Annotated in this window: 106 protein-coding genes, 1 other RNA gene and 1 riboswitch (2 of these 108 running past the window's edge); of the genes, 96 read left to right on the top strand and 11 right to left on the bottom strand. The window is 40.7% G+C overall.

Features of this window, described 5'->3' with window-relative positions:
• From secA to N0O92_RS00685, 38 genes are all read left to right on the top strand, one after another.
• Positions 1 to 2336, top strand: partial view of a preprotein translocase subunit SecA gene (gene secA, locus N0O92_RS00870; protein ID WP_315612710.1) — the 3' portion only. It extends 175 nt beyond the left edge of the window; 2336 of the gene's 2511 nt are visible here — the last part of the coding sequence; its start codon lies beyond the left edge, outside the window; the stop codon is at positions 2334 to 2336.
• 60 nt (positions 2337 to 2396) lie between these two features.
• Positions 2397 to 3501 (top strand): peptide chain release factor 2 gene (prfB, locus tag N0O92_RS00865; RefSeq protein ID WP_315612709.1). Its coding sequence is split into 2 segments (ribosomal slippage): positions 2397 to 2468 and positions 2470 to 3501, totalling 1104 coding nucleotides; the frame shifts between segments, so codons are not numbered across the junction.
• Positions 3502 to 3943: 442 nt separating this feature from the next.
• Positions 3944 to 4816 carry a YitT family protein gene (locus tag N0O92_RS00860; RefSeq protein ID WP_315612898.1) on the top strand — a complete coding sequence of 291 codons (873 nt, stop codon included), beginning with the start codon at positions 3944 to 3946 and terminating at the stop codon, positions 4814 to 4816.
• 70 nt (positions 4817 to 4886) lie between these two features.
• Entirely contained in the window at positions 4887 to 5258 is a 372-nt protein-coding gene (locus N0O92_RS00855; protein WP_315612708.1) for a c-type cytochrome, read from the top strand.
• A gap of 544 nt (positions 5259 to 5802) precedes the next feature.
• Positions 5803 to 6489 (top strand): cell division ATP-binding protein FtsE, encoded by a 687-nt coding sequence (ftsE, locus tag N0O92_RS00850; RefSeq protein WP_315612707.1) that lies wholly within the window; start codon positions 5803 to 5805, stop codon positions 6487 to 6489.
• On the top strand, positions 6479 to 7372 hold the full coding sequence (gene ftsX, locus N0O92_RS00845; RefSeq protein ID WP_315612706.1) for a permease-like cell division protein FtsX: 894 nt from the start codon (positions 6479 to 6481) through the stop codon (positions 7370 to 7372). The genes ftsE and ftsX overlap by 11 nt, the downstream gene beginning before the upstream one ends.
• Before the next feature lie 89 nt (positions 7373 to 7461).
• Positions 7462 to 8799: a murein hydrolase activator EnvC family protein gene (locus tag N0O92_RS00840; RefSeq protein WP_315612705.1), complete on the top strand. Its 1338-nt coding sequence runs from the start codon at positions 7462 to 7464 to the stop codon at positions 8797 to 8799.
• A gap of 180 nt (positions 8800 to 8979) precedes the next feature.
• Positions 8980 to 11040, top strand: coding sequence for a PAS domain S-box protein (locus N0O92_RS00835; RefSeq protein ID WP_315612704.1), 2061 nt, complete (start codon positions 8980 to 8982; stop codon positions 11038 to 11040).
• Between the two features lie 303 nt (positions 11041 to 11343).
• Positions 11344 to 12810: a S41 family peptidase gene (locus tag N0O92_RS00830; protein WP_315612703.1), complete on the top strand. Its 1467-nt coding sequence runs from the start codon at positions 11344 to 11346 to the stop codon at positions 12808 to 12810.
• A 119-nt stretch (positions 12811 to 12929) separates the two neighbouring features.
• The gene (locus tag N0O92_RS00825) at positions 12930 to 14117 is read left to right on the top strand and encodes a PDZ domain-containing protein (protein ID WP_315612702.1); all 1188 of its coding nucleotides are present in this window, start codon (positions 12930 to 12932) and stop codon (positions 14115 to 14117) included.
• A 42-nt stretch (positions 14118 to 14159) separates the two neighbouring features.
• Positions 14160 to 14384, top strand: coding sequence for a DUF2198 family protein (locus N0O92_RS00820; RefSeq protein ID WP_315612701.1), 225 nt, complete (start codon positions 14160 to 14162; stop codon positions 14382 to 14384).
• A gap of 296 nt (positions 14385 to 14680) precedes the next feature.
• A complete protein-coding gene (locus N0O92_RS00815; protein WP_315612700.1) occupies positions 14681 to 14908 on the top strand; it encodes a DUF2187 family protein in 228 nt (75 codons plus the stop codon).
• Positions 14909 to 15044: 136 nt separating this feature from the next.
• The gene (gene uvrB, locus N0O92_RS00810) at positions 15045 to 17024 is read left to right on the top strand and encodes an excinuclease ABC subunit UvrB (protein ID WP_315612699.1); all 1980 of its coding nucleotides are present in this window, start codon (positions 15045 to 15047) and stop codon (positions 17022 to 17024) included.
• A 7-nt stretch (positions 17025 to 17031) separates the two neighbouring features.
• Positions 17032 to 19902 (top strand): excinuclease ABC subunit UvrA, encoded by a 2871-nt coding sequence (uvrA, locus tag N0O92_RS00805; protein WP_315612698.1) that lies wholly within the window; start codon positions 17032 to 17034, stop codon positions 19900 to 19902.
• A gap of 908 nt (positions 19903 to 20810) precedes the next feature.
• Complete coding sequence (locus N0O92_RS00800) at positions 20811 to 21920, top strand: DUF4097 family beta strand repeat-containing protein (RefSeq protein WP_315612697.1); 1110 nt, start codon at positions 20811 to 20813, stop codon at positions 21918 to 21920.
• Between the two features lie 77 nt (positions 21921 to 21997).
• On the top strand, positions 21998 to 22192 hold the full coding sequence (locus tag N0O92_RS00795) for a PspC domain-containing protein (protein WP_315612696.1): 195 nt from the start codon (positions 21998 to 22000) through the stop codon (positions 22190 to 22192).
• 5 nt (positions 22193 to 22197) lie between these two features.
• On the top strand, positions 22198 to 22542 hold the full coding sequence (locus tag N0O92_RS00790; protein ID WP_315612695.1) for a phage holin family protein: 345 nt from the start codon (positions 22198 to 22200) through the stop codon (positions 22540 to 22542).
• A gap of 150 nt (positions 22543 to 22692) precedes the next feature.
• Positions 22693 to 23631, top strand: a complete 939-nt coding sequence (gene hprK, locus N0O92_RS00785) for an HPr(Ser) kinase/phosphatase (protein WP_315612694.1) — start codon at positions 22693 to 22695, stop codon at positions 23629 to 23631.
• Between the two features lie 73 nt (positions 23632 to 23704).
• Entirely contained in the window at positions 23705 to 24571 is an 867-nt protein-coding gene (gene lgt / locus N0O92_RS00780) for a prolipoprotein diacylglyceryl transferase (RefSeq protein ID WP_315612693.1), read from the top strand.
• A 352-nt stretch (positions 24572 to 24923) separates the two neighbouring features.
• A complete protein-coding gene (locus tag N0O92_RS00775) occupies positions 24924 to 25871 on the top strand; it encodes a nucleoside recognition domain-containing protein (protein ID WP_315612692.1) in 948 nt (315 codons plus the stop codon).
• Entirely contained in the window at positions 25868 to 26515 is a 648-nt protein-coding gene (gene ppaX / locus N0O92_RS00770) for a pyrophosphatase PpaX (RefSeq protein WP_315612691.1), read from the top strand. The genes N0O92_RS00775 and ppaX overlap by 4 nt, the downstream gene beginning before the upstream one ends.
• The gene (locus N0O92_RS00765) at positions 26512 to 27009 is read left to right on the top strand and encodes an acyltransferase (RefSeq protein WP_315612690.1); all 498 of its coding nucleotides are present in this window, start codon (positions 26512 to 26514) and stop codon (positions 27007 to 27009) included. The genes ppaX and N0O92_RS00765 overlap by 4 nt, the downstream gene beginning before the upstream one ends.
• 173 nt (positions 27010 to 27182) lie before the next feature.
• Positions 27183 to 27713, top strand: a complete 531-nt coding sequence (locus N0O92_RS00760; RefSeq protein WP_315612689.1) for a CBO0543 family protein — start codon at positions 27183 to 27185, stop codon at positions 27711 to 27713.
• Positions 27714 to 28176: 463 nt separating this feature from the next.
• Positions 28177 to 29349, top strand: a complete 1173-nt coding sequence (locus N0O92_RS00755; protein ID WP_315612688.1) for an ATP phosphoribosyltransferase regulatory subunit — start codon at positions 28177 to 28179, stop codon at positions 29347 to 29349.
• A gap of 1 nt (position 29350) precedes the next feature.
• On the top strand, positions 29351 to 29989 hold the full coding sequence (gene hisG / locus N0O92_RS00750) for an ATP phosphoribosyltransferase (RefSeq protein ID WP_315612687.1): 639 nt from the start codon (positions 29351 to 29353) through the stop codon (positions 29987 to 29989).
• Positions 29986 to 31257 carry a histidinol dehydrogenase gene (hisD, locus tag N0O92_RS00745; RefSeq protein ID WP_315612686.1) on the top strand — a complete coding sequence of 424 codons (1272 nt, stop codon included), beginning with the start codon at positions 29986 to 29988 and terminating at the stop codon, positions 31255 to 31257. Before hisG ends, hisD begins: the two co-directional genes overlap by 4 nt.
• Position 31258: 1 nt before the next feature.
• Positions 31259 to 31849, top strand: a complete 591-nt coding sequence (hisB, locus tag N0O92_RS00740) for an imidazoleglycerol-phosphate dehydratase HisB (RefSeq protein ID WP_315612685.1) — start codon at positions 31259 to 31261, stop codon at positions 31847 to 31849.
• Between the two features lies 1 nt (position 31850).
• Positions 31851 to 32495, top strand: a complete 645-nt coding sequence (gene hisH / locus N0O92_RS00735) for an imidazole glycerol phosphate synthase subunit HisH (protein ID WP_315612684.1) — start codon at positions 31851 to 31853, stop codon at positions 32493 to 32495.
• On the top strand, positions 32488 to 33222 hold the full coding sequence (gene hisA, locus N0O92_RS00730; RefSeq protein ID WP_315612683.1) for a 1-(5-phosphoribosyl)-5-[(5-phosphoribosylamino)methylideneamino]imidazole-4-carboxamide isomerase: 735 nt from the start codon (positions 32488 to 32490) through the stop codon (positions 33220 to 33222). Before hisH ends, hisA begins: the two co-directional genes overlap by 8 nt.
• 4 nt (positions 33223 to 33226) lie before the next feature.
• Positions 33227 to 33985, top strand: a complete 759-nt coding sequence (hisF, locus tag N0O92_RS00725) for an imidazole glycerol phosphate synthase subunit HisF (protein WP_315612682.1) — start codon at positions 33227 to 33229, stop codon at positions 33983 to 33985.
• Positions 33982 to 34611, top strand: coding sequence for a bifunctional phosphoribosyl-AMP cyclohydrolase/phosphoribosyl-ATP diphosphatase HisIE (gene hisIE, locus N0O92_RS00720; protein ID WP_315612681.1), 630 nt, complete (start codon positions 33982 to 33984; stop codon positions 34609 to 34611). The genes hisF and hisIE overlap by 4 nt, the downstream gene beginning before the upstream one ends.
• Positions 34612 to 34796: 185 nt before the next feature.
• A complete protein-coding gene (locus N0O92_RS00715) occupies positions 34797 to 35846 on the top strand; it encodes a tetratricopeptide repeat protein (protein ID WP_315612680.1) in 1050 nt (349 codons plus the stop codon).
• 104 nt (positions 35847 to 35950) lie between these two features.
• Positions 35951 to 36892, top strand: a complete 942-nt coding sequence (gene trxB, locus N0O92_RS00710) for a thioredoxin-disulfide reductase (protein WP_315612679.1) — start codon at positions 35951 to 35953, stop codon at positions 36890 to 36892.
• 818 nt (positions 36893 to 37710) lie between these two features.
• On the top strand, positions 37711 to 38172 hold the full coding sequence (locus N0O92_RS00705) for an 8-oxo-dGTP diphosphatase (protein WP_315612678.1): 462 nt from the start codon (positions 37711 to 37713) through the stop codon (positions 38170 to 38172).
• A 20-nt stretch (positions 38173 to 38192) separates the two neighbouring features.
• Entirely contained in the window at positions 38193 to 39095 is a 903-nt protein-coding gene (gene rapZ / locus N0O92_RS00700) for an RNase adapter RapZ (RefSeq protein ID WP_315612677.1), read from the top strand.
• Positions 39092 to 40033: a gluconeogenesis factor YvcK family protein gene (locus tag N0O92_RS00695; RefSeq protein WP_315612676.1), complete on the top strand. Its 942-nt coding sequence runs from the start codon at positions 39092 to 39094 to the stop codon at positions 40031 to 40033. Before rapZ ends, N0O92_RS00695 begins: the two co-directional genes overlap by 4 nt.
• Positions 40034 to 40094: 61 nt before the next feature.
• Positions 40095 to 41054 carry a DNA-binding protein WhiA gene (whiA, locus tag N0O92_RS00690; protein ID WP_315612675.1) on the top strand — a complete coding sequence of 320 codons (960 nt, stop codon included), beginning with the start codon at positions 40095 to 40097 and terminating at the stop codon, positions 41052 to 41054.
• A gap of 19 nt (positions 41055 to 41073) precedes the next feature.
• Positions 41074 to 41328 (top strand): HPr family phosphocarrier protein, encoded by a 255-nt coding sequence (locus N0O92_RS00685; protein ID WP_315612674.1) that lies wholly within the window; start codon positions 41074 to 41076, stop codon positions 41326 to 41328.
• 94 nt (positions 41329 to 41422) lie between these two features.
• Here the strand turns inward: N0O92_RS00685 and clpP are convergent, their stop codons facing one another.
• Entirely contained in the window at positions 41423 to 42007 is a 585-nt protein-coding gene (clpP, locus tag N0O92_RS00680) for an ATP-dependent Clp endopeptidase proteolytic subunit ClpP (RefSeq protein WP_315612673.1), read from the bottom strand.
• Positions 42008 to 42461: 454 nt separating this feature from the next.
• Here clpP and rpoN point away from each other — a divergent pair, with 454 nt between their 5' ends.
• From rpoN to ssrA, 18 genes are all read left to right on the top strand, one after another.
• Positions 42462 to 43769: an RNA polymerase factor sigma-54 gene (gene rpoN, locus N0O92_RS00675; protein ID WP_315612672.1), complete on the top strand. Its 1308-nt coding sequence runs from the start codon at positions 42462 to 42464 to the stop codon at positions 43767 to 43769.
• A 454-nt stretch (positions 43770 to 44223) separates the two neighbouring features.
• On the top strand, positions 44224 to 44475 hold the full coding sequence (locus tag N0O92_RS00670) for a glutaredoxin family protein (protein ID WP_315612671.1): 252 nt from the start codon (positions 44224 to 44226) through the stop codon (positions 44473 to 44475).
• A gap of 133 nt (positions 44476 to 44608) precedes the next feature.
• Positions 44609 to 45631 (top strand): sugar-binding transcriptional regulator, encoded by a 1023-nt coding sequence (locus tag N0O92_RS00665; protein WP_315612670.1) that lies wholly within the window; start codon positions 44609 to 44611, stop codon positions 45629 to 45631.
• Between the two features lie 56 nt (positions 45632 to 45687).
• Complete coding sequence (gene gap / locus N0O92_RS00660; protein WP_315612669.1) at positions 45688 to 46695, top strand: type I glyceraldehyde-3-phosphate dehydrogenase; 1008 nt, start codon at positions 45688 to 45690, stop codon at positions 46693 to 46695.
• A gap of 89 nt (positions 46696 to 46784) precedes the next feature.
• A complete protein-coding gene (locus N0O92_RS00655) occupies positions 46785 to 47969 on the top strand; it encodes a phosphoglycerate kinase (protein WP_315612668.1) in 1185 nt (394 codons plus the stop codon).
• A 42-nt stretch (positions 47970 to 48011) separates the two neighbouring features.
• Positions 48012 to 48767: a triose-phosphate isomerase gene (gene tpiA, locus N0O92_RS00650; protein WP_315612667.1), complete on the top strand. Its 756-nt coding sequence runs from the start codon at positions 48012 to 48014 to the stop codon at positions 48765 to 48767.
• Complete coding sequence (gene gpmI, locus N0O92_RS00645) at positions 48767 to 50302, top strand: 2,3-bisphosphoglycerate-independent phosphoglycerate mutase (RefSeq protein ID WP_315612666.1); 1536 nt, start codon at positions 48767 to 48769, stop codon at positions 50300 to 50302. Before tpiA ends, gpmI begins: the two co-directional genes overlap by 1 nt.
• 113 nt (positions 50303 to 50415) lie before the next feature.
• Entirely contained in the window at positions 50416 to 51705 is a 1290-nt protein-coding gene (gene eno, locus N0O92_RS00640) for a phosphopyruvate hydratase (RefSeq protein ID WP_315612665.1), read from the top strand.
• Positions 51706 to 52196: 491 nt separating this feature from the next.
• Positions 52197 to 52883, top strand: a complete 687-nt coding sequence (locus N0O92_RS00635; RefSeq protein WP_315612664.1) for a cyclase family protein — start codon at positions 52197 to 52199, stop codon at positions 52881 to 52883.
• Positions 52884 to 53408: 525 nt separating this feature from the next.
• The gene (locus tag N0O92_RS00630) at positions 53409 to 54266 is read left to right on the top strand and encodes an ABC transporter permease (RefSeq protein ID WP_315612663.1); all 858 of its coding nucleotides are present in this window, start codon (positions 53409 to 53411) and stop codon (positions 54264 to 54266) included.
• Between the two features lie 41 nt (positions 54267 to 54307).
• A complete protein-coding gene (locus N0O92_RS00625) occupies positions 54308 to 55093 on the top strand; it encodes an ABC transporter ATP-binding protein (RefSeq protein ID WP_315612662.1) in 786 nt (261 codons plus the stop codon).
• A 238-nt stretch (positions 55094 to 55331) separates the two neighbouring features.
• Positions 55332 to 55556: a preprotein translocase subunit SecG gene (gene secG, locus N0O92_RS00620; protein ID WP_396334458.1), complete on the top strand. Its 225-nt coding sequence runs from the start codon at positions 55332 to 55334 to the stop codon at positions 55554 to 55556.
• 149 nt (positions 55557 to 55705) lie between these two features.
• Positions 55706 to 56422 carry an alpha/beta hydrolase gene (locus tag N0O92_RS00615; RefSeq protein WP_315612660.1) on the top strand — a complete coding sequence of 239 codons (717 nt, stop codon included), beginning with the start codon at positions 55706 to 55708 and terminating at the stop codon, positions 56420 to 56422.
• Positions 56403 to 57149 (top strand): alpha/beta hydrolase, encoded by a 747-nt coding sequence (locus tag N0O92_RS00610; RefSeq protein WP_315612659.1) that lies wholly within the window; start codon positions 56403 to 56405, stop codon positions 57147 to 57149. Before N0O92_RS00615 ends, N0O92_RS00610 begins: the two co-directional genes overlap by 20 nt.
• Positions 57150 to 57185: 36 nt before the next feature.
• Complete coding sequence (gene rnr, locus N0O92_RS00605) at positions 57186 to 59591, top strand: ribonuclease R (protein ID WP_315612658.1); 2406 nt, start codon at positions 57186 to 57188, stop codon at positions 59589 to 59591.
• A gap of 96 nt (positions 59592 to 59687) precedes the next feature.
• Positions 59688 to 60062 carry a DMT family transporter gene (locus N0O92_RS00600; protein ID WP_315612657.1) on the top strand — a complete coding sequence of 125 codons (375 nt, stop codon included), beginning with the start codon at positions 59688 to 59690 and terminating at the stop codon, positions 60060 to 60062.
• Between the two features lie 79 nt (positions 60063 to 60141).
• A complete protein-coding gene (gene smpB, locus N0O92_RS00595; RefSeq protein WP_315612656.1) occupies positions 60142 to 60615 on the top strand; it encodes an SsrA-binding protein SmpB in 474 nt (157 codons plus the stop codon).
• A 163-nt stretch (positions 60616 to 60778) separates the two neighbouring features.
• Positions 60779 to 61116, top strand: a transfer-messenger RNA (tmRNA) gene (ssrA, locus tag N0O92_RS00590).
• Positions 61117 to 61464: 348 nt separating this feature from the next.
• Here the strand turns inward: ssrA and N0O92_RS00585 are convergent.
• Complete coding sequence (locus N0O92_RS00585; protein WP_315612655.1) at positions 61465 to 61875, bottom strand: LAGLIDADG family homing endonuclease; 411 nt, start codon at positions 61873 to 61875, stop codon at positions 61465 to 61467.
• A gap of 834 nt (positions 61876 to 62709) precedes the next feature.
• Between N0O92_RS00585 and N0O92_RS00580 the strand changes: the two genes are divergently transcribed.
• The 3 genes from N0O92_RS00580 to N0O92_RS00570 all read left to right on the top strand — a co-directional run bounded on the left by N0O92_RS00580 (position 62710) and on the right by N0O92_RS00570 (position 66306).
• Positions 62710 to 63693 carry a nuclease-related domain-containing protein gene (locus N0O92_RS00580; protein ID WP_315612654.1) on the top strand — a complete coding sequence of 328 codons (984 nt, stop codon included), beginning with the start codon at positions 62710 to 62712 and terminating at the stop codon, positions 63691 to 63693.
• A gap of 49 nt (positions 63694 to 63742) precedes the next feature.
• Entirely contained in the window at positions 63743 to 64633 is an 891-nt protein-coding gene (locus N0O92_RS00575) for a VanZ family protein (RefSeq protein WP_315612653.1), read from the top strand.
• Positions 64634 to 64776: 143 nt separating this feature from the next.
• Positions 64777 to 66306 carry a methyl-accepting chemotaxis protein gene (locus tag N0O92_RS00570; RefSeq protein WP_315612652.1) on the top strand — a complete coding sequence of 510 codons (1530 nt, stop codon included), beginning with the start codon at positions 64777 to 64779 and terminating at the stop codon, positions 66304 to 66306.
• A 115-nt stretch (positions 66307 to 66421) separates the two neighbouring features.
• On the opposite strand, the gene N0O92_RS00565 is transcribed toward N0O92_RS00570, so the two are convergent.
• Together N0O92_RS00565 and N0O92_RS00560 are read right to left on the bottom strand one after the other, a co-directional pair.
• Positions 66422 to 66751, bottom strand: coding sequence for a spore coat protein (locus N0O92_RS00565; RefSeq protein WP_315612651.1), 330 nt, complete (start codon positions 66749 to 66751; stop codon positions 66422 to 66424).
• A 55-nt stretch (positions 66752 to 66806) separates the two neighbouring features.
• On the bottom strand, positions 66807 to 67106 hold the full coding sequence (locus tag N0O92_RS00560) for a hypothetical protein (RefSeq protein WP_315612897.1): 300 nt from the start codon (positions 67104 to 67106) through the stop codon (positions 66807 to 66809).
• A gap of 348 nt (positions 67107 to 67454) precedes the next feature.
• Between N0O92_RS00560 and N0O92_RS00555 the strand changes: the two genes are divergently transcribed.
• The 21 genes from N0O92_RS00555 (at position 67455) to N0O92_RS00455 (ending at position 90590) form a co-directional block, all read left to right on the top strand.
• Complete coding sequence (locus tag N0O92_RS00555; RefSeq protein ID WP_315612650.1) at positions 67455 to 69815, top strand: 3-hydroxyacyl-CoA dehydrogenase/enoyl-CoA hydratase family protein; 2361 nt, start codon at positions 67455 to 67457, stop codon at positions 69813 to 69815.
• Between the two features lie 20 nt (positions 69816 to 69835).
• Positions 69836 to 71017: an acetyl-CoA C-acetyltransferase gene (locus N0O92_RS00550; RefSeq protein WP_315612649.1), complete on the top strand. Its 1182-nt coding sequence runs from the start codon at positions 69836 to 69838 to the stop codon at positions 71015 to 71017.
• A gap of 18 nt (positions 71018 to 71035) precedes the next feature.
• A complete protein-coding gene (locus tag N0O92_RS00545; protein ID WP_315612648.1) occupies positions 71036 to 72820 on the top strand; it encodes an acyl-CoA dehydrogenase family protein in 1785 nt (594 codons plus the stop codon).
• A gap of 183 nt (positions 72821 to 73003) precedes the next feature.
• A complete protein-coding gene (locus N0O92_RS00540; RefSeq protein ID WP_315612647.1) occupies positions 73004 to 73165 on the top strand; it encodes a hypothetical protein in 162 nt (53 codons plus the stop codon).
• Positions 73166 to 73243: 78 nt separating this feature from the next.
• Complete coding sequence (locus tag N0O92_RS00535; protein ID WP_315612646.1) at positions 73244 to 73600, top strand: arsenate reductase family protein; 357 nt, start codon at positions 73244 to 73246, stop codon at positions 73598 to 73600.
• Positions 73601 to 73669: 69 nt separating this feature from the next.
• The gene (gcvH, locus tag N0O92_RS00530) at positions 73670 to 74056 is read left to right on the top strand and encodes a glycine cleavage system protein GcvH (protein WP_315612645.1); all 387 of its coding nucleotides are present in this window, start codon (positions 73670 to 73672) and stop codon (positions 74054 to 74056) included.
• Between the two features lie 1455 nt (positions 74057 to 75511).
• Entirely contained in the window at positions 75512 to 75748 is a 237-nt protein-coding gene (locus N0O92_RS00525) for a YusG family protein (RefSeq protein ID WP_315612644.1), read from the top strand.
• 158 nt (positions 75749 to 75906) lie between these two features.
• Positions 75907 to 77175, top strand: coding sequence for an MFS transporter (locus N0O92_RS00520; protein ID WP_315612643.1), 1269 nt, complete (start codon positions 75907 to 75909; stop codon positions 77173 to 77175).
• Positions 77176 to 77282: 107 nt separating this feature from the next.
• Positions 77283 to 77660, top strand: a complete 378-nt coding sequence (locus N0O92_RS00515) for a carboxymuconolactone decarboxylase family protein (RefSeq protein WP_315612642.1) — start codon at positions 77283 to 77285, stop codon at positions 77658 to 77660.
• A gap of 214 nt (positions 77661 to 77874) precedes the next feature.
• Entirely contained in the window at positions 77875 to 78012 is a 138-nt protein-coding gene (locus N0O92_RS00510; RefSeq protein WP_315612641.1) for a YuzK family famiily protein, read from the top strand.
• Between the two features lie 311 nt (positions 78013 to 78323).
• Positions 78324 to 79118, top strand: coding sequence for a Fe-S cluster assembly ATPase SufC (gene sufC, locus N0O92_RS00505; RefSeq protein ID WP_315612640.1), 795 nt, complete (start codon positions 78324 to 78326; stop codon positions 79116 to 79118).
• Positions 79119 to 79195: 77 nt separating this feature from the next.
• Positions 79196 to 80503 carry a Fe-S cluster assembly protein SufD gene (gene sufD / locus N0O92_RS00500; RefSeq protein WP_315612639.1) on the top strand — a complete coding sequence of 436 codons (1308 nt, stop codon included), beginning with the start codon at positions 79196 to 79198 and terminating at the stop codon, positions 80501 to 80503.
• Positions 80503 to 81723, top strand: coding sequence for a cysteine desulfurase (locus N0O92_RS00495; RefSeq protein ID WP_315612638.1), 1221 nt, complete (start codon positions 80503 to 80505; stop codon positions 81721 to 81723). Before sufD ends, N0O92_RS00495 begins: the two co-directional genes overlap by 1 nt.
• Positions 81713 to 82150 (top strand): Fe-S cluster assembly sulfur transfer protein SufU, encoded by a 438-nt coding sequence (gene sufU, locus N0O92_RS00490; RefSeq protein ID WP_315612637.1) that lies wholly within the window; start codon positions 81713 to 81715, stop codon positions 82148 to 82150. The genes N0O92_RS00495 and sufU overlap by 11 nt, the downstream gene beginning before the upstream one ends.
• Before the next feature lie 53 nt (positions 82151 to 82203).
• Positions 82204 to 83601, top strand: a complete 1398-nt coding sequence (gene sufB, locus N0O92_RS00485; RefSeq protein ID WP_315612636.1) for a Fe-S cluster assembly protein SufB — start codon at positions 82204 to 82206, stop codon at positions 83599 to 83601.
• A gap of 217 nt (positions 83602 to 83818) precedes the next feature.
• Positions 83819 to 84547: a YwmB family TATA-box binding protein gene (locus N0O92_RS00480; RefSeq protein WP_315612635.1), complete on the top strand. Its 729-nt coding sequence runs from the start codon at positions 83819 to 83821 to the stop codon at positions 84545 to 84547.
• 616 nt (positions 84548 to 85163) lie between these two features.
• Entirely contained in the window at positions 85164 to 86012 is an 849-nt protein-coding gene (locus N0O92_RS00475) for a DUF72 domain-containing protein (RefSeq protein ID WP_315612634.1), read from the top strand.
• A 217-nt stretch (positions 86013 to 86229) separates the two neighbouring features.
• A complete protein-coding gene (locus N0O92_RS00470; RefSeq protein WP_315612633.1) occupies positions 86230 to 87045 on the top strand; it encodes a sulfite exporter TauE/SafE family protein in 816 nt (271 codons plus the stop codon).
• Between the two features lie 32 nt (positions 87046 to 87077).
• Positions 87078 to 88424 carry a bifunctional metallophosphatase/5'-nucleotidase gene (locus N0O92_RS00465; RefSeq protein WP_315612896.1) on the top strand — a complete coding sequence of 449 codons (1347 nt, stop codon included), beginning with the start codon at positions 87078 to 87080 and terminating at the stop codon, positions 88422 to 88424.
• 88 nt (positions 88425 to 88512) lie between these two features.
• Positions 88513 to 88818: a YunC family protein gene (locus tag N0O92_RS00460; RefSeq protein WP_396334457.1), complete on the top strand. Its 306-nt coding sequence runs from the start codon at positions 88513 to 88515 to the stop codon at positions 88816 to 88818.
• Positions 88819 to 89486: 668 nt separating this feature from the next.
• Positions 89487 to 90590 carry an HD-GYP domain-containing protein gene (locus N0O92_RS00455; protein ID WP_315612631.1) on the top strand — a complete coding sequence of 368 codons (1104 nt, stop codon included), beginning with the start codon at positions 89487 to 89489 and terminating at the stop codon, positions 90588 to 90590.
• A 96-nt stretch (positions 90591 to 90686) separates the two neighbouring features.
• On the opposite strand, the gene N0O92_RS00450 is transcribed toward N0O92_RS00455, so the two are convergent.
• Positions 90687 to 91043 carry a YuzC family spore coat inner layer protein gene (locus N0O92_RS00450; protein ID WP_315612630.1) on the bottom strand — a complete coding sequence of 119 codons (357 nt, stop codon included), beginning with the start codon at positions 91041 to 91043 and terminating at the stop codon, positions 90687 to 90689.
• 272 nt (positions 91044 to 91315) lie between these two features.
• Here N0O92_RS00450 and N0O92_RS00445 point away from each other — a divergent pair, with 272 nt between their 5' ends.
• The 4 genes from N0O92_RS00445 to N0O92_RS00430 all read left to right on the top strand — a co-directional run bounded on the left by N0O92_RS00445 (position 91316) and on the right by N0O92_RS00430 (position 96174).
• A complete protein-coding gene (locus N0O92_RS00445) occupies positions 91316 to 92332 on the top strand; it encodes a TAXI family TRAP transporter solute-binding subunit (RefSeq protein ID WP_315612629.1) in 1017 nt (338 codons plus the stop codon).
• Positions 92319 to 92816, top strand: a complete 498-nt coding sequence (locus N0O92_RS00440; RefSeq protein WP_315612628.1) for a DUF1850 domain-containing protein — start codon at positions 92319 to 92321, stop codon at positions 92814 to 92816. Before N0O92_RS00445 ends, N0O92_RS00440 begins: the two co-directional genes overlap by 14 nt.
• A 41-nt stretch (positions 92817 to 92857) precedes the next feature.
• A complete protein-coding gene (locus N0O92_RS00435) occupies positions 92858 to 95014 on the top strand; it encodes a TRAP transporter permease (RefSeq protein WP_315612627.1) in 2157 nt (718 codons plus the stop codon).
• 203 nt (positions 95015 to 95217) lie between these two features.
• Complete coding sequence (locus tag N0O92_RS00430) at positions 95218 to 96174, top strand: thymidylate synthase (protein ID WP_315612626.1); 957 nt, start codon at positions 95218 to 95220, stop codon at positions 96172 to 96174.
• 55 nt (positions 96175 to 96229) lie between these two features.
• On the opposite strand, the gene N0O92_RS00425 is transcribed toward N0O92_RS00430, so the two are convergent.
• Both N0O92_RS00425 and N0O92_RS00420 read right to left on the bottom strand, forming a co-directional pair.
• On the bottom strand, positions 96230 to 96475 hold the full coding sequence (locus N0O92_RS00425) for a hypothetical protein (protein WP_315612625.1): 246 nt from the start codon (positions 96473 to 96475) through the stop codon (positions 96230 to 96232).
• Between the two features lie 233 nt (positions 96476 to 96708).
• On the bottom strand, positions 96709 to 96885 hold the full coding sequence (locus tag N0O92_RS00420; protein WP_315612624.1) for a hypothetical protein: 177 nt from the start codon (positions 96883 to 96885) through the stop codon (positions 96709 to 96711).
• A 232-nt stretch (positions 96886 to 97117) separates the two neighbouring features.
• On the opposite strand from N0O92_RS00420, the gene N0O92_RS00415 reads away from it, so the two are divergent.
• The gene (locus N0O92_RS00415) at positions 97118 to 97375 is read left to right on the top strand and encodes a hypothetical protein (RefSeq protein ID WP_315612623.1); all 258 of its coding nucleotides are present in this window, start codon (positions 97118 to 97120) and stop codon (positions 97373 to 97375) included.
• A 65-nt stretch (positions 97376 to 97440) separates the two neighbouring features.
• On the opposite strand, the gene N0O92_RS00410 is transcribed toward N0O92_RS00415, so the two are convergent.
• A complete protein-coding gene (locus tag N0O92_RS00410) occupies positions 97441 to 98019 on the bottom strand; it encodes a helix-turn-helix domain-containing protein (RefSeq protein ID WP_315612622.1) in 579 nt (192 codons plus the stop codon).
• 137 nt (positions 98020 to 98156) lie between these two features.
• On the opposite strand from N0O92_RS00410, the gene N0O92_RS00405 reads away from it, so the two are divergent.
• On the top strand, positions 98157 to 99143 hold the full coding sequence (locus N0O92_RS00405; protein ID WP_315612895.1) for a DMT family transporter: 987 nt from the start codon (positions 98157 to 98159) through the stop codon (positions 99141 to 99143).
• Positions 99144 to 99209: 66 nt separating this feature from the next.
• Here the strand turns inward: N0O92_RS00405 and N0O92_RS00400 are convergent, their stop codons facing one another.
• Positions 99210 to 99668 (bottom strand): hypothetical protein, encoded by a 459-nt coding sequence (locus N0O92_RS00400; RefSeq protein ID WP_315612621.1) that lies wholly within the window; start codon positions 99666 to 99668, stop codon positions 99210 to 99212.
• A 520-nt stretch (positions 99669 to 100188) separates the two neighbouring features.
• Here N0O92_RS00400 and galE point away from each other — a divergent pair.
• Entirely contained in the window at positions 100189 to 101196 is a 1008-nt protein-coding gene (gene galE / locus N0O92_RS00395) for a UDP-glucose 4-epimerase GalE (RefSeq protein WP_315612620.1), read from the top strand.
• Positions 101197 to 101257: 61 nt separating this feature from the next.
• On the opposite strand, the gene fbpA is transcribed toward galE, so the two are convergent.
• Positions 101258 to 101431, bottom strand: a complete 174-nt coding sequence (gene fbpA, locus N0O92_RS00390; RefSeq protein WP_315612619.1) for a Fur-regulated basic protein FbpA — start codon at positions 101429 to 101431, stop codon at positions 101258 to 101260.
• Positions 101432 to 101687: 256 nt separating this feature from the next.
• Here fbpA and N0O92_RS00385 point away from each other — a divergent pair, with 256 nt between their 5' ends.
• The 4 genes from N0O92_RS00385 (at position 101688) to N0O92_RS00370 (ending at position 107182) form a co-directional block, all read left to right on the top strand.
• Positions 101688 to 102176, top strand: coding sequence for a dihydrofolate reductase (locus N0O92_RS00385; RefSeq protein WP_315612618.1), 489 nt, complete (start codon positions 101688 to 101690; stop codon positions 102174 to 102176).
• An 890-nt stretch (positions 102177 to 103066) separates the two neighbouring features.
• A complete protein-coding gene (gene yunB, locus N0O92_RS00380; RefSeq protein WP_315612617.1) occupies positions 103067 to 103930 on the top strand; it encodes a sporulation protein YunB in 864 nt (287 codons plus the stop codon).
• 68 nt (positions 103931 to 103998) lie between these two features.
• A riboswitch (Lysine riboswitch) is annotated at positions 103999 to 104180 on the top strand.
• A 120-nt stretch (positions 104181 to 104300) separates the two neighbouring features.
• Complete coding sequence (locus tag N0O92_RS00375; RefSeq protein WP_315612616.1) at positions 104301 to 105902, top strand: Na+/H+ antiporter NhaC family protein; 1602 nt, start codon at positions 104301 to 104303, stop codon at positions 105900 to 105902.
• A 107-nt stretch (positions 105903 to 106009) separates the two neighbouring features.
• A complete protein-coding gene (locus N0O92_RS00370; protein ID WP_315612615.1) occupies positions 106010 to 107182 on the top strand; it encodes a PstS family phosphate ABC transporter substrate-binding protein in 1173 nt (390 codons plus the stop codon).
• Between the two features lie 137 nt (positions 107183 to 107319).
• Here N0O92_RS00370 and N0O92_RS00365 read toward each other — a convergent pair whose 3' ends face one another.
• Positions 107320 to 107592 (bottom strand): hypothetical protein, encoded by a 273-nt coding sequence (locus N0O92_RS00365; RefSeq protein WP_315612614.1) that lies wholly within the window; start codon positions 107590 to 107592, stop codon positions 107320 to 107322.
• Positions 107593 to 107820: 228 nt separating this feature from the next.
• Between N0O92_RS00365 and N0O92_RS00360 the strand changes: the two genes are divergently transcribed.
• The 5 genes from N0O92_RS00360 to N0O92_RS00335 form a co-directional block, all read left to right on the top strand.
• Entirely contained in the window at positions 107821 to 109248 is a 1428-nt protein-coding gene (locus N0O92_RS00360; RefSeq protein ID WP_315612613.1) for an ATPase domain-containing protein, read from the top strand.
• A gap of 17 nt (positions 109249 to 109265) precedes the next feature.
• Complete coding sequence (locus N0O92_RS00355; RefSeq protein ID WP_315612612.1) at positions 109266 to 109520, top strand: hypothetical protein; 255 nt, start codon at positions 109266 to 109268, stop codon at positions 109518 to 109520.
• Entirely contained in the window at positions 109505 to 111634 is a 2130-nt protein-coding gene (locus N0O92_RS23765; protein ID WP_396334456.1) for a LuxR C-terminal-related transcriptional regulator, read from the top strand. The genes N0O92_RS00355 and N0O92_RS23765 overlap by 16 nt, the downstream gene beginning before the upstream one ends.
• 257 nt (positions 111635 to 111891) lie before the next feature.
• On the top strand, positions 111892 to 115050 hold the full coding sequence (locus tag N0O92_RS00340; RefSeq protein ID WP_315612611.1) for an EAL domain-containing protein: 3159 nt from the start codon (positions 111892 to 111894) through the stop codon (positions 115048 to 115050).
• 252 nt (positions 115051 to 115302) lie between these two features.
• Positions 115303 to 115343: the start of a sodium-dependent transporter gene (locus tag N0O92_RS00335; protein WP_315612610.1), read on the top strand. The gene runs 1468 nt beyond the window's last position; 41 of the gene's 1509 nt are visible here — the first part of the coding sequence; it begins with the start codon at positions 115303 to 115305; the stop codon falls past the right edge of the window.

The raw sequence follows: 115343 nt of genomic DNA, 5'->3' as shown, positions 1-115343 counted from the left end.
TTGACAATCTTTTAGTAGAAGCGTTTGCGGTTGTGCGTGAAGCGTCAACTCGCGTTCTAAATATGACTCCATATCCTGTTCAGCTCCTAGGTGCGATTGCTCTTCACCAAGGAAACATCGCCGAGATGAAAACAGGGGAAGGGAAAACACTCGTTGGTACGATTGCGGTTTACTTAAACGCATTAACGGAAAAAGGTGTTCATATTGTAACCGTCAATGAATACTTAGCACGTCGTGACTGCGAAATCATGGGAGAATTGTTTCAGTTCTTAGGATTAACGGTCGGATTGAATGCGAACGAGCTTTCCAAAGAGGAAAAGCGTGAAGCGTATTTGGCTGATGTAACCTACAGTACAAACAACGAACTTGGTTTTGATTATTTGCGTGACAACATGGTCCTATATAAAGAGCAAATGGTACAGCGTCCTCTTCATTTTGCTCTTGTCGATGAGGTTGATTCGATTTTAGTCGATGAAGCACGTACGCCACTCATTATCTCTGGTTCGGTGGAGCGTTCAACGCAGTTGTACCAGCAAGCGAATTCGTTTATTCGAATTTTGAAAAACGAAGAAGACTATACATTTGATGAAAAAACGAAAAATGTTCAACTAACGGAAGATGGGGTGAACAAAGCGGAGCGAGCGTTTGGCATCGATAACTTGTATGATTCGAAACACGTTCAGCTTAATCACCACTTAAATCAATCCTTAAAAGCCCATGTTGTGATGCATCGTGATACAGATTATGTGGTTGAGGACGGAGAAGTAGTCATCGTTGACCAGTTTACAGGTCGTTTAATGAAAGGCCGTCGTTATAGCGATGGCTTGCATCAAGCGATTGAAGCGAAGGAAGGATTGTTTATTCAAAAAGAAAGCATGACTCTCGCTTCGATTACGTTCCAAAACTACTTCCGTAAGTATCAAAAGCTAGCAGGGATGACGGGTACAGCCAAAACGGAAGAAGAAGAGTTCCGTAACATTTACGGCATGGACGTTATGGTGATTCCGACGAATAAACCAATTGCTCGTGATGATAAAGCGGATTTAATTTTTAAAACGATGCAAGCGAAGTTTAATGCCGTTGTAAATGAAATTGAAGAGTTGCATAAAAAAGGGCAGCCAGTCCTTGTTGGTACGGTCAGCGTTGAAACGTCTGAACTTGTTTCAAAAATGTTGAACAAACGAAAAGTGCCTCATCACGTTTTAAATGCGAAAAACCATGAAAAAGAGGCTGAAATTATCGAGAATGCAGGTCATAAAGGGGCGGTAACGATCGCAACGAACATGGCCGGTCGTGGTACCGACATTAAGCTTGGGCCAGGTGTTTTGGATCTTGGTGGCTTACACGTTCTTGGTACGGAGCGCCATGAATCTCGCCGTATTGATAATCAGCTTCGTGGTCGTTCTGGACGTCAAGGGGACCCGGGTTCGACACAGTTTTATTTATCAATGGAAGATGAACTAATGCGCCGTTTTGGTTCTGATAACATGAGAAACATGATGGAACGTCTTGGAATGGACGAAAATGAGCCGATTGAGAGTAAGTTAGTTTCTCGTGCTGTTGAAACAGCTCAGAAGCGAGTGGAAGGAAATAACTTTGATGCTCGTAAACAAATTCTTCAATATGATGATGTTATGCGGGAGCAACGTGAGATCATTTACAAGCAGCGGATGGAAGTGCTTGAATCAGAGAACCTTCGTCAAATTGTAGAAAAAATGATTAAGTCCGTCATTGAGCGTACGGTGGGCTTGCATACACCAGAAAGCGAAGTTCCGGAAGATTGGGATCTTGCTGCAATCGTTAATTATATGAAGGCAAACCTTCTAAATGAAGATGACATTACGGAAAAAGACTTAAAAGGCAAAGAGCCTGAAGAAATGATTGAGTTGCTCGTGGAGAAGGTAACAGCGAATTACAATGAAAAAGAAGAGCAGTTTACGCCTGAACATATGCGCGAGTTCGAAAAGGTAATCATGCTTCGTACGGTTGACCGTAAGTGGATGAACCATATCGATCAAATGGATCAGCTGCGCCAAGGGATTCACCTACGTGCGTATGGTCAAAACGATCCGCTTCGTGAGTACCGCTTTGAAGGTTTCGAGATGTTTGAAGCGATGGTTGATTCTATCGAAGAAGAAGTGGCGATGTACATCATGAAAGCACAAGTACAGCAAAACTTACAACGTCAAGAAGTTGCGCAAGGAAAAGCGATGCAACAAAACACAAGCGAAGAACCGAAAAAGAAAAAGCCAATCCGCAAAGGTGAGACGATCGGACGAAACGATCCTTGTACGTGTGGAAGTGGAAAAAAATACAAAGCCTGCTGCGGCAGATAATCCAAGAAAGAGTGAAAGTGCAGAGTCTAGTGACTTTGCACTTCGCTATGAGGTGAACAGATGGAATTAGTAGAAGTGAAGCAAGAATTGGCTCAAGTAGCCAAGCGATTAACTGAATTTAGGGGGTCTCTTTGACCTCGATGAGAAGCAAGAACGAATTGCCGAACTAGACGAAAAGATGACGGATCCAGAATTTTGGAACGACCAAGATTCCGCTCAAGTTGTTATTAATGAAGCCAATGCCCTGAAAGAACAAGTGAATACTTTTCTTGAGTTGGCTGAGCAATTTGAGGACTTAGAAGTGTCATATGATTTAGTGAAAGAAGAACCAGATGCTGATTTGCAAAAAGAATTAGAAGATGGCGTTAAATCATTGTCTCAAGCCATGAATGAGTTTGAGTTGCAGCTTTTATTAAGCGAGCCGTATGATAAAAACAATGCTATTTTAGAACTTCACCCAGGAGCCGGTGGAACCGAGTCACAAGACTGGGCATCAATGCTGCTACGTATGTACACGCGCTGGGCGGAGCGTAAAGATTTCAAAGTCGAAACGATGGATTATTTGCCTGGAGATGAAGCTGGTGTGAAAAGCGTGACCCTTTTAATTAAAGGTCACAACGCTTATGGCTATTTAAAGGCTGAAAAAGGAGTTCACCGTTTGGTTCGTATTTCACCATTTGATTCATCAGGTCGTCGTCACACCTCGTTTGTATCATGTGAGATTATGCCAGAGCTTGATGACAGTGTCGTAATTGATATTTCTCCAGAAGATCTGAAAATTGATACGTATCGTGCAAGTGGAGCCGGTGGTCAGCATATTAATACGACAGATTCAGCTGTTCGTATTACTCACTTACCAACAAACACGGTCGTAACATGTCAAACGGAACGTTCTCAAATTAAAAACCGTGAACGCGCGATGAAGATGATGAACGCGAAGCTCTATCAGCTGAAAATTGAAGAGCAACAAGCTGAGTTAGCTGAAATCCGTGGCGAACAAAAGGAAATCGGCTGGGGAAGTCAGATCCGCTCGTACGTGTTCCATCCATATAGCATGGTAAAGGATCACCGTACAGGATTTGAAATCGGAAATACCGGTGGTGTAATGGACGGCGATTTGGACGGATTTATTGATGCGTACTTACGCCAATCATTAGGAAAATAGAGTGAATATCAAGTTAGAAGCCGTCTCTCGGATGAGAGAGGGCTTCTTTTTCGTGTAGATGAGTGCAAAATGAGGTGGAAGTTGCGCAGAAATATGGAGAGGAGGTGCCTAAATACCGGATATGCGCGAGATTTGAGAAGATATGCGGCAAATCCACGATCATTTGCGGCTGAGCAGAAAATTATGCGGCAAAAACGTGATTCTATGCGGCTGATTAAAAATTTATGCGTTTCGAGCCTGACATGCCCATACCCCTTTGGGTAGGGGTCAGACCCCGCTGTAGTTCTTCACCGCACCACAGCGGGGTCTGACCCCAATTCAAGACCCCGCTTCACCCCACTACAGCATTAGCGAAGTCGCGTTTACAGATGTGGCGGCTGGTGCTATACTACGCAAGGATTATTTGGTTATTCTAAGATTAAAGGAGTGGAGAATGATGATGATGATGCGTCCTAAGAGAGGGCAAGAGCCACCTAGTACGTTTATGCAAATAGTAACCGATTATACATATATTCTTGTCGGCGCGGCGTTTGTGGCAATTGCGTTTAACCTTTTTTTGCTTCCGAATAAAATTGCCTCAGGTGGGGTGAGCGGGATTAGTACGATCGTTGCTCATATGATTGGAATCGAGCCGGCGTTTACGCAATGGGCATTAAACATCCCGTTATTTATACTAGGAATCCTCCTTCTTGGCGGATTAAAGTACGGAATTAAAACATTAGTAGGGACCTTGTTTCTACCTCTAGTCGTCTTTTTAACGAGAGATTGGTCAGTAGGATTTGAGGATGCCTTATTAGGTGCCTTGTTTGGTGGAATTGGGGTTGGAATTGGAATTGGTTTGGTGTTTCGTGCTCGTGCAAGCACAGGTGGAACGGATTTAGCTGCTCAAATTATCCAGAAGTATACGGGTTTAACACTCGGGGCAGCGGTTTTTATCATTGATGGATTAATTGTGATCACGTCGGCATTTACGTTTGGCATTGAACTTGCGCTATATGCTTTGATTAGTTTATTTGTGACCGGAAAAACAGTCGATATGGTGCAAATGGGGGTTGGCTATGCAAAAGTTGCACTCATTATTTCTAATCATCAAGAAGAAGTTCGCCAAAGCCTTCTACGTGACGTGGATCGAGGGGTTACGAAATTAAGTGGTTATGGTGGGTACACAGATGAAGAACGAGATGTTCTCATGTGTGTGGTAAACCAAACCGAGGTTACAAAATTGAAACAAATTGTCAAAGCCGTCGATCCAAAAGCTTTTGTCGTTGTTACGAATGCAACCGAGGTACTTGGGGAAGGCTTTAAACGAGCCTAATGTTAGGACAAAGGTATATAATGCCTGAGGGAGGAAACTCCAAAACTTTACATAAAAGGGGGTTAAGTCAATGAAAAAGATGCTTGTAGCTTTAGGAATTGTGGCAGCACTTTCTGCATGTGGTGGCGGTGGCGATGAAGCGGCACCTGCCGAGGAGGCAACTCCAGTCGAAGAACCGGCTACGGACGATGCAACCGACGAAGCGACAGAAGAAGTAGCTGGCGATTTTGATGCAACAGCTGCGCGTGCTACGTATGAAGCAAACTGTCTTGCCTGTCATGGTGGCAACCTTGAAGGTGCTGGTGGTCCTCGTTTAGCAGGAGAAGGTCATACACCAGACCAAATTTATAATGTGATTGTAAATGGACAAGGTACGATGCCAGCCATTAATCTTCCAGCTGATGAAGCGGAAAACTTAGCAGATTGGATTGCTGCTCAATAATGAAAAGGACCCGTTCTCCGGTGAGAAACGGGTCTTTCCATGTTCTGGAGGCAGTCATCGGACATAGAATCCTCTATTATAGGTAAAACGCTACATGTAAGGTCTGTTGAGGACTACAGGTTCTCTATTTGCTTAAAACCTTAAAAATAGGAAGTGTTATCCGCGAAATAAGGGCTTTTTAGGCCATTTCCTCATGAAAATTCATCGTTTTCATAAAATAAAGGATCCAGAGTCCGCCTCACTAGCGTTGGCATTCCACCTGATCCTAACCTACCCTCAACAACACAAAATTTTACATAATAAGTCCATTCTCCTAATAGATTGGGTTTTTTTAGTGATAGCAACCACTATTTGTCGACAAGTGAAATGAAATTGTAACATAAAAGACCAACCATTCTTTTTTCTTAGGTGGTATAATGATGTAGATTACGACAAATGACGTGTAAATCTTATAAATTTCAACAAAGCGTCAACGTCGGACAAGCTAGTATCCTGTGTCTTGGTGTTAGCAAATTAGGAAAAACGCAGGGGATGTGATTAATTAGTGATTGAAATGAAAGGTGTTTGGAAGGCGTATCCCAATAATGTCAAAGCGATTAATGGGATTTCGATTCGAATTGAAAAAGGCGAATTTGTTTACGTTGTTGGTCCAAGTGGAGCGGGGAAATCAACTTTCATAAAATTGATGTACCGTGAAGAGAAACCGACAAAAGGCGACATTCTTATAGATCAAACCAATTTATCAACATTAAAAGAAAGAGCCATTCCTCAATTGAGACGGAAAATGGGGGTCGTGTTTCAAGATTTTAAATTACTTCCATCTCTCACCGTTTTTGAAAATGTGGCTTTTGCTCTTGAAGTAATAGAAGAAAATCCAAAGGTCATTAAACGAAAAGTAATGGACGTGTTGGAAATTGTTAATTTAAAAAATAAGGCAAGGTCTTTGCCAAATGAACTTTCAGGCGGAGAGCAGCAGCGTGTGGCGATTGCGCGTGCAGTTGTGAATAGTCCTGAAGTGTTAATTGCGGATGAACCGACTGGAAACCTTGACCCGGATACAGCTTGGGAAATCATGGACATCTTAGATGATATTAATCATCGCGGAACAACAGTTATCATGGCAACACATAACAAAGACATCGTGAACACCATTAAAAAGCGAGTCGTTGCTATTGAAGGTGGACGAGTTGTCCGAGATGAAGTAAGGGGGAGCTACGGCTATGAGGCTTAGAACCCTTGGACGACATGTTCGAGAAGGTACGAAGAATTTAGGACGTAACGGATGGATGACATTTGCTTCGATTAGTGCGGTAGCTGTTATGCTACTTGTTGTCGGAGTGTTTCTTTTGTTAATTATGAACGTAAATAACGTTGCTTCAACGATTGAAGATGACGTGGAAATCAAAGTGTATATTGAACTGACGGCTTCAGAAGAGCAGCAACAAGAGTTACAAGCTGAAATTGAACAGTTACCGAATATAGAAAGCGTTACGTATGTAGGCAAAGAAGAAGGATTGGATCAGTTAATTGATAGTTTAGATGAAAGTGGAGCGGTGTTTGAGTCGATTCGTGAAGAAAATCCACTGAATGATTCATTCGTTGTTCGTGCAATAAGCCCGCAACTCACAGAGCAAGTGGCAGCAACGATTGAACCACTTACGAATGTTGAACGAGTGAACTACGGGAAAGACTTTATTGAACGTCTGTTTTCGATCACGGACTTTGTGCGGATGATTGGTCTCATTCTCGTTGTAGGAATGTTGTTTACAGCGATGTTTTTGATTGCCAATACGATCAAATTAACAATTGTAGCTCGTAAACGAGAGATTCAAATTATGAAACTTGTTGGGGCGACCAATGGTTTCATTCGTTGGCCATTTTTCATTGAAGGAATTTTATTAGGTGTGCTTGGTGCCATCATTCCTATTGTGATTATTGGAGTGGGCTACTCGTATTTAATAACGAATTATGGAATGAGAATTGAACTTCTTTTCTTCTCATTATTACCTCCGTTTCCATATGTTTGGCAGATCGCAGGTTTGTTGCTTGCTATCGGGGCGTTTATTGGAATGTGGGGAAGCATGATGTCTGTACGAAAGTTTTTAAAAGTGTAATGTAATGGGTTTGGAATCTAGTAAAGCATTTGTTGTTTTACTAGATTCAAGCCGTTCTATTTTAGAGGAGTAAGAGGAGGAACGACTGGATGAAACGGAAAGTAGGGCTTATCGCTGTAGCTGTTCTTTTAACGGTTGGATCATTTGGATGGGGACCTTTACAAGAAACGGCATCAGCAAACTCAGAAATTCAAAACAGACTCTCTACGAATGAACAAGAGCAGGCTGAAATTCGTAAACAAACGGAAAAGACACAAGAAGAGTTAGATCAACTTGAAAGAGAAATGCAAGAATTGCTAGCGGAAATTGAAGAAATCGATCATCAAGTAGCAGAAACCAATCAAAAAGTTCGTGAAAAACGTGCGGAAATTGAAATTGTTCGAGAAAAAATTGAAGAATTGCAAGAAGAAATTGCGATTTTAGAGGAGCGCATTGCAGAGCGTGATGAATTGTTAAAAGAACGAGCTCGTTCGATGTATCAATCAGGTGGATCGGTTAATTACATAGAGGTCATTCTTGGTGCGCAAAGCTTCAGTGATTTCTTAGATCGTGTTAGTGCTTTAACGGTCATTGCTCAACAAGATCGTAACATTCTTGATGCTCATATTGCTGACCACTATGCGTTAGAAGAAGCGAAAGAACAAGTGGAAATTGAGCTTGAGAAACTAGAAGGTCATTTAGAAGAGTTAGAGATTTTAATGGCGGATTTAGAAGAACAACGCCAACAAAAAGATCGAGTCATGGAACGACTTGAGCAAAAAGAAGGCGAGCTTCATAGCGATCTAGGTTCGCTAGAGGACGAAGCTGGAATTCTTCGTGCTCAAGAACAAGCACTTAAGCAAGAATTAGCAGAATTTGAAGCGGCAGAAAGAAGAAAACAAGAAGAAGCAGCAGCCCAAGCAGCTGCACAAGCAGAAGCATCTAGAAGTGGATCGAGTTCGACCTCTTCAGGATCAAGTTCTTCTAGTGGAAGCTCTTCTTCTCAAGTTCATAGTGCTCCACCAGTAACGGGTTCAGGATTTATGCGTCCAACAACAGGAACGATTACGTCTACATTTGGACCTCGTGCTTTTTCTGGTGGTCGTATGCATTACGGAATTGATATCGGGAAAAATGGCCGTACTGGTGATGTTCCGGTTGTAGCGGTTCAAGATGGAACTGTCGTACGTTCATACTATTCACCGAGTTACGGAAATACAGTCATTATTGCTCACCAAGTGAACGGACGTCTTGTAACGACGTTATATGCTCACTTAGAAAACCGTGAAGTATCTGACGGTCAACGTGTGTCGAAAGGACAACGTTTAGGAATGATGGGGAATACCGGTCAATCTTTCGGAGCACATCTTCACTTTGAAGTGCACGAAGGCGGCTGGAATGGCGCAAAATCAAATGCCGTTGATCCATTACGGTACATTCCGAGATAATATGCTTAACACAAGAGGATGGCTTTTAAGTCATCCTTTTTTGAAGGTTTTTTTAAAGACATTATTTAGTATAATAGGAAGAAGTTCTATTTTAAGAAAACATACTAGCATGACTTTACATATAGATACCCATCTCAAAGCAAGGCTAAACATACATATTCGATAGGTAGGAGGGGTGAGATGACTGTGTTTTTTAAAGAATTGTTAACAAAAGATGTAGGAAGCATTTTCAAGGTGATGAGAGATGTGTTTGATTCCATGAATGAAATGATGGTTCTTATGGAAGTCGAGCAGAATTCTTTTCGCTATCTAGCAGCCAATAAGGCAGCAACAGAAAAACTTGGAATTGGGACAGACGCCATTGGCAAAACGTTTGAGGAATCTCGCTCTCCGGCCTTAGTTGCATTTATTAAGCCTATGTACGAAAAAGTCGTGCAGGAAACAGAGCCTATCGTCTTTGAAGAGGAGATCCTTCTTCATGATGAAGCTCTTATTTTTGAAACGTCCCTTACTCCTATTGTGAGTGAAAAAGGAGAATGTCGGTATATCTTGTCCGTTAGTCGAGATGTGACAGAGAGAATCAACAGAGAAACCGTATTGCAACGCGCAAAAAAACAGGTAGAAGAAAGTGAGCAACGCTTTAATTCTCTTTTTTATGAAAATGAAGATGCTGTGTTTGTGTTAGATTCGAAAGGGTACTTTGTGGAAGCGAATGATGTGGTTGAAACGATTATCGGGTATACAGAGGAAGAATTGAAGTCGCGAAGCTTTCTCATGCTTTTACCTCATTCGCATAGGAAGAAAGTTATGAGTTATTTTCAAGAAACGTTAAAAGGATCTTCTCGGAGTTATGAGACTCAAGCGTTACATAAAAGGGGAGACATTCTTGATTTTAGAATTAAGAATGTACCTATTAAAGTAGATGGGAAGATTGTTGGCATTTATGGGATTGCCAAAGATATTACGAAGCAGAAGCGTGTGGAACGTGAAATGGAGGATGTTCGAGAAGAGCTGCAATTAATCTGGAATCACACATCTGATGCCATCTTTACCCTTGATCACAAGGGCTTGATTTTACACGCGAATCCCGCGTTTGAAATGATGTTTGGCTGGACATTGGAGGAACTAAAAGGTCAACATGTGTCAGCGATTTTTGAGAACGCGGAAAGTCAGTATGCGAACATAGTTATGAATGGAAAGAACGTGCTGAATCAAGTTGTTCGAAAGCGGCGCAAAGACGGGACATCTATTGATGTGATTGGGTCTTATTTGCCTATTCATCATCGCAAAATCCATGCCATTGCTACCTATACGGATATTACAGAAGAAACGAAAATTCAACAAAGCCTTCAAAGAAGCGAAGAACGCTATCGGAAATTAGTAGAACTATTGCCAGAGCCGATTGTCGTTCATCGTGATGAGACAATTGTGTACGTCAATCCGGCATGTACCTCTTTTTTGGGTGGAAAAGATCAGCAAGAGTTACGTGGAGAATCAATTTGGCGGCTGATCCACTCTGAATCAACGGAGAAAATAAAAAAGAGGTTATCTCATCTCACTTCTAGTACCAATAAGGAAGAGCGAACGGAAAATGTCGATATGAAGTTCAAGAGATTGGATGGAAGTGTTGTATCTGCTGAGGTTTCATCTGTAAAGGTAGAGTTCAATGGCCAGCCTGCGATTCAATCCGTTTTACGAGATACAACGAAACAAAAACTGTATGAAAAGCAGCTCGAGTATTTAGCTTATCGTGATCCTCTTACAGAACTCGTGAACAGACGAATGTTTCATGATATACTCAATCGTCTGGTAGAGGAAGAAAATGTTGAACGAATGTTTGCCGTCTTGTATCTTGATTTAGATAAATTCAAAGAAGCAAACGATCAATATGGTCATGAAGTTGGCGATGAGCTTTTGAAGTTAGTTGCGAGAAGAGTAGTGACAAGTATACGGGAAAGTGATGTAGCCTGTCGGGTTGGGGGAGATGAGTTTATTGTCCTTTTGAAAGAGGTCGGCAACAAACAGGAAACCATCGCAATTGCAGAACGAATTTTACAATCTCTTAATCAACTGTACGTTGTGAAGGAGAAACATCTTACGATCACCTCAAGTATGGGCATATCTTTATACCCGCAAGATGGCAAGAGTACAAAAACGCTCATCCGACATGCTGATCTTGCTCTTTATGAGGCGAAGACGAAACGAAATGATTACAAATTTTATGAAAATGACAAGTCATAAGTTGTTGTCGTCTTGTCGAGTTCGACTTATTTCATCGATTTTCATAACAAACCTTATTTTTACAAAATATGAAAAACCCTTTATTTACTAGGTTTTTCTACTAACAAGCTTTTTGACTTATGGACGATCATTGACTAAAATGAAGGCATATGAAAACATAAAAAGACCAAGACTTACATAGGGTAGAGTGAACCGTCTTTTTTTCGTTTTCGGTAAAACCTTCGTGATTTTGCCTGTCCTATCTATAAGGATATGACGGGTTGTCATAAATGATGTTGTAGACGACTGGGAGTTGATAATGGTATGAACAAAAGACAGTTTCTAATGATCGTGGCAGCCGTTGTTGTTTTAGCGGCATTTGGCCTCTTTTTCCAAACGATTCAGCCAAGTGTAGAGACAGACTCTGCGGCACAAGAACAGGCAGGACAAGCAGAAACACAATCAGAGGTATCAAATGAGGAATTATTAGCAAAGTTTGAACGAGCGCTTGGCATTATTCATGACCAGTACGTCGACGAAATAAGCGAGCAAGAGTTATATGAAGGAGCCATTGAAGGAATGCTCCGTACGTTAGATGATCCGTATTCTGTTTATATGGATCAAGAAACAGCGACACAATTTGTTGAATCCCTTGGGTCACACTTTGAAGGAATTGGGGCAGAGGTAAGCATGACGGATGGTACGGTCACTATTGTTGCGCCGTTTCGTGAATCTCCAGCAGAAAAAGCAGGCTTACAGCCGAATGATAAAATTATTGAGATTGATGGAAATTCCATTGACGGACTTTCTTTATACGAGGCCGTTCTTCAAATTCGTGGGGAAAAAGGAACAACAGTAAACTTAACGATTGAGCGAGCAGGACAAACGGAGCGATTCGAAGTTCCTGTGGAACGTGGACTGATTCCAATTGAAACCGTTCGTTCTGATGTCATTGAACGAGACGGAATGACGCTTGGACTTCTAGAGATAACATCGTTCTCAGAAGATACAGCCGATCGTTTTGCTGAAAAATTAGCAGCTTTAGAGGATCAAGGCATTGATGGACTATTAATCGATGTTCGTGGTAATCCTGGTGGATATTTAAATGCAGTAGAAGATATCGGAAAACTTATAATTCCTGGAGGAACACCGATTGTTCAGATTGAAAATCGAGAAGGAGAAAAAATCCGCTATGTGTCTAACTTGGATGAGCGAAAGCCATATCCAATTATTGGGCTAACGGACCGTGCGTCAGCATCAGCTTCGGAAATTTTATCAGCTGCGTTAATTGAAGGCGGCGGATATGATGTTGTTGGAGAGCAAACATTTGGAAAAGGAACGGTTCAGCAAACGATTCAGCTTGGCGATGGCAGTGAATTAAAGCTATCACTCTTTAGATGGTTAACATCAGCTGGAAATGACATTAACGGAGAAGGAGTTATGCCTACCGTTGAGGTCAAGCAACCGGATTACTTCTACACAGCGCCATTATCTGTCGGCGACGAAGGAGCGCTTCGACTTGATATGATGAGTGAGCAAATCAGAAATGCGCAAATCATGTTAAAAGGTCTTGGTCATGAACCAGGACGCACAGATGGGTACTTTAATGAGCAAACGGCTAATGCGGTTCGTGCATTCCAAAATGCGAACGACTTACCAGCTACAGGAGAAATTGATGAAGAAACAGCATCGAGGATCCAACAGCGTACAGTTGAGAGTGTGCGCGAAAAAGAGAATGACCTACAACTTCAAACAGCCATTCAATTACTGATCGAGCAAGCAAATCAGTAAGGCAGGAATTTGTCATAGAATTGTCGAATGAGAAAGGTACATCCTTCGCGAATGAAGGATGTACCTTTTTGCATAAATGTGATACGTTAAAAGGAAGAATAGTTGAAGGAGATACAACTATGCTAGTAGATATTTTGCACAGTATTGGAGTTTTGCTTTTTTATTTTTTGATTAACCCGTTATTGTATATAGGACTCTTTGTCGTTTATTTGTTTTCTGGGACGAGAGTGAAGCAAGAACGGCTGTCCTTTCATACGAGAGTATATGGGCGGATGGCGGATATTACAATACCGTTTGCCTCAGCGGTCTTATTAGGGGTGTATGTGTCGATCGTGACGATTGTGTTAGGGGTCACGATTGCTTTGCCGTTTATTGCCATTATGGCGATTATTTATATTATCTTGGCATTGACGACACACGTTCGTTTCATTTCACCAATCTATGTGCTAGGAATCGTATTGCTTTTATATGGAGCGGAACCCTTTTTAGCGAACGGTACGTTTCTCACACCTCTTTATAATGTGTTAGGAAGCATTCCAATAATCGTTCCTGCAGCCTTGCTTGCGATTATGGCGATTGCGGAAGGATTCTTAATTCGGATAAATGGGTCCACGTATACGTCTCCGAAGCTTGAGCGAAGCAAAAGAGGCAAATGGGTTGGCATGCACCACGCCAAACGTCTATGGATGGTGCCGATTGTGCTCTTTATTCCTGAAGGGATCATTCCAGCATTTTCATTCTGGCCTGTCTTCACGATTGCTGATTATGGATTGCAACCAGTTCTTGTTCCATTTTTAATCGGCTTTCAACAACGTGTTCGCGGAACGCTTCCGGCGTTACCTATTAAACGAACAGGAATGCGTGTCATTGTTCTAGGCTTATTGTTTGCCTTGTTTGCAGCTGGAAGTTACTATATGCCAGTCCTCGCTGTTATCTTAGGTGGACTAGCTATTGTGAGTCGAGAACTTGTCTTTCATTTTGCGAAAAAACGAGATAATAACATGCCTATCTTTTTTACGAGTCAGTCAAAGGGGTGTGTGATCTTAGGGGTTCTGCCAGGAAGTCCGGCTGAAAAAATGAATCTGGCTGTCGGAGAAACGATTGTGAAAATCAACGGTCAAGAAGTGCACAACGAAACGAGCTTTTATGAGGCACTACAAAAAAACTCAGCCTTTTGCAAAGTTGATGTTCTGAATCATGAAGGCGAAGTGCGTTTTGCTCAAGGAGCGTTATATGACGGGGAGCACCACCAACTTGGTGTATTATTAGTAAAAGATGATGTGAATCTTCAAGATTCCATCGTGTAAGTGTGGAAAAATTACTAGAGCAAAAGGAGCTTGAACAGTCGGATGATGGACATAGTCCTTGCCGTCGTGATCCCATTCATTTTAATGATTGTCGTTACAAGAGTGACGTTTAGTTTACTAGGAGCTTGCATTGTAACTTGGATGATAGTACTATTTGTTTTACAAATTCATCAACAATCTTGGTATGTGTGGATACTGACGATTATTTCATTTTTGCTAGGCTTATGGATAGCGAAAAAAAGATTGCAACATAAACAAGGGATGTAACAAAGTAGGCGGTTGCTTTTTAGCACCGTCTTTTTATAGCTTTTGTAAAAGATTGTTGCTGTAAAGACACGTTTAATCTCATAGTGAAATGGAGCGCAATGGAACGAACATGAGGAGAGCACTTAAAAATAACAAAAATACCGAGTGAAATTTGTGGGAAATATAAAACAACAACGCATTTTCCTTCTCAATTGGCAAAATTTCTAAAAAACACTTGATCTATATGGAATAATCACTTTAAACTAAAATGGTTATCCTATAAAGAACTTAAATTATGTGGAAAAGAGGATTCGTTCATGGCTTTCGATAAAGAAGAAAAAGTAAATGAAAATGCGGCGGTACTAAACGAGAAAATTATTTATGATGGTTTAGAGATGAAGGTGATCGCGGTTTACAACAATAGTGTGGCGGCTGAATTTTTACAATTCCCTGTAAAAGGAAGAGAAACCGATTTTCCTTATGCTAGAACAGCGGTTAACCATAAAAATTATCAAAGAACACATGAAATTTTAGACGAAAAGTAAGAGGAAAGAGGCATCTGCAGAGATGCCTCTTTTCTTTGTTAGGTTATAAAACAAACGTTCGTATTATTTGCTTTGTATCTGGTATTCTATGGTATAATACACTCACTTATAATCAGTACGTGAGGAGGTCATCGGTTTGAATGAGACGTTTGAGTTGGTGTCAGCGTATCAACCTGAAGGAGATCAGCCTGAAGCGATACGAAAGTTAGTAGAAGGACTGAAAAAAGGAGAGCGGCATCAAACGTTGCTCGGAGCAACAGGAACAGGAAAGACGTTTACGATGTCGAATGTGATTAAAGAAATCAACAAGCCTACATTGATTATGGCTCATAATAAAACATTAGCAGGACAGCTTTATAGTGAGTTCAAGGAGTTTTTTCCGAATAATGCCGTTGAGTACTTTGTCAGCTACTACGATTACTATCAGCCAGAGGCGTATGTACCGAGCTCGGATACATTTATTGAGAAGGATGCGAGCATTAATGATGAAATTGATAAGCTCCGTCACTCAGCGACGAGTTCGTTATTTGAGCGCAATGATGTGATTATTATTGCGAGTGTTTCTTGTATTTACGGCTTAGGTTCGCCGGAAGAATACCGCGAACTCGTCGTTTCCCTTCGAGTCGGAATGGAAATGGACCGCAATGAGTTGCTTCGTAAGCTCGTTGATATTCAGTATGATCGCAATGATATTAATTTTACGCGCGGAACGTTTCGTGTACGAGGCGATGTGGTCGAGATCTTCCCAGCTTCTCGTGATGAGCAGTGCATTCGAGTTGAATTTTTTGGTGATGAAATAGATCGAATGACCGAGGTGGATGCTCTCACTGGTGAAATTAAGGGCGAGCGTAACCATATCGCCATTTTCCCAGCTTCCCACTTCGTAACGCGTGAGGAAAAGTTAAAAAAGGCGATTGCCAATATTGAAGTTGAGTTAGAAGAACGCTTGAAAGAGCTACATGAACAAGGAAAGCTACTAGAAGCGCAGCGCTTGGAGCAACGTACACGTTATGACATCGAGATGATGGCTGAGATGGGCTTTTGTTCTGGAATCGAGAACTACTCCCGTCATTTAACGTTACGCGGGGCAGGGGCAACTCCTTATACATTGATCGACTTCTTTCCAGAAGATTTCTTGCTCATTATGGATGAGTCTCATGTCACACTTCCGCAAGTGAGAGGAATGTATAACGGAGACCGAGCTCGAAAAGAAGTGCTCGTGAATCATGGGTTCCGTCTGCCTTCAGCTCTAGATAATCGCCCGTTGCAATTTGAAGAGTTTGAGAAAAAAATGCATCAAGCGGTGTACGTTTCAGCAACACCTGGTCCTTACGAGATTGAACACACTCCAAAAATGGTCGAGCAAATCATTCGTCCAACCGGCTTGCTAGATCCAACGATCGATGTTCGTCCGATTGAAGGTCAAATTGACGATCTAATCGGAGAAATTCATGCTCGAGTTGAAAGAAACGAACGGGTGCTAGTAACAACGTTAACGAAAAAAATGTCAGAGGACTTAACCGATTATCTAAAAGAAATCGGCATCCGCGTTCGCTATTTGCATTCCGAAGTGAAAACATTAGAGCGAATCGAAATCATTCGCCAGCTTCGAATGGGGACGTTTGACGTGTTAATTGGGATTAACTTATTACGAGAAGGTCTCGACATTCCAGAAGTCTCTCTTGTAACGATTCTAGATGCGGATAAAGAAGGCTTCCTTCGTTCTGATCGTTCTCTGATCCAAACAATTGGTCGTGCAGCCCGTAATGCCAATGGACATGTAATTATGTACGCAGATAAAATTACAAAGTCGATGAATTTGGCGATTGAAGAAACGAAGCGCCGTCGCTCGATTCAAAAAGAACATAACGAAAAGCATGGCATCACACCTAAAACGATTCAAAAGAAAATTCCAGATGTCATTCAAGCGACGCTTGTCGCTGAAGATACAGATGCGAAAACGTACGCAGCACCAACACAAAAGCTAAACAAAAAAGAACGTCAAGCGATGATCGAACGAATGGAAAAGGAAATGAAGGAAGCTGCGCGCGAGTTAAACTTCGAACGTGCTGCTGAACTTCGTGACCTCGTTCTCGAACTAAAAGCGGAAGGGTGAGGAAACGGTGGCATTAGAAAATATAGTAGTAAAAGGAGCTCGCTCCCATAATTTAAAAAACATCGACGTAACCATTCCACGAGATAAGTTGGTTGTTTTAACAGGCTTATCAGGTTCAGGAAAGTCGTCGCTTGCTTTTGATACGATTTATGCAGAAGGACAAAGGCGTTATGTAGAGTCATTGTCTGCGTACGCCCGTCAGTTTCTTGGACAGATGGATAAGCCGGACGTTGATGCCATTGAAGGATTATCACCAGCTATCTCCATTGACCAAAAAACAACAAGCCGCAACCCGCGTTCGACTGTTGGAACGGTGACGGAAATTTTTGATTACTTGCGCTTGTTGTATGCTCGTATAGGAAAACCAGTTTGTCCGAAACACGGAATCGAAATTGAATCCCAAACGATTCAACAAATGGTTGATCGAATTGTCGAGTATCCTGAGCGAACGAAAATGCAAATTCTTGCTCCACTTGTATCGGGCCGAAAAGGTACTCATGTAAAAGTACTAGAAGATATGAAAAAGCAAGGCTATGTGCGAGTACGTGTTGACGGGGAAATGCGTGAAGTGGCTGACGAGATTGAGTTAGATAAAAATAAAAAACATAGCATCGAGGTCGTGATTGACCGGATTGTCATTAAAGAAGGAATTGAAACGCGTTTAGCGGACTCTTTAGAATCGGCACTTGCTTTAGCTGATGGCCGTGTGCTCGTTGATGTGATTGGAGATGAGGAACTTCTCTTTAGTCAACACCACGCTTGTCCAGAGTGCGGCTTTTCGATTCCGGAGCTTGAGCCGCGAATGTTTTCGTTTAATAGTCCATACGGTGCTTGTCCTTCATGTGATGGACTCGGTTCGAAATTAGAAGTCGATATTGATCTTCTTATTCCGGATCAAACGAAGACGTTGAAGGAGCATGCCATTGCAGCTTGGGAACCAACGAGCTCGCAGTATTACCCGCAGCTACTAGAAGCGGTTTGTGAACATTACCAAATTGATATGGGCATTCCAGTGGAACAGTTGCCAGAAGCGATGTTGGACAAAATTTTATACGGCAGTGGAAAAGAGCGCGTTTATTTCCGCTATGAAAATGAGTTTGGTCAAATTCGTGAAAATCTCGTCTTGTTTGAAGGGGTCGTGAACAACGTCGCCCGTCGGTACAAAGAAACAAGCTCAGATTACATACGTGAGCAAATGGAAGCGTACATGACTCATAAACATTGCCCAACGTGTAAAGGATTTCGTCTGAAAAAAGAAGCACTCGCTGTTTTTGTCGGAGGAAGTCACCTTGGACAAGTAGCCTCGCTTTCTGTAAAAGATGCAAAAACTCATTTTGAACAACTAGAGTTATCAGATAAAGATATGGCAATTGCTCGCTTAATTTTTAAGGAAATAGATGATCGTTTAGGATTTTTAATCAATGTCGGACTAGATTATTTATCTTTAAGCCGCTCAGCAGGAACGTTGTCAGGTGGTGAAGCGCAGCGAATTCGCCTTGCTACGCAAATCGGTTCCTCCTTAATGGGAGTGCTCTACATACTTGATGAGCCGTCTATCGGGTTGCATCAACGTGACAACGATCGTCTTATTGAAACATTGGAGCATATGCGCAACTTAGGTAATACGCTCATCGTCGTGGAGCATGATGAAGACACGATGATGGCAGCCGATTATATTATCGATATCGGTCCAGGTGCCGGCGTTCATGGTGGTCAAATTACCGCACAAGGAACACCAGAAGAAATTATGAATGACGAAAACTCGTTGACCGGCCAATATTTGTCTGGGAAAAAGTTTATACCCATCCCAAGTGAGAGAAGAGAATCGGATGGCCGCTCATTTACGGTAAAAAAGGCCAGTGAAAACAACTTGAAAAATGTCTCGGTTACGTTTCCACTCGGTGTCTTTATGGCCGTAACAGGGGTTTCTGGATCAGGAAAAAGTACGCTCATTAATGAAATTGTCTATAAGTCACTTGCTCAGAAGCTTCACCGAGCAAAAGAAAAACCAGGTGCTCATAAAGAAATCGTCGGTCTTGAACAAATTGATAAAGTCATTGAAATTGATCAGTCTCCTATCGGACGAACACCGCGATCGAATCCAGCCACTTACACAGGTTTATTTGATGACATTCGTGATGTGTTTGCCTTAACGAATGAAGCAAAAGTAAGAGGCTACAAAAAAGGGCGCTTTAGTTTTAACGTAAAAGGGGGACGCTGCGAGGCGTGCCGCGGCGACGGAATCATTAAAATTGAAATGCACTTTTTACCGGACGTGTATGTTCCTTGTGAAATTTGTGAAGGAAAACGATACAACCGCGAAACTCTTGATATTACGTACAAAGGCAAAACGATTGCCGATGTGCTTGGAATGACGGTAGAAGAAGGATTAGAGTTCTTTGCCAACATCCCGAAGATTAATAGAAAAATTCAAACCCTCGTTGATGTAGGACTAGGCTATATCCGCCTCGGACAGCCCGCAACGACGTTATCCGGAGGCGAAGCGCAGCGCGTGAAGTTAGCGTCTCAGCTTCATAAACGAGCGACCGGACGCACGATCTATATTCTCGATGAACCAACGACCGGTCTTCATGTTGATGATATCGACCGCTTGCTAAAAGTATTGCAGCGCCTTGTTGATAATGGAGACACGGTGTTAGTGATCGAGCACAACCTAGATGTGATTAAAACGGTTGACCATATTATCGACTTAGGACCTGAAGGCGGCGACAAAGGTGGCCAACTGGTAGCGCAAGGAACACCAGAGGAAGTCGCACAAGTCGAAGGCTCCTACACTGGTAAGTATTTGAAGCCGATTTTGGACCGCGATAAAGAGCGGATGGATCAGCTGGTGAGGGAGAAAGAGTTGATGAGGTAGAGTGTTTGGTGAAAGGCGTGGATTGATGTCCACGTCTTTTTGTTTTGTATTTTTTGGGGTGAGGGGAAAGGAATGAGAAATTGTAGAAGGAAAAGTAACGCCGTCGATAAGAAGAAAAGCAAAAAATGAGAGCGTTAGAAGGGGAAAGTAATGCCGTCGAAAAGGAGATTAGCAAAAATGAGAACGTTAGAAGGAGGAAGTAACGCCGTCGAAAAGGGAAAAAGCAGAAATGAGAGCGTTAGAAGGAGGAAGTAACGTTGTCGGGAAGGAGAAAAGCAGAAATGAGAGCGTTAGAAGGAGGAAGTAACGCCGTCGAAAAGGGAAAAAGCAGAAATGAGAGCGTTAGAAGGAGGAAGTAACGCCGTCGAGAAGGAGAAAAGCAGAAATGAGAGCATTAGAAGAAAGAAGTAACGTTGTCGAAAAGGAGATTAGCAAAAATGAGAGCGTTAGAAGGAGGAAGTAACGCCGTCGAAAAGGGAAAAAGCAAAAAATGAGAGCGTTAGAAGGAGGAAGTAACGCCGTCGAAAAGGAGATTAGCAAAAATGAGAGCTTTAGAAGGGGAAAGTAACGTTGTCGAAAAAGGAAAAAGCAGAAATGAGAGCGTTAGAAGGAGGAAGTAACGCCGTCGAAAAGGGAAAAAGCTGAAATGACAGCGTTAGAAGGAAGAAGTAACACCTCCGAAAAGGAGAAAAGCAAAATTTGAAGAGGGCTCTGTGCTTTACTCAAGAAATATCATTAGAACTCGGTATATCTCCTCCCCCTCTACCTCCAATCAAAAAATAAGATGTCCACCACTTTTTTCTTTTGATTTGAAACATCTTTATGATTCATTTCGTAATACAATAGTGTAGTGAACTTAGTAGCAGGTTATAGTAAATACGTAATCAGACTGATAAGGAGTGAGATGAGTGGAAGAGCGTAAAATGGTGTTGAAGATGATTGAGGATGGGAAAATTACGGCGGAGGAAGGAGTCAAGTTGCTAGAGGCCATGGAAAAGACGGACTCCGGTTCACAGAAAACGAAGGAAGAGCAGCCGTCGATGGAGATGTCGACAAAGGTGAATTGGGATGAGGGCGAGCAGTATCGTGACCGAGCAAGGCATGCAGCGTATTCTACAGCGAATATGTTCACATCTTTTATTGAAAGTACGATTCAAAAAATTAAAGATGTTGATCTTGATTTCAACTTTGGCTCATCAGTAGAAGTTGATCATATTTTTCAGCATCGCGATATTTCACCGGCGTCGGTGGATGTATCGTTGGAAAATGGTTCAATTACGTTTAAGCCGTGGGATGAGGCTGATGTACGGGTGGAGTGTAAAGCGAAGGTATATCGGGTAAAGGATAGTGAGGAGGCAAGGCGCACGTTTTTACAAGAGACTTCGTTTCGAGTTGATGAGCGTAAATTGCTATTCCATACAAAAACGAAATCGATGAAAGTGCAAACAACGATTTATATTCCTCGTCAAACGTTTGATCATATTAAACTTTATACGTTTAATGGGCAAATTAATGGTGGTACATTTGAAGTCGATACGCTCGATGTAAATGCCATTAATGGACCGCTTACGTTCTCCTCGGTAAAAGCGAAAAAAGTAATGGGAGAAACGGTCAATGGTGCGATTGAATTTAAGCAAGTTGAGATGGATGTGATTGATGCAAAAACATTGCATGGTGGTATTACACTAGCTGGAAAAGTTCAAGACTTTGATGCAGAGACGATCAATGGTTCGATCACATATGAGATTGATGAGCTTGAAGAATCAGGTTATGCTGATCTAAAGGCAACGACGGGCAGCATTCATTTGTTTATTCCTAAATCAAATCGGATTGAAGGAAAGCTGAAAACGAATGTCGGCGCGTTCACGATTGATTTAAGCGAATACGAAACGCTAGAAGAGAAAAAAGAATTTGCACAAAAATCGTTAAGTTTTATTGGCAATCAACAATCGTCTCCACGAATAAAGGTAAATGCAACGACGAATACAGGATCGGTTCTTGTAAAAGACCAGAAGTAAGAGAGCAACGGGAAGGATCAAAAGAGCTGGATGTCTTTCTTCCTCCCATACAAAAAAAAGAAATGAGGTGAGGCAGGATGAAACGATTGTATCGAACTCAATATGATCGTAAGTTAGCAGGGATATGTGGTGGAGTGGCAAAGTATTTTTCCGTAGATCCTACGATTATTCGATTGTTAGCGGTTATTTTGTTTTTTGTTTCGGGATTTGTTCCATTCATCATTGGTTACATCATCGCGATTGTGATTATTCCGAATGAAGAGGATGTGTGAGTGGTATGAGATGGATCATTGGACTAGTTATTAATGCTTTAATTTTGATGGGAATTGCCTATTTGTTTGATGGTTTTTATGTATCGGGGTTTGGCGCAGCCATCATTGCCAGTGTCCTTCTGTCTATTGTAAATGCGATTGTGCGTCCGATTTTAGTTGTGCTAACTCTGCCGATTACGATCTTAACTCTTGGCTTCTTTTTGTTTGTGATTAGTGCGCTCACGTTAATGATGACAGCGGTTCTCATGGGCAGCGCCTTTGTCATTGATGGATTTGGGATGGCGATACTGGCAGCCATTTTAATTGCGATTATTCAAACGTTTGTGGTAAAACCGATACGTAAACGCTAAAATGAGGGTCTGACCCCTACCCCCGTGGGTAGGGGTCAGACCCTAAAAAAATTTAAGCAAGTATGAAATATGCGTAAGGAAAACATGCTAAAATGGAAAAGGTATTCACTCCGTTAGGAAGCATATGAGACGTGAAGGTGGGGTTTTGAAGTGGCAAAGGTAACAGCAAACGATTTATTAGAGCGCTTTAATTTACAATTAATAGCAGGAGAAGAAGGCATTTATCGCCCAATAACGACAAGTGATCTATCTAGACCGGGTATTGAGATGGCTGGGTATTTTACATATTATCCGGCGAAACGTTTGCAGCTATTAGGACGGACGGAGCTTTCATTTTTTGAACATTTAAAGCAGCATGAAAGAGAAGAAAGAATGCTTAAGCTTTGTACATATGATACACCTGGAATTATTATTTCTCGTGGTTTGGAAGTTCCGCCCGAGTTAGTGGATGCGGCGGAAAAGGTAGGAGTACCTTTGATGAGGTCAAGTGTGCCTACCACTCGATTAAGTAGTAGCATTACGACTTTTCTAGATAGTGAACTGGCTCCAATGACAGCGGTGCATGGGGTTCTTGTTGATATTTACGGAATTGGAGTCTTAATTACAGGAAATAGTGGGGTCGGGAAAAGTGAAACGGCTCTTGACTTAGTTCGTCGTGGGCATCGTTTAGTTGCTGATGATTCAGTCGAAATTCGTCAAGAAAATGAAGGGACTCTTGTTGGACGTTCTCCGGATTTAATTCAACATTTGCTTGAAATTCGTGGGTTAGGCATTATTAACGTGATGACGTTATTTGGTGCAGGAGCGGTTCGTCCGCATAAACGAATTGTTCTTTGTATTAATTTAGAATTATGGGATCAGAAGAAAGCATATGATCGTTTAGGTTTAGAAGAAGAAAAAATGAAAATAATTGATTCAGAAATTACAAAATTAACGGTTCCTGTACGACCTGGACGAAATTTAGCTGTTATTATTGAAGTGGCTGCGATGAACTTCCGCTTGAAACGACTTGGCTATGATGCGGCGCAAGAATTTTCGTCACGTTTGACTGATGTGATCGAAGAGGGAGATCATGACGAATTTCGGTAAGAGTATGATATAATGACGGCGTGTTCGATTATGAACGCGCCTTGTTTTGATGTTATGTTAGGAGAGTGGAAACGTGGAAGAGACAATACAACCTTATAGTCGAATCTTTTTAGAGATTGGACCATTGACGATTTATTGGTACGGGGCATTAATTGGTCTAGGTGTTTTCCTTGGCTACTTAGTTGCTACAAGAGAAGCTGTAAAACGCGGCTACCCTAAAGAAATGTATGCGGATGTCTTGCTATTTGCGTTACCTATTGCGATTTTATCTGCAAGAGCTTATTATGTGATTTTTAGATGGGAACAATTTGCCGATAACCCAATTCGTATGTTCTACATATGGGAAGGTGGATTATCAATCCATGGCGGGGTCATCGGGGGAATGCTGACTGCCTACTTTTTCTGTAGAAAACGAGGCTATTCATTCTGGCAAGTGGCCGATATTACCGCACCGAGTTTGTTGTTAGCTCAAGCGATTGGACGCTGGGGTAACTTTATGAACCAAGAAGTGTATGGCGGGCCTGTCACGAGAGAATTTTTAGAAGGCATACTACTACCAGACTTTATTATTAACCAAATGTACATCAATGGTACATACTATCACCCGACGTTTTTATATGAATCGATTTGGAACTTGCTTGGATTCTTCTTGTTGATTTACCTACGCAGATTCAACCTGAAACAAGGGGAAATCTTCATGACGTACTTGGTATACTATTCGTTTGCGCGCTTCTTCCTTGAGATGATTCGTCTTGATTACTTATTAATTGGCGGTGTGCTCAAAACAGCACAAGTTGCCTCAATCATCTTAATTGTCGGCGCGATTATTTTCACTATCTACCGCCGAAGCAAACCAAACACACCAAACTATCACGACCCAGGCCCAGAAGCGATAGCTACTAAGACTAAAAAAAATAATAAAAAGAAAAAGAAGAAATAAAACAAAAAGGGCGACCTTCCCTTTTTGTTTTATTTCGAAGCAGTGAGCGAAGCCGCCGTAAACGCCTTTAAGCCTTTTGGACGGACTTCCCAAAAGGCGCACGGCGAGCGGAGCCACTGCACAGGGGGATCGCACATAACAAAGAGAAAAAGGGCGACCTTCCCTTTTTGTTTTAGTTCGAAGCAGTGAGCGAAGCCGCCGTAAACGCCCTTAAGCCTTTTGGGCGCACGCACGGCGAGCGGAGCCACTGCACAGGGGATTCGCACGTAACAGGGAAAAAAAGGGCGACCTTCCCTTTTTGTTTTATTTCGAAAATAGAAAGAGTGTTACACGCATGGAGGGAGAGAAAGCAGTGGGGATGCTAAAACGCGGGCTCCTTGTCGGGTTGCAAACGACGTGGACGCTTGGAAAGATCATTTTTCCGATTACGTTAATTGTCACGATTTTAGGTTATACCCCTGTACTTGAATGGGTAGCTCGGCTGCTCGCTCCGGTTATGGGATGGATTGGGCTGCCAGGAGAAGCAGCCATTCCGCTTGTTCTAGGAAATGTCCTTAATTTGTATGCGGCCATTGGGGCGATTTTGACTTTGGAGTTAACGGTGAAAGAAGTGTTTATTTTAGCTGTCATGCTATCTTTCTCTCATAACTTGTTTGTTGAATCGGCTGTGGCAACAAAAGTGGGCATCCGTATGTCGGTTGTGCTTGTGGTTCGAATTGGGCTTGCTCTCTTCTCGGCTTTTCTGATCAATTTGGTGTGGTCAGGAGGACAAGAAACAGCTCAATACGGCTTTGTGTCTAGCACAGGGCAGCCAGAAGTGACCGGATGGCTTAGCATTGCTTGGCAAGGGGTTACGAGTGCAACAATTGGAATTCTACAGCTGGCGATGATTGTGATTCCATTGATGATCGTCGTTCAAGTAATGAAAGAAAAAAACTGGCTCAGCTTTGTATCAAAAGCTATGGCTCCATTTACAAAAATGCTTGGCATAAAAGAAAACACATCAACAACCCTGGCATCAGGTTTATTATTTGGACTCGCATTTGGGGCGGGGGTTATGATACAAGCAGCGAAAGAAGACGGGGTTGCTAAAAAAGATTTGTACCTTGTGTTTATTTTCCTCGTTGCATGTCATGCTGTTGTGGAGGATACCCTTATTTTTATCCCACTCGGAATTCCGGTTTGGCCGTTGCTGCTGATTCGAGTCGTGACCGCCATTTTATTAACAATGGCGATTGCCTATATTTGGAACCGAACTGAAAAAAAACAAGAGTTAGAACGAAAGGAAGCGGCTTTATGAAGATCGATACGTTATTGTTTGACTTAGACGGAACGTTAATTAATACAAATGAATTAATTATAGCTTCATTTCTGCATACGCTAGATCAATATAAACCAGGAGAGTATACGCGTGAACATGCGATTGAGTTTATCGGACCGCCTCTTAGGGATAGTTTTGAATCCGTTGATGACGCTCGTGTTGATGAGATGATTCAAACATACCGAACGTTTAATCATGAGAAGCACGATGAACTTGTAACAGAGTATGAAGGTGTTTATGAAACGATCGAACGCTTTCATAAAGAAGGATACAAATTAGCGATTGTCACAACGAAGATTAGACAAACCGCATTAATGGGGTTGAAGCTGACTGGACTTGATCAATTTTTTGACGTGGTTATCGGACTTGATGATGTCGAAAGAGCCAAACCAGACCCTGAACCACTTGAAAAAGCACTGAATGCCTTAGGTTCATCAAAAGAATCAGCGATGATGATTGGTGATAGCTTATTTGATGTCGAGGCAGGTAAAAACCTAGGTGTTCCAACAGCTGTCGTTGGTTGGTCAATTAAGGGACCGGAAAAAATTAAGACGTTTGAAGCAGATTACACCCTTTCTAACATGCGCGACCTATTAGCGATTGTTGGAGTGGAAAAACAATGAGTCGGAAAACAGAGCGGTACCCTGTAACAGAGGCCAATTCGCTCTGGCAAATTTACAAAACGGTTCCTTTTTGGAAGGTTGTCAAAAATTTCATTGTCATTCAAGTAGCTCGCTACACACCATGGATCAGCGTGAAAAACTGGCTGTACCGGACGTTTCTTCGCATGAAAGTGGGCGATGAAACAGCCGTTGCGTTAATGGTAATGATGGACATTATGTTTCCTGAACGCATTTCAATCGGACGAAATTCGATTATTGGTTACAACACCACGATTTTGGCTCACGAATATTTAATAAAAGAATATCGGCTTGGCGATGTTGTCATTGGTGATGAGGTCATGATTGGGGCGAATACGACGATCTTGCCAGGCGTAACAATTGGCGATGGCGCCATTGTATCAGCTGGGACTCTCGTCTATCGAGATGTTCCTGCTGGGGCATTTGTCGGTGGAAATCCGATGCAGGTGATTCGGGAGAAGATGGATGATGAGTAGGAGAGGCTGCTAGAGCGTGTTGGGCGCTTTAGTGGTCTTTTTATTTTGAATCATTATAACTTAAAGTTTTAAAATTCTCTTTTTAATACTTTAAGTTATAATTTCATATTTCTGACACAAGCTATTTACAATAAAGTAACTGTTTGAAATAAATTTCTTAGGATGAAAAACATATGCATGTACTTACTGCCATCATTAGCATCATAGTTGCTTATTTTTGGGGAGATTGGAGAAACTGGGAGAAGTATCATACAACATTATTATTCTTTGCTCTTGGGAATTTGGTGTATAACTTCTTAACGGCAAATTACTTTTTGTGGCGTATGGATGCTGACTTCATCTCAAATCATACCCTTACGGAAATACTCTATACATTTACCGTTTTTCCAGCTACTGGTTTGCTTTTTTTAGGGAATTACCCTAAAACTGGTTTTAAACAAATATTACATACACTACAATGGATTGCGATATATGGAATATGGGAATACGTTTTCACGTTAACTGGAAATATCAAGTACCAGTATGGATGGACATTGGGATGGTCAATCGTAGCCCTCTTCATTATGTTTCCGTTACTAAGACTACACCATAAACATCCGTTAGTAGCGTATGTGTTGTTTGGGCTTGTTTGTGTTGGATTTATTTGGTTGTTTGATATTCCAGTTCACTTGCCTGTTGAAGAAAGAGCTAATTATGGGCAATAGAAAACGTAGCTTATTTTGACAGATGTTTTTCATTAATTAAACGTTTATTTATATTACAGTAGGAAAAGCCGATGAGGTATTGTTCATCGGCTTTTCTTGTTATCGGAAGAAAAGAATGTTGCAGTAAAGACCATTTGAGCTCTTAGCGCAATGGAACGAACATGTGAAGAACATCTCCCCCTTACAAACAAAAGAGGCGAAAACACCCTATCAGAATACTCTCAACTTAAATTATAAGATAATTCCATCAAAACGGTTGACGCCTGAAATAAATTCGCGGTAAACTAACAATACGCTTTATCTTATTAGCACATTAGCGAACTAAAGGAAAAAGAATATTTTAACGAAAGAAAAACAGGTATTTTGACAAAAATCGCGAATGATAGGAAAGATAGAAAAAAGATACAGGAGAGCTGCGTGTGGTATAACGCAGACAACGGAGAATGAACGAGGAGTGAAATCAATGTCGAAGCCACTGATGTTTGAAAAGCCACTTGGAATGCGTGACACATTGCCTGGCATGTATGAAATGAAAAAACAAGTACGTCAGCAATTAGAAGCGGAAATGTCCGGATGGGGATACGAAATGATTGAAACCCCAACGTTAGAATATTATGAAACGGTTGGTGTAGCGTCAGCTATTTTAGATCAGCAGTTGTTTAAATTATTAGATCAGCAAGGAAATACGCTCGTGCTTCGTCCGGATATGACAGCACCGATTGCGAGACTCGTTGCTTCCAGTATGAAAGGAGAAGCATATCCGCTACGACTTTCTTATCAATCTACTGTCTTTCGTGCCCAGCAAAACGAAGCAGGAAAGCCTGCGGAGTTTGAGCAATTAGGTGTGGAACTCATTGGAGACGGCACCGTTAGTGCAGACGGAGAAGTGATCGCCCTTATGGCATCTGCGTTAAAACGTGCGGGGTTATCGCATTTTAAAATTGCGATTGGTCATGTTGGGTATGTGAATGCGCTTCTAGAAGATATTGTCGGAGAGCGTGCGGATGAGTTGCGTCGTTTTTTATATGAAAAAAATTATGTAGGCTTCCGTGAGCATGTGAAAAGCTTGCCGATCTCCTCGATTGATAAAGGCCGACTTCTTAGTCTGTTAAAGCTACGTGGCGGAAAAGACACGGTAGAGGAAGCGGCTAAACTTATTTCAAACGGTGAGGGTGCCAAAGCATTAGCTGAACTTTCTGAGCTATGGCAAGTGCTAGAAAGCTACGGAATTGAGCAATATGTCAAGCTTGATTTAAACTTGGTTCTGCACATGAGCTATTACACAGGTGCGGTATTTGAAGGGTATGGAAGCAATTTAGGTGTTCCGCTTTGTAGTGGAGGACGTTATGATGAGCTACTTGGTAAGTTCGAACGCCCAGGTCAAGCAACGGGATTTGGAGTACGTCTTGATTTACTCGTTGAAGCCATTGGTGAGATGAATACAAAACAAAAGAAAACATGCATCGTCTTTAGCAAAGAACGACGAGCGGAAGCATTTCAAGAAGCTGCGAGCTTAAGAGAAGCGGGCGAGTCAGTTGTTGTTCAAGATATTGCCGGAGTCGAGGATGTTGACGGAATGTCAGAACAATTTACTGAGGTGCACTATTTTATTGGTGCGAAGAAAGGAGACGCGTAACATGGCAGAATGGTTAACGGTCGCGATGCCGAAAGGGAGAATTTTTGAAGAAGCATTAGAATTGCTGCGAAAAGCAGGCTACAACTTACCGGCAGAGTTTGATGATTCTCGCAAGTTAATTATTGACGTGCCAGAAGAAAATATGCGTTTCATCTTAGCGAAACCAATGGATGTTCCAACGTACGTTGAACACGGTGTAGCCGATGTTGGGGTAGCCGGAAAAGATACAATGATTGAAGAAGAGCGCGTCGTTTATGAAGTGCTCGATCTACAAATTAGTGAATGCTATTTAGCGGTAGCGGGTCTTCCGAATTATGAAAAGAAAGACATTAATCCAAAAGTCGCTTCCAAGTATCCAAATCTAGCGACTCAATATTTTAAAGAGCAAGGCGAGCAAGTCGAAATTATTAAGTTAAATGGTTCGATTGAGTTAGCGCCATTAATTGGCCTTGCTGATCGCATTGTGGATATTGTTTCAACAGGCCGAACGTTAAAAGAAAATGGGCTAGTCGAGCTTGAAACGATTGTCCCGATTACCTCTCGTCTTATTGTGAATCCAGTTAGTTACCGAATGAAAGACGAGCGAATCGATCAAATGGTCGAACGTCTTTCTAAAGTAATCGAGGGGGAGGAAGCATGAAAATTGTAAAAGTCGGTGCAGAAGTAAGCATCAAGAGAGATATTGATACAGGAACCGAGCAACAGCGTGAAGCAGTAGAGGCGATCATTGCTCAAGTGAAGGAGCAAGGAGATCAAGCTTTATTTGAATTAACGAAAAAATTTGATGGAGCTGATCTTGCAAGTTTTCGAGTAACAGATGAAGAGCTTCAAGGTGCGTATGCTGAGATTAGTGATGAACTGATCTCTGCTTTGAAAGAGGCGATTGAGAATATAAAGGATTTTCATCAGCGTCAAACACGTCAATCTTGGATGACGACTAAAGAAGATGGAACGATTCTTGGTCAAAAGGTTACACCGCTTGATTCAGTTGGTGTCTACGTACCAGGTGGAAAAGCAGCGTATCCGTCATCCATAATGATGAACGTGATTCCTGCTCAAGTTGCGGGTGTTAAGCGTATTGTTATGGTGTCGCCAGCTGGAGCTGATGGAAACTTGCCAGCGAGTGTTCTTGTAACAGCTAGTGAATTAGGAGTAGAGGAAATCTACAAAGTCGGTGGAGCTCAAGCGGTTGCCGCTCTAGCTTATGGGACAGAATCGATTCAGTCTGTTGATAAAATTACGGGACCAGGTAACATCTATGTCGCGTTAGCCAAACGTGCTGTATTTGGCACCGTTGATATTGATATGATTGCGGGACCGAGTGAAATTGTCGTTCTTGCCGATGATTCGGCAAACCCGCGTTACATTGCAGCTGATCTTCTCTCTCAAGCAGAACACGATGAGCAAGCCTCAGCGGTGTTAGTGACAGCGTCTCAAGAGCTAGCTGAAAAGGTAGCAAAAGAAGTACAAGAGCAACTAACAACCTTACCGAAAAGAGAAATCGCAGGCGCATCCATTCGTGATTATGGCGTCATTTATGTTGCTAGTGATTTAGTGGAGGCTGTTGATGTTGTAAATCAACTCGCTCCTGAGCATTTAGAAGTTTTAACAGAAGAACCAATGAATTTGATAGGGAAAATTCGCCATGCCGGAGCGATTTTTGTTGGACCGTACAGCTCAGAACCAGTCGGAGATTATTTTGCAGGACCGAATCATGTTTTACCGACAAATGGGACGGCTCGTTTTTCAAGCCCACTCAATGTCGATGACTTTACGAAAAAATCAAGCATTATTTCTTATAGCAAACAAGCGATCGAAGAAAATGGTCGTAAAATTTCAGCTCTTGCCCGTTTAGAGGGTCTTGAAGCACATGCTCGAGCAATTGATATTAGGTTGGAGGATAAATAATATGACAGAACGCCGCGCGCAAATTGAACGTAACACAGGAGAAACACAAATCAAACTAGACTTTACAGTAGATGGAGAAGGAAAATCAGAGCTTGAAACAGGTGTCCCTTTTCTTACACATATGTTGGACCTTTTTACGAAACACGGTCACTTTAACTTAACGGTTGATGCCAACGGTGATACGGAAGTGGACGATCATCACACGACTGAGGATATTGGCATTTGCTTAGGTCATGTGTTAAAAGAAGCTCTTGGCGACAAAAAAGGAATTCGTCGTTATGGAAACGCATTTGTCCCAATGGATGAAACGTTAGCGCAAGTTGTTGTTGATTTAAGTAATCGACCACATCTTGAGTTTCGTGCTGAGTTCCCGAGTCAAAAGGTGGGAACGTTTGATGTGGAACTTGTTCATGAGTTTATGTGGAAGCTTGCTCTTGAAGCGCGTATGAATTTACATATTATCGTTCACTATGGCCACAACACACATCACATGATTGAAGCGATCTTTAAAGCATTAGCACGAGCTCTTGATGAAGCAACGAGCATTGACGAGCGGGTTAAAGGGGTCCCGTCGACGAAAGGAATGTTATAAGATGATCGGCATTGTTGATTATGGAATGGGCAATTTGCACAGTGTCAGCAAAGCGCTTGAACGCTTAGAATTAGACTATGTGTTAACAGATGATATCGAACAATTAAAAAAAGCCGATGGACTGTTGCTTCCTGGTGTAGGGGCGTTTCCGGATGCGATGAAGACATTGAACGAGATGGGCTTAACGACTTTTCTACGTGAATGGGCAGAATCTGGCAAACCTCTTCTTGGTATTTGCCTTGGCATGCAATTGTTATTTGATGAGAGTGAAGAGCACGGAGCGACAGAAGGGTTAAAACTGTTACCTGGTCGTGTTGAGCGTTTTGTTGGTCATACAGCGAACGGGGAAACATACAAAGTTCCACATATGGGTTGGAACAAATTAACGTTTCATAAACCAGATCACAAGCTTTTACAAGACGTAGAAGAAGGACATGTGTATTTTGTTCACTCGTTTGTCGTTAAACACAAAGAGGATGATGTGTTACTAGCGTCAAGTGAGTATGATGTAACCGTTCCAGCTGTTGTTGGCAGGGGCAATGTGATGGGAACACAATTTCACCCAGAAAAAAGCAGCCATGTAGGCATGTCGATTCTCCGCAATTTTGGAGAGCTCGTTACGCAAGGAGGAAAAAGTCGTGAGTAGTTTTGTCATTTATCCAGCTATTGATATGAGAGACGGAAAGTGCGTTCGTCTTGTTCAAGGAGATTATGATCAAGAAACGGTATACGGAGATTCGCCGTTTGATATGGCGAAATTATTCGCTGATAGCGGAGCCGAGTGGATTCATATGGTTGACTTGGACGGAGCGAAAGCGAAAAAACGTGTGAACCATGAGCATGTGCTTCGTGTGGCCAAAGAGCTTGATGCGAAAGTGCAAATTGGCGGTGGCATTCGTACAGCTGAGGATGTGGCGTTTTACTTAGATCAAGGAGTGGACCGTGTGATCCTTGGAAGTGTCGCGGTGAATAATCCTGAGTTTACGAAAGAAATGCTATCGAAATACGGCGGAGAGCGAATTGCCATTGGCCTTGATGCACGTGATGGATATGTCGCGACAGAAGGCTGGCTAGAGACCTCATCGGTGAAAGCAGAAACATTAGCGCAAGAGTTAGCTCGCCACGGAGCAGAAGTGTTTATTTTTACTGATATTTCCCGTGATGGCATGCTTTCAGGCCCCAATACAGAAGCCATAACAAACTTAGCAGAAGCAACAGGAAAACAAGTCATTGCATCTGGTGGAGTGAGTTCATTAGCTGATTTAACCGAACTTCGTGAACGTCGAGCACGTGGTGTGAGCGGGGCAATTGTTGGAAAAGCATTATATACAAACCAGTTTACGCTAGAAGAAGCCTTACTAGGAGGAAACTAAAGTTATGTTAACAAAACGTATTGTTCCTTGTTTGGATGTAAAAGATGGACGGGTTGTAAAAGGTGTACAATTCGTCGATTTACGTGATGCGGGTGATCCGGTTGAACTGGCAGCATTTTATGATGAGCAAGGTGCGGATGAACTCGTATTTCTAGATATTTCGGCTTCTCATGAAGGCCGTGAGACAATGGTTGAGGTTGTTGAGCAAGTGGCTGGAACGTTAGCCATTCCTTTTACGGTTGGTGGCGGAATTAACTCACTTGAAGATATGAAGCGTGTGTTGCGTGCGGGGGCAGATAAAGTGTCCTTGAATACAGCTGCTGTCAAACGTCCTGAGCTGATAAAAGAAGGAGCAGACTTTTTCGGATCGCAATGCATTGTGGTTGCCATTGATGCGAAGTATGATGAAGAGCTAGGTTCATGGCGTATTTATACGCATGGCGGACGAGAAGCAACGGATTGGGAAGTGACCGATTGGGCGAGGGAAGCCGTGCGTCTTGGTGCTGGTGAAATTTTGCTAACAAGCATGGATCAAGACGGAGCGAAGACGGGATTTGATTTGGCGCTGACACGTGCTGTCAATGCCGCTGTCACAGTACCTGTTATTGCATCTGGTGGTGCTGGCAAGAAAGAAGACTTTGCCGATGTGTTTGAAGATGCCAAAGCAGATGCGGCACTTGCAGCCTCGATTTTTCACTACAAAGAAACATCGGTTGCTGAAGTAAAGTCGTATTTAAAAGAAAAGGGTGTGGCCGTACGATGAGCATAGATAACATTCAATTTGATAAGGACGGACTTGTGCCAGCAGTTGTACAAGACGCCACAAGCAAGGAAGTGTTAACTCTTGCTTATATGAACAAAGAATCGTTAGAAAAATCACTTGAAACGAGAGAAACATGGTTTTACTCGCGTTCTCGTCAAGAGTTATGGCACAAAGGAGCAACATCAGGCAACACGCAACAAATCGTTGATATGCGCTATGACTGTGATAGCGATGCGATTGTCGTTCTCGTTGTTCCTGCTGGTCCAGCTTGTCATACAGGAGCGTACACATGCTTTTCTGATTCATTGTTTGAAGAAGCGGCCGTTCGTACGAATCCAACTCGCTTTGCGATTTTGGATGAGTTAGAAAGAGTGATAGCTGAGCGTGAAGTTGAGATGCCAGAAGGAGCTTATACGACCTACTTGTTTGAAAAAGGCGTAGATAAGATTTTGAAGAAAGTCGGAGAAGAAGCAGGCGAGGTGATTATCGCCGCCAAAAACCGCGATCCAGAAGAATTAAAGTGGGAAGTATCGGATTTGTTGTACCACCTGTTAGTCCTTCTACGTGAACAAAAACTTCCGTTAGACGACGTTCTTTCTGTTTTAGAAGAAAGACATAAAAAGTAATAAAAGAGCGCATCGAAAAGATTTTTCTTACGATGCACCCTATAAGGGGTCTGACCCCTACCCTATGGGGTACACAAAAAGGCATAAGGAGATGCCTGTTTGTGTACCTCTTTTTTCGTTCCCACACTGTGTAAAATGATGTATACTAGGTCTTATGATTGAGAAGCTGGAGGTAACATAACTTAATGGGATTAAAACCAAAAGACGAACAGGAAAAGGGCAATGTGGTCCCTTTGTTTCAAAGCGGGGATTATTTCTTTCATAGAGGAATAGAGGCCTATCGAAAGAACCATTTGCAACGCGCGATAAAATTATTAGAGCGAGCGGTAAAAATAACAAATACCGAACCCGTTTTCCATGTTCAATTGGCAGCAGTGCTTTCTGAAATCGGGGAATATGAACGATCAAATGAAATATTACAAAATGTCTTAACAGAAAAAGACGATGTAGCTGAGTGTTATTTCTTCATGGCTAATAATTACGCATATTTAGGTCTATTTGAAAAGGCAGAAAAAATGACCTTGCGATATTTAGAACTATGTCCGGATGATCGCTTTACAAATGATGCAAATGACCTTTTGGAGTTGCTACGTTTTGAGCGTGAAGAAGATGATGATTGGGATGATCTTGAAGAAGACGAGGACGAATTGATTGCCCAATTTGAACGTGCGAGTTATTTAGTTAAACAAGGAGAAATGCAGGCGGCTATTGCTGTTTTAGAGACGATAATAGATGAACATCCTACGTATTGGACCGCACATAATCAATTGGCAGAAGTTCTTTTTCGAATAGGAGATGCGTCTGCTTTTGACATATGTGAAACGGTCTTGGAAAAGGATCCAGGGAATCTGTCTACACGTTGTAATTTAGCATTGTTTTATATAAAAAATGGGGATGCTAAAAGTGCGGAGCCCTATATCAAGTCGTTATGCCAAGTGTATCCGATGGACGGCGATCACTATATGAAAGTGGCAGAAACTCTTTGTTCAGTAGGGGAGTACAAAGCAGCTTATGATCGCTTAAAAGAACTGACTCGCTGGGAATTAGAGCAAAAGGCGGAGTTGGTTTACTGTTTTGCTGTGGCAACGTATCATTGTGGCGATCGAAAAAAGGTTTCTCCTCTTTGTAAACGAGCGGAAGAATTAGGTTCGAAACAAGCGGCAGCAACACTTGCTCTACTCGAGAAAGGGCCGGTTACAGATGATCAAATTCGTTTCGACATTTGGGTTGATTAGCTGAGCAGAAAAATAGACATCGATTGGTCAATTCGCTACGATATTAGTGAAATGACGTAGACTTGATCATATAGCAAATAGTGTACAAAGGAGTGGACCAAAAGATGAGTGAAGAAAAAATTTATGATGTTGTTATTGCTGGTGCAGGACCAGCTGGTATGACAGCGGCGGTTTACACATCTCGTGCAGGTCTTTCAACCATTATGGTTGAGCGCGGAATTCCTGGCGGGCAAATGGCAAATACAGAAGATGTCGAAAACTATCCTGGATTTGATCATATTTTAGGACCGGAGCTTTCAACGAAAATGTTCGAGCATGCGAAAAAGTTCGGTGCGGAATATGGATACGGTGATGTGAAAGAAATTATCGACGAAGGCGATCTGAAAATTGTCAAAGCAGGTAACAAAGAGTTCAAAGCACGTGCTGTTATTGTTGCAACAGGTGCCGAGTATAAGAAAATTGGCGTTCCAGGTGAAAAAGAACTTAGCGGACGCGGTGTTTCTTACTGTGCTGTTTGTGATGGAGCGTTCTTCAAAGGCCGCGAGTTAGTCGTAGTCGGAGGCGGAGACTCTGCTGTAGAAGAAGCGGTATACTTAACACGCTTTGCGACAAAAGTAACAGTGGTTCACCGTCGTGATGAACTACGTGCGCAAAAGATTTTACAAAAACGTGCGTTTGATAACGACAAAATCAATTTTATCTGGAACCATACCGTAAAAGAAATCAACGGCGAAAATGGCAAAGTTGGTAGCGTAACTCTTGTAAGCACGGAAAATGGTGAAGAAAAAGAGTTTAAAACAGACGGTGTCTTTATTTACATCGGGATGCTTCCACTAAATGAGAGCGTCAAAAACTTAGGCATCACCAATGAAGATGGCTATGTTGAAACAAACGAAGAGATGGAAACGAAAGTACCTGGTATCTTTGCAGCAGGAGACATTCGTGAAAAATCCCTACGCCAAATTGTAACAGCTACAGGCGACGGAAGTTTAGCTGCACAAAATGTACAGCACTATCTTGAAACATTAGCTGAGAAAACAAAATAAATTTTGGACCGCTCCTTATATGAGATCAAATCTCGTTGGGGGCGGTTTGTTTGTTGTGGGGGGAGTTGGATGGAGGAGGAGAAGGCAACGTTGAGGCGTTAGATTCCTGAAAAGTTGGATGGGGGAGAAATCGGGAAACGGAGGAGCCGTTAGATTCCTGAAAAGTTGGTTCGGAGAGAAATCGGGAAACGGAAGAGCCGTTAGATTCCTGAAAAGTTGGATGGGGGAGAGATGGGGAAACGAAAGCACCTTTAGATTCCTGAAAAATTGGTTCGGAGAGAAATCGGGAAACGGAGGCGCCGTTAGATTCCTGAAAAATGGGATCGGAGAGAAATCGGGAAACGGAAGAGCCGTTAGATACCCGAAAAATGGGATCGGAGAGAAATCGGGAAACGGAAGAGCCGTTAGATTCCTGAAAAATTGGATCGGAGAGAACTCGGGAACCCAAAGCCCCCTTAGCTTCCTGAAAAAATTGAATCCGAAAGAAACCGGGAAACAGAAACCCAATTAGCTTTCCGAAACCCCTCTCCACCAAGAGTCCCAGCATAAATCTAAAATCAGCCAACCTCATAAAAAGGTAAATTCATCCTTTTTGATAACAAACGTTAATCGTCTTGTAACACGGATGAAATATAAAATGGGTATGATATAAATAAGTAATTGACCCCCTTTTTTTATATACTTTGCACGGACGGAAGCGTCCGTGCCCTTTTTTTATCCTCTTATCAATATCCGTTCAAAAAAGCTCCCTAATTCTAGTAATTGTTTGACCTTTCAATTAATTGTATAATAAGGTAATAGAACGTGAGGTGAAGCTGTTGCAACGGATTACAAACTGTGTGTTAACAAATGGAGAGCAAGCGTTATTATTACAAAAACCAAGTCGCGGCTGGTGGGTTGCACCAGGCGGGAAGATGGAATTTGGTGAAACGATAAAAGAATCAGCGGAGCGCGAGTTTCGAGAAGAAACGGGTCTTCATGTGGAAGGAGCGAAGCTGCGTGCTGTTTTTACAATCGTCGTTCTAGAGAATGATCAGCCGGTGAATGAATGGATGATGTTCACGTTTCATGCGACGAGTTATAAAGGTACGATGTTTGCGCAATCTCCTGAGGGCAAGCTTGAATGGAAAAACATAAAGGATGTTTCCGGATTGCCAATGGCGGAGGGAGATAAATACATGTTTGATCATATCCTCAATGACAAGGATGGTGTCCTACATGGCACGTTTTATTATACAAAAGATTTTCAATTGGTTTCGAGCCGATTAACGTTAGAATAGATTGAAAAGGGGTGAAGAGGGTGAGCGTCGAGCATGAAGAAATTCAGATTGTGATTATTACAGGAATGTCTGGAGCAGGGAAAACAGTAGCGGTCCAAAGTTTTGAGGATCTTGGCTATTTTTGCGTCGATAATTTGCCCCCGGCACTAATTCCAAAATTTATTGAGCTTATTGAGGGATCAAGCGGAAAGATGAATAAAGTAGCATTGGTCATCGATTTGCGTGGGCGTAAATTCTTTGATCATCTCTTTGAGGCGATTGACATGATTAGTCACTCGCCACATTTAAAATTTAAGCTACAAATTTTATTTTTAGATGCGAAGGATGCAAAGCTTGTTCAGCGTTACAAGGAAACGAGACGTTCGCATCCACTTGCTCCAAACGGGCTTCCTCTAGAAGGGATTCAGCTTGAACGTGAGATGTTGGAAGATATGAAGGGGCGCGCTCAGCAAATTATCGATACGACTGATATGAAGCCGATTCAGCTTCGCGAAAGAATCATCCAGCGTTTCTCTGTGAGTGAAAAGCATCCGTTTACGGTGAATGTGATGTCATTTGGATTTAAATATGGCATGCCGATTGATGCCGATCTTGTTTTTGATGTACGTTTTTTACCAAACCCGCATTATATAGATCATATGAGGCCGAAGACGGGGCTTGATGAAGAAGTATCGTCCTATGTTTTAAAATGGACAGAAACACAGCAGTTTATTGAAAAACTAACGGATTTGTTGAAATTTATGCTTCCGCAGTATAAGCGAGAAGGAAAAAGCCAAGTAGTTATTGGGATTGGCTGTACCGGCGGAAAGCATCGCTCTGTCACGCTTGCTGAGCATTTTGGCGATGCCTTTGCAGATGAATTCGTATTGCATGTCAGCCATCGAGACATTGAAAAAGATAAAGGAAAAGGGACAACTAAGTGACAAAGAAAAATGTGGTTGTGATTGGAGGAGGCACCGGCTTATCAGTATTGCTTCGGGGGTTAAAAACATTCCCTGTTGATATATCTGCTATTGTAACAGTTGCTGATGATGGCGGCAGTTCCGGGCGCCTCCGAAAAGAACTAAACATTCCCCCACCAGGAGATGTGAGAAACGTTTTAGTGGCTTTGTCTGAAGTGGAGCCCTTGGTTGAAGAATTATTTCAGCACCGATTCGAAAATGGAAATGGGTTATCTGGGCATTCGCTTGGAAATTTGTTGCTTGCAGGGATGACGTCGATTACAGGTGATTTTTCAAGAGGAATTACAGAGCTAAGCAAAGTTTTAAATGTACGAGGAAATGTCTATCCAGCAGCAAATCGAAGCATTGTTTTAAATGCAGAGATGGAAGATGGTAGCATCGTCTCAGGAGAATCGGTTATTCCGCTTGAACAAAAGCGAATTAAACGTGTCTTCCTCACGCCTGAAGATGTATCTCCTTTGCAATCCAGCATCAGAGCTATTGAAGAAGCTGATATTATCGTATTAGGACCTGGTAGCCTTTACACAAGTGTAATCCCGAATTTGCTTGTACCAGGCGTAGTCGAAGCGATTCGCCGGGCAAATGCGAGGAAAGTGTATATATGTAATGTGATGACGCAAGGTGGGGAAACGGATGGATATACGGCTGCAGACCATATTCAGGCCATTCTTGACCATTGTGATACACCTCTAGTTGATGAAATTATCGTAAATGGAGCTCCTATTTCATCGCATTTATTACAACGTTATGCAGGCGAAGGAGCCGTTCCAGTTGTTGTGGATGTGAATCGAATTAACGCCTTAGGGGTATCCATCATATTAGATCATTTTGTTATTGAACGAAAAAATATGCTGCGCCATGATGCGTTAAAAGTGTCACAGGCGATTTTACGCATGTAAAGATAAGGCTATTAAACGTGTAGAAAAAAGGATAGCTACACGGCTGAAAGGAGTGAGGACATTGTCCTTTGCAGCCAAAACAAAAAAAGAATTAACCCAGTTTGAACAAGAAGACTGTTGTGCTACAGCAGAGCTTGCGGCGTTGATTAGGATGAACGGATCTCTTTCATTCAGTCAAATGAAACTTGGTTTGGATGTGACAACTGAGAATGCGGCAATTGCAAGGAGAATTTATACTCTTATTAAGCGAGTGTACCCTTCGATGTTTGTTGAGCTGCTTGTTCGAAAAAAAATGAGACTGAAGAAAAACAATGTCTATCTCGTTCGGATGCAACATGAGGCGAGAGAATTGTTAGAGCAACTTGGAATCTTAGGAGAAGGTTTTGTTTTTCTTCGAACAATCTCAAAACAATTAACAAAAACGAGTTGTTGCAAGCGTGCTTATTTACGAGGAGCTTTTTTAGCGGGAGGGTCCATTAACCACCCTGAAACATCTTCCTATCACTTGGAAATTTTTTCTATATATGAAGAGCATAATGACTCGTTATGTGAATTGATGAACGAATATGAATTAAATGCCAAAACGTTGGAACGCAAAAAGGGTTTCATTACGTATATGAAAGAGAGCGAAAAAATTACCGAGTTCTTAAATATAATTGGCGCACATCAGGCACTGTTGTATTTCGAAGATGTTCGAATCATGAAAGACATGCGCAATTCGGTTAACCGTCTAGTCAATTGTGAAACTGCTAATTTAAATAAAACGGTTGGAGCCGCATTGAGACAAGTAGAAAATATTCGGTTTGTCGATCGGACGATTGGCTTGGATCAACTTCCTGCTAAATTAAGGGAAATTGCGGAACTGCGCGTGCTTCATCAAGATGTAACGTTAAAGGAACTAGGGGAAATGGTGGAAGGTGGCACCGTGAGTAAATCAGGGGTCAACCATCGCTTACGAAAGATTGATCAAATTGCAGAAAAACTGAGAAATGGTCAAGAAGTTCTACCTGAAAAAGGATAATCAAAGAGGAGGAATAAAAATGATTAAAAAAGAAGTAACTGTAAAAAGAAAAACAGGATTACAGGCAAGACCAGCTGCTTTATTCGTACAAGAAGCGAGTCGTTTTACAGCTGAGGTTTTTATTGAAAAAGACGATAAAAAGGTGAACGCGAAAAGCATTATGGGCCTTATGAGTTTGGCAATGGGGCATGGTACAACATTTACACTAATTACAGATGGAAACGATGAAGCAGAAGCATTAGAAACGTTAAGTAACTTTATTGAAACTGAATAAGAAACTAGACACCGCAATGCGACGAGCAAGACGGTGTCTTTTTTATACAAATACAAAAAAAGAAGAGGCCCGTTGGAACCTCTTCCTTTTGTTGTTATTTCGTTGCAGGAATTACTTTATCAATTAAACCATATTCTTGTGCTTTTGCTGCGATCATGAAGTTATCACGATCTGTATCGCGCTCAATCACTTCAAGTGGTTGACCAGTACGCTCAGCTAAAATTTTGTTTAAGCTTTCACGCATTTCAATGATACGCTTTGCGTGAATTTGGATATCAGATGCTTGACCTTGTGTACCGCCAAGTGGTTGGTGAATCATAACTTCACTGTTTGGTAGGGCAAAACGTTTGCCTTTTTCACCAGCAGCAAGCAAGAACGCTCCCATAGAAGCAGCCATACCGATACAAATAGTAGATACTTTTGGCTTTATGTAATTCATCGTATCATAGATCGCCATACCTGCTGTAATGGATCCACCAGGACTGTTAATGTAAATGGAAATATCCTTTTCTGGATCTTCTGCTTGTAAAAATAGTAGTTGAGCCACGATCGAGTTCGCTACGTTGTCGTCGATTGCGCTTCCTAACATAATAATACGGTCTTTCAATAGACGAGAATAAATGTCATATGCACGCTCGCCTCGGTTTGTTTGCTCAATAACTGTAGGGATTAAATTCATCGAAAAACTCCTCCTTTTAGATAGTCGTGAACGTAGATTGCTCACGGTTGCTATGTTATGTACATCATACCTAAATGGTCAAAGAAGGTCAAATAAAAACACTTCTCCTTCATTTAGGAAAGCCAGGTCATCTAAGAATATGACCATAGCGGCAAATCATCAACTCTTTCTTTCGTCAAGGTAGAAATAGATTGTGGAACAACCTATACTACATACTATTCAATATAAGACTATTTAAACCCTCTTTTCATAATATCCGTTTTTTCAATATCTAAACGAGATTCCTAATCATTAACATAGTGTTGATAGGGTAATTCCTTTATAATAAGATAGGAATAGAATAAACTGTTGCAAGCATAACAATTAGAAAACGCTTACAATTATTGATTACCATGTTTTTGGTGAACGAATCACTAGCACCTTTTGTTTTGAAGAAGTGAAGGGAGGGGATTGGATGCAATTTGGATTGTTTCAACAGCAAACGCAAAGTTTGGTAATGACTCAAGAACTAAGGCAAGCAATTCACATATTGCAATACTCGGCCGCGGAGCTGACTTCTTTTATTCATGAGCAATCACTTGAAAACCCATTAATAGAAGTAAAAGAACCGCAACGGTCCGAGGAAATGACCTATACAACCTTTAGACAAGTTTCTGATGATCAACCCTCGCCCATTGACTACGCGCATGTAGAGCGATCAAGTTTGAGTGATGTTCTTCTCAAGCAACTTCAAGATCTTCATGTCTCGAAACAAGAAAGAAAAGAGCTCACATATCTCATTTATAGTTTGAGAGAAGATGGCTATCTGTCTAGGCCGTTTGAGGAGATTTGTGAAGACTTGCAAATTTCACTAGAAGCGGGAGAAACATTATTAGAAACACTACATCACTTTGACCCAGCTGGAGTAGGGGCGAGAAACTTGCAAGAGTGTTTGCTGCTTCAATTGCAGCGGATGGATGACCCTCATTATCTAGCTGAACAAGTGATCATGTTTCATATGGAAGCTTTTGCGACGAGAAAGTGGAAAGAAATTTCTCAACAGTTACATGTTACATTAGCAGAAATCCAAGAAGTGAATGACCTCGTCAAAACACTTGACCCTCGCCCTGGTACTCAATTTATTTCAGAGCCTGTGCCATTTGTTCGTCCAGAGATTCGCATCGTACCGTATGAAGGGGACTTGCTTGTTCATATAGAAGATGATCTCATACCAAGTATTGGATTAAACCATCATTATGAGGAACTGTTACGCGGAGCAGACGATGCAGAAGCTAGTCAATATGCAAAACAAAAGATTCAGCAAGTCCAATGGCTGATGAAAAGCATTCAACAACGAAAACAAACGCTCGTAAAAGTTGGTGAAGCTATTGCCAAACATCAAAAAGAATATTTTTTACGAAAAGACGGGAAGCTAAAGCCTTTAACGTTAAAAGAAATAGCCGAAGAAATCGATGTACACGAATCGACTGTGAGTCGGGCCACAACGAATAAGTTCGCGGACACACCAAGAGGAATGATTGAACTAAAATCATTATTCTCATCATCTGTTCAAAATGAGTTTGGAGAAGCCACATCTAGTCGTTCGATAAAAGAGTGGATGAAAGAGCTTATTTCAACCGAAAATAAACAAAAGCCACTATCCGACGCCAAAATCGTCACATGGCTCCAAAACGAAAAAAACACAACCGTATCCAGACGAGCCATCGCCAAATACAGAGACGAACTAGGAATCCCCTCCTCATCCAAAAGGAAAAGATTCTAAAGAAAAAAGGTGATCTTCCTTTTTTCTTTAGAATCGAAGCAATGAGCGGAGCCGACGTAAAGGTCTTAAGCCTTTATGAGCGCATTTCTCAAAAAGGCGCACGTCGAGAGAAGCCATTGCACATCCTGAGTAAGTTAAAAAAGTTAAATAGAAAAAAGGCGATCTTCCGAGGGCCTGAAAAAGTTCCTTTTAGCAGATTCGGGGAAGGGCAATGGCTTCGCACGTTGCGCGCCTGCTATGAGAAGTCCACTCATAGCAAGCTTAAAAGAAGGCAACGGCTCCGCTCATTGCTTAAAGGGCACTGAAAAAGGTGAAAGTCATACCTTTTTCAGTGCCCTCCGATCTTCCTTTTTTCTTTAGAATCGAAGCAACGAGCGGAGCCGCTAGTAGTTTTTCAAACTTCGAGCGTCTCTATCTACATAATAATTTCGAATAAAAGTGAGTGAGGAAACAAATGATAGAAGTAACCGTTATGTCAAAAATCGATTGTCCTCTTTGCGACAAAGCGATTGATTTGATTAAACCATTAGCTGATGAAATTCCGTTCTCGATGAACATTACCGATATTTACAAAGATGACCATTTACTTGAGAAATACCAAATCATGATTCCGGTTATTCTCATTAATGGAGAAGAGGTTGATTATGGTCAAATCTCCAAAGAAAAGGTAAGAAAGCGTTTACTTGAAATAAATAGGCAAATATAACTTGTGAATAGACCGTATCCTTGGTAATATGTACATGTGGATGAGGATTTTGGTCTTTTTTTTGGTAATAACGGGACCGAAAAAGTCTATGCGGGACAAATCGAGTCCGACCTAACAAAAGGAGTTTGGCTCTATGAATTCATTATTAGACATACAGAAAAAATTATTACCTGATTTGCTTGATGTGATGGTCAAGCGCTACCGAATCCTGCACTACATTAAATTAATGCAACCAATTGGCCGAAGAAGTTTATCAGCGAGCTTACAATTGTCCGAGCGCGTGTTACGAGGTGAAGTAACGTTTTTAAAAGATCAAGGCCTCGTACATTTTGCTACTTCTGGAATGAGCATCACCGAAGAAGGTGAAAAGCTTTTTGAAAAATTAGAAGAGATGATGAAAGAGCTGTTAGGACTTCGCGAATTGGAAGAAAAGCTTGAAAAAGAACTTGGTGTGAATCAAGTGATTGTTGTTGCTGGAAACAGTGATAAGGATGAATGGGTCAAGCGAGAAATGGGTCGAGCTTGTATAAGCGAGTTAAAGGCGATTATTCAGCCTAAAGATGTGGTCGCGGTCATGGGAGGTACAACCCTTGCAGCTGTTGCAGAAATGATGCAACCAGATGCGAAAACAAGGGAAGTCGTGTTTGTCCCAGCTCGTGGTGGATTAGGGGAGCAAGTGGAAAATCAAGCGAACACGATTAGTGCAGAACTGGCTAGTCGAGCAAAAGCACAATACCGCTTGTTGCATGTACCTGATCAAATAAGTGAAGAAGCTTACTCATCTCTTGTATTAGAACCTTCTGTTAAGGATATCCTAAAGCTGATTCAATCAGCTTCTACTGTTATTCACGGAATAGGAGATGCAAGAACAATGGCACTACGCCGTGATTCAGTCGATACGTTTATTGACAAGTTGAATCGGGAAGAAGCTGTAGCAGAGGCGTTTGGTTATTATTTTAACCGTCGCGGTGAACCGATTCATAAGCAACGAACAATTGGTTTACAACTCGATGACCTTGGGGAGCATAAGTATGTAATCTCCGTTGCAGGAGGAGCTTCTAAGGCTGAAGCAATTGCTGCCTACATGAAGTATCAACCGAGTGACGTGCTGATCACAGATGAAGCAGCTGCCGAATCATTATTACAAAGTAGATAAAAGGGCCTTGCTCTTTTAGATAAATTCTTTTTAAGTTACTAGGAGGAGATTTGAACATGGCAACAAAGATTGGTATTAACGGTTTTGGACGTATTGGACGTAACGTATTTCGTGCAGCATTAAACAACCCTGCAGTAGAGGTAGTAGCAATCAACGATTTAACAGATGCTAACATGCTTGCACACTTACTTAAATATGACACAGTACACGGCAACTTAGATGCTGAAGTATCTGTAAACGGCAACTCTCTTGTTGTAAATGGACAAGAAATCAACATCTCTGCTGAGCGTGACCCAGCGAAACTTGAGTGGGCTAACCGTGGAGTAGAAGTAGTTGTTGAATCAACTGGTTTCTTCACTAAGCGTGAAGATGCTGCAAAACACATCGAAGCTGGTGCGAAGAAAGTAATCATCTCTGCTCCTGCATCTGATGAAGATATCACAATCGTAATGGGTGTTAACGAAGACAAGTACGATGCTGGTAGCCACCACGTTATCTCTAACGCATCTTGTACAACAAACTGTCTTGCTCCATTTGCAAAAGTTCTTAACGATAAATTTGGAATCAAGCGTGGTATGATGACAACTGTTCACTCGTACACAAATGACCAACAAATCCTTGACCTTCCACACAAGGACTACCGTCGTGCGCGTGCAGCTGCTGAAAACATCATTCCTACATCTACAGGTGCTGCAAAAGCAGTTGCTCTTGTACTTCCTGAGCTTAAAGGTAAATTAAACGGTGGAGCTATGCGTGTTCCAACTCCTAACGTATCTCTAGTTGACTTAGTAGCTGAGTTAAACCAAGACGTTACGGCTGAAGAAGTGAACAATGCACTTCGTGAAGCTGCTGAAGGTCCATTAAAAGGAATCCTTCACTACAGCGAAGAGCCACTAGTATCTAGTGACTATAACGGCAACCCGCATTCTTCATCAATTGATGCTCTTTCAACAATGGTTATGGAAGGCAGCATGGTAAAAGTGATTTCTTGGTATGATAACGAGTCTGGTTACTCTCACCGTGTTGTAGATCTTGTTGATTACATTGCTAAGCAAGGACTATAATAAGTAACAGTTGGTGGAGGAGGAAGATGATGAAAGTTTCCTCCTCTTTCCGCTGTAAAAAATCGCTATTATACAGGAGGTCTAGCCAAATGAACAAACAAACAATCCGTGATATCGACCTTAAAGGAAAAAAAGTATTTTGTCGTGTTGATTTCAACGTTCCAATGAAAGATGGACAAGTAACGGATGAAACACGTATCCGTGCTGCGATCCCAACGATTCAAGCATTAGTAGAACAAGGTGCGAAAGTCATTCTTGCTTCTCATCTTGGTCGTCCAAAAGGCGAAGTGGTTGAAGAGCTACGTTTAACTCCTGTTGCTGCTCGCTTAAGTGAATTGCTTGGCAAAGACGTGAAAAAAGTAGACGAAGCACATGGACCACAAGCAGAAGAAGCGGCAAATGCTCTATCTGAAGGTGACGTATTATTGCTTGAAAACGTTCGCTTCTATGCTGGCGAAGAAAAGAACGATCCTGAACTAGCAAAAGCATTTGCTGCACTTGCAGATGTGTATGTAAATGATGCATTTGGGGCGGCTCACCGTGCGCATGCGTCAACAGAAGGAATTGCTCATCATTTACCAGCTGTAGCCGGTCTTTTAATGGAAAAAGAGCTAGATGTTCTTGGAAAAGCACTTTCTAATCCAGAGCGCCCATTCACAGCGATTATCGGTGGAGCGAAAGTAAAAGATAAGATTGGTGTTATCGATAACCTTTTGGATAAAGTAGACAACTTAATCATTGGTGGAGGACTTGCTTACACATTTGTGAAAGCACTAGGCCACGAAGTTGGGAAATCTTTACTTGAAGAAGATAAGATTGATCTTGCAAAGACATTTATGGAAAAGGCAAAAGCAAACAATGTAAACTTCTACATGCCAGTAGATGTAACGGTTGCTGATGATTTTTCAAACGATGCTAACATCAAAGTGGTCAATATCGACGAAATCCCTTCAGACTGGGAAGCACTTGATATCGGACCAAAAACGATTGATACATATCGTAACGTTATTTCTGAATCGAAACTTGTTATTTGGAACGGACCAATGGGCGTATTCGAATTAGAAGCGTTCTCTAAAGGAACAAGAGGAGTCGGAGAAGCTTTAGCTGATAGCACAGACACGTACTCTGTTATTGGTGGAGGAGATTCTGCAGCAGCTGTTGAAAAATTCGGCATTGCGAGTAAGATGAGCCACATCTCAACAGGTGGCGGTGCATCACTTGAATTCATGGAAGGCAAAGAGCTTCCAGGACTAGTAGCATTAAACGATAAATAAGGGGTCAGACCCCGCTTTAATCCAATAAAGAGGTGAAGGACTATGCGTAAGCCAATTATTGCAGGTAACTGGAAAATGAACAAAACGCTTGGGGAAGCGAAGCAATTCGTTGAAGCGGTAAAAACAAGTGTTCCAGCTAACAGTGAAGTAGATGCCGTTGTTTGCTCACCAGCTCTATTTTTAGAAAGTTTAGTGAGTCAAACTGAAGGAACAGATCTTAAAGTTGGTGCTCAAAACGTTCACTTTGAAGAGAATGGTGCATTCACAGGTGAAATTAGTCCTGTTGCTTTAGCTGATTTGAAAGTAGACTACGTTATTATTGGACACTCTGAGCGTCGTGAAATGTTTGCTGAAACAGATGAGACAGTAAACAAAAAAGTTCACGCTGCTTTCAAGCACAACTTAGTACCAATCATGTGTTGCGGTGAAACAGATGACGAGCGTGAAGCTGGCAAAACAAACGATGTTGTAAAAGTACAAGTGGAAGCTGGTTTAGCTGGGTTAACAGCTGATCAAGTGAAAAACACAGTGATTGCTTATGAGCCAATCTGGGCAATCGGTACAGGCAAATCTTCTTCTGCAGCTGATGCAAATGAAGTATGCTTATACATCCGTAAAGTCGTTGCAGAAGCGTTCTCACCAGAAGCAGCAGAAGCGGTTCGTATTCAGTACGGCGGAAGCGTGAAACCTGCAAACATTAAAGAATACATGGCCGAGTCTGATATTGACGGAGCACTTGTAGGTGGAGCGAGTCTTGAAGCTGATTCATTCCTTGCACTCTTGGAGGAAGGTAAATAATGAGTAAGAAACCAGTAGCTCTTATCATCCTAGATGGATTTGCGATGAGAGATGAAGTAAAAGGAAATGCTGTCGCTCAAGCGAAAAAGCCTAACTTTGACCGCTACTGGAACCAATATCCGCATGCCACTCTTGAAGCACAAGGGGAAGCGGTTGGTTTGCCAGAAGGTCAAATGGGGAATTCGGAAGTAGGCCACTTGAACATTGGTGCTGGACGTATTGTGTATCAAAGCTTAACACGCGTGAATTTATCGATTCGCGAAGGAGAGTTTTTTGAAAACGAAACGTTTCATGCGGCGATGAACCATGTAAAAGAGAAGAACAGTGCTCTTCATGTATATGGTCTTTTATCAGATGGCGGCATTCATAGTCACATTGAGCATTTGTATGCCCTACTTGAACTTGCTAAACGTGAAAACGTTGAGAAAGTTTACATTCACGGCTTCCTAGATGGACGTGACGTAGGTCCGACATCAGCTGAAGTGTACATTCGTGCCTTACAAAGCAAAATTGAAGATTTAGGTGTAGGGGAAATTGCTTCGATTCACGGCCGTTATTATGCGATGGATCGCGACCGTCGCTGGGAACGTGTCGAGAAGTCTTACCGTGCGATGGTATACGGAGAAGGTCCAGCTTACACGAATCCAATTGATGTAGTAACGGATAATTACAAAAACGAGATTCATGATGAGTTTGTCATTCCATCTGTTATTACAAAAGAAGATGGTACGCCTGTAGGAACAGTTGGAGATGATGATGCGGTTATTTTCTTTAACTTCCGTCCAGACCGTGCGATTCAAATGTCTCAAGTATTTACAAATGAAGATTTCCGCGGTTTTGATCGTGGGGATATGCACCCAAGAAACCTTCATTATGTGTGCTTAACGAAGTTTAGTGAGACAGTGGATGGCTTTGTTGCATTCAAACCGACAAACCTAGATAACACACTCGGTGAAGTGTTATCACAACAAAACTTTAAGCAATTACGTATTGCTGAAACAGAAAAATATCCGCATGTTACGTTCTTCTTTAGTGGTGGCCGTGAGGAGCCGTTTCCAGGCGAGGAACGAATCTTAATTGATTCACCAAAAGTAGCAACGTATGACTTACAGCCTGAAATGAGTGCATACGAAGTAACGGACGCGTTACTTGCTGACATTGAAGCTGATAAGCATGATGCGATTATTTTGAACTTTGCTAACCCTGATATGGTAGGTCACTCAGGAATGCTTGAGCCAACGATTAAAGCGGTTGAAGTAGTGGATGAGTGTTTAGGGAAAGTAGTAGATGCGATTATTGCAAAAGGTGGTGCCGCTGTTATTACCGCTGATCACGGAAATGCAGATGAGGTAATCACATTAGAAGATACGCCAATGACGGCACACACAACTAACCGTGTACCTGTAATTGTGACGGAAAATGGAATTCAGTTACATCAAGACGGAAAGCTTGCTGACTTAGCACCGACTGTATTGTCGTTACTAGGCGGAGAGCAACCAAAAGAGATGACTGGAGTTTCATTAATTAAAAAATAAAGATTTTTTAGCAGGAAATATGTGAATTCGGTTGAATTACAATACGTTTGACTGCATGAAAAGAAACATTTTGACTGAAAATAAATTGATAAATTTTAAGGAGTGACTTTACAATGACAATGATTACAGATGTTTATGCTCGCGAAGTATTAGATTCTCGTGGTAATCCAACAGTTGAAGTAGAAGTATACCTTGAGTCAGGTGCAATGGGACGCGCATTAGTACCAAGTGGAGCTTCTACAGGTGAGTACGAAGCAGTTGAGCTTCGTGATGGTGGAGAGCGTTATATGGGCAAAGGAGTTCTTCAAGCGGTTGATAACGTAAATGAAGTAATTGCTCCTGAGCTAATCGGTTTCGATGCTCTTGATCAACTTGGAATCGACCAATTAATGATCGACCTTGACGGAACAGACAACAAAAGCAAATTAGGTGCGAACGCGATCCTTGGTGTGTCTATGGCTGTTGCTCATGCTGCTGCTGACGCTCTAGGTGTACCTTTATATGTGTACCTTGGCGGATTCAACGCGAAGCAACTTCCAGTACCAATGATGAACATCATCAACGGTGGTGAGCACGCTGATAACAACGTAGACATTCAAGAATTTATGGTTATGCCTGTAGGTGCTGAAAACTTCCACGAAGCTCTTCGCATGGGTGCGGAAATTTTCCATAACTTAAAATCTGTACTAAAATCAAAAGGCTACAACACAGCTGTAGGTGATGAAGGTGGATTCGCTCCAAACCTTTCTTCAAACGAAGAAGCACTTTCTACCATCATCGAAGCAATCGAAAAAGCTGGTTTCAAACCAGGGGAAGAAGTTCAACTTGCAATGGACGTTGCAGCTTCTGAAATCTACAACAAAGAAGATGGAAAGTATCATTTAGCTGGTGAAGGCAAGAGCCTTACATCTGAAGAGATGGTTACGTTCTACGAAGATCTTTGCTCAAAATACCCAATCATCTCTATTGAAGATGGCTTAGACGAAAACGATTGGGAAGGTTTCAAACTTCTAACAGATCGTCTTGGTGGCAAAGTTCAACTTGTTGGTGATGACTTGTTCGTTACAAACACAACAAAACTTGCTGAAGGTATCGAAAAAGGAATTGGTAACTCAATCTTAATCAAAGTAAACCAAATCGGTACTTTAACAGAAACGTTTGAAGCTATTGAAATGGCGAAGCGTGCTGGTTACACAGCTGTTATCTCTCACCGTTCTGGTGAAACAGAAGATGCAACAATCGCTGACATCGCTGTTGCAACGAATGCTGGTCAAATCAAGACTGGTGCTCCTTCTCGTACAGACCGTGTGGCGAAGTACAACCAACTTCTTCGCATCGAAGACGAGCTTGCTAACGTAGCTACTTACGGCGGTTTATCTGCATTTTATAACTTGAAAAAATAATGAAGTATGAAGAACGCGTTCCCTAATGGGAGCGCGTTTTTTTGGGGTGGGGGGAGAACTTTCATAGCGGACACCAGGTACCTTATTTCTAGAAAATCTTTCTTTTTAAGGAGTGAGCGGCCACCAGGTACCTTATTGTATGAAAATCATGAGAAAACAGCTTTCTATTAGCTAAATAGGGAACCTCCTGTCCTTTTCTAGCCTATACAGTACAGTTTTGCTTCAAATAAGGTCTCCTCAGTCCGCACAAGAAGAACCGAACGTCAAGCTTAGTGTTACAAATTCCACAACCTCAATAAACCTTACAAATAACCAAGAAAAGTTTGTGAGATTTAATTACTGATTTTACCATATAAAAGGGAACATCTATTATTCTTAAGGTAAGCTACTTACATGCGATCTAATGTGTTTGAACCTCTTCGTGCCTTCTCTACCTATGATTGTTCGACACTCAAACTATATCAAAAATTTGATTAGAGGAGAGAATCACCATGACGACAACCAAGTTGATTGATTTATCACAAGAAATCTATCAAGGTATGCCGGTCTTGCCCATACAGCAACAAACGGTTATTTTTCAAAATATATCTCATGAGGTAACAAAGCAAAAATTAGGATTTGAATTTGCAACAAATGGGTTGATTCTGAATGAACATGTACCAACGCATAGTGATGCCATTTATGAATATGATCCAGATGGTCCAACCATCGACGAAATGGACTTAAACTCTTTTTATGGACCGGCTATTTGTCTTGATCTCTCTCATATTGAACCAGATCAATTTATTATGAAAAAAGATATAAAAGAATCGGTGAAACAATCAGGAGAAAAAATTGAGGATGGTGACATTGTTCTTCTTTATACCGGTCATTACGAAAGAGCTTATGGCGGAGAGGAGTGGTTTACACGTCATACAGGTTTACATTATCAAGCAGCAAAATGGCTGGCAGAAATGGGAGTGAAAAACATTGGAATTGACGCTCCTTCTATTGACCAAACGAATGACCGTAAATTTTCGGGACATCTCGTTTGTAGAGAATATCAAATTACGAATACAGAAAACCTTTGCAACTTACGTGAAGTGGTTAACCGGTGCTTCCTTTATATCGGTCTGCCATTAAAAATTAGAAATGGAACAGGCTCTCCAATTCGAGCAGTAGCCTTGTTAGTGGATTAAAGAAAGCCTCTAAAAAACAGTATTGATTTTAGTCAGAGTAAACGTATCTTTTTCTGACATTCACTACTGTTTTTTTCTATGAAAACACTCTATTAGTACAGAGGAAAGAGCTTAAAAGATCGATACAGGCTGAAAAAGTAGATAGTCCCGATGCTTTGTTCATCTAGAACAAAACGAGTAAAACGAGAGAAATGAAGCTCGAATAGTCAATTTAAAAAGCTTGTAAGGAAACTTTACTATATTTAACAAAATAAGTTCCTTTTCTATTAGTCTTACCTTATATTCGAATTATCTAAAAATCAGACAAATTATTGTGGATTGTAACTAGTCATATAAAAAGGGTTCACTTGAAAGGAGATTGGTTCATCTTATCTACTGAAAACGAAAAGGAAATGTCGATATCTCACTGGAGCTGAAAAAGGAAACAAGGGAGGAAGAATATGAAGAAGAGTAACATTAACGAAGTGTTCCATAACATCGCAAATAGTTCAAGTATACCTAATACAAATAAAGGTGGTGCAACGCATGTCTAGAGAAGCCGTAAATGGATCAAGTCAAGTTGTTGTCAATAGTCAAGCAGTCGCTGCAGTGAACAAAAAGAGTAGTGAGTGGATGAAGAAAGTGTTGCCACCTGTTGTCGCCCTTCTTTCATTTATTGTGTTTTGGCAAGTAGCTGTAACGCTACTCGGGACCCCACATTATATTCTGCCAAAGCCAACAGACATATTTGATGCCGCTGTGAAAAATTGGAGCAATCTATCAGCCGCCTTACTGACGACCATCTATAGTGCGGTATCTGGATTTATTTTAAGTGTCATAGGTGGAATTGGAGTCGCGGTTTTAATGGCGAGTTCAAAAATGGTTGAGCGAAGTTTCTATCCTTACGCCATCATTTTACAAACAATTCCAGTTGTTGCGATTGCCCCGATCATTGTGATCTGGTTTGGGTCTGGAATGAATGCCATTGTTATTATTGCTTTTACGATTGGATTTTTCCCAATGTTATCAAATACGTTAATTGGTCTAAATGCGACCGATCACAATATGAAAAATCTCTTCTACCTTTACAATGCGTCTAAATGGCAAGTGATGTGGAAACTTCGCTTTCCTGCAGCACTTCCCTATATCATTGCAGGTGCAAAAATCTCATGTACGTTGGCAGTTGTTGGAGCCATTGTTGGAGAGTATATTGCAGGCGTTGGTGGAGGAGCTGGTGGATTAGGGTATGCCATCACCGTTGCAGCATCTAGATTACAAACACCGTACCTTTTTGCTTTAGGTTTATCTGCTGCTGTTTTAGGTATCGCCTTCTTTTTACTTGTTAGTTATATCTCAAGAATATTCTTAGGATCTTGGCATGAATCGGAAATGGAACAAGAGTAAAAATATTTGAATATTCATTTAATTTGAAGGGGAGATGTGAAATGAGAACATCAACGGCAGAAAAGAAAGCACTAGCAACGTCGATGTTGCGAATTAACAATGTTAGTAAAATTTATAATGGGTCGATAACGGCATTAAGTGAAGTGAATCTTGATATTCCAGAAGGGGAATTTGTCTCATTTGTAGGTCCTTCTGGTTGCGGGAAATCGACTATTTTTAAGATTATTGCTGGTTTAAGTGAACCAACATCGGGACAAGTGGAGATGATCGATTCCTCGCAACGAGAAACAGCCATTGATCGAAATGAAGTCGGATTTGTATTTCAGCACGCGACTTTATTACCATGGAAATCAGTTCTCGATAATGTCTCTCTTCCATTAGAGCTAAAAGGAGTTTCGAAAAAAGAGCGACAAACTAGAGGCAAGGAAGTTCTTGAAATGGTTGGCCTTGCAGGGTATGAAAAAGCACTCCCAAGACAGCTTTCAGGGGGGATGCAGATGAGGGTTTCGATTGCTCGTTCCCTTATTGCGAAGCCAAAGCTGCTGTTAATGGACGAACCATTTGGTGCTTTAGATGAAATGACGAGACAAAATTTGCATTATGAGTTACTGAAAATCTGGGAAAAAACAGGGATGACCGTTTTATTTATTACTCATAACGTCTTTGAATCGGTGTTTTTATCAACGAAGATTGCGGTTATGAGTGCAAGACCTGGACGAATAACAGATGTGTTTGATGTTCCCGCGTATGAACGTGATGACACGTTCCGAAGTACGCCAGAATTTAGCCATTTGGTTGGAGAAATATCAAAAGGGTTAAAACATTAAAGACTGTTCGAGCAAGTGGCCTTAAATTAGTTTGAATATTGTGTAAACTATACAAACAGAAAACAGAGTATGTTTTCCATAAAACCGTGTAACGATAGCTCAGAAACTGAATGATTACTCGAGCAGGTCGCCAAACCATTTGCCTAGAAAACGCTCACTTTTCTATTGTGAATTCAAGCTTTTTTGTGGTACAGTAATATAAGCGCAAACTGTGCTTGGAGGTGTAGGAAACGTGCAAATGGTAGCAACCGTTTTACTTGTTATCGTATCAATTAGTTTAATTGCTGTCGTACTATTGCAATCAGGTAGAAGTGCTGGTCTTTCAGGAGCGATTTCTGGTGGAGCTGAACAGCTTGTTGGAAAGCAAAAAGCTCGTGGGATTGATGCAGTACTCATTAAAGCCACAGTTGTTTTAGCTGTGTTGTTCTTCGTTTTAACCGTTATGGTTGCATATTTCTTGTAATGTTCAAGCAGTGGGTGCCTATGCCCACTGCTTCTTTGCTTTTTATTGGACAGACGTTTTATATCAGTAGTTGTTGGGAATAAACTAGGGAGTGATACATATAAGGCATAGTAGGATGCTTATAGCAAACGAGAAAGGTGGGGGATTATATGATTGGCTGTCTATGTTTACATGGGTTCACAGGGGAACCATGGGAAGTAGAGCCGGTCTCAACCTATTTTCTTGAAGAGAAACGCTGGCTTGTTTATACTCCGACTTTGCCAGGACATGGCCCTAACGGCAATTTACGTGACGTCACGTATCAGGAGTGGGTGTATGCCGCGGAAATGTCGGTTCAGGAGTTATTGAAGCGTTGCGAGAAAGTGTATGTGATAGGTTTTTCAATGGGCGGAATGTTAGCCTGTTATATTGCAGCTAAGTACAACGTCTCAAGGCTTGTTTTGTTAAGTGCAGCTGCTTACTATGGAAATCCTCAACAACTATTGCAAGAATTAAAGGATAAAGTGCGCCTTCATGTACAAGGGAAGCTTAATGCAGATGAGCATTTTCTTTTATATCGAAAAAAGATTATGGATACACCGATGACGGCGGTTTTTCAATTTATGCAAGTGGTAAAAAAAATCAAGCCGTTTGTAAAAAAAGTAACGGTTCCTTGTCTGATTTTACAAGGAGAGCTTGATGGGATTGTTCCGAGAAAAAGTGCTCTTTATTTGTATGAAAACATTCAGTCTGAAAAAAAAGAGCTTAATTTCTTACCAGAGTCAAAGCATTTGATTTGCCATGGCTTTGAAAAGAAGATACTAATTAATAAGATCGAGGCATTTTTGTGTAGAGAGGAAGATGAAGATGAAAGTGGTTGCACCTAAACCATTTACGTTTGAGGGAGGGAAACGTGCTGTTTTGCTGTTGCACGGGTTTACAGGAACAACAGCAGATGTGAGAATGCTTGGCAGACATTTGCAAAATCAAGGATATACATGTCATGCTCCGTTATATAAAGGACATGGTGTCCCTCCTGAAGAATTAGTACATACAGGTCCAGAAGATTGGTGGCAAGATGTTGTAGAAGGCTATGAATTTTTAAAAAGCAAAGGGCATGAAGAAATTGCTGTTTGTGGGCTTTCGCTCGGAGGGGTATTCTCACTGAAAATCGGGTACACTCTACCTATAAAGGGAATTGTGCCGATGTGTGCCCCGATGAAACCCAAAACGGAAGATGCCATTTATAAAGGTGTTCTAGCTTATGCTAAGCAATATAAGCAGCTAGAAAAGAAGCCAGTCGACCAAATTGAAGAAGAGATGGAAGCATTTAAGGATTCACCAATGGGAACATTAAATGGCTTACAAGGGTTAATCAACGATGTGAAGGACCATCTTGATTTCATTTACTCACCCACATTTGTAGTCCAAGCACGTCATGATCAGATGATTGATATTCAAAGTGCCAACATCATACATGATCAAGTAGAATCGGAACAAAAATCATTAAAATGGTATGAAGAGTCAACTCATGTCATTACATTAGATAAAGAAAAAGAACAGCTTCATGATGATGTGTATCAATTTTTAGAATCTCTAGATTGGACCGTCTAGAATAGAAAGAAGCTGTTACCGAAAGGAGTTCTAACATTGAATGAAGATCTAATTCAACGACTGTTGTCGCACTTTCGCGAATCAGCCGAAAAACCTCTTTCTATTAAAGAGATTGAAGAAGCGTTTGGCATTGACAACAGTGATGAATTTAAAGAACTAGTAAAAGCATTAAACGAATTAGAAGACCGAGGACAAGTTGTGCGAACAAGAACAGATCGCTACGGTCTTCCTGAAAAGATGAACTTAGTACGAGGCCGCGTTCAAGGTCATGCTAAAGGCTTTGCCTTTATCCTTCCAGAAGTAGAGGGAATGGATGATGTGTATGTCACTAGCGGTGATTTAAATAGTGCAATGAATGGTGATACAGTCCTTGTTCGTCTGAATCAAAAGTCATCAGGAACAAGACCGGAGGGGCAAGTAATTCGAATCGTTGAACGTGGGACAACAGAGGTTGTCGGCACGTATCAAGATCAAGGTTCATACGGATTTGTCGTAGCGGATGACAAACGTGTGGCCAATGATATTTTTATTCCACAAGACCAAGCTCAAGGTGCTGTGGACGGACACAAGGTCGTCGTTAAAATTACAAAGTATCCTGAAGGTAGAATGAGTGCAGAAGGGACAGTCATTAAAGTATTAGGTCATAAAAATGATCCAGGGATGGATATTTTATCGATCATTTACAAACATGGCATTCCAATTGAGTTTCCTGATGAAGTGATTCAACATGCGAACTCGGTACCAGACCAAATCGATCCAGCTGACTTAAAGGATCGTCGTGATCTTCGTGATGAGACGATTGTTACGATTGATGGTGCGGACGCGAAGGATTTAGATGATGCCGTTCATGTCAGACGTTTGGAAAATGGCAACTACTTGTTAGGAGTTTCGATCGCTGATGTGACTCACTATGTAAAAGAAGGGTCACCGATCGATTTAGAAGCAGCTGATCGTGCCACGAGTGTGTATTTAACAGACCGAGTGATACCGATGATTCCACACAGACTTTCTAACGGAATTTGTAGTTTAAATCCGAAAGTCGATCGTCTAACACTCACATGTGAGATGGAAATTGATCCAAACGGAAATGTTGTTAAACATGAGATTTTCCAAAGTGTGATTAAAACAACAGAGCGAATGACGTACTTTGATGTAAATCAAATTTTGGTTGAAAAAGATGAGGAAACTCGTAAAAATTATGAGTCCCTCGTTCCGTTTTTTGAAGATATGGAAGAGCTTGCGGCGATTTTACGGAAGAAACGTTTCGAGCGCGGGGCGATTGATTTTGACTTTAAAGAAGCAAAAGTACTTGTGGATGAAGAAGGCAAACCAACCGATGTTGTTATTCGAACTCGTTCTGTGGCAGAAAAGCTCATCGAAGAGTTCATGTTAGCAGCGAATGAAACCGTTGCGGAGCATTTCCACTGGTTGAAGCTTCCGTTTGTGTACCGAATTCATGAAGATCCTGATGCGGAAAAGCTAGGGAAGTTCCTTGAGTTTATTACGAACTTCGGTTATGTTGTTCGCGGAAATGCAAACACGGTTCATCCTCGTGCTCTTCAAAAGCTACTTGAAGAAATTAAAGGCGAGCCAGAAGAAACAGTTATTAGCACGGTTATGCTTCGTTCGATGCAGCAAGCGAAATATGATGTGAATAGTTTAGGTCACTTCGGGTTATCAACCGAGTTTTATACTCACTTTACATCACCGATCCGTCGTTACCCTGACTTGCTTGTGCACCGCCTTATTCGGGAGTATTTAATTAAAGGAAATGTGGATGAAGCGACTCAAGAGCGTATGAATGCTGTTTTACCGGAGCTTACACGCCATTCTTCAGAAATGGAGAGACGAGCAGTAGAAGCAGAACGTGATACGGATAGCATTAAAAAGGCTCAGTATATGGAAGACAAAATTGGTGAAACGTTCACAGGTATGATTAGTGGTGTAACGAACTTCGGGATGTTCGTGGAACTTGAAAATACAATTGAAGGTCTCGTTCACGTGAGTTACTTAACAGATGATTATTATCATTATGATCAAAAGCAGTATGCGATGATCGGGGAGCGTACTGGAAAGACATTCCGCATCGGTGATGAAATCGAAGTAAAAGTAACGAACGTAAATGTCGATGAAGCATCCATTGATTTTGAAGTTGTTGGTATGAAGCCGAGAGAGCGCCGTGAAGTTCGTGACCGTCCAAAAGTCATTGTTGGTGGAAAGCGTGAACCACGTGGTGGACGTGGCGGCGCTGGAGGCGGCCGTGGTGGTCGTGGGGCTGCTGGAGAAGGTCGCGGAGGCCGTGGATCTGGCGGAGAAGGCCGTGGCAATAATGGTGCGAAAAAAGATGACCAATCTGGTGGAGGTCAAAAGCGTAAGAAAAAGAAATTTTATGAAAATGCACCGAGTGCGAAACGGAAAAAAGGGAAGAAGCGTAGGAAATAAGGTAGTTCGCATCAAGCCAGTTAGGCATATGATCCTAACTGGCTTGATATTATATGGAGAGAGGCTTTTTACATAATGAAACGAAGGGGGCTCATTATGGCGTATGTTTTTTTAGCCATTGGAATCGTTTCAGAAATTTTTGGTACGGCCATGTTGAAAGCGTCAAATGGGTTTACTAAATTATTTCCGGTTATCGGCAGTATCTTAGGGTATGGTTTGGCTTTGTTTTTCTTATCGTTGTCATTCAAGTCGATTCCACTAAGCGTGGCCTATGCAACATGGTGTGGAGTGGGGATCGCTGGTGCATCTTTAGTTAGTTATTTTATTTGGAATGAAAAAATAAGTCCAATAGGATTGGTAGGGATAGGGTTTATTGTGATCGGAATTGTTTTAGTCAATGTTACTACTCCATCCGAACAAACGAAGAAACTAATTAAACAAGTTGAGTCAAGTCAGACTAATTCTTTATAGAATCATCTTCGAACATTGACGGTTCGCTTTTTCGTTTGCTATCATTAAGAAAATGTCATGTCACAAAAGGGTGTAGAAGATGGCTGTTAAAGACAAAGATCGTAATGTGATTGCTCAAAATAAGCGAGCAGGGCATGATTATTTTATTGAAGAAACATATGAAGCTGGAATGGTTTTAAAAGGGACAGAGATAAAATCGATGCGTGCTGGTCGGATGAACTTAAAAGACTCGTTTGCTCGTATTTCAAATGGCGAAATGTATCTTCATAACGCTCATATAAGTGAGTACGAACAAGGGAATCGCTACAATCACGAACCAACACGTGCGCGTAAGTTACTTCTTCATAAAAAGCAGATTAATACACTAATCGGTCAAACTCAACAAAAAGGATATTCACTTGTTCCATTGAAAGTGTATATTAAAAACGGATTTGCAAAAGTGTTAATTGGTCTTGCGAAAGGGAAGAAGAACTATGACAAGCGAGAAACGTTGAAGCGTCAAGATGCGAAACGTGAAGTCGATCGAGCGCTAAAAGAACGCATGAAAGGCTAATTTACTTGAATGGTTTTACTGGTAGTTAATTACCAGTTGCATGAATAACTCAGTGTGCTATAATAATAAATGTCCAGAGCGAGAGATCATCTTATTGCCTGGACATTCTTTTACCGCTTAGCTTGCAAGGGAAACCTTACAGCTAACTTCATTTTGGGGACGTTTTGGATTCGACAGGGATAGGTCGTACTTGCGTGGCGAGTCGAGGGGGTCGGCCTCGTTAAAACGCCAAAGCCAATTAACTGGCAAAGAAAACAACAACTTCGCACTAGCAGCTTAATAGCGCTTTGCGGTTCCACCCTCCATCGCCCATGTGGTAGGATCTGGGACTCACTCTAAGTGGGCTACGCCGGTTACCCTCCGTCTGAGGGTGAAGGAAGAGACTAATCAGACTAGCCTCATGGAAGCCTGTCATTGGGCCGAAGTGTTGGCGAAATGCTAATACAGTGACTACGCTCGTAGAAGCGTAAGTGTCGTTATTCTTGGACGTGGGTTCGATTATGGAAATAGTCGCCTCATGTGGTGACACATGAGTGAATAACTTGGCTTTATCGATGAAGTCTACGTCATCTTTGGATGATAAGGTAACATCGAGCGGTATGTGGAGCAATCCAACAGCCGTGTATCGACTTATAGGCTGCCTATTTGTTAGGTAGTACTAGGATGAAGTATTCAGTCAGGAGTCTGACAAATTTATGTACTTCATAATACGCCAAGGGACTTGATGAAGGTCAAGTTCAAGATATAGTCAGTGCCAATGCGAAAGCTTGGAACAACATGTCCCACCGTCTCCACCAAAACCATACCGTGAACCGCATGACTGCAGAGGTCATGCGGTTCTTTTTGTGTTTAAGAAGAAAAGAAGTCATGTTCAAATTGCCGTTTTGAGATCAGTGCGTCTGGAGTGTACTTGCCGTTTCGTCTTGTAACTATGTTGTATTTATGAAGAATAAGGTTTGCTCTTTTGATTTTTTGAGGAATTCTAAGATAGGGAATGATTGATTTTAGTAGATAAAATATATCTTCTTTGTTTTTTATTATTAGAGAAAATGAATTCTTATGAAATGAGGGATGGTAATTTTTTTTCGAAGAGATGTAACCACCCGTAAGTTGTTGGATATAGATTAATAACTCTTTATCTGTACTAGCAATAGAGATAACGGGCCTACGGTTTTCGGAGCGATTGATTTTAGTTAAGGTAATTGTTCCCTCGCCATCAATAATACCAGCTAAATAAGCGGCTTCCGTTCTGGATAACATCTAAAAAAGCCCCCTTCAAGAACGTTTGTTTAAGGCGTGAAATGTAAACGGACCGTTACGGAAAAAGTAATAAGAAACAACAAAGTATATGAAAACAGTTTTTATAATGATATTATCGCTCGACTTTATAAGACAACTCTTCTTGTTAAAAAATCGCACATCTTTTTATTTAACAGGTTCTCATAACTCTCCTCAATGTTCGAAACTAGTCAGTTGTCACTGTGTCTGTGAAATTAATCAAGGGTAAAACTTATCCTCATTACTCACAATTGTATTCACATAACCACAGGAAGTCTGTATTTTTTTTCGGAGGAATGTAGTTATCCACATGGAGGGAAGGGGCTTTCATTTGCGGAATCTCTTTATTGGGGATAAAGAAGGGTGAGGCGGAAAGGAGAGCACACCGGCGGCAGGACTATTGTGTGCTCTTTCATATGCGATGGAGTTTAGCCGCAAAAAAGAAGCGAGTGCCGCAAATAAGACCATTCTCCCGCAAAGGGGAGAGGGGGTGCCGCATAATCGTGCAATTACCCGCAAAAATATAACAGAAGCCGCATAAAGTAGGCCGAGCCGCAAATGTGTTTCAATTTGCCGCATAAATTTTCAGCCAGCCGCATACAACCTTTGATTTGCCGCATAAGGTTTCCGATTTGCCGCATAAATTTTTAAAAAGAAAATGGGAGTAGGCTCTTGCTACGGAGGAGCCGCATATAAGCCCAGGACTGCCGCAAAAGACCGTGGAATGCCGCATATAAAAGTTCCTTTAATAAAAATAAAGGAGTTTTCCCACACTAACTAGAATATAACTCCACCAAAACAAAGGAGTGATGTTCATTGATTCAAAAAGAACGAGAAATTCCACGTAAAATCGAACAATTACAAGCGTTGCTGAGGAGATTACCGGAAGCTCACCCGAAAAAACCTCAAATACAGGAAGAGTTAGCGAAAAGAATGGCTGGATTCCGGGGCGAGCAGGCGCTAGATTATTATTTGTTATTTCTCGATAAGACCAAATACATGATTTATAACGATCTCAGGTTAACGGATGAAACTTCTTTTTTTCAAATGGATACGCTCGTTGTGTCATCCTCTTTTCTTCTGTTGGTAGAAATCAAAAATATAAGTGGGACGATTCACTTTGATGGTACGTTTTCTCAACTTGTTCGGACGAAAGATGGAAGGGAAACCGGTTTTCCGAATCCATTGTTGCAAGTGAAGCGACATGAATTGCAGTTTGGGAATTGGTTAGAGCTAAACAAGTTTCCGCCGATTCCATTAGAATCCGTTGTCGTCATCAGCAATCCTTCTACGATTATAAAATCCTCTAACCAACCTCAACACTCAATTCAGAGAATCATTCACAGTGCCAACTTTCTAACAAAAATGGAACAGGTGCAAAACAAGTATGCAAACAATCGTTTCTCGCCGAAAGACCTTCGAAAGCTTAACACGACACTCCTCAAAAAACATACTCCGAAGCACGTAGATATCCTTCAAGAATTTCACATTCGAGAAAGTGAACTTGTAAAAGGTGTATCCTGTCCCCAGTGCACAGCCATCCCCATGACAAGAAAAAGTGGAAAGTGGATCTGTCCAACTTGCTTGTTTACATCCCAAAACGCTCATCTTTCTTCATTGCAAGATTACACCCTCCTCCTTCGATCCTCTATTACAAATCATCAATTACGTACGTTTCTCCATATCACATCAAGGAATATAGCTTCAGACTTACTAAAATCATTAAATATAACGTCCACTGGTACAAAAAAAGGAACAATCTATCATCTCTCAAACAAAAATCTCCCAAATAATCTATGATATACTACAACAAAGGAAAACGAATCTACGAATGAAATGGGAGTAATGAATGAAGAGATGGTTTAAGATTGTCATGTTTTACTGGTTACCTGTTTTGTTCGTGGCGGCTATGATCTTTACTGCATCATCTCAGCCTTACGAAGAACAAGACATTCGCCCGTATATCTCTCAAGCTACGGACGTAGAACGAATAAAAGAGATGTATCATCAAATCAGAATGGAGCATATTGAGCACAGGCTTTATATAGAAGAAAACGGCTTTCTCCGCACTTTGCAAGTGATTGTGGAAAGATGGAAGATTCTTGCCGCATTTATAGGGGTGTTCCTAGTTGCAGCGGTTGCGGTTCTCGGCAAGTTGTTTATAAAAGCGGTAAAGCAAAAAGGCATGAAACGAGTGAGCAGAGCGGTAGGGTGGCTGGCCTTAGTTTTTGTTACGAGTGGAGCTTTGGTTCTGTTTGCGGCTTTGTTTGCCTTTCGGATAGAGACGTTTTTATTATTCATAAAAGATTTCCTTCTACAAGGGAGAGCGCAAAACGTTCTTGAAGCACTAAGCTTTCGTTATGCTGGAAGTGAAATCAGTGTCGAGCGTCTCGGCCTAGAGGGTTTTATTGAGTTTCTAATTCGAAAAGGGGCTCATTTTGGTTTTTTCTTCGTACTAGGATTTTTAATGTACCGGGCGTTATGGGCCAGTCGTTGCAAAAAGAAAACAAGTTATATAGGGGCGTTAGTGTTCGTCCTTCTTTATGCTATTTCGGATGAAGTTCACCAAGCGTTCACACCGAATCGAACGCCGTTAGTAGAAGACGTCCTGTTAGATTTTTCAGGTGGTTTCACAGGGGCAACGTTGGCAGTAGTTCTCTATACCATGTTCCCGCGAAAGAAAAAGCAAGAAGTCATAGACTCGACAACGAGAATGGGTCGTAGAAAAAGAAAAATCTAAAAAAAGCGTGTGACATATGTCATACGCTTTTTACTGTTTTAAATTTAAGATAAAAAATAAGGCGAATAGTGGTTTAGACCTAGTAAAAAGGGGGTATATAGAACTTTGTGTTAGTTGGGGAGAAATCGTGAGGGGGAGTAAAGGTGAAAAATCGCAATCAGATTATGATTGGAATTGCGGCGTTATTGGTTTTGTTATCGCTTGTCACGCATGCATTGCACAGAGTTTTTGGTTTTCTTAATACATATTTGTTAATACAAGGGGTAGGACCATTGTCACCGGGGTTGCTTTTTATACAAAATGTTTTTCTAGCTATTCCGATTGTTCTTCTTGGTGTTAGTTTTTACTTTTATAAAGTGGGAAAAGAGAAAGCGTTGCCACTTTTGATTACGTTAACATTAACATTTTCAAGCATTTCCATTATTGCCGGAGGGGACGGCCTAGTCGAGTATCACTTTTCGATTTTTATGGTATTGGCCTTTATTATCTTTTTTGATTCCATTAAACTCATCTTGATAAGTGCGACCATATTTGCAATCCAGCATTTTGCGGGCTATTTTTTCTTTCCGCAGTTGTTATGTGGAACGAATGAGTATATGTTTTCGTTGTTAATGATTCATGCGGTGTATCTTATTTTAATGAGTGGGGCAGCTATTTTAATTATTTATTTAAAAAATAAACATCTTTTGAACTTGGAAAAAGAAAAAGAAGAGCAGAAACGAAAAGCCGAGCTCGTCCTAAGTCAGTTAACAAAAACATCGAAACAAGTATTGGAAACGGTTCACCAGTTAAAAGTTGGATCAGAGGAGTCTGAGGTAGTCAGTCGAGAAATCTCAGAAGCGATTCAACAAATGGCAGCAGGAGCAGAAAAACAATTGGCTCATGCAGAGGAAAGTGAAGCGCTCATTGATACAATGAACAAACGAATACAATCCATTGCTAAAAGTACGCAAGCCGTTAAAGAATCTTCAGCAACCACGTCGGAAGAGGCTCAGGAAGGGCGGACAGTCATTGATCAGTCTACAAAACAAATGGACTCGATGTATCAATTAATGACGCAAATGAGAGAAGTCATTGGTGGATTAGAGCAACGTTCGAAACAAATTGGCCAAATTGTCACAGCGATTACCGATATTTCAAGTCAAACGAATTTGTTAGCGTTAAATGCCTCAATCGAAGCCGCACGTGCGGGGGAACATGGCCGCGGCTTTGCGGTTGTAGCGGAGGAAGTGCGGAAACTAGCGGTACAAACAGAAAATTCAACAACCGAAATTAATGCGATTATTCAAGACATACAAAAAGAGACATCTCAAGCTGTAAAAGTAATGAATGCGAGTCAGGTAGAAGTCGCATCAGGGCGCGATACGATCTCATCTGTTAAAGCAGTGTTTGAAAAAATTGTTTTAGCTGCAAAAGAAGTTGATAAACAACTAGTTGACATGATCGGAAAATCAAAAGAGATATCGAATCAATCTAAAGCAGTCGGAGTGTCCGTTTCGGGTATGACAGATATAACGCAAACGTCACAGGTGAACAGTGAACAAATTGCTGGTGCGTCACAGCAACAGCTTGCATCTGTTGAGACATCGAATCAAATCGTTCAGGCTTTAGCAGAACTAGGAGAAGAGTTGGAACGTCTTACGAATCAAGTTGATCAGCAACAAGCGAAATAAAATAGTTGGATAAAAAGCTTAAAACGCTGGCTGATTGATCGGACAAAAGAATCTTTCTGGAAATAATAGAGAATCAAAAGGTCGTTTGACCTTTTGATTCTCATTGTTTGTGATGCTATTGTTGATAAGGAAATTGTGTGCTATACCCAGAGAATTGCTGAAAGGACTGATCAATTTTTTGTTGATCCTCCGCTTCTAATCCGTAGAATCCTTTGCGGAACATCGTGTTGTATAGTTCTCGTTGACAATTTTGTGTTTCGTTAAAAATTTGATGGATGTCCTGATACAATTGGTCATTACTCATCTCATTTAACGCAACACTGTAGTTGTTTGTCATCATTTTCGCGCATGACAAAATATCATTAATATAATCGCGGTCGTTCATTTGTGGTGTTTTAGGAACTTGCATTTCTGGATTTTGAATTTTTTTAGATTGCTGATTCATGATGCAAATACCCCCTATAATTAAAGTATCCAAAAAGAAAAGCCTTTTGGATATCTTACTGCATTGGCATAGATTGTTGTGGTTGTTGAGTTTTTAAGTGGCTTAGAATCTTTTCATAATGACGTTGGTGCATTTGACCCGTTTTCTCTAGAACCGACTTAATTTCTTGGTCCTGACATTGTTGTGCAAAGAAATGAGCTTTTTTCATCGCAAGTAAGTTCCAAGACAACATATCATTTAAATACAAATGATCCTTTGTTGTTACAATGGCAGGTGGTGTTTGGTACGTCATTTGTTGTTGTTGCTGTCCGCCTTGCATGTTCATTGACTGTTGTTGATTTTGCATCGTTTGCATCTGATCCATCGTTATACCCTCCTTTGGATGTTGCCCAAAAGCAACGTATCCGTCATTCGGATACCTTATTAGTGTAGAAACATTAAACGATATTATGTCATGAACAAGTAGGGCAACTTCCCTTATAATTCCAAACCTTACTTTTGTGCTTTAAAGACCTGCAGAGGGGTCTGACCCCAAAATGTAATCGCTTTAATTTTTTCTAAATAATGTATTGCATAAAAGAGAATTATTCGGTATGATAATTTTAGAAAATGACAAATGAAGCTGTCGTTATTTTTTTGCAACAAAAATGAATGAGTATTCATTCGTTATACTTACTTTACGCAATGAAAAAGGGGGAGAAATATGACTCGTCATATCCGAAAAGTGGCAGTAATTGGTTCGGGGGTAATGGGTTCAGGAATCGCAGCTCATTTAGCAAATGTCGGCATCCCGTCCTTATTACTCGATATTGTCCCAAAAGAGGTAACAGCTGCTGAAAAGGCAAAAGGTTTGACACTAGAAGATAAAGCTGTTCGAAATCGATTAAGTTCAGTAGCTCTGCAAAAATTAGGTAAGCAAAAGCCAGCACCGCTTTCCTCTAAAGAAAAGCTATCTTATATAGAAGCTGGAAACCTCGAAGACGATCTGCACCGACTTCAAGAGGTTGATTGGATCATTGAAGTGATCGTTGAGAATCTAAACATTAAACAACAATTACTAAAAGTGATCGACGAAGTTCGAAAGCCAGGGACCATTGTTAGCTCTAATACATCAGGAATATCAATTGAAGCCATGTCACAAGGATTATCAGATGATTTTCAAGGCCACTTCTTAGGAACCCACTTTTTTAATCCACCTAGATACTTAAAGCTGTTGGAAGTCATCCCGACTGCTAAAACAAAAGAAGACGTTACGACATTTATGAAAGCGTTTGCCGAGGAAACACTAGGCAAAGGCGTCGTAATTGGAAAAGACACTCCTAACTTTATTGCCAATCGAATTGGAACATATGGCTTACTTGTAACTGTTGACGAAATGATAAAAGGCGGATATTCCGTTGGAGAAGTTGATTCTGTTACAGGTCCGTTAATTGGACGCCCGAAAAGTGCCACATTCCGAACACTTGATGTAGTGGGTCTTGATACGTTTTTACATGTGGCCAAAAATGTTCATGACATTGCAAGTGGTTCTGAAAAAGAGATGTTTGACCCGCCGGCATTTATGAAAGAGATGGGCGAAAAAGGGTGGCTAGGAAGTAAGAGCGGTCAAGGATTCTACTTAAAACAAGGAAAAGAAATACTTGAAATAGAACCATCAACGCTTGAATACAATGAACGAAAAAAACTGAAAGCTCCATCAATAGAACGAGCGAAGCAAGCAAAAAAACTAACCGATAAAATTGACATTCTTACTTATTCAGATGATCGTGCGGGACAGCTTATCTGGAACATAGTAAAACCCGTTCTTCTATATTCTGCTGATAAAGTATATGAGATTGCCAATGACATTTATGCCGTTGATCAAGCAATGAAATGGGGATTTGGTTGGGAGCTCGGTCCATTTGAGATGTGGGACGCAATTGGGGTAGCCAAATCAGTCGAGCGGATGGAAGCAGAAGGAGAAACGATCCCTACATGGGTTAAAGACATGCTGGCAACAGGGCAGGAGTCCTTTTATGCAGATAACTGTTTTTACCATGATGGAAAACAGGAGCCGAAACCGGTTAATGAAAAAATTATTCATCTGTCTTCGTTAAAACCAGACCATGTGATCTTTAAAAATTCAGGTGCATCGTTACTTGATATAGGGGATGATGTTGCCCTTTTAGAATTCCATTCTCCTAATAACTCCATTGGTGCAGATGTGATCCAAATGATCAATAAATCCATCAAAGAGGTGGAGCAAAATTACAAAGGGCTTGTGATTAACAACCAGGGGAAAAACTTCTGTGTTGGTGCAAACCTGATGATGATTTTAATGGAAGCTCAAGATGACAATTTCTTTGAAATTGATCTTGTTGTTCGTCAGTTCCAACAAGCGATGGCAACCATTCGTTATTCAGAAAAACCGGTCGTGACCGCTCCATTTGGAATGACGTTAGGAGGAGGAACAGAAATTTGTTTGCCTTCTGCAAGTATTCAAGCTTCTCTTGAAACGTATATGGGACTTGTCGAGGTTGGTGTTGGTCTGATTCCGGGAGGGGGAGGCAACAAAGAGCTGTATCTTCGGAATTTAGAAAACTCTGACGGAAAAGACTTACAATCTGTGGCAATTAAAACGTTTGAAACGATCGCGATGGCAAAAGTGTCAACATCGGCTCATGAAGCAGTGAACCATGGGTTCCTCGGTGCTCATGATGGAGTCGTAATCAATGGAGACTTGCTGATTGATCGAGCGAAAAGAGAAGTTCTTCATTTAGATGCAAAAGGCTATCGTCCGCCAGAACGAGCGAAAATTCCAGTTGTCGGTGAATCAGGTTATGCAACGATGCTTCTTGGTGCAAAGACCATGAAATTTGGCGGGATGATTTCCGATCATGATTTGAAAATTGCTCAAAAACTAGCATTCACTCTTTCTGGTGGTAGAGTGCCAAAAGGAACACTAGTAGATGAACAGTATTTACTAGATTTAGAGCGGGAAGCCTTCCTTAGTCTCGTTGCTGAACCGAAGTCTCAACAACGTATGCAACATATGCTCACAAAAGGCAAACCACTTCGTAACTAATGGATAGGAGGGGAATGAACATGAGGGAAGCAGTTATTGTAGCTGGCGCGCGAACGCCAGTCGGAAAAGCAAAAAAAGGAACATTAGCGAATGTACGCCCCGATGATTTGGGTGCTCTAACCGTACGTGAAACGTTAAAGCGGGCAGGGAATTATGATGCCTCACTTATAGATGATGTCATTATTGGATGTGCGACTCCTGAAGCAGAACAAGGAATGAATATGGCTCGAAATATTTCTGCCTTAGCAGGATTGCCTCATACAGTTCCAGCTATTACGATAAATCGTTATTGTTCATCAGGGTTACAAACTATTGCTTATGGTGCGGAACGAATCATGTTAGGGCAAGCAAAAGCAGTGATTGCTGGCGGAGCGGAATCAATGAGTATGATTCCAATGGGAGGCCATGTGATCGCCCCTAACCCTACATTAGTCGAAGAGCAGCCGGAGTATTACATGGGCATGGGCTATACAGCCGAGGAGGTAGCAAACCGGTTTGGTGTAAGTCGTGCCGATCAAGATGCATTTGCAGTTGAAAGTCACAAGCGAGCAGCTGCTGCGATTGAAGCTGGATCGTTTCAAGACGAAATTGTCCCTGTTGATGTGACTCTTCGTGCGGTAGGCGCAGATAACAAGTTAAAAGAGAAGCGCGTTCAGTTTGATACAGATGAAGGAGTAAGGACGGAAACGACTGCAGAAGGGCTAGCGAAACTTCGCCCCGTTTTCCATCCGAAAGGAAGTGTCACAGCTGGAAATGCTTCACAAATGAGTGACGGTGCCGCATCTGTTTTAGTAATGGACCGGGAAGAAGCCGTAGCCAGTGGGTTACAGCCTCTCGTGAAATTTCGCTCGTTTGCCGTAGCAGGTGTTGCACCAGAAGTTATGGGAATTGGCCCTGTTGAAGCGATTCCGAAAGCATTGCAATTGGCGGGACTTGAGTTAGCTGATATTGGATTATTTGAGTTAAATGAAGCATTCGCTTCTCAAGCACTGCAAGTAATCCGTCACTTAAACTTGGATTACGCAAAAGTCAATGTGAATGGAGGAGCCATCGCACTTGGTCACCCACTTGGTTGCACAGGGACAAAATTAACTCTTTCTCTTATTCATGAAATGAAACGCCGCAACGAACAATTTGGAGTTGTTACGATGTGTATCGGAGGCGGAATGGGCGCTGCTGGAGTATTTGAACTGATTGGCTAATAAAAGGAGGAACGATAGATGAGTCATACAGAAGATAAAGTGGTAAAAGGTGGGAGTTTCTTAGTTGAGGATTTAGCGGCAGAAAAGCTGTTTACACCTGAGGATTTTACAGATGAGCATGTGATGATTGGCCGCACGACAGAAGAATTCGTCATTAAGGAAGTCGAACCTGTGTTAGAAAAAATTGAAGAACATCAATTTGACAATACGGTTCGGTTGTTAAAAGAAGCAGGTGAACTAGGCTTACTTGGTGCCGATGTACCTGAAGAATACGGTGGCCTAGGTTTAGATAAAATTAGTTCTTCCCTTATTTCTGAAAAATTCGTTCGAGGCGGAGCATTTGGACTAAGTCACGGAGCTCATGTGGGAATCGGCTCCTTGCCAATTGTCTTTTTTGGGACTCACGAGCAAAAAGAGAAATATCTCCCTGATTTGGCATCTGGTGCAAGATTAGCAGCTTATGCGCTAACAGAACCAAGTTCAGGATCGGATGCATTAGGGGCAAAAACAACAGCTGTACTAAATGATGCGGGTACGCATTATGTGTTAAACGGAGAAAAACAATGGATTACCAACTCAGCCTTTGCCGATGTATTCGTCGTTTATGCAAAAATTGATGGTGACAAGTTTACAGCTTTCATTGTTGAAAAGGACTTTGAAGGGGTTTCAACTGGACCAGAAGAAAAGAAAATGGGAATCAAAGGGTCTTCCACAAGAACCCTTATTCTCCAAGATGCTCTTGTTCCCGTTGACAACGTACTCGGTGAGATTGGAAAAGGCCATGTGATTGCCTTTAACATTTTAAATGTTGGCCGCTATAAGCTTGGTGTGGGATGTGTCGGCAGTTCGAAGCGAGCGCTTGAACTGGCAGCAACCTATGCGAATGAGCGAAAACAGTTCAAAACACCAATTGGAAAATTCACACTCATCCAAGAAAAACTAGCGAACATGGCGGTGGCCACATTCGCAGCGGAAAGCTCGATTTATCGAACGGGTGGACTGTTTGAAGAACGCCTTGGAGGATTAACGGATGAAGAGCAAAAAGACGGTCGTGCCGTAGCAAAGGCGATTGCTGAATATGCAATAGAGTGCTCGTTAAATAAAGTAGTGGGCTCAGAAACACTTGACTATGTCGTAGATGAAGCTGTTCAAATACACGGTGGATATGGCTTTATGGCTGAGTATGAAGTGGAGCGCATGTATCGTGATTCAAGAATCAATCGTATTTTTGAAGGAACAAATGAAATCAATCGACTTCTTGTACCAGGAACGATTATGCGTAAAGCGATGAAAGGTGAGTTGCCACTGCTTCAAAAAGCGACCGCCCTTCAAGAAGAAATCATGATGCTCATGCCGCAAGAAATTGGGGAAGAACCACTTGAGCAAGAAAAATACTTGCTAGGAATGGCGAAAAAGATTTTCTTAATGGTTGCTGGAAACGGCGCGCAAAAATATGCAGAAAAACTTCAGCATGAACAAGAGCAGCTGTCTAATGTTGCCGACATTGTTAGTGACATTTTCTCGATGGAATCAGCCATTCTACGTACAGAAAAAGCGATCAACAAATCGGGCCTAGAAAAGGCAAACCAAAAGCTTCTCATGACTCAAGTTTTTTGCCAAGAAGCGTTTAACCGAATTGAGGCTCATGCAAAAGAGTCACTTGTTGGAATGGAAGAAGGCGATAAGCTTCGCACCATGCTAGGTGTTCTTCGTAAGCTAACACGCCACACGCCAATTAATGTCATTGCAAAGAAACGTCAAATTGCATCAGCTGTATTAGAAGAAAAACGATATGTTGTGTAACAATTTTGAGGGTTTCTCACTCTCAAAAATAAAATAGACTCCTTTCTTGGAGCGTTCTCCTCTCACTAAAGAAGCCACAATGATTTGTGGCTTCTTTAACATTGAAGAGATAATCAACCTATCACACATGTTTCCGATCTATTCAACACATCCTAGAAAAAACACGGCAGGGAGGCGCTCCACATGAACAAAAAAGAACAACTAACGTACACAGCTCCATTAACAGGCGTAGAAGATACAGCAACAACAAATGAAGATTCTGTCCATGAAGCCTTACAAACAACTTGGAATACGGAACAAATAATTGAGCTAAACCATTGTGAAGAAACAGAAGATCAGCAATAATAAAATAAGGGAGAACACCACAAGTAGTGGGTGCTCTTCCTTATCATTTTTAAAAGATGTGAAAGGAGAGGAATAACCGTGGCCATTACTTTTTATGAATACCCTAAATGTGGAACATGTCGCAAAGCGAAAAAATGGTTTGCAGATAACGAAATGGAAGTGAACGCAATACATATTGTGGAGAACCCACCAACAAAAGAAGAACTGCGTGACCTTTTGGAAAAAAGCGGACTAGAGTTAAAGAAATTCTTCAACACAAGTGGTCAAAAATACCGCGAACTTGGCTTGAAAGATAAGCTAAAGGACATGAGTGAGGATGAGGCTCTTGAATTGCTTGCTTCTGATGGTATGTTGATTAAGCGTCCAATTACGACGAATGGCTCAACTGTATCAGTCGGATTTAAAGAAGATCAATTTGAACAAACTTGGAAGTAATGGTTTGTTTTCAATGGAAAAGCAGGTATAATATAGTAAAATTTGCATTTGTAGATGGAGGAATTTGGAATGAGCAACTTACCTAAAGAATTAAAGTATTCAGAAGAGCACGAATGGGTAAAAGTTGAAGGCGACAAAGTACGTGTAGGAATCACAGACTTTGCTCAAGCTGAACTTGGAGACATCGTATTTGTTGAACTTCCAGAAGTTGGCGATGAAATTGAAGCGGACGAGCCTTTCGGTAGCGTAGAGTCTGTTAAAACAGTATCAGAGCTATATGCACCTATTAGCGGAAAAGTCGTTGAAATCAACGAAGACCTCGATGATTCACCAGAATTCGTCAACGAATCTCCATACGAAAAAGCGTGGATGATCGTTATTGAACCAACCGACAAAAGCCAAATCGACAAACTTATGACAGCAGACCAATATGAAGAAATGATTAGTGAAGACTAAGACAAAAAAGAACCAAAAGGCGGTCTTTCCTTTTGGTTCTTTTTTGTCGAAGCACTGAGCGGAGCCGTCGTAATGTTTTAAGCTTTTTTGAGCGCTCTTCTCAAAAAGGCGCACGACGAGTGAAGCTAGTGCACACTATGTTCGCACGATCTATGGTCAAAAGGCGCTCTTTCCTTTTGGTTCTTTTTTGTCGAAGCACTGAGCGGAGCCGTCGTAATGTTTTAAGCCTTTTTGAGTGGCCTTCTCAAAAAGGCGCACGACGAGTGAAGCCAGTGCACACCATGTTCGCACGATCTATGGTCAAAAGGCGCTCTTTCCTTTTGGTTCTTTTTTGTCGAAGCACTGAGCGGAGCCGTCGTAATGTTTTAAGCTTTTTTGAGCGCTCTTCTAAAAAGGCGCACGACGAGTGAAGCCAGTGCACACTATGTTCGCACGATCTATGGTCAAAAGGCGGTCTTTCCTTTTGGTTCTTTTTTGTCGAAGCACTGAGCGGAGCCGTCGTAATGTTTTAAGCTTTTTTGAGCGCTCTTCTCAAAAAGGCGCACGACGAGTGAAGCCAGTGCACACCATGTTCGCACTATTTAAGCCAGGGGGACAACCTTCCTGGTTTTTTAGTTGTTGGAATTAGCGGAGCTGTCGGGGGGGAAGTGTTCTCCACATGTTCGTTCCATTGCGCTCCAGCCACTCGCTTTCCGCGGGAGGTGCCGAGCCTCCACGACTACGCCAGTGGGGTCTCGCCCCTACCTCTTCATCCCGAGTCGAGTGACTTCCGCTCCATTTCACTATGAGAAAAAACGATACGAGGTAGCAACAATCTTTATGAAATAGCTCTAAAAAGGGGTACGACGAGTGAAGCCAGTGCTCAGCATATATCCGCACGACTAAAGTTATTGGGCACTTTCTTGGTTCTCCCTTAAAGTGGCGGACACCAGAGCCGTTATTTAAAAGAAAAATCACGATTCACGGGTTAAGCGGACACCAGGGACCTTATTTCCCAATAAAGAGTGGTTATTTCAGTAATAAAGGGCAAATAGAGGAACCTCAGTCCCTTTAGTGTTGGAAAACGCTAATATGAGTAAAATAAGGGCCTTACAGTCCGCTTGTCCATTACACCGGGCAGTTTTTCGGGCACTTTCTTGGTTCTCCCTTAAAGTGGCGGACACCAGAGCCGTTATTTAAAAGAAAAATCACGATTCACGGGTTAAGCGGACACCAGGGACCTTATTTACCAATAAAGAGTGGTTATTGCAGTAATAATGAGCAAATAGAGGAACCTCAGTCCTTTTAGTGTTGAAAAAAGCTAATATGAGTAAAATAAGGGCCTTACAGTCCGCTTGTCCATTACACTGGGCACGACCTCCACACTCCACTCCCTCCTTTTCATAAATTCCCCATGATTTCAAACACCGTAAGCGGGCATCATAATACTAACTTCTGTACAAGGAGGTTATGGCAGTGAGTTTAGTTCGTGTAGATGTAACAAGCAGAGTGAAAGGGAAATATGAAAATGGCCATATGAATTTATATATGGGAGATGCTCAAGTGGGGAAAGTTATTGAAACGAATCAAGGGTTTCAGCATGAAATGGCTGAAGGCTTTGAATTTGAAAATGATAAAGTCTTCCGGTATGAGCAGGAGAACCCAAATGAAGTGAAGTCATATGTAGAAGGCTGCGATGAAGGCTGGTGCTAGCGCCTTTTTTAAGTTGACATGAAGCATGGATTAAGCTTCATGTCAGCTTTTTCTTTATTTATCTAAACAAGTGATTTTGCATCTTTCTCTTTTCTTTTCTCTCCATATCCCCTATTATTTATTTAGTGATCCGAAATAATACAAATGAAGGTGTAACAATGGGCAGGTTTGTAGGGGAATGGAATGAACAATTCAAGAATTATAACCATAATGTAAGGCTCTTTTTATTGGCCTCTATACTCGTCAATATCGGAATGGGTATTTTTATGGTGATTTATAATTATTACATACGAGAACTCGGCTACAGTGATCAAATGAACGGTCGAGTGATTGCGATGCAAGCTATGGCGAGTGCGGTCGCTCTTTTGCCTGCAGGTTTGATAAGTGACAAGTGGGGACGAAAGAGGATTATCATAATTGGAGCAGTGTTCGCTGCAACTAGTTTGCTGTTTCGAGCGTTATTAGAAGGCGAGCAAACACTCATTGTGATGGCTTTTGTAACCGGACTGTTTATGGCTTTTATTCAAGTTTCGTCCATTCCACTCTTAGCAGAAAATTCAACTGAAAAAGAGCGAGTACATCTATTTAGCTTTAATTTTGCCTTAATTATGGTTGCCAATGTAGTGGGGAATGCACTTGGAGGTACGTTAACTGATTTATTTCATCTCTTTTTTCATGTAACGATGCTTGAGAGTGTAAGAATCACCTTAGTGATCGGTTCTGTCTTTTTCTTTCTAGCTCTTATTCCTATTTTCAAAATAAAAGACCAAAGCAAGGCACGAATTCAGAAGACCGGAGCCAGCTCAATTGGAAAATTATTGACTACTCATCGCTCAAGTATAAAATGGATCGGCTTGTTTGCAGTTGCTAATTTATTGATTGGATTTGGCTCAGGTCTTGTTATTCCATATTTGAACCTTTACTTTAGTGATCGATTTGAAATTAGTAATTCTCTTGTTGGACTTATTTTATCTCTTGGGCAAGCGATGACCGCTGTCGCCTTTATGATTGGCCCGTCTGTTGTGAAACGGTTTGGAGAGGTAAAAGCAGTTGTGATGTTGCAATTAGCTTCGATTCCGTTTCTGTTGTTAACAGCCTATACAGAGAATCTCTGGTTAGCGGTTATCGGATTTTTGTTTAGACAAGCATTAATGAATGCCGGAAACCCGATTCAAATGGCCTTAATGATGAGAACCGTTGATGATTCGATGAAAGGATTGGCCAACTCAGTTGGGCAAATGGTCTTTCAATTAGGGTGGGCAGTAATGGGGCCTGTCTCTACATCGATTGTTGTACTTTACGGAGCTTATTACGGGTATGCGTATGTCTTTTCCATTACGGCTTTTCTGTATGTGTTAGGATCAACGTACTTTTTCTTTGTATTCCGTCAGATTGATTCGAAAAAAACACAGAAAGAAGTAGCGTAGTTTGTACTAATTTTTTGTTTGAATAATCATCCTCCAATGACTGTATAAAGCCATCTTTTCTTACGAATACTATCGTTGTTACGAAAAGAATAAAGGAGGTCATGTTCATGGATCAACAACAACAAAACAATCCTATTGAAATGGCATTACAAGAGTACAAACAAGGGTTAGGAAATTTCACACAAAAAATGCCTGATATTGCACAAAAGTATAATGCGTTTACGGAAGCGTGCTTTGCAGAAGGCAAGCTTTCACAAAAAGAGAAGCAAATGATTGCTTTAGGTATTAGTGTTTTTTCTCAAGATGAATATTGCATTATTTATCATGCAAAAGGATGCATTGACCAAGGATGTACGGAAGAAGAGATTTTGGAAACGGTTGGTGTGACAGCCGCATTTGGTGGTGGAGCAGCAATGAGCCAAGCTGTTACCCTTGTTCAAGAGTGTATTACGGAACTAGGTGGCAACAAAATGAAAATGCAATAATAGCAATGAAATGAGCCATCTCCTTTTGTAAGGTCGAGAAAATCTAATGGAATATTTTCTGACATTACATAATCCGATCTCACGTCTTTATTTCACGATCTATCTTGATTTTTCCGTGTTGGTCAAATTTTCTGACCATGGTACGATAATACGTGACAAATCGAGAAAGGGTTGATTCATTATCCATTTATTAAAAAACCAACACAATGGTGAAATGGAAAAAGCAATGCAACAATCTCATGGCACAAGTTATGCAGAGTATAATCGTAACTTGGAAAAACGGTTAGAGATCGAGAAACAACGTGAAAAAGACTACGAGAAAAGCAAAAAGCTTGCAGCTCAATTCAATTAGTATAGAAAAGTGGGAGTAGTGCCATAGGTACTACTCTTTTCCTATATAAAACTACGTTGTTTACATATGTAGATTTATTGGAATGATAAAAGATGGACCACCTCATTCGTCTTATTTTTCATCAATTTGTGACAGATATTAGTTATTACTATATACATAGTAGAAATAGAACTTTATTTGATTCACACTTCTTGAACTTATAATAGATTTAGTATAAGATTGTAATGAGAATAGATTGAGAATAACCTATCACAAAAAATTAGCAAGCTTTGTCATCTAGATAAAGCAAAATACATTGGAGGTCATTGTAAATGTCAGTACCATTTCTAAAGATTGAAAATCTTAACGTATCAGTTGAAGGAAAGGAGATCTTAAAAGATTTCAGCCTTGAAATAAAAGGTGGAGAATTCCACGCGATTATGGGACCGAACGGAACAGGGAAATCCACTCTTGCTTCTGCTATTATGGGTCACCCTAAATACGAAATTACGAGCGGTTCAGTAACAATTGATGGGGAAGACGTACTTGAAATGGAAGTGGACGAGCGTGCCCAAGCTGGTCTTTTCTTAGCAATGCAATACCCAAGTGAAATTAGTGGGATTACAAATGCGGACTTCTTACGTTCAGCTATTAATGCAAAACGTGAAGAAGGCGATGAAATCTCTCTAATGAAGTTCATCCGTCAATTAGACAAAAAAATGGAACTTCTTGATATGGACGATTCTTTCTCTCATCGTTATTTAAACGAAGGTTTCTCAGGTGGAGAGAAAAAACGTAACGAAATTCTTCAACTATTAATGCTTGAGCCAAAAATTGCGATTTTAGATGAAATTGACTCAGGTTTAGATATTGATGCATTAAAAGTCGTTTCAAAAGGTGTAAATGAAATGCGCAGCGAAAACTTTGGCTGTTTAATCATCACTCACTACCAACGTCTACTTGACTACATTACTCCAGACAAAGTACACGTAATGATGCAAGGACGCATTGTGAAATCTGGTGGCGCTGAGCTTGCAACTCGTTTAGAAGCAGAAGGTTATGACTGGATTAAGCAAGAGCTTGGTATCGAAGACGAGCGTGTAGAAGCAGCGAACCAAGAAGCGTAATAACAAGGTCGGATTAGCAAAAGACAAATGCAACCTCGCAGCGGGCGAGTAGTACAAAAGTAAAGGGTGGGTAATGTATGTCAGTCGAGACAAAAGGACTGTTCGGTAAAGAACAAATTGAATCATTCTCGAATGGACGCAACGAACCAGAATGGGTTCGCGACATTCGTTTAAAAGGCTTAGAGTTAGCTGAAACAGCTGAACTTCCAAAGCCAGATAAAACAAAAATTGATAAGTGGACGTTTACTCAAACTCGCTTTGATATGAATCAAAAGCCAAAAGCTACGTCTGTAAAAGCATTGCCAGAGGCGCTTCAAGCATTAATTGGCGAAGAAACAGCTGAGCAAAACTTACTTGTTCAACAAGACACAACAGCAGTTTACGTTAAAACAAATGCTGAATTAGCTGAAAAAGGGGTTATTTTTACTGACATCCAAACGGCTCTTCATAAGCATGTGGATCTTGTAAAGCCATACCTTTTCGGTGAAGCAGTTAAGCCACAAGAAAACAAGTTGCTAGGTTTGCACGCAGCACTTTTAAATGGTGGAGCATTTATTTATGTACCAAAAAATGTTCAAGTGGAAATTCCATTACAAGCTGTATTCTCACTTGAGACACCAGAAGCCATTTTTTCTAACCATGTGATCGTGGTTGCTGAAGAAAATAGTTCTGTTACGTATGTGGAAAACTATATCTCTAACGTAGAAAGTGCAGCAGCACTTAATGTTGTTGCAGAAGTATATGCAAAAGCGAATGCAAAAGTAGCTTTTGGAGCTGTTGATAACGTTGGTAACAACGTAACAACGTATGTAGTACGTCGTGCTCATGTTGACAAAGATGCTCGTATTGACTGGGCTCTTGGTCAAATGAATGACGGAAACACGGTTTCTGAAAATACAACTCACCTAGTGGGTGACGGTTCTTGGGCAGATACGAAGACGGTTTCGATCGGTCGCGGAGAGCAAAAGCAAAACTTCACGACACAAATTTTCCACCACGGAAAACATTCTGAAGGTCATATCCTGAAGCATGGTGTTATGCGTGAAGCAGCTACTTCTATCTTTAACGGAATTACAAAAATTGAACACGGTGCAACAAAATCAAACGGTGTTCAAACAGAGCGCGTTCTTATGCTTAGTGAGAAAGCGCGTGGAGATGCAAACCCAATTCTTCTTATTGATGAAGATGATGTAACAGCAGGTCACGCCGCATCTGTCGGTCAAGTAGATCCACTTCAAATGTTCTATTTAATGAGCCGCGGGATTTCTCGTAAAGAAGCAGAACGTTTAGTGATTCACGGTTTCTTAGCGCCTGTTGTGGAGCAACTTCCAATTGATTCTGTTAAGGATCGTTTAAGAGAGGCAATTGAAGGGAAAGTTCGCTAATGAATGCCAAAGACATCAAAAAGCAGTTTCCGATACTTGATCAAAATGTAAACGGAAATCCGCTTGTCTATTTGGATAGCGCGGCAACATCTCAGAAGCCACTAAAAGTCATTGAAGCGATTGATGATTATTACCGTCGCTATAACTCAAATGTTCATCGCGGAGTTCATACGCTTGGAACCCTTGCAACCGATGGGTACGAAGGCGCACGTGAGAAAGTCCGTAACTTTATTGGAGCAGACTCAATTGAAGAGATTGTGTTCACGCGAGGTACAACAACAGCCTTGAATTTAGTTGCTTCTAGTTATGGACGCGACAACTTGAAAGAAGGGGATGAAATTGTGATCTCAATGATGGAGCATCACAGCAACATCATCCCTTGGCAACAAGTGGCAAAGGTAACAGGAGCAACGTTAAAATATTTCCCTCTTCAGCCTGATGGTACACTTGATCTAGCTGAAGTAGAAAAAACGATAACGGAAAACACTAAGATCGTTTCTGTTATGCATGTTTCAAACGTACTTGGTACGATCAATCCAATTAAAGAAATTGCTGAAATTGCTCATCGCAATGGAGCGATTATGGTTGTGGATGGTGCTCAAAGTACACCGCATATGAAGGTTGATGTAAAAGACCTTGATTGCGACTTCTTCGCCTTCTCAGGTCATAAAATGGGTGGTCCTACGGGAATCGGAGCCCTTTATGGCAAAAAGCATCTCCTAGAAAAAATGGAGCCGATTGAATTTGGAGGAGAAATGATTGACTTTGTTGGATTACAAGATTCAACATGGAAAGAGCTTCCTTGGAAATTTGAAGGAGGTACTCCCATTATTGCAGGTGCTATTGGACTAGGTGCTGCCATAGACTTTTTAGAAGAGGTCGGTTTAGATAACATCCTGAAGCATGAGCATGAGCTTGCTGAATATGCAATAGAGCGTTTATCTGAAATTGATGGTCTTACAATCTTTGGCCCTAAAAAGCGTGCAGGTGTGGTAACATTTAATTTGGATGATGTTCATCCACATGATGTGGCAACTGTATTAGATGCAGAGGGGATTGCTGTACGTGCCGGTCATCACTGTGCGCAACCACTTATGAAGTGGCTTGATGTTACAGCTACAGCTCGTGCTAGCTTTTATGTGTACAACACGAAAGAGGACGTTGATGCACTTGTCACTGGACTAGTAAAAACAAAGGAGTACTTTGGCGATGTCTTCTAATTTAGATACACTTTACAGACAGGTCATTATGGATCACTACAAAAATCCTCGTAACAGAGGGGAATTTGATGGCGATACCGTTACTGTAAATATGAACAACCCAACTTGTGGGGACCGGATTCAAATTCAAATGAAAGTAGAAGATGATAAGGTTACGGATGCAAAATTTGTTGGTGAAGGTTGTTCGATTAGTTTAGCCTCTGCTTCGATGATGACTCAGGCTATTAAAGGCTTGAAGTTGGATGAAGCAGTAGCGATGTCGAATATTTTTTCAGATATGATGCTCGGAAAAGATTACGATGATGAGCGTTTTGACTTAGGTGATATTGAAGCACTACAAGGTGTGGCGAAGTTTCCTGCTCGTATTAAATGTGCGACCCTTGCATGGAAGGCAATGGAAAAAGGAATCAACGACCAAAAAGAGTAGTGCCCTTGAGCGTACGGCTACGCCGGCTCAAACATTAGAAGGAGGCTTTCACAATGGCGAAAAAAATGCCTGATATCGGAGAATATAAATATGGGTTCTCGGACAAAGATGTTTCGATTTTCCGTTCAAAGCGTGGATTAACGAAAGAAATCGTTGAAGAAATCTCACGCATGAAAAATGAACCACAATGGATGTTAGATTTCCGTCTAAAATCATTAGAACTATTTTATAAAATGCCCATGCCGCAATGGGGCGGAGATTTAGCTGAACTAAACTTTGATGACATTACGTACTATGTTAAGCCATCAGAGAAGTCAGAGAAGTCTTGGGATGAAGTACCAGAAGAAATTAAAAACACGTTTGATAAACTTGGGATCCCTGAAGCTGAACAAAAGTATCTTGCTGGGGTATCTGCTCAATACGAGTCTGAGGTTGTCTACCACAACATGAAGCAAGAACTAACAGACCTAGGCATTCTTTTCACCGATACAGATACGGCGTTAAGAGAGCATGAGGACATTTTCAAAGAGCACTTTGGAACGATTATTCCTCCATCTGATAACAAGTTTGCAGCACTAAACTCAGCAGTTTGGTCTGGTGGATCATTCATTTACGTACCAAAAGGCGTAAAAACAGATACACCTCTTCAAGCGTACTTCCGTATTAACTCTGAAAACATGGGTCAATTCGAGCGTACACTAATCATCGCTGATGAAGATAGCTCTGTACACTATGTTGAAGGATGTACAGCACCAGTTTACTCAACTAACTCACTACACAGTGCGGTTGTTGAAATCATCGTTAAAAAAGACGCATATTGCCGTTACACAACGATTCAAAACTGGGCACCGAACATTTTTAACTTAGTTACAAAGCGTGCAGTAGCAGATGCTGGTGCAACAATGGAATGGGTTGATGGTAACATCGGTTCTAAGTTAACAATGAAATACCCAGCTGTTGTAATGCGTGGTGAAGGGGCAAAAGGAACGATCCTTTCAATTGCAATCGCAGGGAAAGGGCAGCACCAAGATGCTGGTGCGAAAGTACATCACCTAGCACCTAACTGTTCATCTACGATTGTATCGAAATCAATCTCAAAACACGGTGGTAAAGTAACATACCGTGGGATCTGTCACTTCGGCCGTCGTTCAGAAGGCTCTAAGTCGAAGATCGAGTGTGACACACTCATCATGGATAACGAATCAACATCAGATACGATTCCATACAACGAAATTCTAAACAACAACATTACGCTAGAGCACGAAGCAACGGTATCAAAAGTATCAGAAGATCAACTCTTCTACCTAATGAGCCGTGGTATTTCTGAGCAAGAAGCTACAGAAATGATCGTAATGGGCTTCATCGAGCCATTCACAAAAGAACTTCCAATGGAATATGCCGTAGAAATGAACCGTCTTATCAAGTTTGAGATGGAAGGATCTATCGGGTAATAAATTCAAAAGAAGCAAACCTCAGGGTTTGCTTCTTTTTGCTTTAGTGGAGTAAAGAGGGGTCTGACCCCAAAGTGATTTTACACTCTACTAAACTACAAAACTTTGATAGTTCTTTGCGTATTATGTTTAAGACCAGTTATAGAACTGAAAAAAATTATAGTTTCATTGTTTAGCTTTCTATGAATCTGTCAATGATGCTAGGGAGGTGAGAGAAATGATAAAAAATATAATACTATATAGCACGATACTATCTCTTATGTTTGGTTTGTACACTTTTCAATCTGTAAGTGGAGATACAATTAAGGAAAACAAATTAGAAGATATGATGGCTGTGGCTGATAAAAAAGAAATTGCAATCAATTCGTGGATCGTCTATTCCAAACACGAAATGAAAATGGCAAAAGATCATGAGACTGTCGATAAATACATAGTAGAGATGATAAATGAAAAAAGTGAGTTTCAGTGGGCTGAAGAAGAAGTCAGGGACAATGAATACAGAAAAGTAGTAGGAACGAAGAAAAATTTAGAGATGAAAACGGATGAGCGCTTCGTTTTAACAGCTCACGAAAGCATGGGACAGCAAATGATCAATATTACTCACCAAATAACAGGGGTTGATTGGAATGATGAGATCTCAAATATCATCACTGAACAAACTCAAGGAAATGATAACTATGCGACTGTAAAAGCAACAGTGCCCCGTAATGGTCAAGATCTAGAGAATCTAGCAACAAATTTTGTAGAAGATTTTGCTGGCGAAGTAAAGGAAGGCATAATAGAGGATCATTTTGTTTCGTTATCAGCCTACACGAACCAATGGGAAAGCGGCATTGAAATTAATGCAACAGAACAAATTAATCTCCAAATTGGTGTAAGAGATATAGGAGAAGCTGGCACAGTTGAACTCACAATTGGAACGCCTATTATTACAGCAGAGTACTAATGATCTGAGTTAGATTCCTGAAAAAGAGCAAGAAAAGGATTTGAGGAAACGAAAGAAGAGTTAGATTCCTGAAAAGGAGAATGAAGAGAATTTGAGGAAACAAAAGAGGAGTTAGATTCCTGAAAAAAGGGAAAAAAAGAATTTGAGGAAACAAAAGAGGAGTTAGATTCCTGAAAAAGAGCAAGAAAAGAATTTGAGGAAACAAAAGAGGAGTTAGATTCCTGAAAAAGAGCAAGAAAAGGATTTAAGGAAACGAAAGAGGAGTTAGATTCCTGAAAAAAGGGAAGAAAAGAATTTGAGGAAACAAAAGAGGAGTTAGATTCCTGAAAAAGAGAAAGAAAAGAATTTGAGGAAACAAAAGAGGAGTTAGATTCCTGAAAAAAGGGAAGAAAAGAATTTGAGGAAACCAAACTGTAGGATACATATTTTAGAAAGAGATGAGAGCATCTTAGACTTTTGTCTAGAAAAGATGCTCTTTTTTGTTCCTAAATTGATATAAATCACTAGAGAAATGGTATCAATCGTTTCTTCAAAGAGAAGAGCGCTTAAAAAGCTAAGAAAATCATTTCATGTTAAAATGACAAGGTAAAGATGGACGAGGAAGGAGTTGGCTAGAATGATTTATGTTGGGCTTGCTGGTTGGGGTGATCATGATGATTTATATATAGGTCCAAGAACCGGGCAATCCAAATTAGAAATCTATGCCGGGCATTTTCCAATTGTTGAAATAGACTCGTCTTTTTATGCTGTTCAACCGTTACGTAATATGGAAAAGTGGGTATTCGAAACGCCCTCTTCTTTTCAATTTGTGGTCAAGGCGTATCAAGGTATGACCGGGCATCAGCGCGGGTTTGCTCCGTTTGAAACGAAAGAAGAGATGTTTGAAGCCTTTAGACAATCACTTGTCCCTCTCCTTTCTTCAAGTAAATTAGCCATGGTTCTTTGTCAGTTTCCACCATGGTTCGATTGCAAAAAGGAACATGTTCAGTGGATTCGCTATGTAAAAGAACAACTTCAAGGATTACCTGTTGCTCTTGAGTTTCGTCATCGTTCTTGGTTTGAGGGACCGATGAAAAAGAAAACCCTGCAATATATGCGAGAAGAAGAGTGGATTCACAGCATTTGCGACGAACCCCAAGCTGGAACACGCTCTATACCGACGATACTTGAACCGACAAACGATGATAAGACACTCATTCGTTTTCACGGACGAAATGTACATGGCTGGAATGACCCAGGTGACGGTACATGGAGAGATGTCCGATATTTATACAAATACAACGAAGAAGAGCTTCAAGCATGGAAAGAACATATAAATAAACTAACCAATCACACGAAAGACATTTTCATTATCTTTAACAACAACTCCGGCGGAGACGCCGCAACCAACGCAAAACAACTCATAGAACGACTACAAATTGAATATCATGGTCTTGCACCTAGACAACTCGATTTGTTTTCTTGATAATAGAGTTAGTTCCCAAAGGGCGACCTTCCCTTTGGGAACTAACTCGAAGCGATGAGCGAAGCCGCCGTAAACGGTCTTAAGCTTTTTGAGTGCAGTTCTCAAAAAGCGCACGGCGAGAGAAGCCATCGCAAACAGGATTGCACATAGTGAGGCAGAAAGCCGCTTCCTTTACAAACTGCCTCGAACGCGTATATACAGAAATCAGGTGAAATAGATGTTGTGGATAATCTTGGTTCTTGTTGGATTAATTGGGGGGACGTTAGGAAGTTTAATGGGGCTTGGTGGGGGTATTGTGGTTGTACCAGCATTGCTCATGCTAGGGAGTCTTACGCTTCTTGAGATCACGCCACAAGTGGCTGTGGGAACGTCTCTATTAATTATGATTTTTACTGGTATTTCAGCAACGATCGCCTATATGAAACAAAAGAAAGTCGATTATAAAAGCGGATTGCTCTTTTTTAGTGCAAGCGGTCCAGGTGCGATTGTAGGCACGTGGTTAAATCGAGGGTTTGATGCAAGTTCGTTTCAAATTTACTTAGGATTGTTTATTTTATTTGTCTCATTTATCCTATTTATCCGAAAATATCTTAAACCTCTTCCACGTTCAGGGAAGGGAATCGAGAGAACATATACGGACGAAGCAGGAACGGTTTTTACATATGGATATCGAATCATTCCAGTGTTAGCGATTGCCTTTGTGGTTGGAATGCTGTCGGGTTTATTTGGAATTGGTGGAGGATCACTTCTTGTACCAGCGATGATTGTACTATTTGCCTTTCCTCCACATTTAGCTGTAGCAACTTCGATGTTTATCATTTTATTATCAGCGGTGGTAGGGTCAATCTCACATATTATACAAGGAAATGTAGACTGGCTTTATGCGGTGGCTTTACTACCTGGAGCATGGTTTGGCGGGACACTAGGAGCTGCTATTAACCGAAGATTATCGAGTGAAAAAGTGGTATTTGTCTTACGCTTCATGCTCATTGTAATGGCGTTTCGACTAATTTATGAAGGATGGACGATGTAAGGTTTATAGAAAAGGGGGATCTACCATTGGCGATGGAAAGGGTTACGATATTCCACTCAAATGATATACATAGCTGTTTTGACCATTGGTCGCAAATGGTTGCACATATAAAAAAAGAACGAGATGAACATACATTATATTTAGATCTTGGCGATCACGCGGATCGTAGCCATCCAGTTACGGAAGCGCTTGTTGGAAAAGGAAACATCGCTTTGCTGAACGCGGCAAAAGCGGACTATGTCACAATAGGAAACAATGAAGGGGTGACGTTTTCAAAGGATCAACTAAAATCCTTGTATGATCATGCTACGTTTCAGGTTTTGCTTGCGAATGTAGTACACGCAGATGGCAGTAAGTTAGACTGGGCTAAACCTTATCACATTCATCAAATGAGCAATGGCGTGAAAATTGGTTTAATTGGTCTAACTGCACCGTTTCTCCATTTTTATGAGCTATTAGGCTGGAAAGCTCTCTCTCCTCTAGATGTATTAAAAGAATATTTGCCCGAGTTAAAAAAAGAAGCAGATATCGTTGTACTCATGTCCCATCTAGGGTTGAAAACGGATGAAAAGATTGCCGAAGAATTTGAAGGAATTGATGTCATTTTAGGAGCCCATACTCATCATGTTTTGCCGACAGGCCTTTATATCAATAATACGCTCATTGTCCAAGCGGGGAAAAATGGAGCCTACTTAGGCAAAATTGAAATTCAATATGAACGATTAACAAATTCTATTTATAGAAAAGAAGCTGTTCTCCTTGATGTTGCCAAACAACAAACGGATGAACAGACGGACAACCTGTTAAGCGAAATGAAAGAAAAAGCGAACCAACTTCTAAATCATCCGGTTGCCACTCTACCTATGAAGATGCCAGTGAAATGGCAGGAACATACAGAGGCAGGACAAATGCTGTGTGATGCTGTAACGGAGTGGTGTGGGGAAGAAATAGGGATGCTCAATGCCGGAGTGCTCCTTGACTCATTGGAGAAAGGCCCAATTACGAAAGGTGATATCCACCGAATTTTGCCTCATCCTATTAATCCTTGTGTTGTTACGTTAACAGGAGAAGCATTAGAACAAACTATACAAAGGTCGTTAACAAAGGAGTTAACCCATTTGGAAGTAAAGGGGTTTGGTTTTCGAGGTAAGGTGTTGGGAAAAATGCTTTTTTCCGGAATTGAAATCGATGAAAAGAATGGGATCTCGATTCTTGGGCAACCGATAGAAAAAGATCGCTTGTATAAAGTAGCAACGTTAGACATGTACACATTTGGGTTCCTATTTCCTGCCATTGCTGAATCAAAAGACAAGAAGTACTTTATGCCAGAGTTTCTCCGCGATGTACTCACTTGGAAACTGAAGCAAAAATGGACGTGAGATAGCATCACGACTCCTGACTAATTTTCATATCGTACTAATGAGATTGATCTGAGAATTAGGATAGGAGGGAATATCAGTGCTTGAGATGAACCCAATTCAAATTGAAGGTGAAACGTTTATTGCTGTTACGTTAAAGTTGCCAAAAACAAATTTTATGGCAGTTACAAATGATACAGGATACATTATGTGTGGGGCACTTGACATTAATCTCTTTAATACAAACCAAAAACTAATTGACCGCAAAATTGTAGCAGGGCGTGCAGTAGGAGTAAGAACCATCGATCAACTATTAGAAGCCCCTTTAGAATCCGTCACATTAGAAGCTGAACAACTAGGAATCACCGCAGGAATGAAAGGCAAAGACGCCTTACTTAAGATGAAAGATTCCTAAACCAAAAGGGCGCACTTCCCTTTTGGTTTAGGAATCGAAGCGGTGAGCGGAACCGCCGTAATGTTTTAAGCTATTTTGAGCGGTTTTCTCAAAATAGCGCACGGCGAGAGAAGCCACCGCAAACGGTCTTGCGGATAATCAGGCCAAAAGGGCGCACTTCCCTTTTGGTTTCGCTGTTTTCGTAAAATTGTTGCTATGAAATAGTTTTTCTTTATAGTGAAATGGAGCGGAAGTCACTCGACTCCAGCGGGAATGCAGAGGTAGGGGCGAGACCCCTCTGGCGTAGCCGAGGAGGCTCGGCACCTCCTTGCGGGTGCGAGTGACTGAAGCGCAATGGAACGAATATGAGGAGAACACGTATCCCATAAAAACAACAAAGTATGCGAAAACAGCCTTTAGGAATCGAACAATCATTAGCCGTTGAGAAATAATTCTCAACGGCTTTAAGGTTGTGTAGCTTTACAAAGGAGAAACAACATAAACCACAAAAATCGACAAAATGATTCATTTTTCTAGTTAAACTGACTAAGTTTTACTTGCACACTGATCTTTATGCTGTAAACTGTTGATAAGAGATAATTCAGGTGTAAGTTGAGGAAAAGAGTGCGAGTTCTCTATGTTCTGTAAGCGTAATGTTTGTATAGAACGGTCACTAGAAGGAGATGGACATGAGGTTAGTTGCGGTAAGATCAGTAACAGCGGGAGCAATACTTGCTAAACCTATCTATAATGACAATGGTCAAATTCTTCTCTGTGAAGGAGTAGAGTTAACAGAACGTTCTCTTACTCGACTATATGAACTGGGGATTTCTTTCATTTATATTCATGATAAGAGAACAAATGATATTGAAATTGAGACAGGTGTTTCGCTCGAGACGAAACGAAAAGCACTCAAAGCTATTAAATCGGAATTTCAAGCGATCTCCAATCAAGTAAAGCTGAAAAAGTCATTAAATCTTGACCATTTTGAAAAGGATTTTGCTGTTATTATTCGAGCGATCTTATCGGATATTAAAAATAATGATAATGCGTTAACTCTTTTATCAGATATGTTCGTCTATGATAGTTACATATTTACACATTCCTTAAATGTAACCGTCTATACGTTAGGTCTTGCCGTTGACCTTGGCTTTTCAGACAAACAACTCATGGATATTGGACTAGGTTCTTTGTTACATGACGTTGGAAAAATGGTAATTCCATTAGAAATTTTAAATAAGCCAGGGCGATTGACTGATGAAGAATTTCAAGTGATGCAAGAGCATTCGATGGCTGGTTTTAATATTTTACGAAACATTCCCAATCTTTCTTTGCTGTCGGCACATTGTGCACTTCAGCATCATGAACGCCTAGACGGGACAGGCTATCCTCGTGGGCTGAAACATGATGATATCCATTATTATGCGAAGATGATTGCAATTGCAGATGTGTTTGATGCGGTTACGTCACACCGGGTGTATCGGAAACCGATGCTTCCTCATGAAGGGCTAGAGCTGCTTTACTCCGGCGTTGGCAATCAATTTGACCAAAACCTTGTTGAGGCATTTAGACGAACAGTAGCCATCTATCCGGTCGGATTAACAGTAACGTTAAGTGATCAAAGGGTAGGAATCGTTGTAAAGCAAAATAAGCAACTAAGCACACACCCAGTTGTCCGTATTATAGAAGAAAATGGTGTGGAGCTAAAGGAAACGTACGATATTGATTTGATGAAGCAATATAATGTGACCATTGTGGCAACAGAAGCAACATTAGCAGCTGCAGCGCAATGAGATCAATAATAGATAAATAGAAAAAGCAAGTCGCAGTTTGCGGAGGAACTTGAGAAATGCCTTTTTCAATCCCTTCCTTATGCGAACTTGCTTTTTTTAAAATCCCCATCGAAGATACATCGTAAGCGTACAGCATTGAGCATCTCCAACGTCGCCCCGCAACGTAAAAGTAACGCCCGTAGGAGAATAGGATGTTTCAACAACAGTAGGGACACCCGTTTCTCGTATAAGTCGATCCACTTCTGCATCATCACTAGCTTGAGCTGCATCCATTAATTGAGTCATCTTCTCTCGGGAAGATACGAAATGATTTATAATCGTTTGACCATGCTCTAGCAATGTTTGGTAAGTAACCAATGATTTCTGAAAGAAGCTTATATCAACAGGGGGAAAAGGAGAATCTTGTTGACGGTAATAGTAGGGATATAGATTTCTGTAATGATAATAAAACACCTCATTCCATCCTTCCTACACATGAGTAAATTCATCCCTATACTATATGCAAAAAATTAAATAGAGGACCTCTTTACCCATGCGCAGTAGTAAAGAGGGGTCTGACCCCCGGAAATAATTCCAGGAAATAAGTCATAAAAATATGTACAAAAAAACGAGTAATAAGTTGTAAAATTGTTGCCTTGGCTATACAATAGACAATGTATCATTTTGCAAATTAATTCCTTTTTTTGCAAAATGCCAAATTTTAAAGATATAAGGGGGAAATTCACATGAAAAAGTTAAGTTTCTTAATGATGCTAGCTCTTATGTTAGTACTAGCTGCTTGTGGTGGTGCAGACGAAGCTGAGCCTGAAGTTGATGGCGGAGCAGATGCAGGTGAAACAGAAGATGCTGGTGAAGCAGAAGCTGGTGGGTTTACAGATATTACAATTATGACTGGTGGAGAGCAAGGTACATACTTCCCACTAGGTGCTGCACTTGCAAACAATATTATTAATGCAAACATTGAAAACGTTGACGCGGCTTCGTTCTCTTCTGGAGCTTCTGTTGTTAATATTAATGGAATCGTTGATGGAGATGCTGATCTTGCTTTAGCTCAAAATGACATTGCATATTATGCAAGTCAAGGTATCAACATGTTTGAAGAAGATGGTGCGTTAGAAGGATTCCAAGGAATTGCAACGCTTTACCCTGAAGTAATCCAAATCATCACTGCTGCTGATAGTGGCATTGAAACAGTTGAAGATTTAGTAGGTAAGCGTATTGCTGTTGGTGATATCGGTTCTGGTGCTGAAGCAAACGCTCGTCAAATCTTAGAAATTCACGATATCACATATGATGATATCACTGCAGAATACATGGGCTTTGGTGACGCTGCTGGAGCAATCCAAGATGGCAACATCGATGCTGCTTTCATTACTGCTGGTTTACCAACTGGTGCGGTTGAAGCACTTAAAGCAACAAAAGATATTAATCTTGTTGCCATTAGCTCAGAGAAAATTGCTGAGTTAGCTGCTGAGTACCCTTATTACACAGAGTTCACAGTATCTGCTGACACGTATGATACAGAAAGCGACGTAACAACTGCAGCTGTTCTTGCTATGTTAGTTGTTTCATCTGATATGGATGAGGATCTTGTGTATGAGATTACAAAAGCAATGTTCGAAAACACGGAGCAATTCAGTAATGCTCATCAACAAGGTGAGAACATCACATTAGAAACGGCATTAGATGGTATGCCAATCGAAGTTCACCCAGGTGCACAACGTTTCTATGATGAGAACTAAAAAAAAACATGTTAGCAAAAAGGCATTGCTTTTAAGCACTGCCTTTTTGTTCCTTTTTATGATTGCTATCTGGACTGCCACTTCAGTTAAGAAACAAGAATATTTTTTGCAAATTTACCTACCTTATGAAGATACCGTTTTTTTTGAAGCACCGATTGAACAAAATGATACGTTTTACCATGAATATTTACATTCTGTTGAACTGTCACCAGTTAGAGAGTATTTTAAGGTTGATGAGCATTACAAGCTTATTGCTACAGAAAGTTGGACGAAATCTTTTGGTGCAGGGCTTCCCTACGAAACAAAAGATAAACTTGAGAATATCGATGGCTTTTTTGTGATTCATGAAGAGCGAGAGTTAGAGTACTTAAATATTCTTCCTTCCCATTTGTATCCGCATAGTTTTCACTTTAAAGATCAGTCCGTCGACTTATCAGGAGAATTAAGTGGAGAGCGAATTCGCATACAAATCATTGAACACTAATCGTTTAAAGAATCAAAAGTTGATGCAAAGGAGTTGAAACCATGTCAAAGAAAGAAGAGATTAGCTATCAGGCCGATCCAGAAGTTGAGAAGAAAGTAAATGAACTTGCCGGAAGTGACCGTTCGGTGAGAGGGTGGATGGCTTTATTAATTTTAGGTCTTGCAATCGTGATGTCTTTGTACCATCTGTATACTGCAGGATTCGGCTTAATGCCGGGTGTTGGAACACGGTCTCATATGATTATTCACCTCACGTTTGGTCTAGTCCTTGTCTTTTTAATCTTTCCTATCAAAAGAGGGTTAGGGCAGACGAAAATTGTCTGGTATGATTTTATTATTGCACTAATTGCCTTATTTGTAGGGTATTATCTTTATGCGAACCAAACGTCCAATTCGATTTTAACTGGACGTATGACGGATATGGACAAATTTGTTGGGATTACATTGCTTGTCCTTGTTCTTGAAGCAACGCGACGTGTTGTTGGAAAACCACTCGTGATCATTGCTGGTATTTTTATTGCTTATTTCTTTTTAGGTCACCATTTAAATCCGCCATTTAGACACACAAGGGCGAATTTTGATAATTTTATTTATGAAATGACGTTTACATCTTCAGGAATTTTTAGTACACCATTATCGGTGTCAGCTGTGTATGTGTTTATTTTCATTTTATTTGGTGCCATATTAGAAGCAACAGGCGCAGGGAAAATGTTCATCGACCTTGCACTTCGAGCGTTTGGGAAATACAAAGGGGGACCAGCTAAAGCGGCTGTCGTATCCTCAGGGATGCTAGGGTCGATCTCTGGAAGTTCGGTAGCCAATGCCGTAACAACAGGGACCTTTACCATTCCTCTTATGAAAAAGGTTGGTTTTAGACCGCAAACAGCGGGTGGAATTGAAGTAGCCGCTTCATCTAGTGGTCAATTACTTCCACCTATTATGGGAGCTGCTGCGTTCTTAATGATCGAGTATACGCCATACACGTATGCAGAAATCATTCGTTCAGCTGCCATTCCAGCCATTTTAAGTTACATTGCGATTTTGTTTATGGTTCACATTGAAGCATCAAAACATAATATTAAAGGATTACCGAAAGAAATGCTCGTATCTGCTAGAAAAACGATGATTCAACACGGCTATTTGATTTTGCCAGTCATTGTTCTAGTGTATTTCCTAGTTCGAGGAAATACGGTTCCAAATGCCGCTTTCTTCTCGATTGTCATTTTACTCACATTAGCAGTGTTTACGCACCGCTTCCGTGAGAAGATCGGACCTGGAATTGTCATTGCTGTTGTGTTAGCTGGGTTAGCTTATGCGATGCATTTTGTTCTAAATTGGAATATTGAAATTGCAGTCATGGTGACGATTGGAGTCTTTATCGCTCTTTTCGTTGTACTTTTACAAAAGAGCTTCAAAGTGGACGCTGCTCCTGTTCGTTTCGGAACGAGAGAGTTATTAGCTGGATTTGAAATGGCTGCACGTAATTCATTAACGGTAGTAGTTGCATGTGCAACTGCAGGGATCCTAATTGGAGTTATTAACTTAACAGGCTTATCGGCAAAACTTCCTATTATTATCGTCGGTTTTGCAGGAGATAACCTGTATCTAGCTCTTGCATTCACCTTAGTGGCTTGCTTAATTTTAGGTCTCGGTTTACCGACAACAGCCACTTATGTAATTTTAGCCGCCATGGTAGCACCAGCTCTTGTTCAAATGGGTGTACCTATTATGGCTGCTCACTTATTCGTTTTATATTACGGTATTTTAGCTGATGATACGCCACCAATTAACTTGCCAGCCTATGCGGTTTCCGGGATTGCCAATTCTGAGCCGATTCGAACCGGGGTTCAAGGCTTCAAGTTTGACTCAGGTGCGTTGCTACTTCCATTTGTTTTTGCAACGAACACTGTCATTTTGTTATTGCCAGAAAATGCAGGTCTTTACTCATGGCCTGTTATTGCTCAAAATATATTTACGGCCTTACTAGGAATTATCGCGTTCGTTGTCTTTATTCAAAACTTCTTCTTAGTGAAGTTACGTTTCTACGAGCGCATTCTAGCGTTAGCTACAGCGTTGGTGTTTATCCATGGTTCATGGGTTACCGATACGATTGGAATTGCGTTATTAGCTTTATTAATTGCTGTTCAATTCATGCGCAAGAAAAAAGCAGATCAAGAAGGACAAACGGCAACAACTTAGTCAGATCATTTCACTGGAAATAAAAAGTCTGACAATTACAAGGGTCTAAATCTTTAGGGATTTAGACCCTTTTTTGTTTCGCTCTACAAAACCGATCGTTTAGCGTTAATGCAACTGTTACAACTGATAAAATCTTCCTAACTAAAGAAGACAACCTTCTGTTAAAATAAGAGAACGAGATTAACGAAACGAGGGAATGTAACATGAATCAAGCTGATCAAACGTACTTAGAACTATGCAAATATATTCTTGCAAATGGGATGAAGAAAGAAGATCGAACAGGGACGGGAACGATTTCGATCTTTGGTTACCAAATGCGATTTAACTTACAGGAGGGATTTCCGCTTCTTACAACCAAACGTGTCCCATTTAAATTAATTGTTAGTGAATTGTTATGGTTTTTAAAAGGAGACACCAATGTCCGTTATTTGCTAGAACATAATAATCATATTTGGGACGAGTGGGGGTTCCAAAAGTGGGTCGAATCAGAGGACTACACGGGGCCAGATATGACGAATTTTGGACTTCGAAGCCAGCAAGATGAGGAATTTAACACGGTGTATCAAGAACAATTGAAGATCTATCAAGATAAGGTTCTAAACGATGATGAGTTCGCGGCTCGTTACGGGGACCTGGGAAATGTTTACGGGAAACAGTGGCGCAGCTGGGAAGGGGCCAATGGAAAAACGTACGATCAAATTCAATACATTATTAACGAGATCAAACGCAATCCTGATTCAAGAAGGCTCTTATGTAATGCGTGGAGTGCTTCTGATTTAGAGAATCAACAGCTCCCGCCTTGTCATTATGCGTTTCAGTTTTATGTTGTAGACGGAAAGCTCAGTTGTATGTTTAACATGAGATCAAACGATGTGTTTTTAGGTCTTCCGTTTAATATTGCTTCCTATGCCCTCCTCACGCATCTTATTGCGCATGAATGTAATTTGGAAGTTGGGGAACTGATCTATACAGGGGCAGATGTCCACATTTATTCTAATCATGTGGAGCAAATAAACACTCAATTAAAACGTGAGCCAAGAGAATTACCAACGATTACATTAAATGAAAAGAAAGAAAGCATTTTTGATTTTGATGTAGAAGATATTGAATTAGTAGGATATAACCCTCACGGTGCGATTAAAGCGCCTGTAGCTGTATAACAAACAAGCTTCCTCATCTGAATGAGGAAGCTCTTTTTTCGATATCTCTTCTACTTTACTGCTCCGCACTCATTGAAATTTCATCCAATAACTGTCTAGAACGCTTCGCATTGCCTTCTGCAAAATTTTCCAATCGTGTTTTTAACACGTCGTTATCATGAATGCGTTCAGCGAGAATTAAATACGTTCTCATCATTTCTTCTTCTTGCTCTAAGCTTGCTTTCAATTGTTCCACTACACGGTCTGTTGAAAGAGTGTCTTCTCTGTCTCCATCGCGATCATAATCTACGTCATGGTTCATGAGTATCACCTCAATAAGAAATTTATGCTGTCTATAGGGTCGTCTATTTTCTAGAAAAATATGCTACTCGTTGTCTTATTAATAGATAAAGTATGATGCTACAGCGGGCCGTTCGTTCCTGTTTAGCGATTGCATCATTAGAGGAAAACCATTCGCTACGTACCGAGAAAGGATAATGGATGCCTTTCTCGGTTTAAAGAAGATGCAGCGAATTTACTAACATGTTCTAACCACTAATCTTTATTTGCGCGATCCGTCATACGCCAGTTAATAATCCCAATGACGATAAACAAAAAGAATAAGGCAATGTACACTCTCATGGACCATGTACCAAAATCGGTAAAGGCTAGGAATAACCAGAGCAGGGCAGCAATAAAATAAAAATAGCTACCAACAGGTATTTTTTTCATAAAGACCTCCTTTTCGAGCCATATGCATGGCACAACTCGAATGTGAAGTATGCAAAGAGCAATTCCATAGTAGCTCTTTTCCTTTCCTACCTATTATTAGTGAATAGTAACATATTTATGTGAGAAGCTATCTTGAATATAGAGAATCGTGTCGGGAATTGTGGAACGAATGGTGTAGGGATTTATGAAAATGTGGCGAAAATATGTACAAGAGGAAAGGGGAGTAAGTATTATGGAAAATCATAAAGAATTTACAGTACAAAATCATTATTTAGTGGAGATCGAACAAACAAGGGGAGTTGTCTCTAGTGACAATTTTAAAACATGGAGCTGGGACATTTACATTGCTCGTAATGAACAAGAACAATATCGAGGCAGGGCATTGGCTCCAGGTAAAGGAATTGAAATTCCATGGATGGAATTAAGCAAAGAAGATGTATTAGAAGAGATGATTTCCATTTGTGAACAACAAATGCCTAAAAATAGATAAGGACTCTTGACTCAAGAGTCCACACGAAACGACTAGGGTGATCCTAGCGTTTTTTTATTTTATGTTCATGATTTAGTATATGTCATGACAAAGTGCAAGACAGTTGTTTGTTCGGTAGGATTGACGTACGTATGCACTTTGTCAGCTTGAAATTTGATGGCATCATATTCATAAAGGTGGTATTCCTCATCTTCAATATGAATGATAAGTTCTCCAGCCATAACCGTTACATACTCGATGACACCAAGTTGGTGCGCACCAGGGCTGTATTGGCTTTTTGGCTTAAGAAAAGCTCGGTGTATTTCACTAGAACCATAGGTAGGAAGATCAAAAATAGGCTCTAACGTACAGGCTTCATTCGCACTTAGCACATTATTTCCTTCATGCTTTCGAGAAAGTTTGATTTCATTGTTTTCATTAAGCAAGAGGGAAATCGGGATTTTTAACCCATTGGCGATTTTCCAAATGATTGCTAAGGAAGGGTTGGCATCGCCACGCTCGATTTTCCCTAAAGTAAGTTTGCTAACGCTTGTCACTTCTGCTAATTGCTGCAAACTTAATTCGCGTTCTTGCCTTATTTTTCGCAACGTTAAACCAACTCGTTTGGCTAGTTCTTCTGCGTCTATTTGTGGTGATGGTTCCAAAAAGAGTTCCTCCTTTTGTGTTCGTTTCTCTGTTTTTCCATAATATATTAGTGGATTTTTTCCAATACATGGGATATATTATAGTTAACTATTAGTATATTATACTATAATTCATGCCCGTGCTGGAAGGTGAAATGATGAAAGAAATTGTGATTGGAATATTGGCTGCGATGTTTTTCGCGGTAACTTTTATTTTAAACCGGTCGATGGAATTATCAGGAGGAAGCTGGTTGTGGAGTTCATCCTTGCGCTTTTTATTTATGCTTCCATTTTTATTTTTAATCGTACAGTTTCGGAATAATGTAAAACAGGTATTATCGGAAATAAGAAGGCATCCTATTCCATGGTTTGTTTGGAGTTTCGTTGGATTCGTTTTATTTTATGCACCGATCACGTTTGCGGCTGCTTATGGTCCGGGGTGGCTTGTAGCAGGAACATGGCAATTAGTTATTGTAGCAGGGACGTTACTAGCTCCGCTGTTTTTTGAAACAGTTCAAACGAATCAAGGAAAGAAAAAGGTACGTCATAAAGTTCCATTTGGTGCCTTTTGTATTTCTCTTTTAATTTTAGCAGGTGTGGGACTGATGCAAGTACAAAATGCAAATGCTGTTTCTTTGCAGCATGCTATGTTAGGAGTCATTCCAGTCATGTTCGCCGCAGTCGCTTACCCTTTAGGAAATAGAAAAATGATGGAAGTTTGTGGAGGGCGACTAGATACGTTTCAACGTGTTTTTGGAATGACGTTAGTAACGATTCCATTTTGGCTTTTGTTAAGTGTTATTGCTTTAGTTGAAGTAGGCGCACCATCAAGTGATCAAGTCCTTCAATCGTTTATTGTGGCCATCTGCTCAGGTGTTATTGCCACTACCTTATTTTTTATTGCAACAGATCGGGTGAGAGGAAATCAAAAAAAGCTCGCAGCTGTGGAAGCAACCCAATCGGCTCAAGTTCTTTTTGTATTACTAGGGGAAATCATCTTATTATCCACACCTTTGCCAAATGGCATTGCGATCGCAGGAATGATCCTAATTGTTGTCGGTATGCTTCTCCATAGTTATTTTACAAAGAAAATAAAAATGAAAAAGCCGACGGTCACGCCGGTAACTAAAGAGCAAAGTATATAACAAATAAAAAGAGGTTGTTTCGTCTATGCCCTAAGAAGAAGCAACCTCTTTTTGTAACTAGATGAACTACTGTAACACTTTCTCTAACTCTGCAAAACCAATCACTTTCAATGCCTCGATTTCTTCATCTGTAAATTCCTCCTGAAGTTTCGCAAAAAGTTCTCCGCGTTCCTCCTCATTCATGCCGTTACGTACACTCCTGAAAATACTTAGTAAGTCCGTTAGCGAGAACCGTTCCATTACGGCTTCAATGGCTTCATCTCTATCAGAAAAAACAAGATCATCACGAGACCCAATCTCATTTTCCGTTTGATCTTCTAGATCTTCAGCCGTTTCCTTCTGTTCTTCAACTTCAAATTTTTGTTGAGGCCGTTCGATTTCTGTCTGGTCGTTTACTTGGTCTTCCAATTGTGTATTACGTGCATCTTCTTGAACTTGATTTGAACTATAGTAAAATCCTAAAAAGCTCGGGATGGCTACACAAAGAAAGACAAAGAAAACTCCGAAAAAAATGGCTCTAATCATAAACTCCTCCTAACTTGGTTGAATGGGATTTGGGATTTTGTCAGAAAAAAATGATACTAGCATCGATAAATGAATACATATGAAAAAAGCCGGAAAATCGGAGCTTGAAGCAACAGGTAAGCGAGCAGAAACACTCCGTTATGAAAAAAGGAAAAAACCAACTTTTTTCTTTTTCTCTAGAAGTGTAGTCACGCAATCCGTTTTTCAAACTTATTCTCAAATCAACTATGGTTCCTTGTTTGAAACATCCACAAAATGCCAAGACTAATACAACTAGGAGGTTGGTTCAATGGAACAACAGGATGGAAATTTATTTGTCGGTTTGTTTTGGGGAATTGCTTTAAGTATCCCTTTGTGGGTCTCTCTAGTAGGGTGGATGAAACTACTTTTGTAAGGGGGATGTTCTCTCACACTCTGTCTACTAAAGTAAGCACCGATATGGTAAGATATTACCAAGAGAATATGAGGAGAACGTTTGTGACCTCTAGATTTCGGGACTTTAGGAATGGAGTGAGTGTGGTTGATACTAGTAACTGGTGGAGCAGGGTATATTGGAAGTCATACGTGTGTGGAGCTTTTAGAGGCTGGATATGATATTGTCGTTGTCGACAATTTTTCAAATAGCAAATATGAATCTGTGAATCGAATCAAAGAATTAACGGGAAAGGATTTTCCTTTTTATGAAGTCGATTTATTGGACAAACCTTCATTAGAAAAAGTGTTTTCCGAACACAGCATTCAAGCAGTTGTCCATTTTGCTGGACTTAAGGCTGTCGGAGAATCTGTAGAAATTCCTCTACATTATTATCATACGAATATTACCGGAACCCTTGTTCTTTGTGAATTGATGCAAACGTACGGAGTGAAGAACATCGTGTTTAGTTCATCAGCAACCGTATACGGAATGCCTGATCGCGTACCGATTTTAGAAGATTTCCCGTTAAGTGCGACGAATCCATATGGACGTACGAAACTGATGATTGAGGAAATCTTACGAGATTTGTATGTGTCAGATCAAGAGTGGAGCATCGCGTTATTGCGCTACTTTAATCCAATTGGCGCTCACGATAGTGGCCGTATTGGAGAAGATCCAAACGGGATTCCTAACAACTTAATGCCATTTATTACTCAAGTGGCGGTTGGAAAATTACAGGAATTGAAAGTGTTTGGAAACGATTATCCAACGGTAGATGGAACGGGAGTAAGAGATTATATTCATGTCGTCGATCTTGCAAAAGGCCACTTAAAGGCGCTCGAAAAAGTAATGCCGACAACAGGAGCACATGCTTATAATCTTGGTACAGGAAACGGCTATAGTGTCATTGAAATGGTTGAAGCATTTAAAAAAGCGTCAAACCGTGACGTTCCGTATTCGATTGTTGACCGTCGTCCTGGAGATGTAGGGGTTTGTTATGCAGATCCTTCAAAGGCAAAAGAAGAGCTTGGCTGGAGTGCAGAAAAAGGGATTGACGAAATGTGCATAGATTCATGGAGATGGCAGGAAAACAATCCTGATGGATATAAATAAAAAAACAGGTTGTCTCAGGAAAAGTCTGCTAGTCAGACCTTTTTAGAGACAACCTTTTTCATTACAAAAATGTATAGTCATTTCCTTGTTCAAGTTGTGAGCAGATGAGAAGTCGTAGTTCTTCTTCGGTTGCTTCATATAATTGACGGCCATCTGGCATTTTAAAAAATTGATGTTCTAAAAGGGTATCGATAATTTGTGCCTTATCGATCTGAGACAATGTTTCAAAAGACATGCGAACAACTCCCCTTTTGTAAAGATAATAACAGAATCTTTCTGTAAGCGTTTACATTTATATTATAGAGGGAGAATACAGTTATTGTCAACTACCTTTGGGAAAGAATTTACAAAAAGAGATGGTAATCGTCTGAAAATCAAAGCTTGTGTTACTAAGCATTATGTGGAACTCATCATGCTGCAACAATCTTATGCTCGTTTTCGAAAATGTGATACGATAAGATAAAAAGTACGTGTAAAGGAGTTCGTTACATATGATTTCATTTGTAGTTGCAATGGATCAAAACCGAGTAATAGGAAAAGACAATCAACTTCCGTGGCACCTGCCAGCAGATCTTGCTTTTTTTAAAAAAGTGACAACCGGACATACGATTGTGATGGGGCGGAAAACGTATGAATCCATCGGAAGACCGTTGCCGAAGCGACGGAATGTAGTATTAACAAGAGATGAACAATATAAAGCAGAAGGCTGCGATGTGGTTCATACGGTTGAAGCCGTCTTGGACATCGCTCAGCAAGAAGATGAATGTTTTGTTATTGGAGGAACAGAAGTGTTCAAGTTGTTTTGGGAACACGTTGATCGGCTTTATGTTACGTATATTGATGAAACGTTTGAAGGAGATACGTTTTTTCCGGAAATCTCAGACGATGAGTGGGAGATCGTATTTGTAGAAAAGGGAGTAGTGGATGAAAAGAACCGCTACCGACATGAATTCCGAACGTATGAAAGAGTAAAAAAGTAACTTATAAGGATTTGTGAGGAGAGCGCAATGGGGAAACTCATTGCGCTTTTTTTGAGTTGTATCTTTTTGGCGGACACTGAGTTCTCTATTTTTGATAAAAGGTCATGTTGAGGCTCTACGGGGACACAGAGGGCGCTATTTCACTCTTATTTAAGAGAATAGGGGGATAATTTGCTAAATAGAGGCCGTACGGTCCGCGAAAGAAAAATAATGCTTGTTTTAATGAAAATAGCGAATCGTCTGTCCGCTTCCTAGTAAAATTTAGAGGGACTGGTACCTCCTTTAACTAAGGAAGTGTGACCAAGTAGCGTTGTCTCTTAAGCTTTTTGAGAAACCCGCTCAAAAAGCTTAAGAGACAACGGCGGTTCCGCTCATCGCTCAGAAAGAACCAAAGAAAAAAGGGAGATCGAGTATTAAAGATAACAGTGCGAACAATGGCGCTGGCTCCACACGCCGTGCGCTTTTTGAGAAACCCGCTCAAAAAGCTTAAGAGACAACGACGGTTCCGCTCAACGCTCAGAAAGAACTAAAGAAAAAAGGGAGAGCGAGTATTAAAGATAACAGTGCGAACAATAGGCGCTGGCTCCACACGCCGTGCGCTTTTTGAGAAACCCGCTCAAAAAGCTTAAGAGACAACGACGGTTCCGCTCATGGCTCAGAAAGAACCAAAGAAAAAAGGGAGAGCGAGTATTAAAGATAACAGAGCGAACAATGGCGCTGGCTCCACACGCCGTGCGCTTTTTGAGAAACCCGCTCAAAAAGCTTAAGAGACAACGGCGGTTCCGCTCATCGCTCAGAAAGAACCAAAGAAAAAAGGAAGAGCACCTTTTTTCTTTGGTTCTTTCTGTCCTACTTTGGTGCATATACATTGGACGAAGGGGGTTTTCAGCATGAGGTCACCGAGAAGAAATAGACCCCGAGCTCGGAAAGGTCCGCTCCCATTTCGTTATGTACTGCTATTATCTTTCTTAATTTTTGTTGTTTTGACAGTGCAAGGGTTGTGGATCATTGAGAAGGGGATTAGGCCAACTTTGGTTCATATTGCGACGACCGAGACGAGAAAAATTGCGACACTTGCAATTAATGATGCCGTTTCAAAAAAGATTAGTTCCAGTTTAAACCAAGAAGAGTTATTTATTACCGACTATACGAGTGATGGGATGATTCGGTCGGTTCAGTTTAACTCACAAATTTATACACGGGTGTTATCTGAGGCAACGGCACGAGTTCAACGATATTTACGTTTGGTTGAACAGGGTCAGCAATTTGATATTACGATTCCAGATGAAGTGGAATTAGATGAAGGAGAAGCGCAAGGCATGCAGGATATTGACGCTGAAGGTGGGATTATCCATACGATTCCGTTAGGGCAAGCGACGAATAATGCCTTACTTGCTCATCTCGGACCACAAATTCCCGTAAGATTCTCAGCTATTGGGGATGTAAAAACAGATATGAGTTACAAAGTCGTTGATAGTGGGATCAACAATACAACGCTCTCCTATCATATTGATGTCGAAGTTGATGTGAAAATTGTAATACCATTCGCTACAGATACAGATACGGTTTCAACGCAAATTGTCATCGGAAGTATTTTCGTCCCTGGTGAAGTGCCAGAATATTACTCACAAGGTGGTGGCGGGATGATCCTTCCTGCTGGAGTAGACAAAACAGCAGAAGCTGAAAATGAGGCGAGGGCGCCAGAACCAGGTAGTGAACCGGAGCCACCAACAGAACCAAGTGGCACAAATTAACATTGCGAATCTCGAGAAAACATGATAAGATCCATAATTGGTAATTAAATAGAGGTGCCTCATTGAAACGATGAGGTAGAGGCGCGATTGCTATCAGTATCTTTTCTAAGGATGACAACGTTGATGAAAAGGGAAAGGAGCCATCGCCGAAGTGGAAGTAGATGTCAAGCTATTTTTGCTGGATCTGTATTGAATAAGTGCAGAGCTGTCATAACTTGGAGCAAGCAAGTTATGGAGGACTACCATAATTATGGGGACACACATTGCGGGTATAGGGCGATAGTGGTTGATCCACTATCGTCTTTTTTATATGCAGTTCGTTCGTCCTTCATTCATCTATATAACTACCATATAAAAAGGAGGTATCATGATGGAATTATCTATTTTTTCTTTAGTTCCTCCCGTTTTAGCGCTTGTGATGGTTATTTTAACTAGACGAGTTCTTCTATCACTTGGAACTGGTGCTATTGTGGGAGCGTTAATGGTGAATGACTTTAATCCATTAGCGGCAGCAGCCCAAATTTACGGTATTGTTATGGGGATCATCTTTGACTTTGACGTGGAAACAACGACTTTTGGAACAGTCACTTCTGCCATTATTGATGAGGGCTTTGCCATTAATACGTGGGAATTTTTCATTGTTCTTTTCTTACTTTTACTAGGAATGATGGCCGCTCTTATTACGCGTTCTGGTGGAAGCCGCGCGTTTGGAGAATGGGCGATGAAGCGTGTGAAAACACGTGTTGGCGCACAGCTTTTAACCGTTGTTCTTGGTCTCATTATTTTCATTGATGACTATTTTAACAGTTTGACAGTGGGGAATGTCAGCAGGCCGTTGACAGACAGGCATCGCATTTCTCGTGCAAAATTAGCATACCTTGTCGATTCAACGGCGGCACCTATGTGTGTGATTGCGCCAATCTCAAGTTGGGGTGCTTACATTATTGCCATTATTGCTGGAATTTTTGCCACGCATTCGGTTACGCAGTATGAAGCCCTGCAAGCCTTTTTACTAATGGTTCCGATGAACATTTATGCGTTGGTCGCTATCGGTCTCGTGTTAGCTGTTGCGTGGTTCAATTTAGATTTTGGGGCGATGAAAGCTCATGAAACCCGTGCAGTAAAAAATGGAGAATTATTTAACGCTGCTCTTGGTCCCATTCCTGGTTCTCAAGATGACATCCAATCAAGCGATAAAGGAAAAGTTGGCGACCTCGTTTGGCCAATCGTTGCGTTAATCGTAGGAACCGTGTTCTTCATGGTGACAACTGGTATCGAGGGAACAGACGGTGAAGTAACGATCTTAACTATTTTTGAAAACACAGATGTCGCTGCAGCTCTTGTTTATGGTGGGTTGTTTGGATTAGCGGTCGCTCTTCTTCTAAATGTTGTGAAACCAAAGTCTGGTACAGCGCTTGGAACGTCTTTACTAATCGGAATGAAATCTATGCTACCAGCCATTTACATTTTATTCTTTGCATGGACGCTCATTTCTATTATTGGCGATCTAGGGACAGGAACGTATTTGGCGTCTCTTGTGGAGCAGTCTAATTTAAATCCAATGTTCTTACCTGCGATTTTGTTTATTATTGCTGGCTTTGCTGCATTTTCAACAGGAACGTCATGGGGAACGTTTGGCTTGTTGTTACCAATAGCAGGCGAAATGGCAGCTGTTATGGACATTACGATGATTTTGCCAATGATGGCAGCCGTACTAGCGGGATCGATTTTCGGGGATCACTGTTCTCCGATTTCGGATACGACGATTCTTTCATCTACAGGGGCAGGAAGTCATCATATTGATCATGTTGTTACACAGCTTCCATATGCTCTCATTGCAGCTGGAATCACAGTTGTATCCTATATTGTCCTAGGGTTAACTGCGAGTGTTGTTTTAAGTTTGATTGTTGCATTTGCATTACTTGTTGCAACGGTGTTTGTTTTAAAGAGAATCACTGGAGCAAGCGCGTAATAGAGGGAAAGGGTCAACTTCAGTATGAAGTTGGCTCTTTTTTTATTTAAAATGTAACGATAGAAAAGTGGGAAAATTATGGTAAAGTGAGAGGAAGGGGGAAAGAGATGAAATCGAATCTACTATTAAATGTTATCATATCTATTATTATCATTGCTTTACTAGCTTTCTTCGGTTACGTTGTTGTGGTTATAAGTTTGCTAATGGGCGGGTTAACGTTTTATACCCCACTCATTGTTGTGATCACAGTTTCATTCATGATTCTTACGGTTGTTCTCATTTTCCGATTATTAAAACCTAAGACCATCCGGATTGCGCTCATCAGTTTTTTCGCACTTTGTCTTATTGCCATTTCGATCTACGAAATTCGAGAAAGGTATGAGCGTAGCATTGTCACCATGAGTGACCAAGATTATAACTTGTATGGTTACCAACCGTTTCATGTAGATACGAATGTGGCTGTATTACATGAACCATCGCAATTAAAATTGGAAGGGGACTTGCCTATTTTAGATGGGGCGACGGCTTTGTATCCGGTTTATTCAGCATTTGCTCGTGCTGCGTATCCTGAAAAAGAGTATGACGTTCATCAAAGTGAAGTGATGTCAAATCAAACAGGGGAGGCTTATCAAAATTTATTTAGAGGTGACGTTGACATCATTTTTGTTGCCGCTCCTTCAAAACGGCAGCTGGAACAGGCAGATCAGCTAGGAATTGAGCTAGAATTGACACCTATTGGACGAGAAGCATTTGTATTTTTTGTAAATGAAAAAAATACAGTTACCTCTTTAACCTTGGAAGAAGTTCAAGGAATTTATTCTGGAGCTATTACGAACTGGAGCGATGTTGGTGGGGAGAATGAATCCATTCGAGCTTTTCAGCGACCTGCCGATAGCGGTAGTCAAACCGCGCTAGAGAAACTTATGGGAGATGTTCCCATAACTGATCCTCCAACTGAAAATGTTGTCTCTGGAATGGGAGGCGTTTTTGAGGAAGTTTCTAGCTATAAAAATTATAAAAATGCATTAGGATATACGTTTCGCTTTTTTGCTACTGAGATGGTTCAAAATGGGGACATTCGCTATTTGGAAATAGAGGGAGTGTATCCAGATAAAGAGACGATCCGCAACGATACGTACCCGTTGGCATCTGAATTTTATGCAATCACAGCAGGCAGTAACAATCCGAATGTCGAACGGTTACTACAATGGATTTTATCCGAACAAGGGCAAAGCCTTGTAGAAAAGACTGGATATGTACCTGTAAGAGAAGCAGAATAGCAAGGTAAGAGAGTCTATAGAATATAGGCTCTTTTCTATAACTACGAGATCCCACTAAAAAAAGAAACCCTCGATGTAAAAAAATCGCTTGATCGAGGAATGATGGTATAAAAATCATGGGAAGGATAACATTCAGGTTAACTTTGAGTTTTTGCAAAAAACTCTTTTGATTTGCGCTTCACTTTCCTAAAAGCACGCTTAAAAAAAGAGGTAACATCTTTTCCGTCTTTGACCCGTTCATACATTTTTTCGAACTTCTCTGCGTTACAAGGGTACTGTTCTCCATTTGTATCGGTAATAAGATAATCTCCGGGTCTTCCGGTAAGTGACCCTTCAGCTGTTTCGATGGTGATCGTTCTGGTGATTTTCACAGCCTCAATAATAACAGGTTTTCTTCTATACCTAGCCATCATTCAAACCTCCTTTTTACCAAAATATTTCTATATTAATTCATCCTACTCAATTTTTATGTAGGTGTGACAACTCTCGGAATCAGTCCACCATTTTTTAAAAATTTCTTGGGATTATTATTTATTTAGCAGAACGAAAGAAGTGTACGTGGTATAGTAAAAATAGTGATTTCAAAAAAAATATGGTTTTAATATATACTTGTGAAGTGAAGGTTAGGAGTGTTTTACATGGTATCCTATACAGCAACAGGGATAGAAGGGTTAGATGTAATAGTAAATGGTGGATTTCCAATTGGCTCATCCATTGTAGTGGATGGTGCACCTGGTACAGGTAAAACAATTTTAGGAATGCAATTTTTATATGAGGGTGCGAAAGCTGAAAATGAAGCTGGCATTTATATTACATTTGAGGAATTTCCTGAACAAATTTATAAAGAAATGACCTCATTTGGTTGGGATTTAAAGGCGCTAGAACGTGAAAATAAATTGCGAGTGATTTGTCTTTCTCCTGAAGTCCTAATCAGCCAGATGAAACAACCGAACGGTATTTTTGAACAAATTATTAAAGAGATTGATTGTAAACGAGTCGTTATTGATAGTTTAAATTTGCTTCACTTTGGAATAGAGAATCAAGTAGAGAAAAGAGAAGTGGTATTTACGTTAAGAAATATTCTGAGAAAATATTCATTAACTTCGCTGTTAATACATGAACAAACGTCTCTAAATAAAGAAGAGATTCCATTTGTCAGTTATGTTGTGGATGGGGTCATAAGGCTGTCTTTGAATGAGCATAATGGTATTTATCGAAAAAGAACGTTAGAAGTGCTGAAAATGCGCGGCTGTCGAATCAATGAAGGAGAACATATTTACCGTATAACCGATGAGGGTGTTTATTTAGTTCCGGCCCTTTCTATGTTTGAGGATATGGTTGTGACAGAGAATCAAACAAATGTTACAACAGGAATTCCGGCTTTAGACAAAATGCTATCTGGAGGAATTCCAAGAGGAACGGCTTTTGTATTGGATACAAATAGCAAAGCTAACTATAAATATATATTAGCCTCGATCGTTTCAAGCCGTATTCTGGCAGGGGAAAAGGTGATCCTTCTTTTGTCTAGTTTATCTAGTTTATATGACCTTGAACATATTTACCGTTTATATGGTGTTGAGCTAGAGGAAGTGGTAAAACAGAAGAGGATTTATTTCATTGAACATTACGACCGTCCCATTCCCGAGTCATTTCAATCAGCTGTGCTTCATGTGAAGCGTATGAATAATGACGAATACATCGAAACGGTTCGTGCGAAGCTAAACACTCTCGTCTCAAAGGATATAGAGGATGGAGAAAAATGGTTTGTTTTCTATGATCTCAATACAATTGTTTCACAGCGAGGGAAAGATTTTGTAAAGCGCTATTTTACAGAAGACATTGCTTTTATTGGTGCGACGGGCATGAGTATGATTGCACTTAGTAATTTTACTGAAATTGGTACAGAAACGGCTAGTTTTCTCGAACGAACGAGCCATGGTGTATTTCAAACATGGGTTGATGGCAACTATCAATATTTCCAACTAAAAAAGTCTCCACAAGGAAATATGTCTAGACCGTTACTCGTAGAAAATATTCAAACAAGGCCGTATATTAGGTTTCTTTAAGGGGAGGGTATTACATTATGGTTTCATTTCACTTACATCCATTACAAGTAGAATGTACACTGTTTTTTCAAGACAATCCCTACACTTATGAAACATTAAAGGGGTTAGCGATGCGCCTTGGTAGAAATGCAGAAGATTTAGCTGCAGTATTAGATCAGCTAGTCTCCACGATGGTGTTAGAAATGAATGGTACAGGTGATAGTGCTATTTACCGATATATTCAGCCTGTAACGATCGATTTACAAAAGGAGGAGTTATGCGAGGACATGTAAGCTTTCTTCAAGATATACAAGATGCCTATAGTTATTTAGTGAATTTGGCTGTTGTTATTATCGATGAAGATGGAAATGAATGTACAGCCGTATCGAATCATAACTCTCTTTCAAGATTATTTCATGATAAGTGGGGGAGCAAAACGAATTACATAGAGTTTCTTTCTCCCTTAAAGGGAATTAGACAACCTAGTGTGATTGACAATCGTATGGGCCTTAAGACCATTGTATCCCCATTAAGGGTAAATCAAGAAAGAACGTATTACATTGTTGCTGGTTACTTTATAGAAAAATCAACTCGGTCTTTTATTCAAGAGTATATTACTAAAAAATTCCCAGAATTGGAAGAGTTGCTAGGATATATTGAGGACATGCCAGAACTTACAGCTGATGAAATAACAAATAAGTGTCAAGCAATAGGAAAGTTAACAGCTGTTGCTAGTACGTATTTAGGGGTAGAAGAAACAAAAAAGGTTGAAGATGAAAACGTAGCATTTGTTCACCGAAATTTAGAAGCGATTCGAGTCGATTCGAAAGATGCTTTTTCCTTGTTAGAAGAAATGTACAATCTTCATCAAAATCTTGACTTTATTGGATTGGCTGTTGAAAAAGAAAACGGTGAATACAATATAGAAGCAATTCATGGACAGAATACAAATCAATTAAAAGGACTAAGCTTTTTGATGGGGGAAGGATTTTTGGGGCAGACCCTCGCGTCCGAACAATTTCAATTTTGGCAAAATGTTGACCTTGATCCGAGAGTGAACTTTTTCAAACGACATTGTATATCTCCTAAAAGTTTATTCTGTGTTCCTTTTTTTAAAGACGAACATGTGATTGGAATCTTATTTGGGGGAAGCATATTACAGGAAATAAATGATCAACGTTTTATCGAACAAATAAAAGTGCAATCATCTTTATTAAATGCTATGGTGACAACGAAACAGCTTAGAGAGAATCTTCACAATCATCTCATGGAACTATCTACTTTTAATGAAGTTTTCCGTGTCATGACAACAGTGAAAGATATAAAAAGAGTTCTCTATATCCTTGTAGATATAAGCATCAATATTATTAGAGGTCCGTTTGCAAGTATTGTTTTTAAACCAGAGATGACCCAATCAAAGGTAGACATTGTTTCAAGAGGGCTAAACTCAAAAGAAATCAATGATTATGGTTACGAGGTAGCATTACGAGCATTCTCAAAAAATAAAGTAGAGAATTGGGATGAGCCTCTACAACAAACAACGAGTTGGGGAGCAGATGTCATTGAATTTCCACTAAGATACAATGGCGAACTGTATGGGGTCATGTGCGTTGGCTTATCTCCAAAAGATAATCCAAAGAAGTATAAACCTTTCTTATCTAGTTTAGCGATAGCTGGTAGTATTTCGATCTTTTTATGTCAAAAAGATGAAGAAACAGGTACTGACGATTATATTATTACCCTCTTATATGAAGCGTTACAGCAACAAAATAAAGAGACATACGCATTGGCTGAAAAAATTAGAACGCATGTCGAGGATTTTTGTTATTACTTAAATGATCGTAATTACAGTACATTAAAGAAGATAAGTGGATTAATTTGTTATGAAGTTGCATTCCTAAAAACATATGTGAGTGATCCAAAACAATTATCTATCTTGGAAGGTTGTTTGTCTGTTTTAGAGAAACATGAATCAAGCAATCGAGAAAGCGAAATATTAGCTTTAGTTTATTGTTACTTGTCTCAAGAAGAAAAGCTAGATGCTGTTAGTTCATTACCGGTCGATCGCGACCTTAAGAACCAATTTATCTCCTATATTCACCAGCAATCTATGATTGAAACAGTCATTTCATTTGATGAGGAAAGGCCGCTTGCTACTAGAAGTCAAATTTCAGATGAGACAGATCAAGCGCAGACCTTAAAGAAAAAATTAGGATTGTCTTCACGTGAAATAGAAGTCCTAAATCATGTGTTAAAAGGATTTAATAACCGTGAGATTGCTTCCAAATTATTTATTAGTGAGCATACAGTTAAAAATCACGTAACACGCATTTTACAAAAATTAGGTGTGAGTGATCGCGCGCAAGCGATTGCGATGATTTATCAACTTGGCTATAGCCCGAAGTAGGGGTGTGCCAAAAGGGTAGGATTCCCTTTTGGCACACCTTTTTTTGTTGTTTATAGGAAGCGGACTCCTATAAGAAAGTAACAGCTCCTACTACCGGTGTTATAAATTAGGAGAACACTCCTATAAAGAAAGACTAGCATACAACGTAATTAAGAATACAAGGTGATATACGTGAATCAATATTTAGTAGAGAATAGAAATATAATCAAATGGATAGCGGTAAAAAAGGGTTAACGAATAAAACGTGAGGTGAGGTTATGAATAATCTATTAAATCGTAAACAAAGAGAGTTGCAAGCCATTAATAAAGAATCTCTTTTTAAGGATCTTTTCTTAGCTTACCCAGAAGCATTATTTCTCTTAAATTCGTCTGGAGAGTTTATTGATTTAAATGAAGGGTTAGTAAATTTATTAGGGATTACGAAAGATAGATTGTTACATACTCACTTTAGCAACTATATTGATAAAGATGATGTACTCCATGTACAAAGTTACTTTACAAACGCCTTACAAGGACGTACACAGGAAAGGGAGTTCAAAGTCATTCACGAGAGTGGCAATAGTAAATATGTTAGTGTGACGGTTGTACCGGCAAAAATAAAAGGCGAGATATTAGGCGTTTACGGAGTAGCTAAAGATATTACGGAAAAGAAAGAGTTAGAAACAGCATTAAGAAGAAGTGAAGTTCGTTTTGAATCACTCATAGATAAATCAACAGATGTGATCGCGATCCTCGACCACCTTGGAATGATAAAATATGAAAGTCCTGCAGTGAAACATGTATTAGGATACGACCCTTGTGAGTTGTACGGAATGAATGTGTTTGAATTAATCGACCAAGAGGACTTGAGGCTAGCTCAAAATTTGTTTTATGCTGCATTAAATCAATCTAGTGAAACACATACATCTGAGTTAAGAATTAAAAAAGCTGATGGAGGCGTTACGTATTGTGAAGTATACGTTACGAATCTTCTTGAAGATGAGAATGTGAATGGAATTGTCGTAAATTATCGTGACATTTCGAGCCGGAAAGCCCAGGAAGAAGAAATAAAGCAAATGGCTTTTCATGATTATCTAACAGGCTTACCTAATCGTTTTATGCTAGAAAAAAAGTTACTGGATGAAATTATTGAAAATAAGAATACAGCAGTACTTTTTATTGATTTAGACCGATTTAAAGTAATTAATGACAACATGGGGCATCATGTTGGCGATTTGCTATTAAAAGAAGTTACGATTCGTCTAAAATCTTGTCTTTCTGAACAAGACTTATTGTTTAGGCAAGGTGGAGACGAATTTATCATTCTTTTAACAAATGCAACTAGAGAAGTGGCAACAAGTGTCGCAACTACTATTATTCAATCCATCTCGTATCCATTTGTTATTAATAATTATGATATTTTTACGTCTCCTAGTATTGGTATTAGTATGTTTCCAGATGACGGTCAAACGGTAGAACAGTTAACGAGAAATGCTGATTTTGCGATGTATCAAGCTAAAAAGATGGGGAGAAATACGTTTTGTTCGTATGCGCCACCTGAGTTCAATACTCTTAATCCGCTGTCAGTTGAAATGGATTTGCATGCGGCATTAGAACGAGAGGAATTAGAATTACATTATCAGCCAAAAGTTAGTTTAAAGACGGGGAAAGTGATTGGTGTAGAGGCATTAATGAGGTGGAATCATCCAAAATGGGGAATGGTCTCACCAGCTACATTTATCCCGATTGCGGAAGAAACGGGGTTAATTGTAGCGATAGGAGAGTGGGCATTAAAAACAGCCTGTCAAAAAAACAAACAGTTATTACATCAAGGGCTTGAGATCGTCATGTCAGTCAATTTATCTCAGCGTCAGTTTCAAAAAATTGATTTAGTTGCAACGGTTGCAAATATCTTAAAAGAGACGGAGTTAAAAGCTGAATTGCTTGAGTTGGAAATAACAGAAAGTATGACGGCAAACATTGATCAAACCATTGCGACTCTTCATGAGTTAAAAAGACTGGGTGTAAAGATCAGTATTGATGATTTTGGAACAGGGTTCAGTTCTTTAAATTATTTAAAGCAGTTTCCTATTGATACATTGAAAATTGATCAATCGTTTGTACGTGAACTTTCTGATCAAGATGGCGAAACGATTGTTAAAACGATTATTTCTATGGCTCACAATTTGAAGCTCAATGTTGTGGCCGAAGGAATTGAAACAAAGGAACAATTGATTTTTCTACAACAACATTTATGTAATGAAGGACAAGGGTATTTCTTTAGTAAGCCAGTTCCTGAAGGTGACTTGATTAGCTTTATTACTAACATTCAAGAAAATGCAAAGGCACTTGAAATTACGGTTCAAGATAATGAGAGATTGTGGACAGAAGAATTTAAGGGGATTGCAGAGCTAGAAAAGCGAGAAACACTAGCACTAGAAATGGTCTTTAAATTTAAAAAAGTAAATGGCACTTTCATTCATACCTTTTGTGAAGGCGAGTTGCTACATCATTTAGGACGATCTCCTTCAGACATAATCGGAAAGGAATTAAAAGATTTCTTATCATTCGATTTAGCCAATGAAAAGGTTTGTTATTATGACAGGGCGTGGCAGGGAGAAGAAGTTTCATACAAAGGGATGATTAATGGTTTTTATTATTTAGCGAATTTGCAGCCTGTTATTAGTTGTGGAGAAGTCATAGAAGTGATAGGATCTTGTATTAACCTGAAAGATTTGCACGAACAGGAAAGAGTGGCATTGTCAGTAGGTCAACGGCAAACAAAATCAGAGAAAATAGAAGTTGCCGGAGAACTAGCAGCAGGAATAGCACACGAAATTAGAAATCCGATTACATCGATTAAAGGTTTTATCCAGCTTTTTGAGCAAGGAATCATGAAGAAGGATTATTTCGATGTCATTCATTCCTCTTTTTATCAAATAGAAGAGGTGTTAAAAGATTTTCTAATGATCTCAAAATCGGAACTAAACGAAACTCAACTAGTCGATATTAGCGGATTAATACAGGACGCTCTTGCCGAAGTAAATCCAGGAAATGAGATAGAGATCATTTCTCACTATGATAAAGAAATCCCAAACATCTTATGTGACTCAGTAAAGATAAAAGAGGTTCTTGTGCAGGTACTAACAAATAGCACCGAAGCGATAAAGAGAACGGGAACAGTAAAAATAGAAGTCAAGCAGGACCAATCGAACCTTCTTATTTTAATAGAAGATGACGGAATTGGCATGACGCGGGAGCGCGTAGATAGATTAGGTGAGCCGTTTTTTAGCAACAAAGAAAAAGGGATAGGGTTAGGATTGATGATGTGTTATCACATCATTTGGCTTCATAATGGCTCCATTCAAGTCAAAAGTGCGGAAAGTGAAGGGACTCAAGTTGAAATTAGAATTCCGTTTATTGGGACGGAAGTATAAGCATGATACCAATGGAAGTAGTCTCTCATATGGAGGCTGCTTTTTTTGGGATATTTATCGCTAATATTATGTAAGCATAGTGAAGTTGTCCTCAAGTCATGAATGCATCCCTTTAAAGCAGCAGAAGACAACAGGAAGATCAATAATATAAGCGTTTTCTACAAAGTTCTAAATTTCTATACTAAAATTCAAATATTCGGAATAAACAAATAGAGAACGTGCTTTAAAAACTACATTAGAGGGGTGAAGGAAATGAACGGGAGAGAACAATGGGGCACTCGCGCTGGGTTTAT

Source organism: Alkalihalobacillus sp. MEB130, from assembly GCF_032335535.1.
In the GTDB taxonomy this organism is placed as follows: domain Bacteria; phylum Bacillota; class Bacilli; order Bacillales; family Bacillaceae_D; genus Halalkalibacter.
Note: the sequence above shows the minus strand (reverse complement) of the source record. Positions and strands in the feature narration are given on the sequence as shown.

Bases quoted from the DNA above. Each gene is read 5' to 3' on its own strand.
- N0O92_RS00860 (WP_315612898.1), top strand. From the start codon at position 3,944: ATGATGCGTCCTAAGAGAGGGCAAGAGCCACCTAGTACGTTTATGCAA.
- N0O92_RS00855 (WP_315612708.1), top strand. From the start codon at position 4,887: ATGAAAAAGATGCTTGTAGCTTTAGGAATTGTGGCAGCACTTTCTGCA.
- ftsX (WP_315612706.1), top strand. From the start codon at position 6,479: ATGAGGCTTAGAACCCTTGGACGACATGTTCGAGAAGGTACGAAGAAT.
- N0O92_RS00840 (WP_315612705.1), top strand. From the start codon at position 7,462: ATGAAACGGAAAGTAGGGCTTATCGCTGTAGCTGTTCTTTTAACGGTT.
- N0O92_RS00835 (WP_315612704.1), top strand. From the start codon at position 8,980: ATGACTGTGTTTTTTAAAGAATTGTTAACAAAAGATGTAGGAAGCATT.
- N0O92_RS00830 (WP_315612703.1), top strand. From the start codon at position 11,344: ATGAACAAAAGACAGTTTCTAATGATCGTGGCAGCCGTTGTTGTTTTA.
- N0O92_RS00825 (WP_315612702.1), top strand. From the start codon at position 12,930: ATGCTAGTAGATATTTTGCACAGTATTGGAGTTTTGCTTTTTTATTTT.
- N0O92_RS00820 (WP_315612701.1), top strand. From the start codon at position 14,160: ATGATGGACATAGTCCTTGCCGTCGTGATCCCATTCATTTTAATGATT.
- N0O92_RS00815 (WP_315612700.1), top strand. From the start codon at position 14,681: ATGGCTTTCGATAAAGAAGAAAAAGTAAATGAAAATGCGGCGGTACTA.
- N0O92_RS00795 (WP_315612696.1), top strand. From the start codon at position 21,998: ATGAAACGATTGTATCGAACTCAATATGATCGTAAGTTAGCAGGGATA.
- N0O92_RS00790 (WP_315612695.1), top strand. From the start codon at position 22,198: ATGAGATGGATCATTGGACTAGTTATTAATGCTTTAATTTTGATGGGA.
- ppaX (WP_315612691.1), top strand. From the start codon at position 25,868: ATGAAGATCGATACGTTATTGTTTGACTTAGACGGAACGTTAATTAAT.
- N0O92_RS00765 (WP_315612690.1), top strand. From the start codon at position 26,512: ATGAGTCGGAAAACAGAGCGGTACCCTGTAACAGAGGCCAATTCGCTC.
- N0O92_RS00760 (WP_315612689.1), top strand. From the start codon at position 27,183: ATGCATGTACTTACTGCCATCATTAGCATCATAGTTGCTTATTTTTGG.
- N0O92_RS00755 (WP_315612688.1), top strand. From the start codon at position 28,177: ATGTCGAAGCCACTGATGTTTGAAAAGCCACTTGGAATGCGTGACACA.
- hisG (WP_315612687.1), top strand. From the start codon at position 29,351: ATGGCAGAATGGTTAACGGTCGCGATGCCGAAAGGGAGAATTTTTGAA.
- hisD (WP_315612686.1), top strand. From the start codon at position 29,986: ATGAAAATTGTAAAAGTCGGTGCAGAAGTAAGCATCAAGAGAGATATT.
- hisB (WP_315612685.1), top strand. From the start codon at position 31,259: ATGACAGAACGCCGCGCGCAAATTGAACGTAACACAGGAGAAACACAA.
- hisH (WP_315612684.1), top strand. From the start codon at position 31,851: ATGATCGGCATTGTTGATTATGGAATGGGCAATTTGCACAGTGTCAGC.
- hisF (WP_315612682.1), top strand. From the start codon at position 33,227: ATGTTAACAAAACGTATTGTTCCTTGTTTGGATGTAAAAGATGGACGG.
- hisIE (WP_315612681.1), top strand. From the start codon at position 33,982: ATGAGCATAGATAACATTCAATTTGATAAGGACGGACTTGTGCCAGCA.
- N0O92_RS00715 (WP_315612680.1), top strand. From the start codon at position 34,797: ATGGGATTAAAACCAAAAGACGAACAGGAAAAGGGCAATGTGGTCCCT.
- trxB (WP_315612679.1), top strand. From the start codon at position 35,951: ATGAGTGAAGAAAAAATTTATGATGTTGTTATTGCTGGTGCAGGACCA.
- N0O92_RS00685 (WP_315612674.1), top strand. From the start codon at position 41,074: ATGATTAAAAAAGAAGTAACTGTAAAAAGAAAAACAGGATTACAGGCA.
- clpP (WP_315612673.1), bottom strand. From the start codon at position 42,007: ATGAATTTAATCCCTACAGTTATTGAGCAAACAAACCGAGGCGAGCGT.
- rpoN (WP_315612672.1), top strand. From the start codon at position 42,462: ATGCAATTTGGATTGTTTCAACAGCAAACGCAAAGTTTGGTAATGACT.
- N0O92_RS00670 (WP_315612671.1), top strand. From the start codon at position 44,224: ATGATAGAAGTAACCGTTATGTCAAAAATCGATTGTCCTCTTTGCGAC.
- N0O92_RS00665 (WP_315612670.1), top strand. From the start codon at position 44,609: ATGAATTCATTATTAGACATACAGAAAAAATTATTACCTGATTTGCTT.
- gap (WP_315612669.1), top strand. From the start codon at position 45,688: ATGGCAACAAAGATTGGTATTAACGGTTTTGGACGTATTGGACGTAAC.
- N0O92_RS00655 (WP_315612668.1), top strand. From the start codon at position 46,785: ATGAACAAACAAACAATCCGTGATATCGACCTTAAAGGAAAAAAAGTA.
- tpiA (WP_315612667.1), top strand. From the start codon at position 48,012: ATGCGTAAGCCAATTATTGCAGGTAACTGGAAAATGAACAAAACGCTT.
- gpmI (WP_315612666.1), top strand. From the start codon at position 48,767: ATGAGTAAGAAACCAGTAGCTCTTATCATCCTAGATGGATTTGCGATG.
- eno (WP_315612665.1), top strand. From the start codon at position 50,416: ATGACAATGATTACAGATGTTTATGCTCGCGAAGTATTAGATTCTCGT.
- N0O92_RS00635 (WP_315612664.1), top strand. From the start codon at position 52,197: ATGACGACAACCAAGTTGATTGATTTATCACAAGAAATCTATCAAGGT.
- N0O92_RS00630 (WP_315612663.1), top strand. From the start codon at position 53,409: ATGTCTAGAGAAGCCGTAAATGGATCAAGTCAAGTTGTTGTCAATAGT.
- N0O92_RS00625 (WP_315612662.1), top strand. From the start codon at position 54,308: ATGAGAACATCAACGGCAGAAAAGAAAGCACTAGCAACGTCGATGTTG.
- secG (WP_396334458.1), top strand. From the start codon at position 55,332: ATGGTAGCAACCGTTTTACTTGTTATCGTATCAATTAGTTTAATTGCT.
- N0O92_RS00615 (WP_315612660.1), top strand. From the start codon at position 55,706: ATGATTGGCTGTCTATGTTTACATGGGTTCACAGGGGAACCATGGGAA.
- N0O92_RS00610 (WP_315612659.1), top strand. From the start codon at position 56,403: ATGAAAGTGGTTGCACCTAAACCATTTACGTTTGAGGGAGGGAAACGT.
- N0O92_RS00600 (WP_315612657.1), top strand. From the start codon at position 59,688: ATGGCGTATGTTTTTTTAGCCATTGGAATCGTTTCAGAAATTTTTGGT.
- smpB (WP_315612656.1), top strand. From the start codon at position 60,142: ATGGCTGTTAAAGACAAAGATCGTAATGTGATTGCTCAAAATAAGCGA.
- N0O92_RS00585 (WP_315612655.1), bottom strand. From the start codon at position 61,875: ATGTTATCCAGAACGGAAGCCGCTTATTTAGCTGGTATTATTGATGGC.
- N0O92_RS00575 (WP_315612653.1), top strand. From the start codon at position 63,743: ATGAAGAGATGGTTTAAGATTGTCATGTTTTACTGGTTACCTGTTTTG.
- N0O92_RS00565 (WP_315612651.1), bottom strand. From the start codon at position 66,751: ATGAATCAGCAATCTAAAAAAATTCAAAATCCAGAAATGCAAGTTCCT.
- N0O92_RS00560 (WP_315612897.1), bottom strand. From the start codon at position 67,106: ATGCAAACGATGCAAAATCAACAACAGTCAATGAACATGCAAGGCGGA.
- N0O92_RS00555 (WP_315612650.1), top strand. From the start codon at position 67,455: ATGACTCGTCATATCCGAAAAGTGGCAGTAATTGGTTCGGGGGTAATG.
- N0O92_RS00550 (WP_315612649.1), top strand. From the start codon at position 69,836: ATGAGGGAAGCAGTTATTGTAGCTGGCGCGCGAACGCCAGTCGGAAAA.
- N0O92_RS00545 (WP_315612648.1), top strand. From the start codon at position 71,036: ATGAGTCATACAGAAGATAAAGTGGTAAAAGGTGGGAGTTTCTTAGTT.
- N0O92_RS00540 (WP_315612647.1), top strand. From the start codon at position 73,004: ATGAACAAAAAAGAACAACTAACGTACACAGCTCCATTAACAGGCGTA.
- gcvH (WP_315612645.1), top strand. From the start codon at position 73,670: ATGAGCAACTTACCTAAAGAATTAAAGTATTCAGAAGAGCACGAATGG.
- N0O92_RS00520 (WP_315612643.1), top strand. From the start codon at position 75,907: ATGGGCAGGTTTGTAGGGGAATGGAATGAACAATTCAAGAATTATAAC.
- N0O92_RS00515 (WP_315612642.1), top strand. From the start codon at position 77,283: ATGGATCAACAACAACAAAACAATCCTATTGAAATGGCATTACAAGAG.
- N0O92_RS00510 (WP_315612641.1), top strand. From the start codon at position 77,875: ATGGAAAAAGCAATGCAACAATCTCATGGCACAAGTTATGCAGAGTAT.
- sufC (WP_315612640.1), top strand. From the start codon at position 78,324: ATGTCAGTACCATTTCTAAAGATTGAAAATCTTAACGTATCAGTTGAA.
- sufD (WP_315612639.1), top strand. From the start codon at position 79,196: ATGTCAGTCGAGACAAAAGGACTGTTCGGTAAAGAACAAATTGAATCA.
- N0O92_RS00495 (WP_315612638.1), top strand. From the start codon at position 80,503: ATGAATGCCAAAGACATCAAAAAGCAGTTTCCGATACTTGATCAAAAT.
- sufU (WP_315612637.1), top strand. From the start codon at position 81,713: ATGTCTTCTAATTTAGATACACTTTACAGACAGGTCATTATGGATCAC.
- sufB (WP_315612636.1), top strand. From the start codon at position 82,204: ATGGCGAAAAAAATGCCTGATATCGGAGAATATAAATATGGGTTCTCG.
- N0O92_RS00480 (WP_315612635.1), top strand. From the start codon at position 83,819: ATGATAAAAAATATAATACTATATAGCACGATACTATCTCTTATGTTT.
- N0O92_RS00475 (WP_315612634.1), top strand. From the start codon at position 85,164: ATGATTTATGTTGGGCTTGCTGGTTGGGGTGATCATGATGATTTATAT.
- N0O92_RS00470 (WP_315612633.1), top strand. From the start codon at position 86,230: ATGTTGTGGATAATCTTGGTTCTTGTTGGATTAATTGGGGGGACGTTA.
- N0O92_RS00465 (WP_315612896.1), top strand. From the start codon at position 87,078: ATGGAAAGGGTTACGATATTCCACTCAAATGATATACATAGCTGTTTT.
- N0O92_RS00460 (WP_396334457.1), top strand. From the start codon at position 88,513: ATGAACCCAATTCAAATTGAAGGTGAAACGTTTATTGCTGTTACGTTA.
- N0O92_RS00455 (WP_315612631.1), top strand. From the start codon at position 89,487: ATGAGGTTAGTTGCGGTAAGATCAGTAACAGCGGGAGCAATACTTGCT.
- N0O92_RS00445 (WP_315612629.1), top strand. From the start codon at position 91,316: ATGAAAAAGTTAAGTTTCTTAATGATGCTAGCTCTTATGTTAGTACTA.
- N0O92_RS00440 (WP_315612628.1), top strand. From the start codon at position 92,319: ATGATGAGAACTAAAAAAAAACATGTTAGCAAAAAGGCATTGCTTTTA.
- N0O92_RS00435 (WP_315612627.1), top strand. From the start codon at position 92,858: ATGTCAAAGAAAGAAGAGATTAGCTATCAGGCCGATCCAGAAGTTGAG.
- N0O92_RS00430 (WP_315612626.1), top strand. From the start codon at position 95,218: ATGAATCAAGCTGATCAAACGTACTTAGAACTATGCAAATATATTCTT.
- N0O92_RS00425 (WP_315612625.1), bottom strand. From the start codon at position 96,475: ATGAACCATGACGTAGATTATGATCGCGATGGAGACAGAGAAGACACT.
- N0O92_RS00420 (WP_315612624.1), bottom strand. From the start codon at position 96,885: ATGAAAAAAATACCTGTTGGTAGCTATTTTTATTTTATTGCTGCCCTG.
- N0O92_RS00415 (WP_315612623.1), top strand. From the start codon at position 97,118: ATGGAAAATCATAAAGAATTTACAGTACAAAATCATTATTTAGTGGAG.
- N0O92_RS00405 (WP_315612895.1), top strand. From the start codon at position 98,157: ATGAAAGAAATTGTGATTGGAATATTGGCTGCGATGTTTTTCGCGGTA.
- N0O92_RS00400 (WP_315612621.1), bottom strand. From the start codon at position 99,668: ATGATTAGAGCCATTTTTTTCGGAGTTTTCTTTGTCTTTCTTTGTGTA.
- fbpA (WP_315612619.1), bottom strand. From the start codon at position 101,431: ATGTCTTTTGAAACATTGTCTCAGATCGATAAGGCACAAATTATCGAT.
- N0O92_RS00385 (WP_315612618.1), top strand. From the start codon at position 101,688: ATGATTTCATTTGTAGTTGCAATGGATCAAAACCGAGTAATAGGAAAA.
- yunB (WP_315612617.1), top strand. From the start codon at position 103,067: ATGAGGTCACCGAGAAGAAATAGACCCCGAGCTCGGAAAGGTCCGCTC.
- N0O92_RS00375 (WP_315612616.1), top strand. From the start codon at position 104,301: ATGGAATTATCTATTTTTTCTTTAGTTCCTCCCGTTTTAGCGCTTGTG.
- N0O92_RS00370 (WP_315612615.1), top strand. From the start codon at position 106,010: ATGAAATCGAATCTACTATTAAATGTTATCATATCTATTATTATCATT.
- N0O92_RS00365 (WP_315612614.1), bottom strand. From the start codon at position 107,592: ATGGCTAGGTATAGAAGAAAACCTGTTATTATTGAGGCTGTGAAAATC.
- N0O92_RS00360 (WP_315612613.1), top strand. From the start codon at position 107,821: ATGGTATCCTATACAGCAACAGGGATAGAAGGGTTAGATGTAATAGTA.
- N0O92_RS00355 (WP_315612612.1), top strand. From the start codon at position 109,266: ATGGTTTCATTTCACTTACATCCATTACAAGTAGAATGTACACTGTTT.
- N0O92_RS23765 (WP_396334456.1), top strand. From the start codon at position 109,505: ATGCGAGGACATGTAAGCTTTCTTCAAGATATACAAGATGCCTATAGT.
- N0O92_RS00340 (WP_315612611.1), top strand. From the start codon at position 111,892: ATGAATAATCTATTAAATCGTAAACAAAGAGAGTTGCAAGCCATTAAT.